Source organism: Nocardiopsis moroccensis (assembly GCF_055763695.1).
The window spans coordinates 2903329-3016534 of record NZ_CP199747.1 but is presented as its reverse complement, the minus strand read 5'-3'; the positions used below and the strand labels follow the sequence as shown (position 1 = coordinate 3016534).

The 113206-nt window shown below is 70.1% G+C and carries 97 protein-coding genes, 4 tRNA genes and 3 pseudogenes (2 of these 104 running past the window's edge); 55 read left to right on the top strand and 49 right to left on the bottom strand.

The features are described from left to right. On the top strand, positions 1 to 749 hold the 3' portion of the coding sequence (locus tag ACUKCB_RS13430; RefSeq protein WP_473040820.1) for an aldo/keto reductase. The gene continues 301 nt to the left of window position 1, outside the view; 749 of the gene's 1050 nt are visible here — the last part of the coding sequence; its start codon lies off the left edge, out of view; the stop codon is at positions 747 to 749. Positions 750 to 788: 39 nt separating this feature from the next. Here the strand turns inward: ACUKCB_RS13430 and ACUKCB_RS13425 are convergent, their stop codons facing one another. The 3 genes from ACUKCB_RS13425 to ACUKCB_RS13415 form a co-directional block, all read right to left on the bottom strand. After that, positions 789 to 1136 (bottom strand): hypothetical protein, encoded by a 348-nt coding sequence (locus ACUKCB_RS13425; protein ID WP_473040819.1) that lies wholly within the window; start codon positions 1134 to 1136, stop codon positions 789 to 791. Positions 1137 to 1435: 299 nt separating this feature from the next. Further along, positions 1436 to 1720, bottom strand: a complete 285-nt coding sequence (locus ACUKCB_RS13420; RefSeq protein WP_473040818.1) for a hypothetical protein — start codon at positions 1718 to 1720, stop codon at positions 1436 to 1438. A 156-nt stretch (positions 1721 to 1876) separates the two neighbouring features. Next, on the bottom strand, positions 1877 to 3091 hold the full coding sequence (locus ACUKCB_RS13415; protein ID WP_473040817.1) for an acyl-CoA dehydrogenase family protein: 1215 nt from the start codon (positions 3089 to 3091) through the stop codon (positions 1877 to 1879). A 536-nt stretch (positions 3092 to 3627) separates the two neighbouring features. Between ACUKCB_RS13415 and ACUKCB_RS13410 the strand changes: the two genes are divergently transcribed. Continuing rightward, positions 3628 to 5442: an AMP-dependent synthetase/ligase gene (locus ACUKCB_RS13410; RefSeq protein WP_473040816.1), complete on the top strand. Its 1815-nt coding sequence runs from the start codon at positions 3628 to 3630 to the stop codon at positions 5440 to 5442. A 76-nt stretch (positions 5443 to 5518) separates the two neighbouring features. Here ACUKCB_RS13410 and ACUKCB_RS13405 read toward each other — a convergent pair whose 3' ends face one another. After that, the gene (locus ACUKCB_RS13405) at positions 5519 to 6367 is read right to left on the bottom strand and encodes an LLM class F420-dependent oxidoreductase (RefSeq protein ID WP_473040815.1); all 849 of its coding nucleotides are present in this window, start codon (positions 6365 to 6367) and stop codon (positions 5519 to 5521) included. A gap of 231 nt (positions 6368 to 6598) precedes the next feature. Between ACUKCB_RS13405 and ACUKCB_RS13400 the strand changes: the two genes are divergently transcribed. Then, entirely contained in the window at positions 6599 to 7393 is a 795-nt protein-coding gene (locus tag ACUKCB_RS13400; RefSeq protein WP_473040814.1) for a winged helix-turn-helix domain-containing protein, read from the top strand. 24 nt (positions 7394 to 7417) lie between these two features. Here ACUKCB_RS13400 and ACUKCB_RS13395 read toward each other — a convergent pair whose 3' ends face one another. After that, the gene (locus ACUKCB_RS13395) at positions 7418 to 8305 is read right to left on the bottom strand and encodes a LysR family transcriptional regulator ArgP (RefSeq protein WP_473040813.1); all 888 of its coding nucleotides are present in this window, start codon (positions 8303 to 8305) and stop codon (positions 7418 to 7420) included. Between the two features lie 93 nt (positions 8306 to 8398). Between ACUKCB_RS13395 and ACUKCB_RS13390 the strand changes: the two genes are divergently transcribed. The 3 genes from ACUKCB_RS13390 (at position 8399) to ACUKCB_RS13380 (ending at position 10899) form a co-directional block, all read left to right on the top strand. Further along, entirely contained in the window at positions 8399 to 9121 is a 723-nt protein-coding gene (locus tag ACUKCB_RS13390; RefSeq protein ID WP_473040812.1) for a LysE/ArgO family amino acid transporter, read from the top strand. Between the two features lie 129 nt (positions 9122 to 9250). Next, the gene (locus tag ACUKCB_RS13385) at positions 9251 to 10360 is read left to right on the top strand and encodes a helix-turn-helix domain-containing protein (RefSeq protein WP_473040811.1); all 1110 of its coding nucleotides are present in this window, start codon (positions 9251 to 9253) and stop codon (positions 10358 to 10360) included. Positions 10361 to 10602: 242 nt separating this feature from the next. Then, positions 10603 to 10899: a PIN domain-containing protein gene (locus ACUKCB_RS13380; protein ID WP_473040810.1), complete on the top strand. Its 297-nt coding sequence runs from the start codon at positions 10603 to 10605 to the stop codon at positions 10897 to 10899. 116 nt (positions 10900 to 11015) lie between these two features. Here ACUKCB_RS13380 and ACUKCB_RS13375 read toward each other — a convergent pair whose 3' ends face one another. From ACUKCB_RS13375 to ACUKCB_RS13355, 5 genes are all read right to left on the bottom strand, one after another. Continuing rightward, entirely contained in the window at positions 11016 to 11321 is a 306-nt protein-coding gene (locus tag ACUKCB_RS13375) for a hypothetical protein (protein WP_473040809.1), read from the bottom strand. A gap of 194 nt (positions 11322 to 11515) precedes the next feature. Next, a complete protein-coding gene (locus ACUKCB_RS13370) occupies positions 11516 to 13147 on the bottom strand; it encodes a glycoside hydrolase family 43 protein (RefSeq protein WP_473040808.1) in 1632 nt (543 codons plus the stop codon). Positions 13148 to 13270: 123 nt separating this feature from the next. After that, positions 13271 to 14119, bottom strand: a complete 849-nt coding sequence (locus ACUKCB_RS13365; protein ID WP_473040807.1) for a carbohydrate ABC transporter permease — start codon at positions 14117 to 14119, stop codon at positions 13271 to 13273. Between the two features lies 1 nt (position 14120). After that, on the bottom strand, positions 14121 to 15008 hold the full coding sequence (locus ACUKCB_RS13360) for a carbohydrate ABC transporter permease (protein ID WP_473040806.1): 888 nt from the start codon (positions 15006 to 15008) through the stop codon (positions 14121 to 14123). Continuing rightward, positions 15005 to 16300 (bottom strand): ABC transporter substrate-binding protein, encoded by a 1296-nt coding sequence (locus ACUKCB_RS13355; protein ID WP_473040805.1) that lies wholly within the window; start codon positions 16298 to 16300, stop codon positions 15005 to 15007. The genes ACUKCB_RS13360 and ACUKCB_RS13355 overlap by 4 nt, the downstream gene beginning before the upstream one ends. 217 nt (positions 16301 to 16517) lie before the next feature. On the opposite strand from ACUKCB_RS13355, the gene ACUKCB_RS13350 reads away from it, so the two are divergent. Continuing rightward, positions 16518 to 17534: a LacI family DNA-binding transcriptional regulator gene (locus tag ACUKCB_RS13350; protein WP_473040804.1), complete on the top strand. Its 1017-nt coding sequence runs from the start codon at positions 16518 to 16520 to the stop codon at positions 17532 to 17534. A gap of 231 nt (positions 17535 to 17765) precedes the next feature. Here ACUKCB_RS13350 and rpsN read toward each other — a convergent pair whose 3' ends face one another. The 5 genes from rpsN to ACUKCB_RS13325 form a co-directional block, all read right to left on the bottom strand. Continuing rightward, on the bottom strand, positions 17766 to 18071 hold the full coding sequence (gene rpsN / locus ACUKCB_RS13345; RefSeq protein WP_473040803.1) for a 30S ribosomal protein S14: 306 nt from the start codon (positions 18069 to 18071) through the stop codon (positions 17766 to 17768). Continuing rightward, positions 18071 to 18307 carry a 50S ribosomal protein L28 gene (rpmB, locus tag ACUKCB_RS13340; RefSeq protein WP_191273157.1) on the bottom strand — a complete coding sequence of 79 codons (237 nt, stop codon included), beginning with the start codon at positions 18305 to 18307 and terminating at the stop codon, positions 18071 to 18073. Before rpmB ends, rpsN begins: the two co-directional genes overlap by 1 nt. 82 nt (positions 18308 to 18389) lie before the next feature. Beyond that, the gene (gene rpsR, locus ACUKCB_RS13335) at positions 18390 to 18641 is read right to left on the bottom strand and encodes a 30S ribosomal protein S18 (RefSeq protein ID WP_473040802.1); all 252 of its coding nucleotides are present in this window, start codon (positions 18639 to 18641) and stop codon (positions 18390 to 18392) included. Between the two features lie 54 nt (positions 18642 to 18695). Continuing rightward, positions 18696 to 19811 carry a CobW family GTP-binding protein gene (locus tag ACUKCB_RS13330; protein WP_473040801.1) on the bottom strand — a complete coding sequence of 372 codons (1116 nt, stop codon included), beginning with the start codon at positions 19809 to 19811 and terminating at the stop codon, positions 18696 to 18698. Positions 19812 to 19940: 129 nt separating this feature from the next. Beyond that, positions 19941 to 20792 (bottom strand): NAD-dependent protein deacetylase, encoded by an 852-nt coding sequence (locus tag ACUKCB_RS13325; RefSeq protein WP_473040800.1) that lies wholly within the window; start codon positions 20790 to 20792, stop codon positions 19941 to 19943. A 119-nt stretch (positions 20793 to 20911) separates the two neighbouring features. On the opposite strand from ACUKCB_RS13325, the gene ACUKCB_RS13320 reads away from it, so the two are divergent. Together ACUKCB_RS13320 and ACUKCB_RS13315 are read left to right on the top strand one after the other, a co-directional pair. Continuing rightward, positions 20912 to 22201, top strand: a complete 1290-nt coding sequence (locus ACUKCB_RS13320; protein WP_473040799.1) for an MATE family efflux transporter — start codon at positions 20912 to 20914, stop codon at positions 22199 to 22201. Then, the gene (locus tag ACUKCB_RS13315; RefSeq protein WP_473040798.1) at positions 22162 to 22302 is read left to right on the top strand and encodes a hypothetical protein; all 141 of its coding nucleotides are present in this window, start codon (positions 22162 to 22164) and stop codon (positions 22300 to 22302) included. The genes ACUKCB_RS13320 and ACUKCB_RS13315 overlap by 40 nt, the downstream gene beginning before the upstream one ends. Before the next feature lie 114 nt (positions 22303 to 22416). On the opposite strand, the gene ACUKCB_RS13310 is transcribed toward ACUKCB_RS13315, so the two are convergent. The 6 genes from ACUKCB_RS13310 to ACUKCB_RS13285 form a co-directional block, all read right to left on the bottom strand. Further along, positions 22417 to 23481: an IS110 family RNA-guided transposase gene (locus ACUKCB_RS13310; protein WP_473036352.1), complete on the bottom strand. Its 1065-nt coding sequence runs from the start codon at positions 23479 to 23481 to the stop codon at positions 22417 to 22419. Between the two features lie 467 nt (positions 23482 to 23948). Continuing rightward, a complete protein-coding gene (locus tag ACUKCB_RS13305) occupies positions 23949 to 24224 on the bottom strand; it encodes a hypothetical protein (RefSeq protein WP_473040797.1) in 276 nt (91 codons plus the stop codon). A gap of 1 nt (position 24225) precedes the next feature. Continuing rightward, entirely contained in the window at positions 24226 to 24495 is a 270-nt protein-coding gene (locus ACUKCB_RS13300; RefSeq protein ID WP_473040796.1) for a hypothetical protein, read from the bottom strand. A 195-nt stretch (positions 24496 to 24690) separates the two neighbouring features. Beyond that, complete coding sequence (locus ACUKCB_RS13295) at positions 24691 to 25404, bottom strand: PIG-L deacetylase family protein (RefSeq protein WP_473040795.1); 714 nt, start codon at positions 25402 to 25404, stop codon at positions 24691 to 24693. Positions 25405 to 25634: 230 nt separating this feature from the next. After that, positions 25635 to 29006 carry a pyruvate carboxylase gene (locus ACUKCB_RS13290; protein WP_473040794.1) on the bottom strand — a complete coding sequence of 1124 codons (3372 nt, stop codon included), beginning with the start codon at positions 29004 to 29006 and terminating at the stop codon, positions 25635 to 25637. 266 nt (positions 29007 to 29272) lie between these two features. Then, positions 29273 to 29920 carry a TetR/AcrR family transcriptional regulator gene (locus tag ACUKCB_RS13285; RefSeq protein ID WP_473040793.1) on the bottom strand — a complete coding sequence of 216 codons (648 nt, stop codon included), beginning with the start codon at positions 29918 to 29920 and terminating at the stop codon, positions 29273 to 29275. Between the two features lie 240 nt (positions 29921 to 30160). Between ACUKCB_RS13285 and ACUKCB_RS13280 the strand changes: the two genes are divergently transcribed. After that, positions 30161 to 30925 carry an SDR family NAD(P)-dependent oxidoreductase gene (locus ACUKCB_RS13280; protein ID WP_473040792.1) on the top strand — a complete coding sequence of 255 codons (765 nt, stop codon included), beginning with the start codon at positions 30161 to 30163 and terminating at the stop codon, positions 30923 to 30925. Between the two features lie 102 nt (positions 30926 to 31027). Here ACUKCB_RS13280 and ACUKCB_RS13275 read toward each other — a convergent pair whose 3' ends face one another. Then, the gene (locus tag ACUKCB_RS13275) at positions 31028 to 31957 is read right to left on the bottom strand and encodes a universal stress protein (RefSeq protein ID WP_473040791.1); all 930 of its coding nucleotides are present in this window, start codon (positions 31955 to 31957) and stop codon (positions 31028 to 31030) included. A gap of 282 nt (positions 31958 to 32239) precedes the next feature. On the opposite strand from ACUKCB_RS13275, the gene ACUKCB_RS13270 reads away from it, so the two are divergent. Beyond that, positions 32240 to 33097, top strand: coding sequence for an ABC transporter ATP-binding protein (locus tag ACUKCB_RS13270; RefSeq protein ID WP_473040790.1), 858 nt, complete (start codon positions 32240 to 32242; stop codon positions 33095 to 33097). Next, positions 33094 to 34638, top strand: coding sequence for a fluoroquinolone export ABC transporter permease subunit (locus ACUKCB_RS13265; protein WP_473040789.1), 1545 nt, complete (start codon positions 33094 to 33096; stop codon positions 34636 to 34638). Before ACUKCB_RS13270 ends, ACUKCB_RS13265 begins: the two co-directional genes overlap by 4 nt. 118 nt (positions 34639 to 34756) lie before the next feature. Here ACUKCB_RS13265 and ACUKCB_RS13260 read toward each other — a convergent pair whose 3' ends face one another. Further along, complete coding sequence (locus tag ACUKCB_RS13260; RefSeq protein ID WP_473040788.1) at positions 34757 to 35860, bottom strand: NADH:flavin oxidoreductase/NADH oxidase; 1104 nt, start codon at positions 35858 to 35860, stop codon at positions 34757 to 34759. A 134-nt stretch (positions 35861 to 35994) separates the two neighbouring features. Between ACUKCB_RS13260 and ACUKCB_RS13255 the strand changes: the two genes are divergently transcribed. Continuing rightward, positions 35995 to 36342 carry an ArsR/SmtB family transcription factor gene (locus ACUKCB_RS13255; RefSeq protein WP_191273183.1) on the top strand — a complete coding sequence of 116 codons (348 nt, stop codon included), beginning with the start codon at positions 35995 to 35997 and terminating at the stop codon, positions 36340 to 36342. A gap of 143 nt (positions 36343 to 36485) precedes the next feature. Here ACUKCB_RS13255 and ACUKCB_RS13250 read toward each other — a convergent pair whose 3' ends face one another. The 3 genes from ACUKCB_RS13250 to ACUKCB_RS13240 form a co-directional block, all read right to left on the bottom strand. Next, the gene (locus tag ACUKCB_RS13250) at positions 36486 to 37517 is read right to left on the bottom strand and encodes an SMP-30/gluconolactonase/LRE family protein (RefSeq protein WP_473040787.1); all 1032 of its coding nucleotides are present in this window, start codon (positions 37515 to 37517) and stop codon (positions 36486 to 36488) included. Positions 37518 to 37572: 55 nt separating this feature from the next. Further along, positions 37573 to 39390, bottom strand: coding sequence for a flavin-containing monooxygenase (locus ACUKCB_RS13245; protein WP_473040786.1), 1818 nt, complete (start codon positions 39388 to 39390; stop codon positions 37573 to 37575). Positions 39391 to 39484: 94 nt separating this feature from the next. Further along, positions 39485 to 40963 carry an MFS transporter gene (locus tag ACUKCB_RS13240; RefSeq protein ID WP_473040785.1) on the bottom strand — a complete coding sequence of 493 codons (1479 nt, stop codon included), beginning with the start codon at positions 40961 to 40963 and terminating at the stop codon, positions 39485 to 39487. 270 nt (positions 40964 to 41233) lie between these two features. Here ACUKCB_RS13240 and ACUKCB_RS13235 point away from each other — a divergent pair, with 270 nt between their 5' ends. The 3 genes from ACUKCB_RS13235 (at position 41234) to ACUKCB_RS13225 (ending at position 44082) form a co-directional block, all read left to right on the top strand. After that, positions 41234 to 41911, top strand: a complete 678-nt coding sequence (locus ACUKCB_RS13235) for a TetR/AcrR family transcriptional regulator (RefSeq protein ID WP_473040784.1) — start codon at positions 41234 to 41236, stop codon at positions 41909 to 41911. A gap of 255 nt (positions 41912 to 42166) precedes the next feature. Beyond that, positions 42167 to 43441, top strand: coding sequence for a sensor histidine kinase (locus ACUKCB_RS13230; protein ID WP_473040783.1), 1275 nt, complete (start codon positions 42167 to 42169; stop codon positions 43439 to 43441). Next, positions 43429 to 44082, top strand: a complete 654-nt coding sequence (locus tag ACUKCB_RS13225) for a response regulator transcription factor (protein ID WP_473040782.1) — start codon at positions 43429 to 43431, stop codon at positions 44080 to 44082. Before ACUKCB_RS13230 ends, ACUKCB_RS13225 begins: the two co-directional genes overlap by 13 nt. Before the next feature lie 29 nt (positions 44083 to 44111). Here ACUKCB_RS13225 and ACUKCB_RS13220 read toward each other — a convergent pair whose 3' ends face one another. Next, a complete protein-coding gene (locus ACUKCB_RS13220; protein ID WP_473040781.1) occupies positions 44112 to 45371 on the bottom strand; it encodes an NAD(P)/FAD-dependent oxidoreductase in 1260 nt (419 codons plus the stop codon). A 124-nt stretch (positions 45372 to 45495) separates the two neighbouring features. Beyond that, positions 45496 to 46560 (bottom strand): helix-turn-helix transcriptional regulator, encoded by a 1065-nt coding sequence (locus tag ACUKCB_RS13215; protein ID WP_473040780.1) that lies wholly within the window; start codon positions 46558 to 46560, stop codon positions 45496 to 45498. Between the two features lie 179 nt (positions 46561 to 46739). Here ACUKCB_RS13215 and ACUKCB_RS13210 point away from each other — a divergent pair, with 179 nt between their 5' ends. Beyond that, positions 46740 to 47027 (top strand): hypothetical protein, encoded by a 288-nt coding sequence (locus ACUKCB_RS13210; protein WP_473040779.1) that lies wholly within the window; start codon positions 46740 to 46742, stop codon positions 47025 to 47027. A 295-nt stretch (positions 47028 to 47322) separates the two neighbouring features. Here the strand turns inward: ACUKCB_RS13210 and ACUKCB_RS13205 are convergent. After that, a tRNA-OTHER gene (locus tag ACUKCB_RS13205) sits at positions 47323 to 47409 on the bottom strand. A 162-nt stretch (positions 47410 to 47571) separates the two neighbouring features. Here ACUKCB_RS13205 and ACUKCB_RS13200 point away from each other — a divergent pair. After that, positions 47572 to 48321 (top strand): DUF2637 domain-containing protein, encoded by a 750-nt coding sequence (locus ACUKCB_RS13200; RefSeq protein ID WP_473040778.1) that lies wholly within the window; start codon positions 47572 to 47574, stop codon positions 48319 to 48321. 368 nt (positions 48322 to 48689) lie between these two features. Here ACUKCB_RS13200 and ACUKCB_RS13195 read toward each other — a convergent pair whose 3' ends face one another. The 5 genes and pseudogenes from ACUKCB_RS13195 to ACUKCB_RS13175 form a co-directional block, all read right to left on the bottom strand. Then, positions 48690 to 49328: an arsenate reductase ArsC gene (locus ACUKCB_RS13195; RefSeq protein ID WP_473040994.1), complete on the bottom strand. Its 639-nt coding sequence runs from the start codon at positions 49326 to 49328 to the stop codon at positions 48690 to 48692. A 243-nt stretch (positions 49329 to 49571) separates the two neighbouring features. Beyond that, positions 49572 to 49781, bottom strand: a pseudogene (locus ACUKCB_RS13190) (hypothetical protein); the annotation flags it as partial. Next, positions 49750 to 50103, bottom strand: a complete 354-nt coding sequence (locus ACUKCB_RS13185; RefSeq protein WP_473040777.1) for an ArsR/SmtB family transcription factor — start codon at positions 50101 to 50103, stop codon at positions 49750 to 49752. The gene ACUKCB_RS13185 and the pseudogene ACUKCB_RS13190, both read right to left, overlap by 32 nt. A gap of 372 nt (positions 50104 to 50475) precedes the next feature. Further along, on the bottom strand, positions 50476 to 51654 hold the full coding sequence (locus ACUKCB_RS13180) for an acyl-CoA dehydrogenase family protein (protein ID WP_473040776.1): 1179 nt from the start codon (positions 51652 to 51654) through the stop codon (positions 50476 to 50478). 75 nt (positions 51655 to 51729) lie between these two features. Beyond that, entirely contained in the window at positions 51730 to 52545 is an 816-nt protein-coding gene (locus tag ACUKCB_RS13175) for a maleylpyruvate isomerase family mycothiol-dependent enzyme (RefSeq protein WP_473040775.1), read from the bottom strand. Positions 52546 to 52981: 436 nt separating this feature from the next. Between ACUKCB_RS13175 and ACUKCB_RS13170 the strand changes: the two genes are divergently transcribed. The 19 genes from ACUKCB_RS13170 to ACUKCB_RS13080 all read left to right on the top strand — a co-directional run bounded on the left by ACUKCB_RS13170 (position 52982) and on the right by ACUKCB_RS13080 (position 79105). Beyond that, positions 52982 to 53725, top strand: coding sequence for a glutamine amidotransferase-related protein (locus ACUKCB_RS13170; RefSeq protein ID WP_473040774.1), 744 nt, complete (start codon positions 52982 to 52984; stop codon positions 53723 to 53725). Beyond that, positions 53722 to 54186: a hypothetical protein gene (locus tag ACUKCB_RS13165; RefSeq protein WP_473040773.1), complete on the top strand. Its 465-nt coding sequence runs from the start codon at positions 53722 to 53724 to the stop codon at positions 54184 to 54186. The genes ACUKCB_RS13170 and ACUKCB_RS13165 overlap by 4 nt, the downstream gene beginning before the upstream one ends. Positions 54187 to 54215: 29 nt before the next feature. After that, positions 54216 to 54971 carry an SDR family oxidoreductase gene (locus tag ACUKCB_RS13160; RefSeq protein WP_473040772.1) on the top strand — a complete coding sequence of 252 codons (756 nt, stop codon included), beginning with the start codon at positions 54216 to 54218 and terminating at the stop codon, positions 54969 to 54971. A gap of 40 nt (positions 54972 to 55011) precedes the next feature. Beyond that, positions 55012 to 56331 carry a 3-phosphoshikimate 1-carboxyvinyltransferase gene (aroA, locus tag ACUKCB_RS13155; protein WP_473040771.1) on the top strand — a complete coding sequence of 440 codons (1320 nt, stop codon included), beginning with the start codon at positions 55012 to 55014 and terminating at the stop codon, positions 56329 to 56331. Beyond that, positions 56331 to 57863, top strand: coding sequence for a 2,3-bisphosphoglycerate-independent phosphoglycerate mutase (gpmI, locus tag ACUKCB_RS13150; protein ID WP_473040770.1), 1533 nt, complete (start codon positions 56331 to 56333; stop codon positions 57861 to 57863). The genes aroA and gpmI overlap by 1 nt, the downstream gene beginning before the upstream one ends. Before the next feature lie 51 nt (positions 57864 to 57914). Then, positions 57915 to 64970 carry an acyltransferase domain-containing protein gene (locus tag ACUKCB_RS13145; protein ID WP_473040769.1) on the top strand — a complete coding sequence of 2352 codons (7056 nt, stop codon included), beginning with the start codon at positions 57915 to 57917 and terminating at the stop codon, positions 64968 to 64970. Next, positions 64967 to 66118, top strand: a complete 1152-nt coding sequence (locus tag ACUKCB_RS13140) for a ketoacyl-ACP synthase III family protein (protein ID WP_473040768.1) — start codon at positions 64967 to 64969, stop codon at positions 66116 to 66118. Before ACUKCB_RS13145 ends, ACUKCB_RS13140 begins: the two co-directional genes overlap by 4 nt. Next, entirely contained in the window at positions 66115 to 67254 is a 1140-nt protein-coding gene (gene aepY, locus ACUKCB_RS13135) for a phosphonopyruvate decarboxylase (RefSeq protein WP_473040767.1), read from the top strand. Before ACUKCB_RS13140 ends, aepY begins: the two co-directional genes overlap by 4 nt. 142 nt (positions 67255 to 67396) lie before the next feature. After that, entirely contained in the window at positions 67397 to 68287 is an 891-nt protein-coding gene (locus ACUKCB_RS13130; protein WP_473040766.1) for a phosphate ABC transporter substrate-binding protein, read from the top strand. Then, positions 68284 to 70095 carry a phosphate ABC transporter permease subunit PstC gene (pstC, locus tag ACUKCB_RS13125; protein WP_473040765.1) on the top strand — a complete coding sequence of 604 codons (1812 nt, stop codon included), beginning with the start codon at positions 68284 to 68286 and terminating at the stop codon, positions 70093 to 70095. The genes ACUKCB_RS13130 and pstC overlap by 4 nt, the downstream gene beginning before the upstream one ends. Then, the gene (locus ACUKCB_RS13120; RefSeq protein WP_473040764.1) at positions 70092 to 70811 is read left to right on the top strand and encodes an ATP-binding cassette domain-containing protein; all 720 of its coding nucleotides are present in this window, start codon (positions 70092 to 70094) and stop codon (positions 70809 to 70811) included. Before pstC ends, ACUKCB_RS13120 begins: the two co-directional genes overlap by 4 nt. A 38-nt stretch (positions 70812 to 70849) precedes the next feature. Next, the gene (locus ACUKCB_RS13115; protein WP_473040763.1) at positions 70850 to 71758 is read left to right on the top strand and encodes a phosphate/phosphite/phosphonate ABC transporter substrate-binding protein; all 909 of its coding nucleotides are present in this window, start codon (positions 70850 to 70852) and stop codon (positions 71756 to 71758) included. 5 nt (positions 71759 to 71763) lie between these two features. Continuing rightward, positions 71764 to 72612, top strand: a complete 849-nt coding sequence (gene phnC / locus ACUKCB_RS13110; protein ID WP_473040762.1) for a phosphonate ABC transporter ATP-binding protein — start codon at positions 71764 to 71766, stop codon at positions 72610 to 72612. Continuing rightward, positions 72609 to 74351, top strand: coding sequence for a phosphonate ABC transporter, permease protein PhnE (phnE, locus tag ACUKCB_RS13105; RefSeq protein ID WP_473040761.1), 1743 nt, complete (start codon positions 72609 to 72611; stop codon positions 74349 to 74351). Before phnC ends, phnE begins: the two co-directional genes overlap by 4 nt. Before the next feature lie 55 nt (positions 74352 to 74406). Further along, a complete protein-coding gene (locus ACUKCB_RS13100) occupies positions 74407 to 74781 on the top strand; it encodes an ArsR/SmtB family transcription factor (protein WP_473040760.1) in 375 nt (124 codons plus the stop codon). Next, a complete protein-coding gene (locus ACUKCB_RS13095) occupies positions 74774 to 75661 on the top strand; it encodes a permease (RefSeq protein WP_473040759.1) in 888 nt (295 codons plus the stop codon). The genes ACUKCB_RS13100 and ACUKCB_RS13095 overlap by 8 nt, the downstream gene beginning before the upstream one ends. A 27-nt stretch (positions 75662 to 75688) precedes the next feature. Further along, positions 75689 to 76192: a hypothetical protein gene (locus tag ACUKCB_RS13090; RefSeq protein ID WP_473040758.1), complete on the top strand. Its 504-nt coding sequence runs from the start codon at positions 75689 to 75691 to the stop codon at positions 76190 to 76192. A 347-nt stretch (positions 76193 to 76539) separates the two neighbouring features. After that, the gene (locus ACUKCB_RS13085) at positions 76540 to 78024 is read left to right on the top strand and encodes an MFS transporter (RefSeq protein ID WP_473040757.1); all 1485 of its coding nucleotides are present in this window, start codon (positions 76540 to 76542) and stop codon (positions 78022 to 78024) included. 85 nt (positions 78025 to 78109) lie between these two features. Beyond that, positions 78110 to 79105 (top strand): LLM class flavin-dependent oxidoreductase, encoded by a 996-nt coding sequence (locus ACUKCB_RS13080; protein ID WP_473040756.1) that lies wholly within the window; start codon positions 78110 to 78112, stop codon positions 79103 to 79105. Between the two features lie 68 nt (positions 79106 to 79173). Here the strand turns inward: ACUKCB_RS13080 and ACUKCB_RS13075 are convergent, their stop codons facing one another. Both ACUKCB_RS13075 and ACUKCB_RS13070 read right to left on the bottom strand, forming a co-directional pair. Then, positions 79174 to 81549, bottom strand: a complete 2376-nt coding sequence (locus ACUKCB_RS13075; RefSeq protein ID WP_473040755.1) for a molybdopterin-containing oxidoreductase family protein — start codon at positions 81547 to 81549, stop codon at positions 79174 to 79176. 768 nt (positions 81550 to 82317) lie between these two features. Beyond that, complete coding sequence (locus ACUKCB_RS13070; protein WP_473040993.1) at positions 82318 to 83211, bottom strand: helix-turn-helix domain-containing GNAT family N-acetyltransferase; 894 nt, start codon at positions 83209 to 83211, stop codon at positions 82318 to 82320. A gap of 114 nt (positions 83212 to 83325) precedes the next feature. Here ACUKCB_RS13070 and ACUKCB_RS13065 point away from each other — a divergent pair, with 114 nt between their 5' ends. Both ACUKCB_RS13065 and ACUKCB_RS13060 read left to right on the top strand, forming a co-directional pair. Continuing rightward, positions 83326 to 84726, top strand: a complete 1401-nt coding sequence (locus ACUKCB_RS13065; RefSeq protein ID WP_473040754.1) for an FAD-dependent oxidoreductase — start codon at positions 83326 to 83328, stop codon at positions 84724 to 84726. A gap of 72 nt (positions 84727 to 84798) precedes the next feature. Next, positions 84799 to 84990, top strand: a complete 192-nt coding sequence (locus ACUKCB_RS13060) for a hypothetical protein (protein WP_473040753.1) — start codon at positions 84799 to 84801, stop codon at positions 84988 to 84990. A 299-nt stretch (positions 84991 to 85289) separates the two neighbouring features. On the opposite strand, the gene arsB is transcribed toward ACUKCB_RS13060, so the two are convergent. After that, positions 85290 to 86381: an ACR3 family arsenite efflux transporter gene (gene arsB, locus ACUKCB_RS13055; protein WP_473040752.1), complete on the bottom strand. Its 1092-nt coding sequence runs from the start codon at positions 86379 to 86381 to the stop codon at positions 85290 to 85292. Then, a complete protein-coding gene (locus ACUKCB_RS13050) occupies positions 86381 to 86665 on the bottom strand; it encodes an ArsR/SmtB family transcription factor (RefSeq protein WP_473040927.1) in 285 nt (94 codons plus the stop codon). Before ACUKCB_RS13050 ends, arsB begins: the two co-directional genes overlap by 1 nt. Positions 86666 to 86807: 142 nt before the next feature. Here ACUKCB_RS13050 and ACUKCB_RS13045 point away from each other — a divergent pair. Then, positions 86808 to 86891, top strand: a pseudogene (locus ACUKCB_RS13045) (phosphotyrosine protein phosphatase); the annotation flags it as partial. Between the two features lie 171 nt (positions 86892 to 87062). Here the strand turns inward: ACUKCB_RS13045 and ACUKCB_RS13040 are convergent. Continuing rightward, the gene (locus tag ACUKCB_RS13040) at positions 87063 to 87941 is read right to left on the bottom strand and encodes an alpha/beta hydrolase (protein ID WP_473040751.1); all 879 of its coding nucleotides are present in this window, start codon (positions 87939 to 87941) and stop codon (positions 87063 to 87065) included. Positions 87942 to 88187: 246 nt separating this feature from the next. Next, positions 88188 to 88505 carry a GNAT family N-acetyltransferase gene (locus ACUKCB_RS13035; protein ID WP_473040750.1) on the bottom strand — a complete coding sequence of 106 codons (318 nt, stop codon included), beginning with the start codon at positions 88503 to 88505 and terminating at the stop codon, positions 88188 to 88190. Between the two features lie 97 nt (positions 88506 to 88602). On the opposite strand from ACUKCB_RS13035, the gene ACUKCB_RS13030 reads away from it, so the two are divergent. The 5 genes and pseudogenes from ACUKCB_RS13030 to ACUKCB_RS13010 form a co-directional block, all read left to right on the top strand. After that, positions 88603 to 90093, top strand: coding sequence for an FAD-dependent oxidoreductase (locus ACUKCB_RS13030; RefSeq protein ID WP_473040749.1), 1491 nt, complete (start codon positions 88603 to 88605; stop codon positions 90091 to 90093). Continuing rightward, on the top strand, positions 90090 to 91370 hold the full coding sequence (locus ACUKCB_RS13025; RefSeq protein ID WP_473040748.1) for an MFS transporter: 1281 nt from the start codon (positions 90090 to 90092) through the stop codon (positions 91368 to 91370). Before ACUKCB_RS13030 ends, ACUKCB_RS13025 begins: the two co-directional genes overlap by 4 nt. A 201-nt stretch (positions 91371 to 91571) precedes the next feature. Then, positions 91572 to 92252, top strand: a complete 681-nt coding sequence (locus ACUKCB_RS13020) for an arsenate reductase/protein-tyrosine-phosphatase family protein (RefSeq protein ID WP_473040747.1) — start codon at positions 91572 to 91574, stop codon at positions 92250 to 92252. After that, positions 92249 to 92893 (top strand): arsenate reductase ArsC, encoded by a 645-nt coding sequence (locus tag ACUKCB_RS13015; protein WP_473040746.1) that lies wholly within the window; start codon positions 92249 to 92251, stop codon positions 92891 to 92893. The genes ACUKCB_RS13020 and ACUKCB_RS13015 overlap by 4 nt, the downstream gene beginning before the upstream one ends. Positions 92894 to 93070: 177 nt before the next feature. Beyond that, positions 93071 to 93283, top strand: a pseudogene (locus ACUKCB_RS13010) (chromate transporter); the annotation flags it as partial. A 755-nt stretch (positions 93284 to 94038) separates the two neighbouring features. On the opposite strand, the gene ACUKCB_RS13005 reads toward ACUKCB_RS13010, so the two are convergent. The 3 genes from ACUKCB_RS13005 to ACUKCB_RS12995 all read right to left on the bottom strand — a co-directional run bounded on the left by ACUKCB_RS13005 (position 94039) and on the right by ACUKCB_RS12995 (position 94310). Then, positions 94039 to 94112 (bottom strand) — tRNA-Val (locus tag ACUKCB_RS13005). A 13-nt stretch (positions 94113 to 94125) separates the two neighbouring features. Then, positions 94126 to 94196: transfer RNA gene (locus ACUKCB_RS13000), tRNA-Cys, on the bottom strand. A 41-nt stretch (positions 94197 to 94237) separates the two neighbouring features. Further along, a tRNA-Gly gene (locus tag ACUKCB_RS12995) sits at positions 94238 to 94310 on the bottom strand. 205 nt (positions 94311 to 94515) lie between these two features. On the opposite strand from ACUKCB_RS12995, the gene ACUKCB_RS12990 reads away from it, so the two are divergent. Beyond that, complete coding sequence (locus ACUKCB_RS12990) at positions 94516 to 95706, top strand: molybdopterin molybdotransferase MoeA (protein WP_473040745.1); 1191 nt, start codon at positions 94516 to 94518, stop codon at positions 95704 to 95706. Between the two features lie 128 nt (positions 95707 to 95834). Here the strand turns inward: ACUKCB_RS12990 and ACUKCB_RS12985 are convergent, their stop codons facing one another. After that, positions 95835 to 97526, bottom strand: a complete 1692-nt coding sequence (locus tag ACUKCB_RS12985; RefSeq protein ID WP_473040744.1) for an MFS transporter — start codon at positions 97524 to 97526, stop codon at positions 95835 to 95837. Positions 97527 to 97705: 179 nt separating this feature from the next. Between ACUKCB_RS12985 and ACUKCB_RS12980 the strand changes: the two genes are divergently transcribed. From ACUKCB_RS12980 to ACUKCB_RS12970, 3 genes are all read left to right on the top strand, one after another. After that, positions 97706 to 98257: a TetR/AcrR family transcriptional regulator gene (locus ACUKCB_RS12980; protein WP_452548490.1), complete on the top strand. Its 552-nt coding sequence runs from the start codon at positions 97706 to 97708 to the stop codon at positions 98255 to 98257. A 548-nt stretch (positions 98258 to 98805) separates the two neighbouring features. Then, the gene (gene manA / locus ACUKCB_RS12975) at positions 98806 to 99990 is read left to right on the top strand and encodes a mannose-6-phosphate isomerase, class I (protein ID WP_473040992.1); all 1185 of its coding nucleotides are present in this window, start codon (positions 98806 to 98808) and stop codon (positions 99988 to 99990) included. A gap of 100 nt (positions 99991 to 100090) precedes the next feature. Next, complete coding sequence (locus ACUKCB_RS12970) at positions 100091 to 100465, top strand: FKBP-type peptidyl-prolyl cis-trans isomerase (protein ID WP_191273208.1); 375 nt, start codon at positions 100091 to 100093, stop codon at positions 100463 to 100465. A gap of 67 nt (positions 100466 to 100532) precedes the next feature. Here ACUKCB_RS12970 and ACUKCB_RS12965 read toward each other — a convergent pair whose 3' ends face one another. Then, positions 100533 to 101708, bottom strand: coding sequence for an acyl-CoA dehydrogenase family protein (locus ACUKCB_RS12965; protein ID WP_473040743.1), 1176 nt, complete (start codon positions 101706 to 101708; stop codon positions 100533 to 100535). A gap of 322 nt (positions 101709 to 102030) precedes the next feature. On the opposite strand from ACUKCB_RS12965, the gene ACUKCB_RS12960 reads away from it, so the two are divergent. Further along, positions 102031 to 102684, top strand: a complete 654-nt coding sequence (locus tag ACUKCB_RS12960; protein ID WP_473040742.1) for a TetR/AcrR family transcriptional regulator — start codon at positions 102031 to 102033, stop codon at positions 102682 to 102684. Positions 102685 to 102730: 46 nt separating this feature from the next. Here the strand turns inward: ACUKCB_RS12960 and ACUKCB_RS12955 are convergent, their stop codons facing one another. Then, positions 102731 to 103309, bottom strand: coding sequence for a TetR family transcriptional regulator (locus ACUKCB_RS12955; protein ID WP_473040741.1), 579 nt, complete (start codon positions 103307 to 103309; stop codon positions 102731 to 102733). A 60-nt stretch (positions 103310 to 103369) separates the two neighbouring features. On the opposite strand from ACUKCB_RS12955, the gene ACUKCB_RS12950 reads away from it, so the two are divergent. After that, positions 103370 to 104623, top strand: coding sequence for an MFS transporter (locus ACUKCB_RS12950; RefSeq protein ID WP_473040740.1), 1254 nt, complete (start codon positions 103370 to 103372; stop codon positions 104621 to 104623). Here ACUKCB_RS12950 and ACUKCB_RS12945 read toward each other — a convergent pair. Beyond that, complete coding sequence (locus tag ACUKCB_RS12945; protein ID WP_473040739.1) at positions 104547 to 107873, bottom strand: carboxyl transferase domain-containing protein; 3327 nt, start codon at positions 107871 to 107873, stop codon at positions 104547 to 104549. The two genes, ACUKCB_RS12950 and ACUKCB_RS12945, sit on opposite strands and share 77 nt — an antisense overlap. A 91-nt stretch (positions 107874 to 107964) precedes the next feature. Between ACUKCB_RS12945 and ACUKCB_RS12940 the strand changes: the two genes are divergently transcribed. After that, positions 107965 to 108582 (top strand): TetR/AcrR family transcriptional regulator, encoded by a 618-nt coding sequence (locus ACUKCB_RS12940; protein ID WP_473040738.1) that lies wholly within the window; start codon positions 107965 to 107967, stop codon positions 108580 to 108582. 53 nt (positions 108583 to 108635) lie between these two features. On the opposite strand, the gene ACUKCB_RS12935 is transcribed toward ACUKCB_RS12940, so the two are convergent. Continuing rightward, a complete protein-coding gene (locus tag ACUKCB_RS12935; RefSeq protein ID WP_473040737.1) occupies positions 108636 to 109601 on the bottom strand; it encodes an SDR family NAD(P)-dependent oxidoreductase in 966 nt (321 codons plus the stop codon). A 290-nt stretch (positions 109602 to 109891) separates the two neighbouring features. On the opposite strand from ACUKCB_RS12935, the gene ACUKCB_RS12930 reads away from it, so the two are divergent. Continuing rightward, positions 109892 to 110338 carry a carboxymuconolactone decarboxylase family protein gene (locus ACUKCB_RS12930; RefSeq protein ID WP_473040736.1) on the top strand — a complete coding sequence of 149 codons (447 nt, stop codon included), beginning with the start codon at positions 109892 to 109894 and terminating at the stop codon, positions 110336 to 110338. Between the two features lie 111 nt (positions 110339 to 110449). On the opposite strand, the gene ACUKCB_RS12925 is transcribed toward ACUKCB_RS12930, so the two are convergent. Continuing rightward, positions 110450 to 110986, bottom strand: coding sequence for a DUF7144 family membrane protein (locus ACUKCB_RS12925; RefSeq protein WP_473040735.1), 537 nt, complete (start codon positions 110984 to 110986; stop codon positions 110450 to 110452). Positions 110987 to 111276: 290 nt separating this feature from the next. Here ACUKCB_RS12925 and ACUKCB_RS12920 point away from each other — a divergent pair, with 290 nt between their 5' ends. Then, positions 111277 to 111807: an ArsR/SmtB family transcription factor gene (locus ACUKCB_RS12920; RefSeq protein ID WP_473040734.1), complete on the top strand. Its 531-nt coding sequence runs from the start codon at positions 111277 to 111279 to the stop codon at positions 111805 to 111807. 339 nt (positions 111808 to 112146) lie between these two features. After that, positions 112147 to 113206: the 5' portion of an ATP-binding protein gene (locus ACUKCB_RS12915; RefSeq protein WP_473040733.1), read on the top strand. It continues 731 nt past the right edge of the window; only the first 1060 of its 1791 coding nucleotides appear in the window; the start codon lies at positions 112147 to 112149; its stop codon lies beyond the right edge, outside the window.

Genomic DNA, 113206 nt, shown 5'->3' with positions numbered 1-113206 from the left:
GGGTGATGGGGCCTGGGCCGCACCAGCAGGGCGGTTCGCGCAAGTACCTGCTGTCCTCGCTCGACCGCTCCCTGGACCGGATGGGCCTCGACCACGTCGACGTCTTCTACAGCCACCGGCCCGACCCGGACACCCCGTTGGAGGAGACCATGACGGCCCTCCACCACGCGGTGGTGTCCGGGAGGGCCGTGTACGCGGGCATCTCCTCCTACGGGCCGTCGCTGACCCGCAGGGCGGCGGCGATCATGCGCGACCTGGGCACGCCCCTGGTCGTGCACCAGCCCTCGTACTCGATGCTCAACCGCTGGGTGGAGGACGGCCTGCTGGACGTGGCCGCGGACGAGGGCATGGGCGTGGTCGCGTTCTCGCCCCTGGCGCAGGGGCTGCTGACCTCCCGCTACCTGGACGGGTCGGTGCCCGCGGACTCCCGTGCCGGGGTGGGGCGGCCCAGCTGGCGGGGGAACATGCTCACCGACGAGGTGCTGGGGCGGGCCCGCGCGCTCGATCGGATCGCGGCCGAACGCGGCCAGACCCTGGCACAGATGGCGATCTCCTGGGTGTTGCGCGATCAGGGGCCGCGCACCGTCACCACCGCGCTGATCGGGGCTTCCAGCGTGGAGCAGCTGGAACAGAACCTGGGGGCGGTGGACTCGGCGGGGTTCTCCGACGAGGAGCTGCGCGAGATCGACCGGTGGGCGGTCGACTCCGACGTCAACATCTGGTGGGGCGCCACCGCCTCCAAGGACTGACTCCGACCGGGCCCGTCGAACGGACCGCGGACCGCGCGGTCAGCCGAAGACGGCGTAACCGATGAGGAACCCGAACGCCAGGGCCACCACCACGGCCGCCACCGGCCACAGCGGTCTCCTGCCGCCGGAGGTCGCCGTCAGGTCCGCTGGTTCGGCCTCGGGCCCCTCGACGGCCCGTCCGGCGGGGGGAGCCTGGGGCTCCTCGCCGCTCTCGCCGCCGGACACCGGCGTCTCCGGGTTCCGCGGGACCTGTGACGCCCTCTCGGTCGGGACGAGACCGGTGGCGTCGGTCGAGGTCCCGGGGGTGTCGCTCTCGTCCTTCCGGCCGGACAGGGGACCCCTGCCGGTCATGTGCCGTCCGCCGCTCATGTGGGCGCCGCCGCTCATGTGGGCTCCGCCCAAGGTGTGTTGACCGCCGGACATGTGGGAGTCCGGCGTCGACCGGTCGTCTCCCCGGTCCCTGCCATCCGCCATACCGTTCGCCTCCGTGGTGTCGAGGGCCGAACCCGTTCTCCTCACGGACTGCCCCGGCAGACGCTTCGAAACCTCCTGGCCGCCCCTCCGCCCGGCGGAGCGGGTTCCCCGCAGCGGGTTCGCGGTGGCCGAAAGCCACGGGGCCGGGGCGCGGGCCGTTCGCCGCGCGGAGGCCACCACCGTCGTCCGCGCCGCCTGAACGGCCCCGGCCCCTACCGTTCGGAGGCGTCCCCCTCGTCCCCCGGGGCGCGCCCCTCCCGGGGCTTGCGCTCGGAGCCCTCGTCGGGTTCGTCGGGGACGGGCTCCGTCGGGTCGGGCTCCTCGCCCCAGCCGGTCGGGTACCTCTTCCCGTCGGGTACCTCGTCCCAGTAGTCGGGTGAACGGACGGCCTTCTCCGCCTGGCGTTGGACGATCCAGAAGATCCCCAGCACCAGGAAGATGACGGCGATGGGTACGGCCACGGCGATCAGCGGGCCGAACGCGGGCAGCTCGAACACCGGCCTCACCTCCTTGCCCCGCGCCTACCCGCTCACCCGTGCCCTCACCCATCGCGGCGGGCGCGGGCACGGGGAGGCCCCGCCCCGTCCCCAGTGGGGCGGGGCAGGGCCCGAGGGGGCCGGTCCGGCGACCGTCCCGGGCGTCACGGCAGGGTGTTACCGGACGGGCAGGCCGGTGACGGTGCGGCCGATGATGAGTTTTTGGATCTCGCTGGCGCCCTCGAAGATCGTGTAGATGGTGGCGTCGCGGTGCCAGCGCTCGACGGGGTACTCGCGGGTGTAGCCGTTGCCGCCGAGGATGCGCAGGGCGTTCTGGGTGACGAAGGTGGCGGTCTCGGAGGCGAACAGTTTGCTCATGGAGCCTTCGGCGTTGTTGAAGTCCTTGCCGTTGCGGGCCATCCAGGCGGCGCGCCACACGAGCAGGCGGGCGGCGTCGATGCGGGTGGCCATGTCGGCGAGCAGGAAGGCCACGCCCTGGTTGTCACCGATGGGCTTGCCGAACTGCTCGCGCTGGGTGGAGTAGTCACGGGCGTACTCGTAGGCGGCCCGGGCGCAGCCGACCGCCATCGCGCCGACCGTGGGCCGGGTCGCCTCGAAGGTCTTCATGGCGGCCTGGCCCTTGGAGCGTTTGCCCTCGCGGGCGCGGGCGAGGCGTTCGTCGAGTTTGTCCTTGCCGCCCAGCAGGCAGGAGCCGGGGACGCGGGCGTCGTCCAGGACGACCTCGGCGGTGTGCGAGGCGCGGATGCCGTGCTTGGCGAACTTCTGCCCCTGGGACAGCCCCGGGGTGTTCGGCGGGATGACGAAGGAGGCCTGGCCGCGGGAGCCCAGTTCCGGTTCGACCGCGGCGATGACCACGTGGACGTTGGCGATGCCGCCGTTGGTGGCCCAGGTCTTGACGCCGTTGAGGACCCACTGGTCCTTGGCCTGGTCGTAGACGGCGCGGGTCCTGATCGCGGAGACGTCGGAGCCGGCGTTGGGCTCGGAGGCGCAGAACGCGGCGAGTTTGACGTCGTCGGCGGTGCCGAACATCTGCGGCGCCCACTCACCGACCTGCTCGGGGGTGCCGGTCTTGCTCAGTGACGCGGCGGCCAGGCCGGTGCCCATGATGGACAGGCCGATGCCGGAGTCGCCCCAGAACAGTTCCTCGATGGCCACCGACATGCCCAGGCCGCTCTCCTCGAAGGCCTGGGTGGCGAAGAAGTCGAGCGAGTACAGCCCGATCTTGGCGGCCTCCTGGATGATCGGCCAGGGGGTCTCCTCGCGCTCGTCCCACTCGGCCCCGGCGGGGCGGATGACGTCCTTGGCGAACCCGTGGGTCCAGTCCCGGACGTCGCTGATCTCTTCGGGCAACTGGAGGGAGAAGTCGGGCATGGGGGTGGCTCCTTGGCAGGTCGGACTGGGGTGTTACCGGCGGTTACCCACAGGTGTTACTCATGGGTAGCACTCCGGTTTCCGAACTGTCCAGGCGTCGGGGGCCTTCGCGCGCGAGGGTGACGCGGCAGTAGGGGAATCCGGTGGTTCCGCGCCGGAAAAGGGGTGTTGTCGCATTCTTTCCCCTGATCCGCCCGGGGAAAGCGTTCTCGCCCGAGTCCGGAGTCCCCGTGCCGAACGAACCGGGGCCCGCTCCCGGGTCCGCGGATCCCGTGCCCGGGTCGAGCTCCCCCCGGGTCGGAAGCCGCGTCTCGACGCTCGACCAGGAACGTTTTGGCGCGGCCGGGGAGGTCGGGGCGACCGGGGGAGTCATCACCAAGGATTTCTCGCCCTGTTTATGCCTTGTGGGGCCCATGGGGCTCAAGGGCTCTTTTCCGGTGGTCTGGAAAATGCGAACGCTTTTCCCGGGGCTCTCGAATGGCTAGGCTCTCGTGTGTCCTAGATCACATCTTCGAGGAAGCCGTTCAGGAGAACCCATGACCTCCGTACCCGGCACCGCGGACGCCCCCACGCACCGCACCCTTCCCGAACTCCTCCTGCGCAACGCCCGGGAGTACCCCGACCGTCCGGCCCTGTCCTGGCGTGAACCCGGGGCCACCGACTGGACCACCCTCACCTGGGCCCGGGTCCACGAAACCGTCTCCACCCTCACCGAGGGGTACGCCGCCCTCGGCGTCCACCCCGGCGACCACGCCCTCATCATGATGGGCAACCGGCCCGAACACTGGCTCTCCGACCTGGCCCTGGTGCACGCCGGCGCCGTCCCCAGCACCGTCTACTCCACCTCCGCGCCCGAACAGGTCACCCACATCGCCCGGCACAGCCGCGCCCGCCTGGCCGTGGTCGAAAACGCCGAGACCGCCACCCACTGGGAGACCCTCCTCAAGGACCCCGACACACCCCTGGAACGCCTCGTCGTGGTCGAGGGCGCCGACCCCGAGCGCGGCCACACCCCCTACGCCGCCCTCGCCGCAACCGTCCCCGCGGGCGCCGCCGACCGGTGGCGCGACCTCACCCCCGACTCCCTCGCCACCGTCGTCTACACCTCCGGCACCACCGGGAACCCCAAGGGCGTGGCCATCTCCCACCGCAGCGTCCTCGCCCAGGCCAACGCCCTGGACCGGGCCATCGAGGTACCCGAGGACCCCGTCCACGTCTGCTACCTGCCCCTGGCCCACATCGCCGAACGGCTGCTGGGCCTGTACATGCCGCTGGTGCGCGTCTCCCACGTGTGGATGTGTGCCGACCCCACCGCGGTGGCCGGGGTCCTGCCGCAGGTGCGTCCCCCGCACTTCCTCGGTGTGCCCCGGGTGTGGGAGAAGTTCGCCGGGGCGGTCCAGGCGGTACTGGCCGGCCTGCCCGGGGAACAGCGCCAGGCCGTCGACCGGGCCCGGGCGGTCGCCACCGCCTACGTCGAACACCTCGAACGCGACGGCGAGGTCCCCGCCGACCTCGAACGGCGCTACCAGGACGCCCGCTCCGCCGTCCTCGAACCCCTCCTCGCCAAACTGGGCCTGGACCGCGTGGTCCTGCCCTCCAGCGCCTCGGCACCCATGCCCCTGGACGTGGTCCGCTTCTGGGCCTCCCTCGGCATCGTCGTCATGGACGCCTGGGGCCTCACCGAGTCCGTGGGCGTGGCCACCATGAACGTGCCCGGAACCGGGAGCTTCCGGCTCGGCTCGGTGGGCCGACCCATCGAGGGCGTCCAGATGCGGCTGGGCGAGGACGGCGAGGTGTTCCTGCGCGGCGACACCCTCTTCGACGGCTACCTCCAGCCGGACGGGTCGGTACGCCCCGACACCGACGCCGAGGGTTGGTTCGCCACCGGCGACGTCGGCCGGGTCGACGAGGACGGCTTTCTGTGGATCACCGACCGCAAGAAGGAACTCATCGTCACCTCCGGCGGCAAGAACATCTCACCGGCCCTGGTGGAGAACACCCTCAAGGAGCACCCGCTGGTCGGGCAGGCCTTCGCACACGGCGACCACCGGCCCTACCTGGTGGCGCTCCTCGTACTCGACCCCGAACTGACCCCGCTGTGGGCCTCGTCCCAGGGCATCGGGGCGCAGGGGGAGGAACTGGCCGAGCATCCGGAGGTCCTCGCCGAGGTCGACCGCGCCGTCCAGACCGCCAACGCCCGCCTCAGTCGGGCCGAACAGGTCAAGCGGTACCGGGTGCTGACCGGGGAGTGGGGGCCGGACACCGGTGAGCTGACCCCCTCTCTCAAACTCCGCCGCCGCGTGGTGGCGGACCGCTATGCCGACCAGTTGAACGCCCTCTACCAGGACTGATATCGCGGCGTGGGGGCGCTCCCGGCAACGGAGCGCCCCCACGCGAGGCGGCCGGGCCCAGCGGGCCGGTCGATCTTCAGGAGGAGAGCAGGGGGGCCAACCGGGCCAGGGTGCCCAGCCGGTCGCACTCGCCGGGCAACGGCTGGACCACGACGTGGTCGGCCCCGGCCGCCAGGTGCGCGTCCAGCGCGGTGGCCGCCTCCCGGGCCGACCCCTGGGCCACGAGGGCGTCCACCAGGGCGTCGCTGCCGCCGTCGGTCAAATCCCCGCTGGTGAACCCCAGCCGCTCCAGGTTGGCTGCGTAGTTGCGTATCCCCAGGTAGAAGGACATGCCCTCGCGTGCGGCCCGCCGGGTTCCGGCCGAGTCCCCACCCAGCACCGCCTTGTGCTCGACGGCCAGCAACGGCCCTTCGCCCAGTACCTCCCGGGCGGTGCGGGTGTGCTCCGGGGTGACCAGGTAGGGGTGGGACCCGGCCGCGCGTTCAGCGCTCAGCCCCAGCATCCTCGGCCCCAACGCCGCCAACACCCTGCGGTTCCCCGGGACCCCTTCCGTTTCCAGCACGTCCAGGTACTCCCGCACCCCGTGCAGGGGCCGGACCGCCTCACCGCCGTCGGTCTCCCGGTGCCCCGCCCCGATCCCCAGCAGGAATCGGCCCGGGTACGCGGCCTCCAGCCGCCGGTAGGCGTCGGCGACCTCCTCGGCGGGTGCGGACCAGATGTTGACGATCCCGGTGGCCACCGCCAGCCGGGACGTGGCCGCCAACGCGGTCGCCACCGGCTCCAGTTCGGAGGTGGGCGAACCGCCCACCCACAGGGTGCCGTAGCCCAGGCGCTCCACCTCGGCGGCCACGTCCTCGTCGACGTACTGGTGCGGCAGCCACACACCGTGCCTGCCCAGTGCCACCGGTGTCGCGTCCAGGCCCATGGGTTCTCCTCGATGCGCTCGCTGTCCTCGGATCGGTGCCCTCACCAAACTACGGCGGCGGGGCGGACGGCACGACGACCGCCTCACCCCGTGTCCGGTCCCGTTCGGAGGCGGCGCAGGTCGCCCCGGTGCCGTGGTTCGCAGATCCGCCGCCGCTCCGCGCGGTACGCAGTATCCTTCAACGCACAGGCCCGGCCCCGTGCGGCTCCCCCCGCCCCCTGGAGACGGCACATGCGCGCGTTCCCCCCGAGCGAGGACCCCGACCAGGTCATCACGGTCCAGCAGGACTACGACAGCGACACCCCCCTGGGCACCCACCACCTGGAAGCGGGCCAGGTCCGTACCTTCGGCCGCGGCGGACGCAACCGCCGGGTCGACATCCGACTGGCCGACGAGGACCGGGCGGTGTCCCGGGTGGCCGGGGAGATCATCGCGCGCGGCGACCACTGGCGGATCAGCAACCTGAGCCCGACCAAGTCCTACGTCGTGGAGAACACCGAACGCCTCGCCGGTTTCCTCAAGGTCCCACCGCACACCCAGGGGATGCTGGTCCCCTTCGAGACCTCCCGGGTCCTCGTCCCCGGGGGCCGGGGCGAACACGGTTTCCTGGTGATGGCGCCCGCGGCCTGCAGCAGCATTATGGTTCCCGGCGCGGACGAGGACCCGTTCGTCGCCCAGGACCCGGACGACACCGCCGCCGAGCACACCGACGTCCGCAGCTTCCGGATCGACCGCCTGCACACCTACTACCGTGTGCTCGTGGCCTTCTGCGAACCCCGGCTGCGCGACCCCGGCACCCGGTACACGCCCACCCAGGTCCAGGTGGCCGAACGGCTCGGCCTGTCCAAGGCGGCGGTCAACTCCCACATCGACTACCTGCTCAGGAACAAGTTCCAGGTGGAACCGGGGGAGGCCCGCCAGGGGCAGGACTGGCGGGTGGACGTGCTCACGGAGAAGGCGCTCCACTTCGGCCTGGTCACCGACGGGGACCTGTCCGTGCTTCCCGACCCCCAGGGTTCGCGGTAGCCGTACGGCACCGGCCGGGGCGGATCACATCGGGTGCAGGCGGGCGGCGGCTCCTTCGCGCACGCACCGGGTGACCTCGTCGAGCAGCGGTGAGCGCAGGTTCCAGCGCTGCCAGAACAGTCGGACCTCCACCGGGTGCTCCGGGGCCAGCGCCACCAGCCTGCCGCTCTCCAGGGCCCGCGCGCACTGGTGCTCGGGGACCGCGCCCCACCCGAAACCCAGCAGTACCGTGCGCGCGAAGTCCTCCGACGCCGGAATGTAGTGGCGCGGCCCGTGCGAACCCTCCCCGGTCAGGTCGCGCAGGAAGCGGTCCTGCAGATCGTCCTTGCGGTCGAAGTTCACCACCGGCGCCCCATTGAGCCCCTCGACCCCGCGCACCCCGTGACGCTCGGCGAACCCCGGGCTGCACACCGCCTGGTAGCGCAGCACCCCCAGACCCTCCACGGAACACCCCTGCACCGCTTCCGGCGTGGAGGTCACCGCGGCCATCACCGAACCCGAGCGCAACAGCCCGGTGGTGTGCTCCTCGTCCTCGCGGTGGATCTCGAAGACGGCGCCCAGTTCCGGGGGGAGTTCGGAGAGCGCCTCCAGGAACCAGGTGGACAGGCTGTCGGCGTTCACGGCCAGGGGCACGTGGTTGCGGTTCTCCTCCCCGCCGTGGCGCAGTTCGGACAGCACGTCCTGGTCCAGCAGCAGCACCTGGCGGGCGTAGCGCAGTACGGCGTCGCCCGCCTCGGTGGGCACCACCGGGTTGGTCCGCTGTACCAGTACCTGGCCCGCGGTCTGCTCCATGGTCCGGACCCGCTGCGAGACCGCGGAGGAGGTCACGTGCAGGCGGCGGGCGGCCGACTCGAAGGTGCCCTCGTCGACGAGGGCGGTCAGTGTGCGCAGGTGATCGAACTGGAAGGGCATCCACGGGCTCCTGACGTGCGTTCATAAGGAGTGCTTAGGGGTTCTGAGAAAGTTTAGCTTTACTGTATGGCGCAGATGGGGGAGGCTTCTCCCGTGAACGAAACCCTTCTCCCCGCACTGATGGGCATGGGCACCGGCCTGGCGCTCATCGTCGCCATCGGTGCCCAGAACGCGTACCTGCTCCGGCTCGGCATCGAGGGCCGGTCCGACACGGTCCTGGCGGTGGTGCTGCTCTGCGCGGTGTCCGACGCGCTGCTCATCACCGCCGGGGTCGTGGGCATCGGCGGGCTGGTCGAGGCCCTGCCCACGGCGATGGTGGTCATCCGGCTGCTCGGCGCGGGCTTCCTCGTGGTGTACGGCCTGCTCGCCGCCTGGCGGGCCCTTCGGCCCGGGCGGGCCGAGGCCCTGGTGCCCACGGAGGACGTTCCCGCCGGGGACGTTCCCGGGACCGAGCCGGGGCCGGCGGAGAGCGGTTCGGCGGTCCGGGCCGCCACCCGCGAGCGCACGAGTACCCGGAAACGCACCGGCACCAGGGCCGCGCTCGTCACCGCTTTCGCTCTGACCTGGCTCAACCCGCACGTGTACCTGGACACCGTGCTCTTCCTCGGATCGGTCGCCAACCAGCAGGCCGGGGACGCTCGCTGGTGGTGGGCGGCCGGGGCCGTGACCGGGAGCTTCGTGTGGTTCTTCTCCCTGGGTTTCGGGGCCAGGTTGCTTCGGCCGGTGTTCGCCCGCCCGGGAGCCTGGCGGGTGCTCGACGGGGCCATCGCGGTTCTCATGCTCACCTTGGGCGTGCGCCTGGCGCTCGGGAGTTGAGGCCTATGGCTCGCTCTGCTCCCCGTGCACTCGGGAACGGTTCCGGGGAGATGTTGCTTTCGGGGCGGGACGTGAAGCGATCCGGAGTTCCTTCGACAACGGTCCACTTGATGTGTGAAAATCACACACATGGACAAGTTGGCCCTTGGGAAGCGCATTGCTCAGGCCCGCGAAGACGCGGGTATGACCCAGGAGGAGATCGGCCTTGCGGTAGGGCTCGACCGGAGCGCGGTCAGCAGGCTTGAGAAGGGCGAGCGAAAGCTGAGCGTCCCTGAACTCGTCGCTGTCGCGAACCAGCTCGACCGCCCTCTCGCCTACTTCGTCACCGAGCCGGTGCCCGCGGCGGTGAGTCGGCGAAGCGACACCGTGCAGGCCCACGAGACCACATGGGCCCTCGACTCAGAACTCGAACAGTTCGCGGCGGACGTCCGGCTGTGCCTGGAGATGGGCCTGCTCACGCCGATGGCGCGCCCCAAGGATGCGTGCACTCCGAAGACTCACGAATCCGCGGAGCGCATGGCCGGGCTGGTCCGGCGGCGCCTCGACATGGCTGACAAACCTGTACGGGATCTCGGTGCGGTCTGCCAGCGCCTCGGGCTGTACACGTTCTCCTCACCACTGGGCGGGAACGGCCCCGACGGTGGCTGTGTTGAGGTCACCGACGGCTCGGAGACTCTCGGGGCTGCGGTGATCAACGGTGACGCTCCTGCTGGGCGCCGTCGCATGACTCTGGCGCACGAACTCGGCCACTGGCTCTGCGGCGACGCGTACGACGCGCGAGTGTCCTCAGGCAGCGAAAAGATGATCAACTCGTTCGCAATCCACTTTCTCGCTCCGCGCGCCGGCGTCAGTGCGGTTTGGAAACAGCACGCCAGCTGGACTGTTCGGGAGAGGGCTCTCGCGGTCGGAGCGTCGTTCAGACTGAGCTGGTCCGCCGCTCTCGGACAACTCAGAAACCTCGGGCTCATCAGTTACGACGAGCACGGATCCATGAACCAGGAGGATCCGCGAGCCGGAGACTACATGCGCCTCGGCCTGTCCTGGGACAACGAACTCTCCAGTCCTTACGTCTCGCCAGGCTTCGCGGCGGCTTGCGTGAACGGCTACACATCGGGCCGTCTGACGGCCGACCGGACGGTCGAACTGATGCGGGGGACACTCGCCGCCGAAGAACTGCCACGTCAGGACCCCCTATCCCTGGACGACCTCCGCGTCTCGTTTGCGGGGCACGATGACTGATCCACGCAGGTGGGTGATGGACACAAGCACCTATACGCACCTTTGTCGCGCTGGCCACGCGGACATCATCGAGAAACTCGCGCCCCTCGGTGTCGTGCTCGTACCCAGTGAGGTGAACACCGAGATCGAACGGGGGAGGGAGACCTATCAGGACATTCCCGTCCGTTTCCTCCGTCAGCTGGGCCGAGATAGCCATTCTGTCCGAGGAAGAGGTCTGGACGCAGATCGAGGTCAAGGCCCAGATGGGCGGAGACCCCACCAGTCATATCGGCGAGTGTGCCGTCATCGCCTGTGCCAGGCACCGGGACATGATCGCGGTCCTGGATGAACGCGCCGCGGTCGCACAGGCAAGGCGGTTTCGCGTGCTCACGCATGACACGTTGTGGATCGTGGTCGAGGCGTACAAGGAGCTCTACCAGAGGGACCGTGCTCTGGCCGCTCGTGTGGTGGACGACCTGCTGTCCACCGGCATGTTCCTGCCAGTCCCCTCGGGCGGGAGCCTGTTCTCCTGGGCGTACGAGGAAGGCCTTCTTCCCTGACCCCGGCCCACTGGGGTCCACGCCAGAACCGAACCAGGCGCCCGGTCTGTCCCGGCCATCTGGCTCTGCTTTCAGTGCAAGGACCGGGCGCTCCCTCTGCGAAGACGTTCGTCCGCCTACGCGCCGAGTGTGCTGATGGACAGCGGGGCAGTGCTGTGCAGCGCTTCCCACCTGGCGTTGTGCGCGACCGGCCACAAGCTGGCCGCCCAGGTGACCTCCTGCTCCTCTGTGGTGAACTTCCGGCCCCGAATCTCCTGGTAGGTCGTCAGGAACGCCTCGGAACTCTCGATCAGCGCCAGCCTGTGAATCCCGGAGTTGGCGAAGGTCCCGCTGGCGGCTCCCGCGAGTGCGGCCTCCGGTTGCCGGCCCAGCACGACGGAAGCGAGTTTCCGGGTCGCTGCGCAGGGTTCCAGAAGTCTCAAACTACTAATAATCTACGTTGTAAAGGTGCGGTGGGCTTTTCCACGGATGGCTCGGACACGGGCGGAACATGGGCTGAGCCAGGCTCCCGGTCTGCCCCAGGTCACCTGGCTCCACTATCCCTTTCCGGAATCCGAGTCGGAAGAGAGCGCTCTCCGCGGATCGGCAATCCCACAGGAGCGCTTCCCGCCGCCTCTCAGTCCTTGAGTTCCCGGTAGGTGGCGTGGTCGAAGTCGGCGTGGCAGCCCGTCCCGGTCAGGTCGTGCACCCACAGCCCCAGGAAGGCCCCGGTGAAACCCCAGACGGTGGCGGTCTCACCGTCGGCCGCCTTCTCCGCCGCGTAGTCGTCGGACAGGATGCTGGCGTCCAACATCCCGCCCACCCCGATCCACTCCCGCCCGTCCCGGGAGAGCGAGAAGCGCAGCTCCGCCCCGTCGATCTCGGCGCGCAGGTGGAACCTCTCCCACCCCCGCACGTCCACCCGGCCACCGACCTCGTGCACCCGACCGCGGTCGGAACTGAGTACCCCGGCGAACAGCCCCTCCCGCTCGTCGAACCCGACGTGCAGGTAGTGCCACTGCCGCATGTTGTAGTACGCGGTCAGCCCGGCCATCCGCTGGAAGGTGTCGGTGGAGAACTCCATCACGGTCTCCAGCACGCACCGCTCGTGCTGCACCCGCCGGGCCACCAGGCTCGGTCGACGCGTTCCGGACGGCGACTCCCCGCCCCGGACACGCAGGTGCCCCGGACGTTCGGTCAACGACACCCACTCCTCGTCCGCGTGGCGCCGCAGCGTGCTCCACTCCGGGCGCAGCACCGGAGCGTCGAAGTCGTCCCGGGCGGGCGCCTCCGGCCAGGGGTGCGGCGCCAACGCGGGCCCCTCGACCTCCTCGTGCGGGACTCCGCCCGCCACCCTCGGCCACCCCTCGGCCCACTCCACCCGTTGCAGCGCAGTCTCCCGCCCGCGCACGCACCGGCCGCGCTCGGTGAGCGGACGCGAGGCCAGGTGGGCCAGGAACCACTCGCCGTCCGGGGTGGCGACCAGGCTCCCGTGCCCGGCCTTCTGCAGTCCCAGGGACGGGTGCTCGCGCGAGGACAGCATCGGTCCGGCCGGGTCCACCTCGTACGGCCCGGTGATCTCCCGGGACCGGGCCACCGTCACCTGGTGGTCCCACTGCGTCCCGCCCTCGGCGGTCACCAGGTAGTACCAGCCGTTCTCGCGGTACAGGTGCGGCGCCTCGGTCACCCGGGCGGAGGTGCCCTCGAAGACCATCCGGGGCCGGCCCAGCAGCCGCATCCGCTCGGGGTCCAGTTCCTGGAGCACGATCCCGGCGAACGCTTCACGCCCGGGCCGCCAGTCCATCACGTTGGTGAGCACCCAGCTCCGGCCGTCCGAGTCGTGGAACAGGGACGGGTCGAACCCCATCGAGTGGATCGGTACCGGGTCGCTCCACGGCCCCTCGACCGAACGGGCCGTGGTCACGTAGTTGGGGGTGTCCCAGAAACCTCCGGCGTAGTTCTCCACATCGGTGAAGATCAGATGGAACACCCCGTCCCGGTGGGACAGGCAGGGCGCCCACACGCCCGCGCCGTCCCGGTGCCCGGTCAGGTCGAGGAGGCGGTCCCGGTCCAGGATCCCGCCGAGGGGACGCCAGTGGACCAGGTCGCGGGAGTGGTGCAGCAGCACCCCCGGGCTCCACTCGAAGGTCGACGTCGCCAGGTAGTAGTCCTCGCCGACCCGCAGGACCGACGGGTCGGGGTGGAAACCGGGCAGCACCGGGTTGGTGATGGTGCCGGCGCGGACACCGGCGGCGGAGGAGGTCGTCATCTCGGCCTTTCGTCAGGGACGGATTCGGGGTGTCGGGGACGGGCTCGGGCGGTGGGGTGCCGGCATGGTCGGGACGCCACGGGCGTGCCCGGGGCAGGGGGACACGGCGCCCGTGCCGGGGGGCTACTTGCCGAAACCGGCGGCCAGACCGCTCAGCAGTTGCCTGCGGCCGAACAGGTACAGGGCCAGGATCGGCAGTGAGGACAGCACCACCGCCGCCATCAACCCGGGCACGTCGGTTCCGTACTGGGTCTGGAACGCCCACAACCCCAGGGGCAGCACCCGGTTGGACTCGCTCTGGGTGAGCACCAGGGGGAAGATGAAGTTGTTCCACGCGTTGAGGCCCACGAAGATCGCCACCGTCATGACCCCGGGGCGGGACAGCGGCAGCACCAGGCGGACGAACACCTGCCAGGTGGGCGCGCCGTCCAGGGCCATCGCCTCGTAGAGCTCGCCGGGCACGTCCCGCAGCGAACTGGTGAGCACCACGATGGAGATCGGCAGGGCGAACGCCGAGGTGGGGAGGATGATCGCGGGCAGGCTGTCGTACAGGTTCAGCCGGGTGATGATCAGGTAGATCGGGATGATCACCGCCTGTGCGGGAACCGCCAGCCCCAGCAGGAACAGGGTGAAGCTCACCCGGACGGCCCGGCTGCGGCTGCGCACGATCGCGAAGGCGGCGGGCACCGCCACCGCCAGCACCAGGGCGATCGAACCCAGGGCCACGATCAGGCTGTTGGTCAGGAACCCCAGGAACCCGACCTCGAACACGTTGCGGTAGTTGTCCAGGGTGAGCGACCCGGGGACGGACAGCGGACCCTGGGACATGTAGTCGCCCGGGCCGCGCAGACTGGTGGCGACCAGGTAGTACAGCGGGACGGCCACGAGGACCAGCCAGACGGCGGCTCCGATCCCGGCGCCGTAGGCGGGCCTCCTGCCCGGGCCGGTCATCGGCCGTGTTCGGGCGGCCATGTCACATCCCCTCCCTCTGGCTGGTCATCCGGGAGTAGCCGGTGACCCGCACGACCAGCAGGGACAGTCCGGCCCCCAGAACCACCAGGAGCACGGCGATCGCGCTCGCGTACCCCATCTGGAAGGCCGCGAAGCCCTGGTTGTACATGTGCAGCGGCAGGATGCGGGTCGCGTTTCCCGGGCCGCCGTTGGTGAGCAGCAGGACGGTCTCGAAGTAGGTCATCGAGCCGACCACCATCAGCACCGACGAAGCGATGACGGTGTGCCTGAGCTGCGGGACGGTGATGCGCAGGAAGCGCTGCAGGCCGGAGGCGCCGTCGAGTTCGGCCGCCTCGTACAGGGACTGCGGCACCTGTCGCGCGGCCGCCTGGTACAGCAGCATGTGGAAGGGCAGGAACTGCCACAGCAGGATGAACACGATCGCGTACAGCGCCAGCGAGGAGCTGCCGAGCACGTTGCTGTGGGTCAGCCCGAAGGCGTCGCGGACCTGGGCCGGGACGCCGAAGCTCGGGTCGAGCAGGGCCTTCCACACCAGGGCGATCGCCGCCGTGGACAGCAGCAGCGGCAGGAAGAAGACCGCGCTCACCACCGCGCGCACGCGCTGGTGTCCGGCGGCCCACACGCCGAAGGCCAGGGCCAGCGGGGTCTGGGTGGCCCAGCACAGCACGGTGAGGATCAGTGTGATGCGCAGACCCCCGCCGACCTGGGCGTCCCCGGCCAGCGCCGACCAGTTGTCCAGGCCGGTCCACTCGGGGGAGCCGATACCGCTCCAGGAGGTGAAGCTCAGGTAGGCCACGACGGCGACGGGCCCCAGGCCGAAGAGGCCGAAGAACAGCAGGGCCGGAGCGACCCAGACGAATCCGGGCCGCTCCGTGGCGGACGTTCTCACCGGAGGCTCTCCATGTCCTGTGCGAACTCCTCCGGGGTGAGGTCACCGAGGAAGAGCAGTTGGAGGTTGGTCAGCATCGCCTCGGCCGCGTCCGGGGCCAGGGCCTGGTCCCAGGACTGGGTGAAGGTCGGCGCTTCGGAGACCAGTTCGTGGGTGAAGGTGGCGAACTCGGCGTGGTCACTCTCCTGGAGCTGGTCCTCGATGCCCTCGACGGCGGGGACCTGGCCGGCCGCGATGAGCTCGTCCACGTACTCGTCGGAGGCCATGGTCTCGACGAGGAAGTCGACCGCCGCCTCGGTGTGTTCGCTGTCGCTGTTGACCGAGAAGTAGTTGCTGGGGTTGCCGACGATCGCGCCGGGTTCGCCCGCGCCACCCTCCAGCGCGGGGAAGGAGGTGAAGCCGAGGGCGCCGCTCTCGACGAACTCGGGGTTGTTCTCCATCTGCTGGGCGAGGTCCCAGCTGCCCATCAGGAACATCGCGGACTCGCCGGTGGCCAGGAGCGCCGAGGCGCTGCCGTTGTCGTAGTCGATGGAGCTGAAGTTGTTGCCGAAGGCGCCCCGCTCGACCAGGTCCTGGCACATCTCCATGGCCTCGAGGACGGCGGGGTGCTCCCAGGCGCCCTCCTCCCCGTCGGAGATGGCCTGGAACACGTCGGGTCCGCCGACCCGGTCCACCAGGTAGGAGAACCACATCAGCTGGGTCCAGCCCTGGGCGCCGGGGAGGGTGATCGGGGTGACGCCCTCCTCCTGGAGGACGTCGACCGCCTCGTACAGGTCGTCGATGGTCCTGGGCGGTTCGAGTCCGGCCTCGTCCAGGACGTCCCTGTTGTAGTACATGACGACGGGTTGGACCCCGAGGAGCGGGACCCCGTAGTAGGAGCCGTCCACGGCGGCGACGTCGAGGACGCTGGGCAGGAAGGAGTCCCGGAACTCGGGGTTGTCCTCCAGGGTCTGGGTGAGGTCGTACACCTGGCCCTGCGAGGTGTACTGGGCGAGGTTGCCGCCGCCCCAGTTGAAGAACACGTCGGGGGCGTTGGGGGAGCCGAGAGCGACCTGGAGGCGCTGTTTGTAGGCGTCGTTGACGAAGGTGACGAGTTCGGCAGGGGTCTCGTGCGAGCCGTTGTGCGCCTCGATGCCCTGTTCGACGATCTCGTTGACCGCGGCGTCCTCCAGCGCCCAGACCTGCATGGTGTCCCCGGATCCGGGGCCGGAGGTACCGCAGCCGGTGGCGAGGAGGAGGGACAGGGCCAGGGAGGTGCTGCCGATCACACGTGTCCGATGGGTGCGACTCATGGCGTGGAACCGTTCTTCCGTCGGTCTGGGGGGAACCGAAAGCTTTCGAAATGTTTCCGATAGCTTTCGAGAAGGCTGACGCTAAGCCGTCCACGGTTTTCCGTCAAGAGGCCCTCTGGTTGCGAGGAGGTTGCGGTGCCTGAGGGCGAAAAGTTTCGGGATAGAATCCCTCGCAGAGAATCCAGGGGAGCCCGTTCCCCCGACGACGAGGAGGCACATGGCGAAGCGACGCCCCACCCTGGCCGAGATCGCTGGTGAAGCGGAGGTCTCCGTCTCGACCGTCTCCAAGGTGATCAACGGTCACCTCGACGTCGCGGCCGACACCCGGCGCCAGGTGGAACGGCTCCTGGAGCAGCACCGGTACCAGCCGCGTCGCCACCGGGGGCGGCGCCCCGTCGGCCTGATCGATCTCGTCTTCCTCGACCTGGGAAGCCCCTGGGCGATGGAGATCCTCACCGGCGTCGAGGAGGTCACGCACGACGCCGGGTCCGGGGTCGTCGTCTCCGCCGTGCACGACCGCAAACGCAGCAGGCCCGGGCGCAAGTGGCTGGACAACCTCCAGGCCCGGCGCTCCGACGGGGTGGTCCTGGTGCTGTCCGAACTCTCCTCCCAGCAGCAGGCCCAGCTCGACGCTCTCGGGATCCCCGTGGTGATCGTGGACCCCGTCGGCGACCCCGCTCGCGAGGTCCCGGCGGTGGGCGCCGCCAACTGGGACGGGGGGCTCACCGCCACCGAACACCTCATCGGCCTGGGGCACCGGCGCGTCGCCATGCTCAGCGGACCGCCGGACGTCATGTGCAGCCGGGCCCGCGTGGACGGGTACCGCAGCGCCATGCGCGACGCCGGGCTGCCCGTCCCGGAGGGCTACGTGCGCCACGGTGACTTCATGGCCGGGACCGGAAAACAGCTCACCGAGGAGCTGCTGGACCTGCCCGAACCACCCACGGCGATCTTCGCGGGCTCCGACCAGATGGCCCGCGGCGCCTACGAGGTCCTGTACAAGCGGGGCCTGAGCGTGCCCGACGACGTCTCGGTGGTGGGGTTCGACGACCTGCCCGAGGCCCGGTGGGCGACCCCGCCGTTGACCACCGTCCGCCAACCGCTGCGCGACATGGCGCAGATGGCCACCCGGATGCTGTTCGACCTGGTCAACGGCAACGAACCCGAGACCACCCGGGTGGAGCTGGCCACCCGCCTGGTCGAGCGCGACAGCACGGCCCCGCCCAAGGGGTGAGGCTGCCGGGGTACCCGGTGCGGCTCCTCGGGCTCCCCGGGCTCCTCGGGGTTCCCGGACCCCTCGGGTTTCCGGGCCCCCGGGGGCACCGGCGTCGCGAGGCGGGTTCGACGGGGCGGGGAGGAGGCGGGGGCGCGCCCCGTCGAACCCTCGGGCCGACCGGATCGCGAACGGTCGGCCCGGTCTGCGCCCGGACCGACTTCGGGGCCGGTCCGGGCGGGTCCGGTCCGGTTACCAGCTGGACTTGGTGACCCCGGGCAGTTCGCCCCGGTGGGCCATCTCCCGGAACCGGATCCGGGAGAGCCCGAACTTCCTCAGGTGCGCGCGGGGGCGGCCGTCAACGGCGTCGCGGTTGCGGACCCGGGTGGCACTGGCGTCGCGGGGCTGGCGGCGCAGTTCGGCGACGGTGGCCGCGCGCTCCTCCTCGCCGGTGTGCGGGCTTTTGATCAGCCGCTTCAGTTCGGCGCGCCGCTCGGCGTAGCGGGCGACGACCTCCCTGCGCTGTTCGTTGCGGGCGATCTTGCTCTTCTTGGCCATCAGACCCTCTCCCCTCGGGCACGGATGTCGGCGACCACGCGTTCGATGCCGCGGGCGTCGATCACCTTCATCCCCTTGGTGCTCAGCCGGAGTTTCACGAAGCGCTGTTCGCTGGGCAGCCAGTACCGCTTGTTCTGGATGTTGGGGTCGAAGCGGCGCTTGGTGCGCCGGTGGGAGTGGGAGACGGCGTGGCCGAAACCGGGCGCCTTCCCGGTCACCTGGCAGACACGGGACATGGGTTCCCCTCCTTCTCTGTGGTTGCTCTGTGGTTGGTCGGGCTCTGCGGCCGGTTCGCTCTGGTCCGGTCGGTGGCCCCGGTCAGTTCTGCTTGGTCGAGGACGGGTAGGGCAGCAGTGCCATCTCCCGGGCGTTCTTGACCGCGGCGGCGATCAGGCGCTGCTGGCGTGCGGTGACGCGGGTGACCCGGCGGCTGCGGATCTTGCCCTTCTCCGAGATGAACTTGCGGAGCAGGACGGTGTCCTTGTAGTCGACGTGGTCGGCCTCGCCCAGCGGATTGGCGAACCTGCGCGGGGCGCCGCGCCCAGCGGAGCGGCGGGCCTTGGGTGGCATGGGTGTTCCTCACCTTCTCTTACGGGGTTCGGTCCCCTTCCGGGGGCGGGCTGCTCAGATCGCGTCGGCGAAGGGGTCCTCGGCCAGGGGGCGCCCCGACTCCCCGTCGGTGAGCAGGCAGGAGTCGAGCAGTTCGACCAGCCGGTCGGCGTCCAGGTCGATTCCGGTGAACGCCAGGTGCTGGCGGCGGTCGCCGACGACCGGGTCCCAGTCCAGGAGCGCGGAGGCCCGGCGGGTCTCGGAGACCATCTCGGCGGCGGCCTCGGGCAGGGCTCCCAGCCAGGGCCCGCCGCTCTCCAGGATCAGGGCGTCGTTGTAGGCGTCCCAGACCAGGAGGGTGTCGGGCCTGCTGGCCAGCCAGATCCGGCCGCGCCCGCGCATTCCCGAAGCCACGATCCGCTCCAGTGCCTCGTGCAGGCGGACCGGGTGCAGGGGGCGCTTGCGGGTCCACACGAGGGTGCTGACCCGGCCGTCGGACATGTCGGAGTACTGGGCCCAGGCCGGGTTGAGCCGGTTCGCGGCGCTCTCGGGGTCGAAGCGTCCCTCGGTGAGGGCGACCAGTCCGCTGCCGGGCGGGACCACCACGGCGGCCGGGTTGAGGTGTTCGATGATCGCGCGGGCCTCGTCGCGGTGGCGGGAGCCGTGCAGGGTGAGCACCGTGGGGTACTCGATCTGGTGGGCGAGAACCTCCGCGACGGTTCGTTCGTCCTCCACGGCGATGTCCAGGGACCGATCGGCCAGGTCGTCGTGGCCGGACAGGTCGGGCAGCAGGCGTTCGGAGTCCACCGCGGTGACGACGGCGGCCAGGCGGAGTTCCTCCTGCGAGGCGACGGCCTCGGCCACCGAGCGCGGTTCGACCCCGTCCCAGGACTCCACCACGCACAGGGTGTGCTCACCGCGTTCGGCCAGTTCCAGCAGGGTGGGGATCAGGTCCTCGCGCAGGGTGCAGGAGGCGCACAGGTGGTCCAGGTCGACCGGGCTGTGGTCGAGGACACCCCACCGGTCCCGGGTGACGCGGTGGACGATGCCCTCGGCGATGCCGTCGAGGTCGTGGTGGACGGCAATGGACCCGGGGACGGCGGTGATGAGGTCGTCCACGGTGCTGCGGCGTGCGAGCCGGTGCAGCCCGGAGGCCACGACCACGCGCAGGGGTGCGGTCACTTCTTTCATCGGGGAAGACCCTCCCAGTGCTGAAAACGATAACCATTATCGTAACGCACGCGTGCGGTCCCCGGGACCGGGAGGGTGGGGAGATCATGGAGGCGGGGTGCGCCGGGCCGGCCCTGGGCCGGGGCGCGTTCAGTCCCGGGTGCTGTAGCCGTCCGCGAGCGCGCGCAGCACCTCGGAACAGCCGTCTTCGACCGTCAGGGTCGCGACGTCGTCCATCCGGGTCGCGCCACGGTTGAGGATCACCACGGGTTTTCCCTGGCCGGCGGCGTGCTTGACGAACCTCCGGCCGGAGAAGACCGTCAGCGAGGAGCCCGCGACCAGCAGACCGGACGCCCGGTCCACCAGGGCGTAGGCCTCCAGGACCCGGGGTTTGGGCACGTTCTCGCCGAAGTACACGATGTCCGGTTTGAGGACGCCGCCACAGGAGGAGCAGTCGGCCACCCGGAACCCCTCGGTGGAGGCCAGCACGGCGTCGGCGTCCGGGGCCACCTCGATGTCGGCCACCCGCTCGGCGAAGCCGGGGTTGAGTTCGGTGAGGCGCTCCGCCAACTCCTCGCGGCCGGTCACCGTACGGCAACCCAGACAGATCACCCGGTCGTAGCGGCCGTGCAGGTCGATGACCCGGCGGCTGCCCGCGACCCCGTGCAGGGTGTCGACGTTCTGGGTGATGACCCCGGACACCACCCCCGCGCGTTCGAGGTCGGCGAGGGCATGGTGGCCATCATTGGGGCGGGTGTGCTCGACGTGGCGCCAGCCGACGTGGTTGCGGGCCCAGTAGTGGCGCCGGAACGCGGCGTCGCCGACGAACTCCTGGTAGGTCATGGGTTTGCGCGGCGGTGAGTCCGGTCCTCGGTAGTCGGGGATACCCGAGTCCGTCGACATCCCCGCGCCGGTCAGCGCGACCACGGGCCCCCTGCCGAGGACCTCGCGCATCCGGGCGGCGGCCTCACCGGGACCGCGGACGTGGAGCGTGTTCGTCACCCTTCGAGGGTATGCCGTCGCGGCCGACCTCTTCCGCCGCCGGTGCCCGGGCCGGTAGAATCCATGGCGCAGGCCTCGACCCGCTCCGGTTCCCCGGTGTGCGGTCCGAGGCTTTTTTCATGCCCACCAACGCCTCCGGAACCCCCGTCCCCCGAACCGCGCAGACCCCCGGCCGGGAAGCCGCATCCGGCCCGCCCGCAGCGGACCTGCCCCCGTTCCGCTCCCTGCTCCGCACGGTTCTGGCCAGGGCCCTCCCGCTCTACCTGGCCATGCTCACCTCCCTGGCCGCGAGCCTGGTCGGAGCGTTGGCGCTCAGCCATGCCCGCACCGCTGAACTCGCCGCCCACGCCCTGGTCACCGCCGTGCTCTCGCCCGCCGTCATGGCGGTCCAGGGGGCCCTGCGCGGCTCGATGCCCTTCGTAGCGCGCAGCGAGGACGACCCCCGGGCCCTGCGCGGCGTGGTCCGGGACGGCGCCTGGCTCGCGCTGCTGCTCGGCGCCGCGGCGGCCCTGGCCGTGCTCTGCGTCCCCCTCCTGGCCGACGTGGTCGGGGTGGTGGAACGGACCAGATCGGCCCTGGGCGTGTACCCGCTGTTCGTCGCCGCCCACGCGATGACCGCCGCCCTCGCCGCCTCCGCGACCACCCTCCTCGTCGCGCTCGGTCGCAACCGGTCCGTGCTCGTGCTGAGCCTGGTCGGTGCGGCGCTGGCGGTCCTGCTCACTCCGGTGCTGGTTCTGGGGCCGGGACCGCTGCCCGCCCTGGGACTGACCGGGGCGGGGTTCTCCCTGCTGCTGAACGGGGCGGTCCTGCTCGCCCTGAAGGCGTACGCGGTGCGGCGGGCACTGCCGGAGGAGGCCCGGGACTGGTTCGGGGCGCCCCGCTGGGCTCGCGTGCGCGAGATCGCGCGGGTGGGGCTGCCCTCCGGGGCGACCCTGCTCATCAAGTCGGTGTCGTTGGGTGTGCTGGTCGTGGTGGTGGCGCGGGCCAGCGCCGAGGCGGCCGCCGCACACCAGTTCCTCGTCCTGCTCGCGAACCTGCTCTTCTTCCCCGCCCTGGCGGCCGGCCAGGCCGTGGTTCCGCTGGCGGCCAGGGCGGCGGGCCGGGGCGAGCCGGGCCTGGTGCGCCGCACGGTGTGGGCAGGGTACGCGGTGGCGGCCCCGGTCAGCTGCCGCTGTGGTTGTTTCCCGCTCCGCTCACCGGTCTGCTCAGCCCCGACCCCGCGGTGCGGGCGGCGATGGCGGCCGTGCTGCCCCTCCTCGCCCTGGCCGTGTCGGCCGACAACGCCCAGGTGCTCTCCGGGATGGGGCTGGTCGCCCTGCGGCGCACGGCCCCCTCGATGTACACGTTCGCCCTCTGTTACGGGGGACTGGTGCTCGCGGCGGCGCCCCTGGTCGCGGTCGGCGGCCTGACCCTGTTGTGGGCCGGGTACGCGGTGGCCGCGGTAGGGCTGGTCGTCGGCCAGGCTGGCGCCTTCTGGCGGATCAGTGGGAAAGCGGACGTCGACGGTTGAGGGTGCGGCGCATCCGTGGTGCCAGGTGAGGTGCGAAGCCCGTAGCGCCCCAAACCCGGCCGACAGAGTGTCCGCTGCTTCCGAAAACAGCTGAACCGCGGTGACGCTTCTATGTCAAGTGGCGGGCTGAAGAGAGACAACAGCCCGCTCTCTCACCACTTGATCAGCGACCATCGCCCGATACACCACATCCATCAAATGCCGCTTCAACGCCCGATACGCACCCTTGGTGCCCTTGGCCTCCTGCCGGGAACGCACGAACTCCCGGGCCGGCCCATGGAACCGGGCCTGCACCACAGCGATCGAGTGCAGCGCCCGGTTCACCTGCCGGTTCCCACCCCGATGCAACCGGTGCCGCTGGCGCCCCGAGGAGAACACCGGGATCGGCGCGCACCCCGCCCACCGGGCCATCCTCGCCGAGGTCTTGAACCGCGACACGTCCCCTACCTGCGAAAGCAACACCGCAGCCCAGACCACACCCACACCACGAATCCCCAACAGGTTCGGCGCCAACGGCTCCACCAACTCCTTGAGCCGCCGCTCCACCCCAGCGATACGCACCAACAGCGTGTGCACCTCACCCAGCTGCTCGGCCAGCGCCCATCGCACCACCTCACCCAGCTCGGCCCCCTCCACCAGCGCACGCACCCGTCCCACCTTGGCCCGGGTGGCCAACGCACCCTTGCCCAGGTTGTGGTCCAGTTCCCGGTGCAGCATCGCCAGCACCCGGTTGGTCAGGGCCACCCGCCGCCGCACCAGGTCCTGGCGCAGATCCACCAGCACACGCACCTGCCGCACCAGCGGATCGAGACGGTGGCGGGCCAGATCAGGGTCGGCCATCGCCGCGCGGGCCACCGCCACCGCGTCGATCACGTCGGACTTGGCGCCCACCGCCCCGCTCAGGCGGCGGTGGGCGGCCATCGCGCGCGCCGGCACCCACACCACTTCCTGGCCCGCCCCCAACAAGGCGTCAGCGATGGCCCGGCCCAGCCCGGGGCCGCCCTCGATCGCCCACAACACCGGGGCATCGCCCGCCAGAGGGCGGATCCAGGCCAGGAGCTCGCCCAGGGCCTGCGGGCCCGCGGTGACCTTCTTGGCAGTGCCCAGCCGGGTGCCGTCATCGGCCAGCGCGAGGGCCTGGTGCATGTTCTTGTGCGGATCGATGCCCACTGTCACCATGGTGGTGTCCTGTCTTTCCTTTGTTCAGGAACGGGACGACTACCAGGGCCCTGGCCCGGGGGACAGATCTACTGTGAGTTATCGGCTGCACAGGCTTCTATGAGGTCACTCCCGCGGCCAGGGTCTTGGCCTGCGGGTGCTGGTGGACAGGTCACGACAAGGTCCACGTGGGACAGATCTTGCTGGAGTCACCCCAGCCCCGCTGTCGGGCGGCTCCCGTCGAAACCCTCCCGACACACACCAGGATGAACCAGTAGATCTTGCTACCAGGGGCAACTTCGGCGCCCATTTCGCTTCTGGTAGCAAGATCACCGCGAAAAAGGGGCCCAAACCTGCTCGGGCTCTTCATAGCTGACCACCACGCGTCCCACCTGGCCGGGCCCGATGACGGTGAACCCCGACAGCGAATCAGGACCGGCCTGTGCGGTACGGGCCCGGTACAGGTCCGCTCCCGTGCCGAACCGAGCTCAGAGGGCGAAAAGGAGGAACAGGGCGGCGGCGGTGAGGACGGCCCCGAGGCAAACGTAGAACACACCGGTCCTCATGGAGGCAAGGAGAAGAGCCGCCACCATCGCGGTGAGGAAGGTGAAGTTCTGGAGCCCGTTCTTGGTGAGCTCCACGTCCTGCCTGCTGGCCCGGGCGGCCTCCTCGGAGTCCAGCGGGCTGAAGGAGGCGCCGATGACGAGCAGGGACAGGGACACCAGCAGGTACACCCAGGTCGCGGGAACCCTTGACCTCTCCATGTCAGGTCACCCCCAGGAGGAATCCGAAGCAGACGACCGAGAAGGACGCGCAGATGATCAGTGGAGCCCTGTGGCGCCACATGAGGCGAAAAGCGAGAAGCTGGAGCACGAGCGAGAACGACACGAGAACGTGCGCCAGTTCGTACTCCGTGAGTCGCACGTACTCATCGAAATAAGTCCCGTTCCAGTACGCCCAGTCCTCCTCCATCAGTCCCAAGGTGAGGAGGAACAGGGAAAGGAACAGGAGAACCAGGTAGAACGACATCCTCATGGAGCCGTCTCCGCGCCTCGTCCGATCCGGTGCCCGGACATCGTGGCCCTTCCTCGGCCGGTACCGCAGCGGCCCCGACCAGAACTTCGGATCGGTGGCCGCACGCCGCAGTGCCTGAGCCCCCGGTACGGCGCGCCCACCAATGCCGGTGCCAGCCACGGGCCGCTCCGCCCGCGGCCCCGCACCGGTTCCTGGTCAGGCGGTGTGGACGATCTGGAAGACCTCGGCCAGAGCGCCCTCGGGCAGACCCGCCTCGGCGGCGTTGGCCGCCATCCACTGGCGCAGCATCGGTTCGAGTTCGGTGATGTCGCCGATCTGGCTCTCGTGCGAGGCCAGCGCCGCCATCTTGCGGTCGAAGACCCCGGTGATGTCCGAACGGTGGTTGGTCTTGGGGCCTCCGGCGACCCACACCTCGGGGACGGTCCACGGGGCCAGCCCCTCCTCGGCGAGGAGCTCGCGGTGCGCGTGCGGGTTGCGCGCGTCCGGGTAGACCGCGTTGAGCGCCGCCTCCCCGGTGGCCATGTGGTCGGGGTGGCTGGCGGCGATGCTGTCCCAGTCCCGCTCGGGGCTGGGGATGACCACACGCTGGGGCCGCACCTGCCGGATGACGCGGGAGACGTCGCGGCGCAGACCGAGCGAGGCGACCACCCGCCCGTCCGGGTAGCCGAGGAAACGCACGTCCTTGACCCCGACCTCGGCCGCGGCCCGGCGCTGCTCCTCCCGGCGCATCGCCGCGATCTCCGAGCTGTCCAGGGTGATCTCGTCCCCGCCGGCCTCGCCGTCGGTGACCATCAGATAGACCACCTCGGTCCCGGCGCCGGTCCACAGGGCCACGGTCCCCGCACAGGCGAAGTCGGCGTCGTCGGGGTGGGCCATCACGACCAGTGCGCGTTCGGGCACGTCAGACACCGGGGCTCCTTTCGCTGCGGGTGTTCCCGCGTTTTCGAGGTCGCCCCCATCGTACGAACCGCCTCCCCGCGGCGCTTCCCGTTTTCCGCCGGGCGGTCCGCCCTGTCCACTTCCGGACAGGGCCGGGACCGGCCTCCATGGGCTCGCGCCCGCACCTCGCACGGACGCGGACGGCCCCGGCCGACCCGCCCCGCACGGGGACGGGCCGGCCGGGGCGGGGAACGCCTGCCTCAGCCCAGCTGGACGATCAGGTCGCCGCCCTCCACCCGGCGGACGCCGTCGATGGCCAACCGGGAGACCACACCGTCCTGCGATGCGGTGATCGAGGCCTCCATCTTCATCGCCTCGATGGTGGCGACCGTGTCACCGGCCTTGACCTCGTCGCCCACGGCCACGACCGGGGTGACCACGCCCGCGAAGGGCGCCGCCACCTGCGAGGGGTCGTTCCGGTCGGCCTTCTCCGCCTCGGGCACGTCCGAGGCCAGCGACCGGTCCCGGATGTGCAGCGGCCTCAGCTGGTCGTTGAGGGTGGTCATGACGGTGCGCATGCCGCGCTCGTCCGCCTCGCTCACCGCCTGGAGCCCGATGAGCAGCCGCACACCCGGCTCCAGGTCCACGACGTGCTCCTCGCCCTCGCGCAGACCGTAGAAGAAGTCCTTGCTGTCCAGCACGCTCGTGTCGCCGTAGGCGGCGCGGTGCGACTCGAACTCCTTCGTCGGACCCGCGAACAGCAGCCGGTTCAGCGTGGCGCGCGGCTCCTCGGCCAGACCGGCCCGGTCCGTCTCGGTGAGCGGGGTGGTCTCGCGGGCCTCGCCGCGCCCGCGCAGCGCCTTGGTGCGGAACGGCTCGGGCCACTCGCCCGGGGGGACCCCCAGCTCACCACGGAGGAAGCCCACCACAGAGTCGGGCACGTCGAACCGGTCCGGGTCCTTCTCGAACTCCTCGGGGGAGACCCCGGCGCCCACCAGGTGCAGGGCCAGGTCGCCCACCACCTTGGAGGAGGGGGTCACCTTCACCAGGCGGCCCAGCATCCGGTCTGCGGCGGCGTACATCGCCTCGATGTCCTCGAACCGGTCGCCCAGCCCCAGCGCGATGGCCTGCGTGCGCAGGTTGGACAGCTGACCGCCGGGGATCTCGTGGTGGTAGACCCGGCCGGTCGGGGAGGCCAGACCCGCCTCGAAGGGCGCGTACACCCGGCGGACCGCCTCCCAGTACGGCTCCAGCTCGTTGACCGCGTCCAGGGACAGCCCGGTGGGGGTGGCGGAGTGGTCGAAGGCGGCCACGATGGCCGACAGCGACGGCTGCGAGGTGGTGCCCGCCATCGACGCCACGGCGCCGTCCACGGCGTCCGCGCCCGCGTTGACCGCCGCCAGGTAGGTGGCGAGCTGGCCGCCCGCGGTGTCGTGCGTGTGCACGTGGACCGGCAGGTCGAACTCGCTCCGCAGCGCGCTGACCAGGCGGGAGGCGGCCGGGGCGCGCAGCAGCCCGGCCATGTCCTTGATGGCGAGCACGTGTGCGCCGGACTCCACGATCCGCTCCGCCAGCTTCAGGTAGTAGTCCAGCGTGTACAGCTTCTCCGACGGGTCCGACAGGTCGGCGGTGTAGCACAGCGCCACCTCGGCCACCCCGGTACCGGTCTCGCGGACCGCGTCGATCGCCGGGCGCATCTGCTCGACGTCGTTGAGTGCGTCGAAGATCCGGAAGACGTCCACGCCGGTCGCGGCGGCCTCACGCACGAACGCGTTGGTGACCTCGGTGGGGTAGGGCGTGTACCCGACCGTGTTGCGGCCGCGCAGCAGCATCTGCAGGGCCACGTTGGGCACGGCCTCCCGCAGCGCCGCGAGCCGCTCCCACGGGTCCTCGGCGAGGAAGCGCAGCGCCACGTCGTAGGTCGCGCCGCCCCAGCACTCCAGGGAGAGGAGCTCGGGCAGGGTGTGCGCCACGGCGGGCGCCGCCGCCAGCAGGTCCTGGGTGCGCACCCGGGTGGCCAGCAGCGACTGGTGGGCGTCCCGGAAGGTGGTGTCGGTGACCCCCAGGGTGTCGGAGGAGCGCAGCCACCGCGCGAAACCCTCGGGGCCCAGTTCGGCCAGGCGCTGCCTGGACCCGGCGGGCGGAGCGCCCTCGGGCACGGCGGGCAGCTTGGCGACCGGGTCGATCAGCTGCGGGCGCTCCCCGTGCGGCTTGTTGACCGTCACGTCGGCCAGGTAGGTGAGCAGGCGGGTGCCCCGGTCCGCGGAGGGGCGCGCGGTCAGCAGCTGGGGGCGCTCCTCGATGAACGAGGTGGTGGCCCGGCCCTGCCGGAAGTCCTCGTCCTCCAGTACCGCCTGGAGGAAGGGGATGTTGGTGGAGATCCCGCGGATACGGAACTCGGCGACCGCGCGCTGGGCCCGGCTCACCGCCGTGGCGAAGTCGCGGCCCCGGCAGGTGAGCTTGACCAGCAGGGAGTCGAAGTAGGCGCTGACCTCCGAACCGGCCGCCGCGGTCCCGCCGTCCAGGCGGATCCCCGAACCGCCGGGGGATCGGTAGGCGCTGATCGTCCCGGTGTCGGGCCGGAACCCGTTGGCCGGGTCCTCGGTGGTGATGCGGCACTGCAGGGCGGCGCCGTGCAGCACGATCGCGTCCTGGGACAGGCCCAGGTCGGCGAGGGTCGCACCGGAGGCGATCCGGATCTGCGACTGCACGAGGTCGACGTCGGTGACCTCCTCGGTCACCGTGTGCTCCACCTGGATGCGCGGGTTGAGCTCGATGAACACGTGCTGGCCGTCCCGACCCACCAGGAACTCGACCGTGCCCGCGTTGCGGTAGCCCAGCTCCCGGGCCAGGCGCACCGCGTCGGCGCACATCCGGTCACGCAGCTCCGGGTCGAGGTTGGGCGCCGGGGCCAGCTCCACGACCTTCTGGTGCCGCCGCTGCACCGAGCAGTCGCGCTCGTACAGGTGGATGACGTCCTCGCCGTCGGAGAGGATCTGCACCTCGATGTGGCGCGGATCCACCACGGCACGCTCCAGGAACACCGTGGGGTCGCCGAAGGCCGTCTCGGCCTCGCGCATGGCCGCCTCGATGGACTCCCGGAGCGCGCCGGCCGTGTCCACGCGGCGCATCCCCCGGCCGCCGCCGCCCGCCACGGCCTTGACGAAGATGGGGAAGCCGATCTGTTCGGCGGCGGTGAGCAGTCCGTCCACGTCGGTGGAGGGCTCGGTGGAGTCCAGGACCGGGACGCCCGCGCGCTTGGCGGCGGCGATGGCGGTCGCCTTGTTCCCGGTCAGCTCCAGGACCTCGGCGGGCGGGCCGACGAAGGTGATGCCCGCCTCCGCGCAGGCCCTGGCCAGGTCGGGGTTCTCGGAGAGGAACCCGTACCCGGGGTAGACGGCGTCGGCGCCCGCCTCCCGCGCGGCGCGGACGATCTCGTCGACCGACAGGTACGCCCGGACGGGGTGTCCGGGCTCACCGATCTGGTAGGCCTCGTCGGCCTTGAGCCGGTGCAGCGAGTGGCGGTCCTCGTGGGGGAAGACCGCGACGGTCCGCGCCCCCAGCTCGTGTCCCGCGCGCAGTGCGCGGATCGCGATCTCACCGCGGTTGGCCACCAGTATCTTCTCGAACATGCCGGATGCCTCCTGGACTCCGTGGTGCGGTGCTGGCATGGTCCGGCGCCGTTGCCGGTGGCCGCGCCGGGGTACCGCTCCGTGGAAGCGGTGCCCCGGTGGGGCCCGGAGGAACCCTAACGAGAAAGGTCGGCGGCGTGTGCGGGTGGGGTTGCCCCGGCGCCGGTTCGCGGTGTGTCCGGGCGTTTGGGGAGGTCGGGCCGGAGGGGGACCGCCGAGCCACCGGTGGGAGGGGTGGAGGCGTCGCCGGTGCCGTCCGGAGCCCTTCAGCCCGGGTGGTGGTCCGGGGCGTCGCGGCGGCGGGGGTCGGGTTCTCCGGGCCCGGTTCCCCGGGGGAGTGGTCCCAGGCCGTCGCCGACGGTGGTGAGGGCTTTTCGGACCAGGGCGGTCATGCTCGCACCGTGCCCTTCATCGGCGGCGAACTGTTCCGCGGCCACCCTCAGCGCCGCGTTGATCGCGGCGGCCTGGACCCGTACGGACAGGGTGTCGGGTGCGGCCCCGGCGCGTTCCGCGACGGCCTCGGCGAAGACGCCCTCGGCGGTCTGGTGGACCGTCAGCCACACGGCCATCAGCCCGGGTTCGGTACGGGTCATCCGGATGAGGTCGACCGTCGGGGCGCCCAGCGCTGTCCGGTCGTCCTCGTCCAGGGCGCCCGAACGCTCCAGGTGCTCGGCGAGTGAGAGGTCGGCGGGCCACGAGCGCAGTCGGTCCGCCATGAGGTCGAGCCCGCTGGTGAGCAGCGGGCGCACACAGCTCTCCTTGCTCGGGAAGTACCGCCACAGGGTGCGGGTGGAGATCCCGAGCTCGCGGGCGATGTCGTCCCCCGTGGTCGCGGTCACCCCCTTGGCGGTGAACAGCTCCACGGCGGCCCGGGCGATCTGCATACGCATGATCTCCCGGCGCCGCCTGCTCATGGGCGGCCTCCCCCGGGCCGGCGGTGCGGGGGAGGGGTTCGGGGTACGGGGCACGTGCCCTCCTCCGGGTGGCTTCTCGACGGTTCGGACAACTCTACTGACCTGGGGTCCCAGCACAGAATAATTGTCTTTCAGCGACAAAAAGTCTTATATTGACAATATTAGTCGCAGTGACCGTCCGGATCCCGCGCACCGCGGGAATCCGTGCGCAGAACCCCGCAGGGGAGAACAGAGGGAGTCATGACCGCATCGGGTCTGACCGGGAAGAACGCCGTCGTCACCGGGGGCGGCTCCGGAATCGGGCGGGCGAGCGCGCTGCGTTTGGCCGGGGAGGGCGCCAGGGTTCTGGTGGCCGACCTGGACGGCGCCTCCGCCGACAGCGCCGTCCAGGAGATCCGCCACGCAGGGGGGACGGCGGAGAGCGTCGCGGGCGACCTCAGCCGCCAGGAGGTCGTGGACGAGGTCGTCGCCACCGCCCTCGACCGCCTTGGCGGCATCGACGTCCTGGTCAACAACGCCGGGATCATGGACGACATGTCCGCGACCGCCGACGTCACCGACGCCCTGTGGGAGCGGCTCATCCGGGTCAACCTGACCGCCCCCTTCCTGCTCACCCGGGCGGTCCTGCCGCACATGGTCGAGCACGGCCGGGGCTCCGTCGTCTTCACCGCCTCCGAGGCCTCCCTGCGCGGCAGCGCCGCCGGGGCCGCCTACACCGCCGCCAAGCACGGGGTGGTGGGGCTCGTGAAGTCCACCGCGGTCATGTACCGGGACCAGGGGATCCGGGTCAACGCGGTCGCCCCGGGCGGCACGGCCACCGGAATCAGGGTCGACGCGGACGCCCAGGCGCCCGGCCCCGCCGTTCTCGGCCGCTACATGGGCAACATGGGAGAGGTGGCCCGAGCCGACGAACTGGCCGCGGCCATCGTCTTCCTGGCCTCGGACGCCGCGAGCAACGTCAACGGCGTACTGCTCCCGGTGGACGGCGGCTGGTCCGCGGTCTGATCGGGGCGGGCCCGGCCCGGAGCCCGACACCGCGGGCCCTTACCCGGACCCGCGGCCGCATCGGGCCCCGGGGCCGAGCACGTCTGTTCGGCCCCGCGGGTGTCAGCTCCGCGGGCGGGGGTGCTTCGGCAGCACCGCGACCGGCACCGTCGCCGAGTGCAGCACGCCCTGGCTCACCGAACCCAGCAACAGGCCCCGCACGCTGCCCCGGCCCCGCGATCCGACCACGATCAGGTCCGCGTCGTCAGCCGCCTCGACGACGGCCTCCGCGGGGGGCCGCTCACTGCGCACGACGGAGACCTCCACGCCCTCGGTCCCGCCCGGGACCCGCTCCAGCATTTCCGCCACCATCTTCCGGGAGCGCTCGTCCAATTCCTCGCTCGGGGGAGCCCAACCGCCCCCGACCAGGGACCCGGGGTCGAACGGCAGCTGGACCCACCAGCTGTGCACGACCACGACCGAACCGCCCTCGACGCGAGCGGCCTCGCGCAGCGCGAAGTCCAGCGCCCGCCGTGAGTACTCGGAGCCGTCCACACCCACCACGATCCGGTGCGGTTCCGTCGGCTCCGCCGGCTCCGTCGCCTCGGAGGCGGGCACCACGAGCACCGGGCACTCGGCCCGTGCCGCCAGCCGCACGCTCACGGAGGAGTCCAGGGCCGAGCGGGCGGCGCCCAGGCCGCGGGAGCCCACGACCAGGAGGTCCTCCGGGCCGCTCCTGCGCAGCAGCGCCGTCGCGGGGTCCTCCAGGGCCAGGACCTCCTCCACCTGCACCCCGGGCCGCAGTTCACGCGCGCGCTCGGACGCCTCGCCCAGCAACCGGTGGCCCTGCGCGGTGATCTCCTCCGAGGGAGGGAACCGGGTGGAGCCCGCGTACATCGACGCCACCAGCGGCATCGCCAGCGCGCACACCACGTGCAGCGGCCGGCCCCGGCGGTCGGCCTCCGCCGCCGCCCAGGCCAGTGCCGCGGACGCGGTCGGCGACCCGTCCACCCCCACCATCACCTTCGGCGTGACCGTTCCGTCCTCAACCATGACAACCTCCTTCAGTGAACACCGCGAGCGACGCGGTCCTCCCCGGAAGTCTTCCATCCGGTCGGAGCCGGGTCGCGGCGCCCCGGCCGTCGCGCGGCCCCCGCCGCAGCCGGGCGCGGGCGGTACCCGCGGTCACGTCCACGACACTCCCGGGCGGACCCGCCGCCCCACCGCGTGCGTTGCCCGCTTGCAGCTTGTGGCGACCGACGGCTCCGGCAAGGATGGGGACGGGGCCGCGCCCCGGCCCCGGAACCCGCCCCAGCGCCGTACCGGAAGGCATCCGTGGACGAGCACTCCGCCATCACCGTCGAAGGTCTCCGGGTCCGCTACCCCGGCACCGACCGGCCCGCCGTCGACGGCATGGACTTCTCCGTCCGGCGCGGTGAGGTCTTCGGCTTCCTCGGGCCCAGCGGTGCCGGGAAGTCCACCACACAGAAGGTACTGACCCGTCTGCTGCGCCGCTACGAGGGCGGGGTGCGTGTCCTCGGCCGCCCGCTGGAGGCCTGGGGACAGGACTACTTCGAACACGTGGGGGTGGGGTTCGAGCTTCCGGCCGGGTACGGCCGGCTCACGGCTCGGGAGAACCTCGCCGCCTTCGCCTCCCTGTACCGCGGCCCGGTCGCGGAGCCCGAGGAACTCCTGGCCGCGGTGGATCTGCTCGACGCCGCCGACCGGCGGGCCGCCGACCTGTCCAAGGGCATGCGCATGCGGCTCAACCTGGCCAGGGCGCTGGTCAACCGGCCTCGGCTGCTGTTCCTCGACGAGCCGACCAGCGGGCAGGACCCGGTCCGCGCGGAACTGCTCCGCGACCTCGTGCGCGCCGAGGCCGCGCGAGGGTGCACGGTCTTCCTCACCACTCACGACATGGTCACCGCCGACCGCCTGTGCGACCGGGTCGCTTTCGTGGTCGAGGGCAGGATCGCCGCCGTGGACACCCCGCGGGGCTTCCGGCTCGGCTACGGAAGCCCCGGCCTGGTGGTGCGGGTGCGCGGGCGTGCGCCCCGGCAGATCGCCGCGGACGCCCTGGCCGACGACCCCGAACTCCTCGAACTGCTCAGGCGGGGCGAGGTGGAGACCCTGCACACCCGGGAGGCCACGCTGGACGAGGTCTTCACCCGGATCACCCGGGAGCGGTTGTGACCCGGTTCTCGGCGGCGTGCGCCCTGGAGGCCCGGGTCCAGGCGCGGCACGGGATCGTCGGGATCGCCGCCGCGCTGGCCGTGCTGTGGACACTGGTGCTGTGGGTGGTCCCGGCCCAGGCGTCCGGTACCGTCGCCGCCTATCTGCTGTTCCTGGACACGGCGGGGTTCGGCGCCCTGTTCGCCGTGGTGCTGCTGCTCCTCGAACGTACCGAGGGCACGCGCGCGGCGCTGTCCGCCACCCCGCTGCGCCCCGGGGAGACGGTGCTCGTCCGGGTCGGCTCACTCACCGCCCTGGCTCTGCTGGTCGCCGTTCCGATGACCGCGGCGGCCTCCCGGGGCCGCCCGGCCGACCTGCTGTGGTCGCTTCCGCTGGTCCTGTCCGGGGTGGCCCTGACCTCTGTCCTGCTGCTCTCGGCCTGTCTGGTGGTCGGGGTCCGCCGCCGGAGCGTGCAGGGTTTCCTGTTGAGCGTCCCCCTGGCCGTCGCTCCGCTGCTGCTCGTTCCCCTGGTGCACCTGACCGGGCTCGTCCGGCATCCGGTGGTGTACGCGGTCCCCACCACGGCGGGTGCCGAACTGATCCGTCTGGGGGCCGTGCCCGGTGCCGCGGTCGGTTCCCCGGTCGTGTGGGGCACGGCCGGGGCGTACGCGCTGCTGTGCGCGGCGGCGGCCCTGCTGGCCGCGGAGCGGGCGCTGTCGTCCGCGGCCGGGGGAGCAGAGCCCGGAGCGGGGCCGCGCCGACGGCGGCCCCGGCGGGCACGGACCTCCCGGCGGAACCGCCTCACGGGACGCGGTTCGCTCCCCGCGCTGGTCCGCTTCGCCCGGGTCGACCTGATCGGGGTGGGACGCGACCCGCTGTTGCTCCTGGTGTGCTGCGCCCCGGTACCGCTGGCCCTCGCGCTCCGCTTCCTGTATCCGCCCGCCGCGGAACTGGTGCGCGACACCTACGGCTTCGACCTGGCCCCGCTGACCCCGGTGCTGCTGGCGGCCCTGGTGCTGTTGCACGTCCCGATGATGCTGGGGATGGTGAACGGTCTGCGCGCGGTGGAGGACGGCGACGAGGGGATTCTTCCGGCCCTGCGGGTCTCGCCGTTGTCACTGCGGGCCTATCTGGCCTATCGAACGGTTCTGCCCGCGGTCCTGTCCCTCGTCGGGTTGGCCGCGGCCCTGCCGTTGAGCGGCTTCGTGACACCCGGTCGGCCCTGGGGGACGACGGTCGCGCTGCTACTGGCCGCGGCGCAGGCCGCCCTGGTCACGGCGGTGATCATGGCGTGGTCCCGGGACAGGGTGGCGGCCCTGGTCGTGGCGAAGGGTGTCGGTGCGGTGCTGACGCTCACTCCGGTCGTGGTCTGGGTCCTGCCCTCGCCCTGGAACCTGGCCCTGCTCGTGTCGCCGCCCTCGTGGGCGGTGCTGGCCGTGCCCGGTTACGACGCCGGTCCGCTGCCCCCGTGGGCCTGCCTGGTCGGGGGCGCCCTGGTGACGGCGGTGGCGGTGTGGCTGTTGCTGCGGCGGGCGGCGCACCGGGTGGACGGCCGGGTCTGACCCCGGGCCGAACGCCCTTCACGCCGTCTCCGCCCTCCAGACCCTCTCCGGCCGCCCGCCGACACCGGACCGGCCGGGTTCCTTCCCGGACCGGTCGTTCGGGGCCCTCGCGGGCCGGTCAGCCGCGGCCGACCGCGTAGCCGTACTGCACCGGCCAGTTCGACCGCGCGTCCAGTTCGGTGGCGGCGCGGTGCGCCCAGTAGGGGTCACGCAGCAGTTCTCGGCCGAGCATGGCGGCGTCGGCGGCACCGGAGGAGATGACCTCCTCGGCCTGGCGGGGGTCGGTGATGAGCCCGACCGCCGCCGTGGGCAGCCCGGTCTCCTCACGCACCCGTCCGGCGAAGGGCGTCTGGAAGCCGGGGGCGGCCGGGATCCGGGCGTCGTGCACCATGCCGCCGGTGGACACGTCCATCAGGTCCACCCCGCGGGCCTGGAGTTCCTTGGCCAGGAGCACGGTCTCCTCCGCGGTCCAGCCCGCGCGGGTGTCCTCGGGGTTCTCCTCGATCCAGTCGGTGGCCGAGACCCGGAAGAACACGGGCAGGTCCTCGGGCCACACCTCGCGTACGGCCTCGACCACCCGCAGCGGGAAGCGCATGCGGCCGGTGAGGTCGCCGCCGTAGGAGTCGGTGCGCCGGTTGCCCGCGGGGGAGAGGAACGAGTTCAGCAGGTAGCCGTGGGCGCCGTGTACCTCGACGGCCTGGAACCCCGCGGCCAGGGCGCGTTCGGCCGAGGCGGCGAAGTCGGCCACCAGCTGGTCGATCTCGGCCACGGTGAGCTCGTGCGGCACGGGCAGACCCTCGAAGGCCCAGGCGCTGGGCGCGACCGGGGTCCAGCCGCCCTCGGCCTCGGACAGTCCGCGGCCGCCCAGCCAGGGGCGGTCGGTGGCGGCCTTGCGTCCGGCGTGGGCGAGCTGGATGGCGGGGACGGCCCCGTGGGCGCGAACGGCGGCGGTGACGCGGGCGAAGGCGGCCTGCTGCTGGTCGTTCCACAGGCCCAGGTCCCAAGGGCTGATCCGGCCGTCGGGGCGCACCCCGGTGGCCTCGGCCATCACCAGGCCCGCGCCGCCGGCGGCCCGGGAGGCCAGGTGGGTGAGGTGGAAGTCGGTGGGCGCTCCGGTCCGCGGCCCCTCGTCGGGGGCGGAGTACATGCACATCGGGGCCATCCACACCCGGTTGGGGATGGTCAGCGAACGCAGGGTCAACGGGGCGAACAACTGGCTCACGGTGGATTCCTTCGCGTCGACTGGCCGCGGCGGCTGCGGCGACCTTAGTACGTTACTCGTCGTACTACGATGGTTGTCAAACTACGAGGGTTTTCGTACTTTGGGGTGTGAACAGGACCAACGGAGGCCACAGCATGCCCAAGTCCGATTCCGGAACCGTGTCCGGGCGCCGGCTGGACCACCCCGAGACCTCGCGGATCCGCCTGGAGGCCGTGCTGAGCGCGCTGGCCGACCCGGTACGGCTGAGCATCGTGCTCGCCCTGGACGAGGGCCACGAGGACATGGCCTGCGTCTCCTTCGCGCTTCCGGTGAGCAAGTCCACCTCCACCCACCACTTCCGGGTGCTGCGCGAGGCCGGGGTCATCCGCCAGTACTACGAGGGGACCGCCCGCAAGAGCAGCCTGCGCACGGCTGACCTGGAAGGGCGCTTCCCCGGGCTGCTCGCCGCGGTGCTGGACGCCGAACGGGCCCGCCGGGGCTGAAACCCGCCCCGGCAGGCCACGGGCGGCCCCCGTCAGGCGCTTCGGAGACCGGGCGGCGGGGCTCCTTCCCCCGTGACGCGGGGGAGGGAGCACACGACCCGCGTAGCGGACCCGGGACCCGGGGGCCTGCCTCGGGGACTCGGTCATCCGCCGTTGGACTGGCGGATCCCTTCACCGAGCGCGTCGAAGGTGTAGACGAAACCGCCGTCCTGCCCGCTGACTGTCATGTACGCGTTGGTCGTCCCCGGCTCGATGGCGACGTTCGTCGCCGTGTCCAACCCCTCGGCGTCCTCGGAGGGGACACCCACCGTCGCCAGGTGCTCGCCCGTGGAGTCGTACACGTGGATCCGCGGTTGGCCGTGTACGGCCTGGTAGAGGTTGCCCTCGGCGTCGACCGCGTTGGAGTCGATCTGGCTCGTGCCACCGTCGAGGTGGACCCCCGGATGGGCAGTCTCCACCTCGGTACCGTCGTCGTTGAGCGTGAGGTGGTCGACGCGGTTCGCGTTGTACTGGCTGACCCACAGCCCCGCGTAGTCCGCGCTGAACGAGATGCCGTTCGGCGCGGGGAGCTCGTCCGCCAGGACGGTCGCCTCGGCCGTCTCCCGGTCGATCCGGACCACTCTGCCCCGGGGCTCCCAGAACGGCTCGGCGAGCCCGGTGGAGTCGCTGACGTACATGTTCCCGTCCTCGTCGAACGCGAGGTCGTCGGGGCTCATCGGGGTCCCGTCGACCTCACCCGAGAAGAAGGTGGCGGGGTCCTCCCCGTCCGGGGTGATGCTGTGGATCTCCCCGCCGGCGAAGTCCGTCAGGTAGAGCCGGTCGTCGTACGGACTGAACTGCGCGGACGTGTACGCGCTGGTCTCGTCGGTGAAGACGGTGGTCACGTCCCGGGACTCGGTGTCCACCCTCAGCACCTTGGGCTCTCCGGCGGGAGCGGGCACGTCGACGACGAGGAGGCCGCCGTCCGGGGCGAAGGTCGGCCCCTCCAGCAGTGTCATCCCGGTTTCCTCGTGGACCGAGGTCACCTGGACCAGTCGGGATGCGGTGCGCTCCTTCCCCTGGTCCTCACCCGTGGCCGCCGTCTCCGCGCAGCCCGCTGTCACAGCGACCAGGAGGACGGCCGGTAGCACCCGGGCGGCGGCGACGAGCGGTTGCCCGCGTCGGTTCGAGGTCATGCTCTCCCGTTTCGATCGTGGGTGTTCGCGGGTGGGAAGGGCACCGGTCCGAGCCTCACCGGTTCTCACCGAGGACCTCGTGCGTGCGGTTCCTCCGCCATTCCGCCAGCAGCCGGTGGAAGGCCACGGGGCCGGGGCTGTAGGAGAAGCCGCCGTGGATGCCCGCTCCCTCACGGTTGTAGTAGCCGGGCGTGCACTCGGCCTGGAACGCGGAGTTGTCGTGCGCGCTCTCCCGGACGGTCCGCCCCCACTCCTCGGCCGCCTCCTGCGTGGGCTCGACCACCGCGGCCCCGGCCTCGCGGGCTCGTGCGAGGACGGCGGCGATGTGCTCGGCCTGCTCCAGCAGGATGTGCGCGAAGTTCACGGAGTTGGCGTTCTGCAACGCACCCAGGTGGAAGAGGTTGGGGAAGCCGTTGCTGTAGAAGCCGTGCAGGGTGCTGGGCCCGCGGCTCCAGGAGGCGAGCAGGTCCTGCCCGCCGCGGCCGCGGACCGGCAGCGTGCCGGACATGATGCCGGAGACGCCGACGTCGAACCCGGTGGCGAAGACGACGCAGTCGACCGGGTACTCGGTCTCGCCGACGACGATCGAGTCCCGGGTCATGCGGGTGATGCCGCCGTGGTCGGCGGTGTCGACCAGGGTGACGTCGGGCCGGTTGAACGTCTGGAGGTAGTGGTCGCTGAAACAGGGCCGTTTGCACATGTAGCGGTACCAGGGCTTGAGCAGTTCGGCCGTGGCGGGGTCGTCGACGACCTCGTCCACCCGTGCCCGGATCTGGTTCATCTTGCGGGCGTCGGCGAGTTCGTCGATCCGTTCGCGTTCCTCGGCGGACAGGTTCGTGTCCACCGCGCCGGAGATCATCTTGCGCTGGAGCCGTGCGGTGGAGGTCCAGCCGTCCCGGGTCAGGTCGGTCTCCACCGGCTCGCCGGAGACGACGGCGAGGAAGTTCTCCATCCGCTCGCGCTGCCAGCCGGGCCGCAGGGAGGCCGCCCACGCCGGGTCGGTCGGCCGGTTGTCGCGCACGTCCACCGAGGACGGCGTGCGCTGGAACACGTACAGGTGCTCGGCGTCGCGTCCCAGGTGCGGGACGACCTGCACGCCGGTGGCCCCGGTGCCCACGACCGCGACCCTCTTGTCCGCGAGGCCGTCGAGCCCGCCGTTCTGGTCGCCGCCGGTGTAGCCGTAGTCCCACCGGCTCGTGTGGAAGGTGTGGCCCTCGAAGGTCTCGATCCCGGGGATGCCCGGCAGCTTGGGCTGGGTCAGGGTGCCGGAGGAGGTGATGACGAACCGGGCGCGCATCCGGTCGCCGCGGTCGGTCCGGACCACCCATTCGTCCGCGTCCTCGTCCCAGTCCAGGGCGGTGGCGCGGGTGTGGAACAGTGCGTCGCGGTACAGGCCGAAGGTTTCGGCGATCGCCACCGCGTGGCGGCGGATCTCCTCGCCGGGGGCGTAGCGCCACTCGGGGACGTGGCCGACCTCCTCCAACAGGGGCATGTAGGAGTAGGACTCGATGTCGCAGTGGATACCGGGGTAGCGGTTCCAGTACCAGGTCCCGCCGAAGTCACCGGCCTCGTCCATCATCCGGATCGAGTCGATGCCCGCCTGTCGGAGCCGTGCGCCGGTGACCAGGCCGCCGAAGCCGCCGCCGATCACGAGCGCCTCCACGGCATCGGTCAGCGGCTCGCGCTCGGTCCACGGTGTGTAGGGGTCCTTGGCGTAGTAGCCGAACTCGCCCGCGGCCGAACGGTACTGGGCGGTGCCGTCGGGGCGGACGCGGCGGTCGCGCTCGCGGGCGTACCTGGCCCGCAGAGCGTCGAGGTCGATCTCCTCGGCCGGGTCGTCGGTGTTCGGGGTCGCGTCGGGTGCTGCGGTCATGGGAGGTCCTTCCTTTGCTGCTCCCACGGCACCGGGGTGTGGGTTTCGCCGGTGGCCGCGAGAGGATTCGGTGTTCGCCGTACGGGTCGGCCGCCTACGGAGCCGGGGCCGGAGCGGGCTCGGGCTCGGGCTCGGTGCGGTCCCTCGCGGAGACCGCCCTGAGCCCGGGAAGGAACGCGGCGACGGCGAAGGCGGTGAGCGCGGCCAGGACGCCCAACGCCAGGATCAGGCTGAAGGCGCCCTCGGCGGGGAAGACGTTCCCGCCCGCGGTCATGGTCATGTTGGCGATGACCACGCCCGCGACGGCGCTGGCCAGGGAGGTGCCGATGGAGCGCATCAGGGTGTTGAGGCTGTTGGCCGCCGCGGTCTCCGAACGCGGGACGGCCGCCATGACCAGTGCGGGCATGGCCCCGTAGGCCAGACCCACGCCCGCGCCGATGACGGTGGAGGCGATCACGAGCTGCCAGATGCTGGACATGAAGACCAGGCTCAGGGCGTAGCCGAGGGCCACCAGCAGGGCGCCGACCATCAGGGTCGTCTTGGGGCCCCTGGCACGGGTGATCCGCGCCGAGACCGGCGACATCGCCATCATCACCAGCCCGTTCGGTGCCATCACCAGACCCGCGACCAGGATCGTCTGCCCGAAGCCGTACCCGGTGGCCTGCGGCATCTGGAGTAGCTGCGGGACGACCAGGGACATGGCGAACATGGAGAAGCCGAACACCAGGGACGCGGTGTTGGTGAGCAGGACCTGGCGCCGCACGCTCACCCGCAGGTTGACCAGCGGCTGCGGCGTCCGTAGTTCCCACCACCCCCAGAGCAGGAGCACCGCGACCGCGGCGACGAGCATGGTGCCGGGCACGCCGCTGCCCCACCCCCAGTCCGAACCCTTGGAGACGGCGAGCAGCAGCAGGAGCAGGGCGACCGACAGGCCCACCGACCCCGGCAGGTCGAACCTGCCGCCGGTGCGGACCCCGGAGTCGGGGATCAGGGTGCGGACCAGGACGGCGGCCGTGGCGGCCAGTGCCGTGGCGACCCAGAACAGCACGTGCCAGTCCGACTTCTGCACGACGAGTGCGGCGGCGGGCAGCCCGAGCGCACCGCCCACTCCGAGTGAGGCGCTCATCAGCGCTGTTGCCCCGCCGAGCCGCTCGGGGGGCAGTACGTCGCGCATGATGCTGATGCCCAGGGGGATGACCCCGGCCGCCAGGCCCTGGAGTGCCCGGCCGATGACCATCGGCCCCAGGCTGGTGGCCAGTGCGCAGAGCACCGACCCGGCCACGAGGACGGTGAGGCTGAACAGCAGCATGCGGCGCTTGCCGTACATGTCGCCCAGGCGGCCGACGGTCGGGGTGGCCACCGCCGCCGCGAGCAGGGTGGCGGTGACCGCCCAGGCAGTGTCCCCGGCGGTGGCGCCCAGCAGATCGGGCAGCAGGGGCACGAGCGGGATGACCAGGGTCTGCATGAGCGAGACAACGATTCCGCCGAAGGCCAGGACGGCGACGATCACGTTCGGCCGCACGGGGGACCTCACGTCGTCGGGTGCTGCTGCTTCGACAGGGGTATGAGTCATGGCGTGGGTCCCCGTTTCCTGACGTACGAAAGCGCCCACTTTTAAGTCAGGCGCATGACTTATAATAACACCAGGTATTCGGCCGATTCCACGCCTGGTATGAGTGAGAGAGAACATAGTGACCCGGGACCCGTCGTCCAACAGCGCACGCACTCCTGCGGGGAACGGCCGTGCCCGCTGCGCCCGGCTCGGGGCCAGGCCCGCCGAACGGACGGCACCGGTGATCCGGCGCGGGCGAGGATCGGTACGGTGTCCCCTATGAATGGCAGGGTGACGAGGTCGGACCGGGTCGCCGCGACACGGGAGGCGATCCTGGCCGCGGCGGAGCGGCTCTTCGCCGAACACGGGGTGGCCAGCGTCTCCAACCGCCAGATCGGCCAGGAAGCGGGCCAGGGGAACAACACGGCGGTCAGCTACCACTTCGGTTCCAAGGACGGCCTGGTCCGCGCGATCGTGCGCAGGCACACCGAGCAGATCGAGCAGGTGCGCATGCGCATGGTCTCGGCGGCCGAGGGGTCCACCGAAGTGCGCGACTGGATCGCCGCCATGGTGGAGCCCCTGGCCCAGCACCTCGCCGACCTGGGCTCGCCCACCTGGTACGGAAGGTTCAGCGCCCAGGTGATGAGCGACCCCTCCTGCCGGGAGATCGTGGCCAGGGAGGCACTCAACTCCCCTGCCCTGGTACGTGCGGGGGAGGAGCTGTACAGGTGCCTTCCCGACTTGCCGGCCGAGGTCCGCAGGGAGCGCCAGGACATGGCGCGCCAGCTCATGGTCCACATGGTTGCCGAGCGCGAGCGGGCCCTGGCGGAGGGGACCGGTACACCCAGGGACTCCTGGTACCGGGCAGCCTCCGGGCTGACCGACGCGCTCACCGGGCTCTGGCTCGCCCCCGTCACCGAGTCCTCGGCAGGGGGCGGCCCGAGGGCCGTGGACTCCGAGAACTCCTGAGCTTGCGCGCTTGCGCGCGAAAGCTTGCGCGCGCAACGCGTCAACCGCGGCTTCCCCTCCCGGAACAGTTCCGAGCACTCCTGTGTCCGTACCGGTTCCGGTCCCCGGCGGGCCGGTGCCGCGCACCGTACGACACCGGGTACCGCGGGCCGCACCCTTTCCGGCCGTCCCTGCGCCGGGGTACCCCGTGCCGGTAGGGTTTCGCCGACCCCGCCCCGGCCGGGAAGCGGACACGCCCCCGAGGACGAAGTGGACATGCCCCCCAAGGACAACGACACCAGGCCGTTCCGGGAACTGGCGGCGACCGGGTTCAACAACGTGTTCCTGAGCCTGGAACGCCTCTCCGGCGGCCTGGTCACCGCCCTGATGGCGCTGTTCACCCTCGGCGCCCTCACCGCGGTCCTGCTCGCCTGCCTCCTCGGTGTCGGCCTGCTGCTCCTCCCCGCGGCCCTGCGCATGCTCCGGGCGGTCGCCGACCGGGAGCGCCACCGCCTCAGCCGGTGGGGGCCGCCGGTGCCGCCGCCGACCGCCGCCTCCGGCCCCGACACCGTGGCCGGGGCGCTCACCGCCCTGGTCGGGGACGCCCAGGTCCGGCGCGACCTCGCCTGGCTGGCCTGCCACGCCACCCTGGGACTCGGGACGGGGCTGCTCGGGGTGCTACTGCCGGTGCTCGCGGTCCGGGACGGCACCTTTCCCCTGTGGTGGTGGCTGCTGTCCCCGGACACGGCGGGGGCCTCCATCGGCTTCCCCGTGCACGACTGGTACGCCGCCCTGGCCGTCGGCCTGTCGGGGGTGGCCTGGGGAGCGATCATGTTCGGGTTCGAACCGGTCCTGGCCCGGCTCCAGTCGTGGCCGGGCCGGCGGCTGCTGGGCCCGCACTCCCGGACCGTCCTCAACGAACGCATCACCGAACTCACCGTCACCAGAGCCGCCGCCCTGCAGTCGCACACCCGTGAACTGCGCCGGATCGAGCGCTCCCTGCACGACGGTGCGCAGAGCCGCCTGGTCTCCGTCATCATCCAGCTGGGATCCGCGCGGCGGGCGCTGGGAACACACCCGGAGCGGGCCGAGGACGCGCTGGAGCGCGCGCAGACCGCGGCCGAGGACGCGCTGTCCGAACTGCGCGGACTGGTGCGCGGCATCCTGCCCCCGGTGCTGGAGACCCACGGCCTGGAGGGGGCCCTGGGCGCGCTCGCCGCCGGCTGCTCGGTCCCCTGCACGGTCGAGGCCGGGGACCTCGGCCCCCTCGCCTCCGCCACCGAGGCGACGGCCTACTTCACCGTCGCCGAGGCGGTCACCAACATCACCCGGCACAGCGGGGCCGCACGCGCCGGGATCCGGATCGACAGAGAAGGGGACACCTTGTACGTCCACATCCACGACGACGGACGGGGCGGCGCGGCCGAACACGCCGGGACCGGCCTGTCCGGCATCCGGCGCCGGGTGGAGGCGCACGACGGCGTCCTCACGGTGCACAGCCCCGAGGGCGGGCCGACCGACGTCCGGGTGGAGCTGCCGTGCGCATCGTGATCGCCGAGGACGACGCCCTGCTCCGGGAGGGGATGGCCGCGCTGCTGCGGGACGAGGGCTTCGAGATCGTCGCGGCCGTCGGTGAGGCCGACGCCCTGGTCGAGGCCGTGGCCGAACACCGCCCCGACCTCGCCGTCATCGACGTGCGGATGCCCCCGACCCACACCGACGAGGGCATCCGGGCGGCGGCGCGCGCCCGCCGGGTCCGCGCGGACCTGCCGGTCCTGGTGCTGTCCGCCTACGTCGAGCGCTCGTTCGCCACGGAGCTGATGAGGACCGGCACGTCCGGGATCGGCTACCTGCTCAAGGAGCGGGTGGGCCGGGTCGAGCAGTTCCTCGACACCCTGCGCAGGGTCGCGGACGGGCAGACCGCCATCGACCCGGAGGTCGTCGCCCAACTGTTCGCCCGCAGGAGCGCCGACGACGTGCTCTCCCGGCTCAGCCCCCGCGAGCGCGACGTGCTCGCCCTGATGGCCGAGGGGCTGGGGAACGGGGCGATCGCCGAGCGGATGACCGTGACGGACGGGGCGGTGCACAAGCACATCCGCAGCATCTTCGGCAAGCTCGGTCTGGCCCCGGACGACCGCTCCGACCGGCGGGTGGCGGCGGTCCTGCGCTACCTGGACGCCACGTCCCACTGACGGGGCGTCCGGACGGAGCCGCCGCGCGGCTACGCACCGTCGGCGAGGTCCGCCAACACCGCCGCGGCGGCCCGCTCCCCGCTGACCAGCGCACCCTGGAGTGAGGGGGTGTCGCGGTGGTCCCCGGCCACGTAGAGCCCGTCGCCCAACCGCACGGGGAGCCGCAGGTCGCCCCTGGGCGGGGGAGCGGCGGGCAGGGCGTCCGGGACGTGCACGGTGCGCAGGTGCTCCCAGTTCCCGGGGTGGGTGCCCAGGACCCGGGCCGCCTCGGCGCGCACGTCGGCCTCGGCGGGCTGTTGGGCGCCCACCACGGACGAGGCGATGAGCGACCGCCCGGGCGGCGCGTAGGAGGGCGCGGTGGCGGTCATCACCATGACCCCGGACAGGCGGGTGCGTCCCCGGTCGGAACGGCCGTCGACGTGCAGGAGCGGGTCCTCGTCCGCGAGGACCGGCCGCGTGTGGAAGTAGGTGGTGGTCGCGTTGGTGCTCGGGGCGTCGAGCGCGGGGAGCAGCCGTGGGGCCTGTGCGGGGCCCGTGGCCACCAGGACGGCGCGGGCCCGCACCTTTCCGGCCTCGGTGTCGACCCGCCCGGGCGCCACTTCCCGCACCGGGGTCCCCAACACGATGGACGCCCCGTGGGCGTGCTCGGCCAGCTGCTCCGGGACGGCCCGCATACCGGCGGCCGGGACGGTGAGGCTTCCCCGGGCGAAGGCGCGCCAGACCAGGTCGTTGACCCGGCTGGAGGTCGCGAGGCTCTCGTCGAGGAAGACGCCCGTCAGGAAGGGGCGGACCAGGGTGTCCACGGCGCGTTTGCCCAGGCCGCGTCGGCGAAGTTCGGTGATGGTGTCCGTCTCGGGCCGCGCCTTGAGGCGCTCGGCGGGCAGCAGGGTGTTCTCGGCGAGCATGCCCAGGAGCCGGAACAGGTCCGAGGGCCGGACGAGGCTGCCGGAGAGCAGGGACAGGGACGAGAGGGCGCCGGAGGGGGAGGCCACCAGCCGGGTCAGCCCCCGGTCGGTGCGCACCGCCATGCCCTTGGGGAAGGTGCGAAGGTTCAGGGCGTCGAGGTCGAGTCGGCGGCGCACGGCCGGGTAGGCGGTGTTGAGGACCTGGAAACCGCGGTCGAGGACGTAACCGTCCACCACGTTGCTGCGGACCCGGCCGCCCACCTCGTCCCCGGCCTCCAGCACGGTCACGTCCAGCCCCGCGGCGACGAGGTCGGCCGCCGCCACCAGGCCGGCCACCCCGGCGCCCACGATCACGACGTCACAGCTGTGCGGTAGTTCGCTCATCCCGCCCACCCTAAGCAGGAGGGTGCCGCTCACCCCGTTGAACCGCCCGTGCGCGCCCGGGGTGTCGTCCCCGCGAACACGGACGAGGCGACTCCGAGCCCGACGGACGGTGCGGCTCCGCGGATCAGGCTCCCAGGGCGCGTGCCAGCAGGGCGCGGCGGCTGTGCACGGCGGTCTTCGCGAACACCGACTTCAGATGGTCCTGCACCGTGTACTCGGACAGGAACATCCGGCCCGCGACCTCCCTGGTGTCGTCTCCGGCCACCAGGCGGCCCAGCACCTCGGCCTCCCGGGCGCTGAGGCCGAAGGCCCTGGCGAACACCCCCACGCGCTCTCCGGAAGAGGCCTCCTCGATGGTGACCGCGATGTTCCGCTCCTCGGAGGGCCGAGAGTCCCCGATCCTGGCCGCGCGCAGGACCAGCCAGAGTCCGTCCGCCAGGTGCACCCGTGCGGAAGCCGGATGAGGATCGACGCCGTCCTCGCGGGCCAGCAGTTGGGCGGCCACGTTGTAGGCACTCGCCGGGATCGGCGCACGCCTCCGGCCCGGTGGGACGAGCACCCGCAGGTACTCGTGTGCCGCGGGGGTCTGCCCGAGTATGCGGAGGTCGTGGGAGAGCAGCAGCACCACGGGCCCCGGGCGCCGGGAACGCGGATCACGGGTCACGAAGGTGTTCGCCTGGCAACGGCGCAGCGCACCAGTCACCACACCGGCGATGCGTGTCAGATAGAGGGCTTCGGCCGGGCCGAACCGGGGCGCGGCGTTCGAGCGCCACAGGTCCAGGAAGCCCCAGCAACCGAACCGGTCGCGGAAGACCGAAGAGGCCACGTCGCCGATCCGGTACTCCCGGAGCAGCTCCCGCCACAGGAGACTGTTCGAGGGGTTGCCTCCGGTCGCTTCCTGGAGCAGGGCGACGGGCGCCGACGTGTCCAGGGCCGTCCACCGGTTGACCGGGGTGAGGTACTTCAGGCGGATCAGGCGGGGCAGCTCACGCAGGCAGGGGACGTCCGCGAGCGGAAGGGAGCCGACCGCCGTCTCCGGATCGGTCAGCAGGAAGGCGTAGGCGTCGAAGTCCACCACGCGGCGGATCTCCTCCAGGAGCCGCAGCCGCAGACCGCGCGCATCGCCCGCGGACTCGCAGATGCGGCGGACCCGCTCCCGTGACTGGTCCCATGCCGCTGTTCCGGCCATGTTCCGAGGCTACTCCGCGACGGCCTCGCCCGCCCCGGTGGCCGTGCCGCCTCCCGGCCGCCGGTCCGCTGCCCATCGGTCGCCGGTCCGTTGCGGGACCCCAGACTCCTGGGATGGGAAACCGTCGCCGACCGTTCCAGAATCGAGGTGACACACGATCCGGCCGAGGAGCAGTAGTCATGCCGACCCTGCACATCGAACACGCCATCACGGACTTCACTCTCTGGAAGACGGCCTTCGACCGCTTCGCCGGGTTCCGGCAGCGGTCAGGGGTCCTCGGGCACCGGATTCAGCGCCCGGTCAACGACCCGGGGTACGTCGTGATCGACCTGGAATTCTCCACGACCGCTGAGGCGGAGGCGTTCCTCGGCTTCCTGCGGAACAAGGTCTGGTCGTCGAACGAGAACGCCCCGGCCCTGGTCGGGACCCCGGAGACCAGGATCCTCGAACCCGCCGAGAGCGCCTGAGCACGGTGGGGAGCGGAAGGAGGGAGCCGCGCCGATTCTGGGCACCCCGGCCATCATCTCCGCGACCGGGGACAGCGCACCCTGCGCCTGTGTCCGCACGACGACGAACGCGGAGAACTGGGCGCCATCGGCCACGGCCCCAGGCCCAGGGCATGGTCGAGCAGCCGAACACCCTGATGTCGGCCTGGGAGCGCGAGCACGCCATCCCGGAACAGGAGGTTGGGCCGCGTCTTCGCTGCAGACCCGGGAAACGACGAGAGGCCAGATCCGAAGATCTGGCCTCTCGTGCTGCTTGTGGGCGATACAGGACTCGAACCTGTGACCCCTACCGTGTCGAGGTAGTTCAGGCGCCATCGTGACCTGTGTCAACAAGCATTCGCCCAGTTCAGAGGGTTCCGTTGAGGGATCTTCGCGGTGGTTGGGAGCCGTTGGGGGACGTTCGCGTCTCCCAAAAATCTCCCAGTGGGTGGTGGGAGACAGCCGTCTCCCACCACCCACCCCGGCGCCTCAATCGCTGTGAAGGTCTCTCGATCACACGAAAGAAGTGATCGTGATGGAGTCCTTCCGTTGGTCACGGACGGTGACCATTGTCGCCGTTCTGATGCTCGCAGGCATCGCCGCGGTGGTGTCCTACTCCCATATGTACGAACTCGCCCTGCGCCATGGCGAACCGTCATGGAGGGCAGCCCTGTTCCCGCTCTCGGTGGACGGCATGATCGTGGGCGCCTCCATGACCCTGCTGAGCGATGCCCGCCACGGTCGCAAGGGCGGTTTCTTGCCGTGGGGTCTGTTGATCATCGGCTCGGCCGCCTCCTTGGCAGCGAACGTCGCTGTCGCCGACCCGACCGCCTGGTCGCGGATCATCCATGCCTGGCCGTCGTTCGCGCTGATCGGTGCATACGAGTTGCTCATGAGGGAGTTCCGCACGGCCGCGCGCAGCGTACGCAGTGCGTCCGCAGTCCGCGAGTGTTCTTCGGGGACTCAGACGCAAGAAGTCCAGAGCAGTGAAGGGGCGGAGGGCTTGAGGAGGCCCGGGTTGGAGGTTGTACCCGAACAGAGTGAGAAAGCTGAAGGGAAGGCTGCGTTGTCTCCGTTCCAGGAGAGGGCATGGCAGTGGGCGTTGGACCGGTGGCGGACAACGGGGGAGCTGCCGAGTGGGAAGGAGATAGCGGTGCGCTTCGGCCGGAAGGAGCGTTGGGGACGATTGGTCAAGCAGAGAGGACAGCGAGGACGGATTCCTGTCGATCCGGCTGCCGGGCCCTCTGGCCGGGAGACCTCCTTCTCCTCCGCCTGAGATCCGGGAGATGTCCCAAACCGATATCTTGAGTCAGAAGGATGTCTGCGTTGGCTGGGAGCAGGTAGAGGTCTACCGGTGTTTTTCAGCGGCTCGCCGGGGTCAGGCGCAGTACCGGAGGTCCGATGAAAAATCGATCTGATTTGACTGGTGTACAGGTCATCTGGCCTGTGGCTTTACCGTCGGGTCCTCATCGCCCCTGCGAGGGGTAGCAACTCTCAGAGGGGCTGCTCACTCCCGGCAACACACGAGTCCTCATCGCCCCTGCGAGGGGTAGCAACTGGGCGTGCAGTCCTCCGGTGCCGCGATCATCCGGGTCCTCATCGCCCCTGCGAGGGGTAGCAACCGTTCGGAACTTCTGGTGAGGCTCAGGCGGAAGGCCAAGCGAGCAGCCTTGGAAGCAGTTCTTTTCGGATCCGGTCCTCGATGTCGTCGCGGATGATCCGTACCGCGGAAGGCGCACGGCGGGCAGGAGCCTCGATCTCCCAGTCGAGATAGACCTTTCCCGGGTAGACGGGGCAAGCATCCCCACAGCCCATGGTGATGACGAAGTCGGCCGCGTGGACGATGTCGTCCGTGAGGGGCTTGGGGTACTCGCTGTTCATACTGATACCGATCTCGGCCATCGCGGCTCGTACCTTGGGGCTCACCCCGGTTGCGGGAGTCGAGCCTGCGGACCGGATGTTGACGCGGTCGCCAGCCAGGTGGCGAAGCAGTCCAGCGGCCATCTGTGAACGCCCGGCGTTGTGCACGCACACGAAGAGGACATCCGGAGTCGTCTTGAGTAGACCGCCCTGGCTACGCGCGATGGAAGAGAGCCGATCAGCGGAGAACTGTTCGGTGAGTACGGGAAGATCGGTGGTCGTGGTGGTACTCCGTGCCAGCAACTCGTAGGAGTCCTGCAGGCAACGCCTGACCGTTTCTCTGCTGAAGATCCCGCTGAAGCGCGTGATCAGCCTCTCCTGGACACGTTCCAGGACCTGTTCGGGGTCCAGGAGGGAGGGCACGGGGCGGGTTGGTTCAGCGTCGGAGCGAAGACGTGTCTCTCTCTCGATCTCGTCCAGTGCTCTTCGGAGCTCCTGCCCAACCTCAAGAGAGCCCGCTGCTCCACCGGTCAGGCCTTCCAATGCCTTCAGAAGTCTGCGTGAGACCGGTGGAGACTGGTAGTAGACATGTCCTGCTTCGCGTTGGGAGACAACCAGCCCCGCTTCTCCCAGGGCCTTGAGATGATGGCTGACCACGGATTGGGGCAGGTGGGCGGCGGTCACGAGTTCCCCGCTGCGAGCACCCTCGGCAGGGGCGGCTGTGATCAGGGCCAGGAGCCTGATACGGGCCGGGTCACCAAGAACGCGCAGTTGGTCGGATAGGCGCTGGGCAGTAGCTTCGGGTAGCGAAGGTACTGGAGTACTGATGGCGCACCCCCCTACGTCAGCCCAGTAGACCGTGCACCAGCTCGGCACGGTCGCTCCGGATGGAGTACCACACACGCTTGCCCCGCTTGACGCGTTGCAGCAGGTCGGCCTCCACCAGGACCTTGAGGTGGTGACTGACGGTGGGTTGTGACAATGCGAGCACGTCCGAGAGGTCGTTCACACATGCCTCGCCTCCGGGTATCTCTCTCAGCACCGCCAGCACTTGGAGCCGGGCAGGTGTCGACATCGCCTTCAGTGTCTCCGCGACGAGCTCGGCAACCGGGCTCGTTGACAGGACGGCCAGGTCCTTGCCACCGTCTCCCATAAGCTTTTCGTCCTGCCGAGCGGTCAAAAAATCTTCCTGCTTCACATGTGTAGTTTAAACCTCAAAAGCCACAGGAGAACTTACACGTCCCAAATCTAACTTTGATCGCGTTCCGTAACCCTGCAGGACTGCTCGGTCTCTTTTTTGTCCCCCTTTGCCACCGCGGGTCTACCACAGCTCCCGGGATGGCCCCGTCGCCGCCCCTTGGCCAGCGGATCAGGGACAATCAGGTGTCCACCCGGATGGGAGACGGGTCGAGACTCAGCCTGATCCGCCCTGGAAACCCTGTCCGCCAACTATGGGATCTCGACTACCAGAGCGTGAAGACAACTCTTCGGTAACCAACGGGCACGGTCGCGGAGAGTGAAGGCTGGCTCCGGTGGTCTTTCCACGAACCCACGTGAACGGCTGTCCGGGCTATCGGCGCTTCACCTCGGCCAGGACATAGCGGTTGAACATGAGCTCACGAAGAACATCGTCACCGCCTTCCACGATGGACACATATCTCATGTCACGCATAAGTTTTCCTATGTTCATCTGGGCCGTGTAGCCGATCCCACCGAACATCTCCGATCCCACACCGGCGATCCCCCAGCCGTACTGCCCGCAGAGCATCTTGGCCGCGATCGCCGAGCGCAAGGTCCCACGGAGAAGAAGGGTCGAGGCCGCGTCAGGGCCGCTGGAGAGAGCATCGAACTCCGCGGCTGCCGCAATACACTGGTTCCTCATGACGTCGATCTCCATCTCGATCTGCCCGAGTTTCCCGGTGAAGGTGGGGTGATCGATGAGGAACGCCTCGTTCAGGGACTTGGTCTCGGCGTACTCCAGGCACAGGTCCCTGATGCGGCGGGACATCCCCAAGGCGGTCGCGGCGATGAGGATACGGCTGAAGTTCAGTCCCACCTCGAGCAGACGCAGGCCCGGTCCCTGCAGGGCGTGATCCGCTGGGACACGGCAGTTCTCGAACGAGGCCTCGTAGGTCCCCGAGGAGCGAAGGCCGATCATCTCCCACCGCTGGATGACGCGGAACCCGGGCGTGTCGCGCGGGACGAGGACCGCGACCTTGTCGTCCGGATCCTCGGCCGAGGACGCGACGACGACGAGGAAGTCGGCGAAACCGGCGTTGGTGGCGAAGAGCTTCTCTCCGTTGAGGACCAGTTCGTCGCCTTCACGGGACACGGTGGTCGCGATTCTGGTCAGGTCACTGCCGACCTCGCGTTCGCTACCGAGAGTGGCGCAGAAGCCGCCCGAGCGCCCCATCTCTCCCAGGTAGCGATCCTTGAGCCGCTGGCTTCCATAGAGCGACACCATGGTCGTCCCCAGAGCGGAGATGAACAGCGTGAAGGCCGTCCCCGCGTCGCCATAGGCGAGCTCGGAGACGATGTCGACACTCTCCTGAAGCCCGACCCCCAACCCTCCGTACTCCTCGGGGAGCCACCAGTTCTTCATTCCCGTCCGGCCGAATTCCCGGTGGAGGGGGAGGGGGGCTTCGGCAAACGAGTCAAGGTAGTTCTGTTGGTGTACGAGGTTTTTTTCTGCGAAATCTCTGGCTCTGTCGACCGCGTTGGCCGAGATGTCACTCTGAGGCAGGTTCACGCCTTGACTCCCTGTTCCCCGAAGATACAGCACCACGGCGCAGACCCGGTCAGCGCTGCCTGACGACTTTTAACCTCAGACACGGAAGAACATCCTGAGAAACCGGTTGACCTTCCGAATGTCGCCTCGGGCGGTTCCCCCGTTGATGCGACCGAAAGCTGTGAGGACGAAGCTTGCTGGATCAAACTCGATGGTCTCACTCAAGCCCTCGATGCTTTCCTGGTGGAAATCCAGACCCTTGTCGTTCACGGTGATACGCGTGTCTCCGGCATTGCGTCCGGACGTGATGCGGATACCGATGTCGAAGGGCTCACCTCCGTCCGGCTCACACGTCGCCTGCCACAGCGTGAAGCACAAGGGGGCAAGCAGGTCGGCCACGTCCCCGTCCAGGATGTGCACCTGGCCGAGCCCTTGACGGATGTCCCATCCGTGCACGGCATAGTCGAGCACCTGGCAGACGGGGAAGAAGCCCGCCGGCACGGGCCCCATGAACTTGTGCGGGACCATGAGGGTGGCCCACTCGTCGTCCGTGATCCCGTCGACGACCTCCCGCATGCGCAGAAGGTCTCCTCCGAGCCGGGTGATAATTTCCTCTCGGCTTGATTCACGCAGGACCTTCCGTGCCCCCTGGTCCATCATCGATGCCATCGCCCCAACTCCCAGGGGGTCAGATTTAAAATCGTTTTTTCTGGCAGCTTCGAACGCTTCCAGATAGACATTGGTCAGGTCTACGGCGTGTGCGACGACATCACTGACCTTCCAGTGCCCGGCAGCGGTCGGTGAATCCCAGATTCTCCTCTCCGAGATGAGTTCGAGGAATGAATCAGATTCTTTTCTCCAGGCACGGTCGATGTTCTTCCGACTCGCGGGGTCAGCAAAATTCCAGCTCAAGAGAGAGCCTTTCCATGGCAGGGGGAGGAAGCTCGGTCACTGAAGGGCGAATGCGGCCGGAGCCCCCCAATACGTATTCACGCCGGCACCCGCCCTGTCAAGCCCTGGTGCCGTCCTCCGCTCCTCGCTCCCCGAGCGCCGGGCCCACTCCGCCCGGCGGGTCGGAAGTTCGCCCCGGCAGAACACAAACAGACAAACAGTTGCAGGTATCAACAGTAGATACTGTTAATAATTGTATGCATGCCGAGCACGGTTTGTGAAGGTTCGATCGCTTATTGACCGAAGTCGGCCGAAGTGTGGACTCCGCGCATCTGAAGCCCATAGGTTTCCGTCGATTCGACATTGATCGATGCGTTGGCCCGGTACGCCCCTCAAACCAACGCAGACCACCCCTGCCCTCGGGTGGAACCCTGGTTTCCCTCACCCTGGAGAGAGCATGACCGCTGCACGCAACCTGCGGATCGCTTTGGTCGGCGACCAGTACAACCACGACGAACCGGCCCACCCACGCATCGAGACCCTGATGCCGCCCCTGGACGTGGACGCCCAGTGGGTGCCCACCACTCAGGTCACCGACGCCACCGACTTCTCCAGCTACGACGCGATCTGGGTCGTGCCCGGAGCGCCGTACCACTCGCAACAGGGTGTCCACCGGGCGATCCGCTACGCCCGCACCTCCACCAAGCCCTTCCTCGGAACCTGCGGCGGCTTCTACAGCGCCGTCCTGGAGTACGCCCAGAACGTGCTGAAGATGAAGGAGACCGCGGAGCTCAAGGACGACCTGGACCCGATCGAGTCCTTGATCATCCCTCCCACCTGTACCGCCGACAACGACAACCGAGTTCCTCTCACCCTGAGAGAGGGGTCACTGCTGTCCGGCCTGTACGACGACCAGGTCCACGTGGACGAGATCCTGCAGTGCGACTACGGCATGGTCAAAGAGTTCCTGGACGAGGCCAGTCGCGGCGACGTCCGCTTCAGCGCGTGGGACGCCAAAGACGCCCCGCGCGCCCTGGAGATCGCCGGACACCCCTTCTTCATGGCCTGCCTGTTCCAGCCGGAGCTGTCCTCCACGGTGGAGGACCTGCATCCGATCGTCGCGGCTTTCCTCGATGCCGGCCGACGCGAGATGGCCAACACCGATGCCACCGTGAAATCGGCCTCGGGCGCGGCCGGATGAGCCACGACGCCGTCCCCGCCCCCAAGTCCCTGGCCGAGCGCACGGACGAGCAGCGTCGAAGCCGCGACGATCTGAACGCCCATTACCACTACGCCCTGACCGGAAGCCTCGCCGACCAGGCACCAGCCGCGGCCGAGTGCGCACAGTCCTCAGTGAGGCTGCGGTCGCTGTTCTCCCCCACGAGCACCGTCCGCACGCTGGAGACCTGGTCCGCCGCAAGGGCCCTGATCCGGATCAGCGAAGACCGGCACAACCAAATGCTCTGTGTGTACCACCTCGGCGACCAGCCCTTGACCTTCGTCCCCTCCCGCCTTCTGGACATGGCACACCACTCCCACGACGAACTGAGGTTCGTCAGCGGAGAGGCCACATCCTCAGGACGTGACCAGGAAACCCTCACGTGCCACCTGGCACCGCTCTCCTACGTCTGGTTGGGGCTGTTCAGCACACCTCCTTCCTGAACCGTTCACCTGACCCGAGGAGTACACCCATGGCACGTACGGCCGTCATCACCGGCGCCGGCAGCGGTATAGGAGCCGCGACAGCCCAGCAGCTGGCCCGGAACGGGCATCACGTGGTGCTCACAGGCCGCCGCCTCGACCGGCTCGACGCCGTCGCCGACGGCATTCGCGCCACCGGCGCCAGCGCGAGTACCCACCGCCTGGACGTGACCGACCGCAGCTCGGTCGACGCCTTCGCCAAGGAGGTGAGCACCTGCGACGTGCTGGTCAACAACGCTGGCGGCGCCATCGGCACAGAGAGCATCGACCAGGCCGACCCCCAGGACTGGCGCACGATGTACGAGACCAACGTGCTGGGTGCGCTCAACCTGACGCAGGCCCTACTTCCCCGACTGAGTACCGACGGTGGGGGGACCATCGTCTTCGTCACCTCAACCGCGGGTTTCACCAACTACGAGGGCGGGGGCGGCTACAGCGCCGCCAAGCACGGCGAACACTCCCTGGCGGCCACGCTGCGCCTGGAGCTGTGCGGCCAGCCGGTCCGCGTCGTGGAGATCGCCCCCGGCATGGTGCGGACCGAGGAGTTCTCCCTCAACCGCTACCGCGGGGACCAGGACAGTGCCGACGCCGTCTACCAGGGTGTCGACGCCCCCCTGTCCGCCGACGACGTCGCCCAGACCATCTCCTGGGCCGTTGACCGCCCCGCCCACGTCAACATCGACTTCCTCGTCATGCGGCCTCTCGCCCAAGCCGCCCAGCACAAGGTGCACCGGCGTACCCACTGAACGTCCGTCCATCCCGCCTCAGCACAGCAAGGACCAAGAAATGACGACTGCCGAGCGCCCCTCACCCCTCGAACTGGACGAACTGGCCGTCGAACCCTTGAAGGGGATCGACGCCACGGTCGAAGTCCTCGGTTCCAAGAGCTACACCAACCGTTTCTTGGCGATCGCTGGGCTGTGCGAGGAACCCACCGTCCTGCACAACGCGCTGCTGTCCCAGGACACCCTGCTGCTGTCCGAGGCACTGCGGGCCCTGGACCACGTGGACGTCGACATCGACAAGGCCGCCAACACCATCACCGTCACCCCCAACGGCCGCCCCATGACCGCACCCTCGCACGAGGTGGACATGGTCAACGCCGGGACTCCCATCCGCCTGCTGATCACCCTGACCGCCCTCGCCCAGGGCCGTACGGTGCTCACCGGTAGCGCACGTATGCGGGAACGCCCCATGGCCCACCTCCTGGAGGCCCTCCCCGGACTCGGTGTCAAGGCTGAGGCGCTCCGGGGCAACGGATCACCGCCCATCATGGTGGAGGGCCCCTCCCTCGATGGCGGAAGTACGGACATCAACGGGACCGTGAGTAGCCAGTTCACGACCAGCCTGCTCGTCAGTGCCCCCCGAGCGCAGCGCGACGTGCACCTCAACGTGGTCGACGACCTGTTGTCCAAGCCCTACGTGGACATGACCCTCGCGGCCATGGCCCGCACCGGGGTGGAGGTCCAACGGGACGGATACGACTCCTTCACCGTCCGCGCCGGTCAGCGCTACACGGGCGGGCCCATCACCGTGGAACCCGACGCCTCGGGCATGTCCTACTTTCTGGCCGCGGCGGCCATCCTCGGCGGCCGGGTACGGATCCCCGGCATCACCCTCGACTCCGTCCAGGGCGACGTCGGCCTGGTCCAGGCCTTCACCGACATGGGCTGCCGTGCTCAGAGCGACTCCGAAGGGATCACCCTGGAGGGCGGCGAACTGCGCGGTATCGACATCGACATGTCCAACATGCCCGATGTCGCCCCGACCCTGGCCGTCGTCGCTGCCTACGCGCAGGGCACGACACGCATCACCGGGATCGGCAACCTGCGGCTGAAGGAATGCGACCGCATCGAGGCCATGAGCACGGAACTGTCCAAGATGGGGGTTCCGGTCACCACGACCGAGGACTCGATGACCATCGAGGGCGGTACGCGGATGAACGGCGCGGTCATCGAAACCTACGACGACCACCGCATCGCCATGTGCTTCGCGATCGCCGGTCTGCGCACCCCTGATGTGGTCATCCGGGAGCCCGGATGCGTGGCCAAGTCCTTTCCCACCTTCTGGGAGCGGCTCGAGGCGCTGCGGGGGGCCGACGTCTGATGCGCCCGGGAATCCTTCTGGTCATCGACGGGTGGGGTACTGCGGAACCCGGTCCCGGCAACGCCATATCCGCTGCTGCGACGCCCACTCTGGACCGGCTCCACACCGAGTTCCCGGGGCTGGCGCTCCAGGCCTCGGGGCGATCCGTGGGACTGCCGAACGGAGTCGTCGGAAACTCCGAGATCGGGCACATGGTGATCGGTGCGGGGCGGCCCCTGGACTACGACAGCCTGCTCGTGCAAAGAAGCGTGGACTCCGGAGAGCTGCGGTCCCACCCCGTGCTTCGCGAGGTCTGTGCTGACCTGGCCCGCACCGGCCGGACCCTGCACCTGGTGGGGTTGTGTTCGGACGGCATGATCCACTCCGACCTGGCCCACCTGGTCGAACTCCTGAACGCCGCGGCGGACAGCGCGCTGACCGACGTGGTCGTGCATGCGATCACCGACGGCCGCGATGTCCCCGACCGAACCGCCGGCGAATACCTCGCCCGGCTGGAAACTGCGGCTGAGAAGGCCGGTGTCGGCCGCGTCGTGACCGTGGTCGGCCGCAACTACGCCATGGACAAGAGCGGTAACGCCGATCTCACCCGGCAGACCTGCCACCTGATTCTGGAAGGGGAGGGCCACACGAACTCCGCGGCTGCCTCCTCAGTGGCCGAGGAACTGACGCAGGAGCACGGAGACGGCTGGATCCCGCCCACCGTGGTCACCGCCACAGGCGCTGGCCCGTCCCCCGTGGCGGACGGTGACGCCATCCTGTTCGTCAACTTCCGTAGCGACCGGATCGCCCCTCTGGTCGACATGACCGCTGAACGGCTCACGGCACAGGAGCGTGGTGTTCGTCTGCTCAGCCTGGCCGAGTACGACACCCGCGCCGAGGTCGAGCCGCTCGTTCCCCGTACCGACGCCTCGGGAGGACTCGCAGACGTCCTGCACGACCACGGCCTGCGTTCGGTGCGCATCGCCGAACACGAGAAGTTCGAGCACGTCACCTTCTACATCAACGGCCGTGTCCCCGGCTGGAGCTCCGTTGAGGAGCACATCGAGATCACCTCGGACCAGGCACCCGACTACACGAACCACCCGCAGATGAACGTCGCCGACGTGGCCCGGAGCATCGCCGAAGCGTCCAGGAACCCGAACACGGCCCTGGTGATCGCCAACCTGTCCAACATCGACGTGGTCGGCCACACCGGTGACTACCACGCGACCGTCAAAGCGGCCGAGGCCGTCGACGCGGCGGTGGAACATGTCTGCGCCCAAGCACGTGTGAGCGGACGCTGGGTGCTCCTGGTGGGTGACCACGGCAACGGCGAAAGCATGTTCAAGGACACCGCCGACGGCGGCACCCGCCCCTACGGCGGCCACACCCTCAATCGCGTGCCCTGCGTACTGGTACCGGCCACGGACGAGAAGCTCTCCGCTTCCCCCGCCGAGGACTTGGCACTCCCCAGTGTCGCACCCACCATCTGCGAACTCCTCGGCATCACCCCGCCAGCGCAGATGAGCTCTCCCTCACTCCTGCTCGCCTGACCCCCGTGGCCGACTCGCCCGGACCGTGACGACCGCCTCGTGAAGGACACCATGCCTCCCACCACACCCCCCACGGATTCCTCTCCCGCCGGCAGAGAAACGGCCGAGCCCATCGCCATCATCGGTATGGCCGGCCGTTTCCCCGGTGCCCCTGACATCGACGTCTTCTGGAAGGAGCTGTGCGCGGGCAAGGACGCCATCACCGAGATCCCCGCGGACCGCTACGACGTCGAGGCGATTTTCGAACCGGCCCCTTCCTCGCCCGGCCGCACCAGCAGTAGATGGGGAGGATTCCTCGACGGTGTCGACGAGTTCGACGCCGAATTCTTCGGGATCTCGCCCCGTGAAGCGGCACGGATGGACCCTCAGCACCGGATGCTGCTGGAAACCACCTTCGAGGCCTTCGAGGACGCCGGACAGAGTCGTGACCACCTCACCCACTCCGACACCGGCGTCTTCGTGGGCCAACTGGGCGGGGACTACTGGCACAAGCACTACCAACGCCCGAACGAACTCGACTTCTACGGTTTGATCGGCGCCGCGGCTCGCGCCATGACCTCGGGGCGCCTGGCCTACGCATTCGACCTGCGCGGCCCCAGCGTCACCATCGACACGGCCTGTTCGTCCTCCCTGACCGCAGTGCACCTGGCCGCCCAGGCCATCCGTGCCGGAGAGTGCTCCATGGCTGTGGCCGGGGCCGCCAACCTCATCCTGTTGCCAGAGGAGGGCACCGTCTACTCGGGGGCGGGCATGCTCGCGGGGGACGGGCGCTGCAAGTTCGGCGACTCCTCCGCCGACGGCTTCGTCCGCAGCGACGGCGTCGGCACCGTGGTACTCAAACCCCTGTCCCGAGCCCGGGCCGACGGCGATCGGGTGCGCGCGGTCATCCTCGGCAGCGCCATTGGCAACGACGGTCAGGGCAGCGGCTACCTGGTCACTCCCAGCGTGGACGGGCAGAAGGACGTCCTGGAGCGGGCCTACCGCCAGGCCGGTGTCGATCCCTCCACCATCGACTACCTGGAGGCGCACGGTACCGGCACCAGTGTCGGCGACGTCGTCGAACTCAAGGTCTTCGAGGAGGTGCTGCAAAGACGCTCGACAGAAGACCCCTGCCTGGTCGGTTCGGTCAAGACCAATATCGGCCACGCCGAGGCGGCCGCCGGCATGGCCGGTCTCATCAAGGCGGTGCTGAGCATCGAACACGGCCAGGTACCGCCCAACCTGCACTACCACGCACCCAACCCCAAGGTGCCCTGGGACGAGCTGCCCATCCGTATTCCCACGGAGGTGACCCCGCTCCGCGACCGCGGCCGTCCTCCACTGGCCGGTGTCAGCAGCTTCGGGCTCACCGGAGCCAACGCCCATGTCGTCCTACAGGGTGTGCCCGACACTCCTGCCGCGACTCCGCCGCCCCCCGGAGCGCAGATCCTCCCCCTGTCCGCCGCCTCCCCCGAGGCTCTGCGTGATCTGGCCTCCTCCTACGCCGACCTGTTGGAGGTCGGGGACGCCACCCCGGCGCTGGCCGACGTCTGCCACAGCGCCGCCGTGCGCAGGAACCACCACGGGAGTCGGCTGGCCCTGGTCGCGGAAGCCAGCGCCGAGGCGGCCGCGGCTCTGCGCTCCTACGTGAAGGAGGGCTCCGCTCCGGACCTGTCCGCCACGGCCTACGCCGAAGCTCCGGGGCCGCGTGTGGCCTTCGTCTTTCCCGGTCAGGGTTCCCAATGGGTCGGTATGGGGCGTGAACTGCTCGACCGTGAGCCGGTCTTCCTGGAGACCATGCGCGCCTGCGACTCGGTCATCAACACCGAGACCGGCTGGTCTGTGTTGGATCTGCTCACTTCGGGGGAGGAGGACCGCTTCGCCGAGCTCGATGTCATCCAACCCACCCTGTGGGCGATGGAGGTCTCCCTGGCCGCCCTGTGGCGTTCCTGGGGGGTCGAACCCGACGTGGTCATCGGGCACAGCATGGGAGAGTCAGCAGCCGCCTACGTCTCGGGCGCCCTGAGCCTGGCCGATGCCGGCGCGGTGATCTGTCGACGAAGCCGTATCGCCAAGCGGCTCAGCGGCCAGGGCGCTATGGCCTGGACCGAGCTGTCGGCCCAAGAGGCGCAGCAGGCCATCTCCGGTTACGAGGACCGGGTGGCCCTCGCCGCGGCCAACAGCCCTTCGTCCACCCTGCTGTCGGGAGACCCGGACGCGATCGGCGCGATCATGACCGCTCTGGAGGAGCGGGACGTCTTCGCCCGGCTGGTCAATGTCGACTTCGCCTCCCACAGCCCGCAGATGGACGGCATCACCGACGAACTGCTCCAAGCTCTGGAGGACCTGACCCCTCAGGCGGGGGAGATCCCGATCCGTTCCACCCTGCTCAACGCACACATCGACGGCTCGGAACTCGACGCCGTGTACTGGGCCCGCAACATCCGGGAACCCGTCGACTTCGTGGGAGCGGTGCGCGCGGAGCTCGACTCGGCAGAGGACATCGTCTTCATCGAGATCAGTCCGCATCCTGTTCTGACCGGCGGTATCGAGGACACCGCCGCCCATGGGTCCCGGACCGCGCCGGCTCTGGGCTCGTTGCGCCGCCACGAACCCGAGCGGGCCGCGATGCTGAACTCCCTGGCCCTTCTCTACACGTCCGGTACGTCGATCGCCTGGCCGAACGTCACCCCCAGCAGGCCGGTGATCGATCTTCCCCGCTACCCGTGGCAGAGGGACAGGTACTGGTTGGAGGAGTCCCCGACCACAGAGCAAACCGCGGCGCCGGTGGCGCCCCCGACCCAGGCGGCCCCACCGGCGGTGACCGCTCCGGCGCATACGCACCCCCTCCTGGGCACCCCCGCCACCACCGCTCCGGGTACCCATGCCTGGGAAAGCGACATCGGTCTCTCGGACAACCCCTATCTGCGCGACCACCAGGTCCAGGGCAGCGTCATCGTGCCCGGCACCGCCTACATCGAGATGGCGACCGCTGCCGCCCGCAGCGTCTGGGGGCAGGTGCCCGTGACCGTCGCCGACGTCAGCTATCAACAGGCCGCCTTCCTGGAGGAGTCCAGGGACCTTCACCTGCGGGTCACGCTGGAAGAGACGCCGGACACAGGGTTCCTCTTCCGGGCCCACACTCGTTCCGCGCCGCAGGAGCCCTGGCTGCTGCACGCCGAGGCGGCGGTCCACCGGCTCCATGACAGCGCCCCCTCCGGTGAGCCGCTGCGAGATATCCGTCAGCGCTGCACCGACCACCAGCCCGGGAGCGACTTCTATCCCTGGCACGCCGCACGGGGCAACCAGTGGGAAGGGGCCTTCAGGGCCGTCACCGACGTCTGGCGGACATCCGGCGAAGCCCTGGCCCGACTGCGTTCCCCGGACACGATCCGCCACGACCTTGGCCGGCACCACTTCCATCCCGCCCTGCTCGACGCTGCGGCGCACTCGCTCGCTGCTGCTCGCCACGACGTCGTCCCCGGTCAGGACGGTGTCTTCGTGCTGGGCGGTATCGCCCAGGCGCGGTTCTACCGTGCTCCGGGGGCGGACCTGTGGAGCCACGTCCGCCTCCTGGCCTCAGACCGGGACGACTCCTTCACCGGGGACGTCACCGTCTACGACAGCGACGAACAGGTGGTCGCCGAACTGTGGGGGCTCCGACTGCAATACCTGATCGGTCGCGCCCCCGAGCCGCTGACACGACACGAACCGCCCGCTGTGACCGCGAGCGGGCAGGAATCGCGGTCGTGGCTGCATTCGCTGCGGTGGGACCAGCGTTCTCTGACCGCGCCGCCCTCTTCCCCGGGGGCTCCTCGGCGTTGGCTGCTGTTGACCGACAGCGGTTTCGCGGGCAGGACTCTCGGCCAGCGGCTGCGTGAACACGGCGACCGGGTATGGGTGGTCACTGCTGCGGCGAGCTCCGGCAGCAACGGGCCGGACCGTTACCGCGTCGACCCCGCTTCCGTGCCCGACATGGAGAAGCTCCTGCAGGAAGTCACTGCTGAGGGGCCCCTGCACGGGATCATCCACATGTGGGGCATGGACGCACGGGTGTCGACGGACACCACCTCCGCCGAGGTCCGCCGGGCACAGCTGCTGTCCTGCACCAGCCTCACGCACCTCGTCCAGGCCCTGGGATCCGTCCAGATGCAGGAACGACCGCGTCTGTGGGTGCTCACCCGCGACTCCCAGCAGGTCACGTCCGGGGACGTGGTCTCCAGTCCCTTCACCGCCCTGGCTTGGGGACTTGCGCGCACCCTGTCCGTTGAACAGCCCGAGTGGCGGACCACGGTGGTCGACGTGGACCACGAACACTCCTCCCTGGAGACGCTGCACCAGGAACTCCTCACGGATGGGGCCGAGGACCAGGTCGCCGTGCGCCGTGGACTCCGCTACGTAGCACGTCTGGTCAACGACGCCGATACCGCACGACTCGACGGATCCGCTCCTGACCGGCCGCAGGCCGTCGTGGCTTCCCGGTCCGGCAGATTGGAGGAGGTCTCCCTCGCTCCCGCAACTCCGGGCCGGCCGGGTCTGGGACAGGTGGCGATCGCCGTGTCCCACGCGGCGGTCAATGAGATCGACCTGGTCCGGGCGTCGGGGATGCTCCCCGACGACGGGGAGAAGGTGCCCGTCCTGGGGGTGGAGTGCTCGGGCACGGTTTCGGCCGTGGGTGAAGGTGTGCACGGTTTCGCGGTGGGGGACTCCGTCATCGCCCTGGCCGAAGGCACCATGACCGGCGCGCTCACTCTCGACCACCGCCTGGTCGTCCATCGTCCCCGGGCCGTCATCGCCGCGCATGCGGCCTGCCTGCCCTACGCGTTCCTGACCGCTTACCAGGCCCTTCAGGAAGTGGGCGGTCTCCGAGGCTCCCAGCGCGTACTCATTCACGAGGCGGCCGAGCCCGTGGGACAGATGGCCTTGCGGATCGCCCACCGGCTCGGCGCCGACGTCCACGTCACCACTGGTGACCCCGACCAGCACGACCTGTTGAAGGAGATGGGCGCTCGCTCGGTCAGCGACCGTAGGCCCCTGCGCTTCGTCACGGAGATGAGGAACCAGACGGACGGACACGGGTTCGACGTCATCCTCAACACGCTGGGAGCGGAGACCTTGATCGGCGATCTGTCGCTGATCAAGACAGGGGGACGCTACCTGGACGTGGCCGCGTCGGGGGTGGATACGACCGAATTCTCCCAACGAGGGGCCACGGCTCATCGGATCGACGTCATGCGGATGGCCAAGCGCTCCCCCCAGGACGTGAACGCGCTTCTCCAGGCTATGTGCGTCCTGATCGACCAAGGGGGCCCGACACTTGCCTCACACCAGGAGTTCCCCGTCGAGCAGGTCACCCGGGCGTTTCGAGCGGCGGCTTCGGGCTCCCCGGCCAGAATCGTCCTCAGTTTCCCTCTGCCTGACACACAGCCCGCTCCGGCGCCGGCGTCCCCCCTCGGCCGCGGCCAGAACACGAAACCCTCCGAGGGCTTCCGTGTAAGCGCCGAGGGCACCTATCTCATCACCGGAGGCTTGGGAGGGATCGGAACCCGGGTCTGCCAGTGGCTCGTGGACCGGGGCGCACGGCACCTGCTGGTGACCGGCCGCACCCCGCTCGCGGCATCAGCACCCGACACGCCCCTCCCCAACGGTCCGCAAGGCGACAGGCTCCGGTTCCTGCGGGACCTCAGCGGACGCGGCGTCGACGTGGAGTACGCCGCGCTCGACATCGCCGATCACGGAGCTCTGCGCACCGTTCTCGACGAACGCAGGGCGGCCGGGCTGCCCGCCGTGCGGGGTGCCCTGCACGTCGCCGGAACCATTGAGTACACGGCGGTCAGGGAGAGCACTCCGGAACACGTCGAGGACGTCCTGCGTGCCAAGGTGTCCGGCGGTTGGTCCCTGCACCACGCTGTTCGGGACGAACCTCTGGATTTCTTCGTCCTGTTCTCTTCCGGTTCGTCCCTGCTGGGTTCACCGCTGCTGGGCGCCTACGCGGCCGGCAACGCGTTTCTGGACGCGCTCGCCCACCACCGCAAGGCCTTGGGAGTGCCCGCCACAGCCGTCGACTGGGGCTTTTGGGACGAGGTCGGCATGATGGCCCGCAAGGAGCACGAGGACGGACGCTCCGCGGCTCCTCAGGGCATGACCCAGTTCAGCCCCGGTGAAGGGCTCAAGGTCCTGGAGCACATCCTGACCCGCGGGTTCACGCAGGTGGCGGTGCTGCCCACCGACTGGCCGCGCTGGGCGCAGGCCTACCCGGCCGCTGCAGCCGTGCCCGCGCTGAGCGAACTGGTGGCGTACGCGCCCCCGCAGCGGGGAGGCTCTCCCTCTTCCGGGAAGACAGAGGTTCGCCGGCCCTCTCGGGCTCCGAACACCAGACGGGGCCAGGACACCGTCCCCGAGCCGGTGGGGGAGGCGCCCCCCGTCGTGTCCCCGGCCGCTCCCGCCGCAACTCCCGCCGCACCGGCACCGGCCCCGGTCACGAGGACCTCTGACCCGGCCGACCAGGTCCAAGAACAGCTCGTGACCATGGCCGCCGCCATCCTCGGAGCCCGGCCCGAACGCCTCAAACCCCATCTGCCCCTCAACAAGATGGGCATGGACTCCCTCATGGCCATGGAGTTCCGCCGCCAAATCGAACGCGAATTCGGCGCCCAAGTGCCCGCGGTCAAACTCCTCAAGGGCGGCACCATCACCACCATCGCCCACGAGATCACCCAGGACACCCCTGCGGAGACCACGAAAACCACCGCTGCCCGTTCTGAGCCGGTGGGGGAGGCGCCCCCCGTCGTGTCCCCGGCCGCTCCCGCCGCAGCTCCCGCCGCACCGGCACCGGCCCCGGTCACGAGGACCTCTGACCCGGCCGACCAGGTCCAAGAACAGCTCGTGACCATGGCCGCCGCCATCCTCGGAGCCCGGCCCGAACGCCTCAAACCCCATCTGCCCCTCAACAAGATGGGCATGGACTCCCTCATGGCCATGGAGTTCCGCCGCCAAATCGAACGCGAATTCGGCGCCCAAGTGCCCGCGGTCAAACTCCTCAAGGGCGGCACCATCACCACCATCGCCCACGAGATCACCCAGGGCCCTGGTTCCCGTCCGAGCACCGAAGAGAGGGCAGGCCTGTGAAGACGCCTGGAATCTACATCGCTGGTCTGGGCAGCTACCTGCCCGAGGTCATGTCCGCCAGGGAAGCGGTCGAGTCGGGCCTGTACGATCCCGACGACTACGAGTGGTTCGGTTGGACCGGCGCGGCCGTGGCCGGGGATACGTCGGCCCCGGACATGGCGATCCAGGCTGCACGGCAGGCAGTCTCCCGGTCGCAGCTCCCCTCCTGGGACATCGACGTCCACGTCCACGCCCACAGTTGGCCCCAGGGCCCCATCGGTTGGTCGCCGCAGCACTACATTCTGCGCAACGTCACCGACCGGGACGCCCCTTCCTTCCTGGTCTGGCAGGCCTGCGCCGGCCTGCTCAGCGCGACAGAACTGGCGGCCTCCCGTCTGCTGGCTGACCCCGAGGGGGGATCGGCCCTGCTCACCGGTGCCGACAACGTCGGCACCCCGGATTTCAACCGGTGGGCCTTCGGCCTGCAGAACGGCGTCATCGGTGACTCGGCCAGCGCCGTGCTGCTGTCACGGCGCGGAGGGTTCGCCCGCCTGATGTCGATCACCTCGGGTTCGACAGCCGACCTCGAACAGCTCTACAGGGGGAACGAGCCCATCTTCCCGCCGTCCTCGGGAAACGGCCGCCAAGTCGACTTCCAGGAGAGGCTCGGCGCCTTCGGGGCCGATCTGGCCGCCACCGTGGACGGAGTCGTCAGCCGGCAGGGGGAGTTGCGGGCGGAGATCGCCCTGAGAACACTCGCCGAGGCAGGGATCGGCCCCGAGGACGTCACCCGGGTCACCCACGTCTTCACCGGGCTGGAGAGCTACCTCAAGACCATCCTGGACCCCATGGGGGTCAGTTCCGACAAGGGTCTGCTCGAGTACGGACGTCAGTTCGGCCACATCACCGTCAACGACCAGTTCGTGGGCCTGAACCATCTACTGGAGACCGGACAGGTGGGCCCGGGAGACCACGTTCTGATGGTCGCGCACGGCGGGGGGACCGCCATCACCTGCGCTGTCGTACGCATCGATGAGCGCCCCGCATGGGCCGCGCTCGGCACCCGGACGACCCCACCCGTCAACGAGAAGACCCGCGACCCCTCCCGGATCCGTCTGACGAACGGTTCCCTCCGGCCAGCATCCGACGACCAGAACGGCAATCGATGATTCCCGCCGACGTGTTCTGCGCCGACCTGGCGCGCCAAGGCTTCACCTTCGCCAGCGGCGTTCCCTGTTCCTTCTTCGGTGGGCCCATCGCCCACCTGGGCCGCACACCGGGCTCCTACGTGCCCGCGGCCAACGAGGGCAACGCCTTGGCGATCGCCACGGGTGCGGCCCTGGCCGGCACCCGCTCCTACGTGATGCTCCAGAACTCGGGGCTGGGCAATCTTGTCAACCCACTGACTTCGTTGGTCATGACCTACCGGATTCCGGTCCTGTCCTTCGTGAGCCTGCGCGGATGGCCCGACCCCCGTGACGACGAACCCCAGCACGAGGTCATGGGCCCCCTCACCCAGCCCTTCATCGACATGCTGGACCTTCCCCACTGGTACCTGCGTGCCGACGCGAGCCCGCAGGACTTCACCGACATCATCGCCAAGGCCACCGAGGAGACGGAACGGGGGAACGCGCCCTTCGTTCTCGTGGAGAAGGGGGCGGTCGGCAAGGCCGCCCCGGCCCCGGCCTCCCCCGGATCGGATCGGCTCGACAGCCGCGAGGTCCTCGGGTTGGTCACCGAAGCCGCAGGGAGCGGCCCCATCGTGGCGACCACCGGTTACACCGGGCGGGAGCTGTTCGGCGTGGACGACCGACCCGCCAACTTCTACATGCAGGGCTCCATGGGACACGCCTCCTCCATCGCCCTGGGCGTCGCCCTGCGTTCCCCCCAACAGACGGTCACCGTGCTCGACGGCGACGGAGCCTCGCTGATGCACCTGGGGGCGTTCTCCGTCATCGGTGCGGAGGCTCCCCCCAACCTCGTGCACGTGGTCCTGGACAACGGCAACCACGAATCCACCGGGGGACAACCCACGACGTCGGCCACCACCTTCCTGGAGAAGGTGGCCGCGGCGAGCGGGTATCGGACGTGGCAGCGGTGCGAATCCCTGAGGGAGGTCAAGGAGAGCCTGGCATCCGCCTACACCTCGCCCGGCCCCCACCTGATCCTGGCCCCGACCCGGAGCCGCGACGGGCAGATGCCGCCGCGCGCGACCAGCGCCCACAGCCCCGAGGAGATGCGCGACCGGTTCAGCGCTGCCCTCAGCACCCCGGATCTGCCCTCCGAAACGGACCAGTCCGTATAACCGTGCCCCTTTTCCGCAGCATCCACCCGTGGCGGCGGAGTCAGCCCCGCCGCCACGGGTCACCATCCATGCGCCTGACGGAGATCCCGCAGGTCGGACCGTTACGGAGTGTGCATTGCCCGCCTCTCACCAGCGACACGCGATGTCCCGACCGAATACCGGACGCCGAGGACTGCGCGCCACGGCCATCCTGGCGAGTATCGCCTGCCTGGCGGTCTCAGGTTGCGCCAACGGCGCCGGCGGCAGCGGCGCTCTGCGTATCAGCGGGTCGACGACGGTCAACCCGGTCGCCGCCGACGCCGCCGAAATCCTGCGTGCTGACGGTATGGAGATCACCGTCGACACCCAGGGGGGCTCCTCCGGGGGCATCTCCCAGCTGGGCAACGGTCAGATCGACATCGCCATGAGCTCCAAACCGCTCGATGACGGGGACCGGGAGGCCTATCCCGATGTCGACTTCATGGTCACCGAGATCGGCCGTGACGCGGTGGGCCTGGTGGTTGACCGCGATGTCCACGACGGAGGCGTGACCTCGCTGTCGGCTGAGCAGGCCCGTGGCCTCTTCGAGGGCGAGGTCGACAACTGGTCCGAACTGGGCGGCCCGGACATCCCCGTCTACGTCTACAACAAGGAGCCCGGCCGGGGCACGCGCGAGGTCCTGGAGGAGTTCCTCTACGCGGACGGCACCTCCCCGCCCCCGGAGGATCCCGAGGGCGGCAACTACTCCATCGTGGGCGGCAACGAGGAAGCTCGGACCAAGGCCTCCTCCACGGAGGGGGCGATCACGCCGCTTTCGGTGGCCTTCGCCGAGGACAGCGAGGATCTGGCCGCGGTGGCCATCGAAGGGGTCGAGCCCACCGACGAGAACATCGCTTCGGGCGACTACTTCCTGGCCCGGCCCCTGTATTTGATCACCGACGGAGAACCTGCGGGGGACGCGGGCGAGTTCATCGACTACGTGCTTTCCGAGGAGGGCCAGCAGCTGCTGCCCGAGCACGGCTACCTCACCCGGGAGAGGGCCGGTATCCAGTGATCACCACCGGACCGGCGAAACCCTCCACCGGCCCGTCCACCCAGGACGTCCCCTCTCGTCCCCACTCCTCCCGTTGGCTTCCGCCGACGATCACCACAGGTGTCTCGGGCGCCGCCGCAGCAGCCGCCCTGGTCGTACTCTTCCTCCTCCTGGGCATCCTCTCGGGTCGCGTCGACTGGTCCGTCCTGTTGCTGTCCGACACCTGGGACTACCAGCAGCGAGTCTTCGGGGCCGCGGCCATGCTGTGGGGGACCGCCGCCGTCAGCGTCATCGCCCTGGTCCTCGCTCTGCCCCTGGGGTGGGCGGCCGCCGTGGCGCTCAACGAACTCACCACCGAGCGCCGGCGCAGACCTCTGCGAACGGCGGTGGAGCTGCTGGCCGCCGTGCCCTCCATCGTTTACGGGCTCCTGGGCGTGGCGCTGCTCCTTCCACTGATCGACGATGTCTTCGGCGTCGCCGGGGGAGCGAGTCTGCTGACCGCCGGGCTGCTCCTGGGCATCATGGTGCTGCCTACGGTCGTCTCGGTCTCGGTCGACGCTCTCTCGGACGTCCCCCAGGCCACCCGGGAAAGCGCCTCAGCACTCGGCCTCACCCGGGTGGAGGTCATCGGCTCGGCCGTCCTGCCCGCCGCGCGTGGAGGCATGCTCGGTGCGGGGATGCTCAGTCTGGCCCGCGCCCTGGGCGAGACCGTCGCCGTCTATCTGGTCATCGGCCGATCCGTCACGAGCGTGCCGACCAACCCCGGCCAGATGCTCCAGTCGATCCTGCAACCGGGGGAGAGCATCACGACCAAGCTCGGCGGCCCCGAGCCGATGCTCTCCGGCACCTCCGGAGACCACTGGGCCGCTCTGTGCGCCATCGGCGCCGTGCTTCTGTGCGTCATCGCTCTGCTGACCGTCGCGGCGCAGTCCCCCCGACTCAACCGTCCCGGCCCCGTGCTGCCTCGGCGCAGGAGGGCCCGACGGGGCCGGGCGGTACGCGACCTGGTCGCCGTCACCGTTCTCCGGTCCGTACTGGGCCTTCTGATCGCCCTGGGCGCGTTCATCGCCTGGTCCATCGCCAGCCGGGGCACGCGCGCCTTCGATCCGGCCTTCTGGCTCACCCCCACCGTGGGGGCCAGTGGCGGAGGCGTGCGTGACCAGATCATCGGCACACTGCTGCTCATCGTCGTGGCTGGGGTGGTCGCCGCCTTCCTCGGTCTGGCGCTGGCCCTGGTCATGGGGGAGTACGCCACGCCCAGGGTGACGCGGTGGCTGCGGATGGCGACAGTCGCCGTGGGGGGTGTTCCCACCATCATCCTGGGCCTGGCCGGCTTCTGGTTCTTCGGCTCTGTCCTGGGGTGGGGCAAGAGCTGGTTGGTCGGTGCGCTTCTCCTCGGAGTCGTGGCCCTACCGGTGGTGGCCCTGTCCGTGACCACCCAGTTGGCCTCGCTGCCGCCAGAACGGCGGGAGAGCGCCCAGGCGTTGGGGCTGCGGCACAGTCAGTTCGTCAGGTCCGTGCTGATGCCCCACGCCCGTCCGGCCCTGATCACCGGACTCCTCTTGGGCCTGGCACGGGCCGCTGGGGAAACAGCCCCTCTGTTGTTCACCGCCGCTGTCTTCTCCGGAGCCGCCACGCTGCCTGCCGGAGTGTTCGAGGCACCCATCGTCAGTCTGCCCACCCACATCTTCACCCTCGGTCAGGACGCGGCCGATCCCGCGGCCATGGACGCCGCCTGGGGCACCGCCACGGTCCTGCTGATCATCATCGTGTCCCTGCTGGCCGCGACGATCCCCCTCCGCCGAAGCTTGGAAAGGGAACGCTCATGAATACCGTCGAGGTGCGCGACCTCACTGTCCGGCAGGGCAACACACGTCTCATCGGCCCTTTCAGCTTCTCCGTGCCCCAGGCCAGCGCTGTGGGGTTGTGTGGCCCCTCAGGCGCGGGCAAGTCGACCGTTCTGCGCACCCTGGTCGGTCTGCTGCCCAGCGGCCTGTCGGCGACGGGAGAGGTGCGTGTGCTCGGCTCCGACATCATCGGACTGTCTCCCATCCGGCTGGCGGACCTGCGGGCCCGTGCCGTCCTGGTGCCCCAGACCCCCGTGGTCTTCCCCGAAAGCATCCTGGGCAACGCGCTGTTCGGCATCCGACACGTGGTCCGGGCCAGCCGCGACCAACTCTCCCAACGCGCCGAGTCCGCCCTCCGTGAGGCCGGCTTGTGGCAGGAGGTGGCGCACCGTCTCAACGACCCCGCGTCACAGCTGTCGGTGGGTCAGCGCCAGCGCCTGGCGCTGGCACGCGCCCTCGCCCTGGACCCCGAACTCATCCTGCTCGACGAACCGACCAGTGCCCTGGACGCGGCCGCTGCGGCCGAAGTGGAGAAGACACTGAAAGCCTTGCGCGGCCAGCGCACGCTCATCGTGGTCTCCCACGACGACGGCCTACTGGGCCGTCTGTGCACCGACCAGGTCCCCCTCGGTAAGGCCGCCGCCTTCTCCACCTCCGCTCCGGAGGAGGCGCCCGCTCAGGTCTCCAGCTACACGTAACGGCCCACTTACCACCATTCCACCAGAAGGAAGCCCCCATGACCCCCTTCACCAGAAAGTCCGCTCTGGCCCTCAGCAGCCTCACAGCCATGGTCGTGGTCACCGGATGCGGTCCCAGTGCCCAAAGCGGTGCTGACGGGGAGGATCCCGACGCCCTCGTCTTCGGGGCCCTGCCCTATGAGGCCTCGGAGTCGGTCCAACAGCACTTCCAGCCCATCGTCGACCTCATCGCCGAGGAGACGGGGAAGGAGGTCCAATTCGAGAACGTCGCTGACTACGCCGGGCTGATCGAGGGCCAACGAGCCGGGACCATCCACATCGCCATGTACGGCCCCACCTCCTACGTCCTGGCCCATGACTCCGGCGTCGACATCGAGGTGGTGGGCATCCAGGTCCAGGAGGCCGAAGGCGCTCCCAGCTACCACAGCTACATCATCACGCCCAAGGACAGTGGCATCGAGGAGTTGGCCGACCTGCGTGGACAGAACATCTGCCTCGTCGAGCCGACCTCGACCTCGGGCAGCTTGTACCCGACCGCCGCGCTGGCCGACGCCGGACTGGACTCCGACGACTACACCGTCCAGTACACGGGCGGACATGACGCCTCGGCCCTTGGTGTACGCGACGGCGACTGCGATGCCGGTGCCCTCCAGGACGTGATGTTCGACGAGGTCCTGCCGCGCCAGGGCGAGATCGACCCAGAGGAGTTCGACAAGATCTGGGTGTCGGATCCGATAGCCAGCTCACCACTGGCCATGTCCACGGAACTCAGTCCCGAACTGCGGGAGACCATCAGGACCGCCATTCTGGAACGGGGTAACGCCGATGCCCTGGGTGTCGAGGACATCGGTGGTTTCTGGGGATTCGTGCCCGGTGACGACGCGTCCTTCGAGTCCATCCGCGAGGTCTGCGCCGCTACCGAGGCCGAGGTCTGCTCCAACAGCTGAGCCACGTGCGCCCCACCACTCCACCGTCCTCACCCGCCCCGAGGTATGCCGTGCGCGATCCCCGATCCTCCGATTCCGTTGTCCGCTTCGACAGAGTCAGCAAGCGCTTCGCCCCTGACATCACCGCCTTGAGCGATGTGAGCATCGACGTGCGCGCCGGGGAGGTCGTGGCCTTCCTGGGCTTGTCGGGTTCGGGGAAGTCCACTCTCCTTCGCCATGTCGACGGCCTGCACCGTGCCACCGCCGGCACGGTCACCGTGCTCGGGCAGAACCTGGACACCAGTTCGGAGCGGGCCCTGCGCCGGCTGCGGCGCCGTGTCGGCTTCGTCTTCCAACAGTTCCACCTGATCGGTCAGCTCAGTGTGCTCGAAAACGTCTGCAGCGGTGCGCTGGGACGCCTCCTCGGGCCACGGCTGGGCCTGTACTCCTATTCCAGGAAGTTACGTTGGGAGGCCATGCGGCAACTGGAGCGAGTGGGGCTGGCCCGGCAGGCGTTCCAACGGGCCGACACCCTCTCCGGGGGGCAGCAACAACGTGTCGCCGTGGCCAGGGCCCTGATGCAGCGGCCGGAGATCCTGTTGGCCGATGAGCCCGTGGCCTCCCTGGATCCGGACTCGGCCGCGACCGTCATGTCCCTCATCCGCGAGATCGCCGCCCAGGACGGGCTGACCGTGCTGTGCAGCCTGCATCAGGTGGAACTGGCTCTGTCGTGGGCCGACCGGATCGTGGGCCTTCGGGGGGGAGGGGTCGTCCTCCAAGCCGTCACCTCGGACCTGGACACCAAGACCGCCATGAGCATCTACGGCAAGGTGGGGGCCGCTCCCTCTCCGCGTACCACGGAGCCCGCGCGTTGAACACCCTGTCCACCGAGCGTGACCGAACCGGCCCTCCTCCCAGCGCCACGGTGCGTCCGCCCCTGCGCGCACGCCCTCTGACCGCCTACCTGCTGCTGTCCCTGCTGACGGCGGCGGGTGTGTGGTCAATGATCGACCTGCGCGTCAACGTCGCCACGCTCGTCGACGGCTACACCAACGCGGCCGGGTTCCTCCGGCGCGTCTGGCCGTTGGAGCTGCCGCCGCTGGTCGAGGTCGCCCGCCAGGTCGGCATCACCCTGGCCATCGTTCTGCTCGCCACGCTGTTGTCGGTCGTGTTGAGCATCCCGTTGGCGGTGTGGGCTGCCGCGAACACCCAGAGAGGCCCCCTCTCCAGGATCGCCTCCCGGAGTGTCATCGTCGCCGCGCGCGCGGTCCCCGACATCGTCCTGGCCGTGGTCTTCCTGCGCTTCTTCGGTCTCGGTTCGCTGCCCGGGGTACTGGCCATGGGCTTGCACTCCGTCGGCATGGTGGGCCGCCTGTACGCTGACGCGATCGAGCAGATCGACGACGGGCCGCGCCAAGCGCTCCGCGCCGTGGGGGCCGGTCGTGCCCAGCAGCTCCTCACCGGCGTCCTGCCCCAGGTCCTGCCCGCGTTCGTCGCCGTAGGGCTGCACCGCTTCGACATCAACCTGCGCATCTCGGCGCTGCTGGGGTATGTGGGGGTCGCCGGTGTGGGCCTGGAGATGTCCCACGCCTTCGCCACCCTCAACTTCGGCCTGGGGATCAGTTGGGCACTCATCCTGGTCGCGCTGTGCGTCCTGGTGGAGATGGTGTCCATTGCCCTCCGGCGAGCGCTGTTGGGCTCCGCCCAGGCTTTCGACCGGTACAACGGGCACACCCTGGCTGCCAGGTTCAGAGCCCGGTTCGAGCGGTTGACCACCAGGCCCTCGTCGCCGCCCCGGTCGTCATCGGCCGAGACGGCCTCTCCCCGGGCGCTGTCCGTCTCACCTCCGTGGACCCCGCACCGAGTCCGGCGCTACGTCTACGCCGCACTGTGCGTGACGGGCCTGGTTTGGTCGGTGACGGGCAGCGGTGTACTGGACAGCGGTCTCGCCATGGGGTGGGACGGTGTGGTGCGCACCCTGGGCCACTTCTGGCCGCCGGGCACGGCGGGCGCCGGTGAGGCGATCATCGGAGCCCTCGTCGTGACCGTGAAGATCGCCCTGGCCGCGACACTGATCGGTACCCTCCTGGCTCTCCCCCTCGGCTCGCTGGCAGCCCACAACGTCGCCCCCAACCGGACCGTCTACCTGTTGGCCCGGGGTTTCATCCTGGCCGTGCGCGGTCTGCCCGAGCTGGTACTGGCCGTGGTGTTCATCGTCATCATCGGGCTGGGACCGGTCGCGGGCACCCTGGCGCTGGGGCTCGGGTCCGTGGGGCTGTTGGGCAAGCTGATCGCCGATTCCATCGAGGAGATCCCCGCAGGAGGATCCGTGGCGCTGACCTCGTGTGGAGCCTCACGAGTCCAGACCTACTTCACCGCCGTTCTCCCCCAAACCGTGGCGGCCTTGGTCGGACATGTGCTGTATCAACTCGACGTCAACATCCGCGCGGCGACCCTGTTGGGCATCGTCGGCGGCGGGGGGATCGGCTTCTACCTCCTCCAGGCCACGCAGACCCGCGAGTACGAAGTCGTCACCCTCATCATGCTGCTGGTCTTCGTCGTGGTGATGGCGGTGGAACTGCTGAACATGGGACTGCGGCGGCTCCTGTGGTGATTCCAAACAAGAAAACCCGTTGACACCAACAAACACTGTTGATAGCAATGTCGGTATGAACGAAGCCCTGGACATCCATCTCCTACCCGCGGCGGAGCTGACCGACCGGGAACGCGCGCGCTTGCTCGTGCCCAAGCTCAAGGCCCTGGCCGACGAGAACCGGCTCACCATCGCCCTGCTGCTGGCCGAGCGCCCCCGTACGGTCAAGGAGCTCCAGGAAGCCACCGGGATGAGCCAGACCCTGGTGAGCCACCACCTGGCTCCGCTTCGCGAGCAGCAGCTCGTGACGGCCAGTCCCAAGGGCCGTTCCAACATCTACACGCTGTGCTGCGACCAGCTGGCCACGCCCGTCCGGTGGCTGGCCACCCTGGCGTCACTGACCCCTGAGGGCATCGAGGCCTGCTGCCCGGGGGGTGACTGCGGTGAATAGCTGGAGCGACACACTCCTGCTCTTCGGCACGATCGCCGCCGAACTGGTGGTCCTCTTCCTGGGCATCTCGTTCCTGATCGTCCTCATCAACCGCAAAGTCGGCGAGAAGCGGCTGCAGTCCTGGCTGGCCGGCGGACGGTTGACCGCACCGCTCAAGGGCATGGCCCTGGGGATGCTCACCCCTTTTTGTTCGTGCTCCACCCTGCCGATGCTGATGGGCATGATCAAAGCCGGCGCCCCCTTCGCCGCCGCGGCGGCCTTCCTCATCGCCTCCCCCCTGCTCAACCCCATCATCCTCGGCATCATCGCCCTGCTGTTCGGCTGGCAGATCATGCTCGGATACGCGGCCGTGACCCTCGTCGGCACACTGCTCATCGCCATCACCTGGGACGCACTGGGGCTGGAGCGCTACGTCAAGCGGGTCAAGGTCCAGGGCAGCTGGAACGACGAGGAGCCGTGGAAGGGTCTCCGCGCTGAGGCCGGTCCCGCCTGGGCACAGTCCATCTCGGGTTTCAAACCCCTCATCATCCCCATGGCCGTCGGTGTGGGTATCGGCGCCCTGATCTACGGTGCCGTCCCCGAGTCCTTCCTCATCCAGGTCGCCGGCCCCGGAAACTGGTGGGCCGTCCCCGTGGCCGCACTGATCGGTATCCCCTTGTACGTACGCACGGAGGCCGCCCTGCCGATGGGGTTGGCGCTGACCTCGGCGGGTGTGGGTATCGGTCCGCTCTTCGCGCTCATCATCGGCGGGGCAGGAGCCAGCCCGCCCGAGGTCAGCATGCTCACGGCGATCTTCAAGCCCCCACTGGTCGCGACCTTCGTCGGCTCGATCCTGGCAGTGGCGATCGCCGGTGGCATGGTCATTCCGCTTTTCTCCTAACACCTGTACGCAACCAAAGGAGCACACATGGCATCCGGAAACGGTTTCATCGGCCGCCTCTTCGGTCGGGGCAAGGACAGCGACAACGGAAAGGTCTCCAACTGCTGCGGTGGTGTCTCGGTCGTCCCTGAGGACGATGTCGTGGAGGAGACCGCCGCATCGCCGACGGCACCGGCCAGTCCCGTCAAGGGCGAGGGCCCGGCCGACGTCCTGGTCATCACGGGCAGCTGCTGCAGCCCCGCAGCCAAGCCCTTCGACGCCCAAGCCACCCGCGTGGTCGACGAGGTCGTGGCCACGGTCGACTTCCCGGTCAACGTCCGGACCCTCTCGGCCACCGCGGTGATGAACGGCGCCCTGCCCTCCGACGTGGTCGACGACCTCGGCCGCCGTCAGAAGGAGGAGGACCTCAAGCTTCCCGTGCTCATGATCAACGGCGCCGTTATCACAGGCGGGCGCATCAACCGTGAGCACGTCGAAGCCGGGCTCAACCTCACCCGCGGTGCCGACGACAACGCCTCGGTCCGTTCCTGAGCAACTCCGGGCGGACACGAACCGCGACCCTGGGGCGGGGTGGTAGACATCCCGCCCCTCTCATGCCCACTCCTCATCACAAAGAGATCCGGGCCCCTCACCCACCGTCGCAGTGACATCGCAAGAGGGCGAGACCGACAGGGTCGACAGCGCTGAGTCCTCCACGTCCTCCGACGCTCGAAAACCTCGTGACACACGAATGAGAGAGAGCAGCAGACCCTTCCACACCGGCGCTGGAAGCAAACCGCCCAGGAACCAGCGGCCGATCACCGCTGGTCCCTGCCCCCGCCCGGTCTTCCCCGAGCACATCTCCCGGGCATCCCCATGCCCGAAGACAAGGAAGAAACATGTCTCCTCGACCCCCGACCCTACGTGGCCCCGACCAGCGTTGGTCACTGGCTGTATGGTCCCTGCTCACAGTGCTGTGCCTGGCTCTTTTCCTTGACGGGCTCGACGTCACCATGGTGGCTGTGGCGCTCCCCTCCATCGGTGCCGACATAGGCCTCTCCACCGCCCAACTGACCTGGATCGTCAACGGCTACGTACTGGGGTTCGGAGGCCTGCTGCTCCTGGGCGGCCGCATGGCCGACCTGCTGGGACGCCGCAAGGTCTTCCTCGTCGCCTTGGGAGTCTTCGCCTTTGCCTCGTTCCTGGGTGGTGTGGTCGACAGCGGATGGCTGATCATCCTCACCCGCTTCGTCAAGGGCGCGGCCGCGGCCTTCACCGCTCCCACCGGCCTGTCGATCATCACCACCACTTTCCCCGAGGGGCGGCACCGCAACCGGGCCCTGGCGATCTACACCATGTTCGGGGCCAGCGGCTTCTCCTCCGGCTTGATCTTCGGCGGATTGATGATGGGTATCGGCTGGCGCTGGACCTTCCTGTTCCCCGTACCGATCGCGATCGCGGCGCTGATCGTGGGCGCGATGCTCATTCCCAAGGACCGCCCCGCCGTGACCGACGGCAGCTACGACTTCGCCGGTGCCGTCACGTTGACCTCGGCGATGATGCTTCTGGTGTACACGGTCGTCAGCGCACCTGAAACCGGCTGGTTCACACCGCTCACCCTCGCCCTGTTCGCCGGTGTCATCGTGCTCCTCGCCGCGTTCGTCACCATCGAACGCAAGGTGGCGCACCCGCTCGTACGCTTGGGCATCCTCCGCAACCTCCCGCTCCTGAGCGCGAACCTCGGGTTCATCACCCTGCTGGGTTCCTACGCCGGCTTCCAGTTCCTGGTCACCCTCTACTTCCAGCAGGCACTCGGCTGGTCCCCGCTGGCGCTGGCGCTGGCCCTGCTTCCGGTGGGCCTTCTCGTCGTCATCGGCGCTCCTATCGTCGGCGGCCTCATCGGCCGCTTCGGAACGCCGCCTCTGGTCATCGTCGGCCTGCTTTCGCTGGGCACCGGTCTCCTGCTGTTCCTGCGTGTGGACACCGACCCCTCCTACGTCGTGGCGATCCTGCCGACCACGGTTCTGGTGGGCATCGCCTTCTCACTGATCTTCCCCTCGGTCAGCGTCCAGGCCACCGCCGGTGTGGCCGACCATGAACAGGGCCTGGCCGCCGGGCTGCTGCAGACCTCGGGGCAGGTGGGATCCGCGGTCGTCCTGGCCCTGACCATGGCGGTCATCTCCTTGGGTGGCGCCACCACGACCGCAGGCGAACCCTCCGCAGAACAGGTGCTGGAGCAGTTCCGCCCAGGTCTGGTCTTCGTGGCCTGCGCGGCCTTCGTCGGCCTGGTCCTGTTCAGCGCGATGGTCTGGATGAGCCGTCGAGCCGCCAACAAGCAACCGCAGGAGGACTCGGACTCCACGGTCGCCGCGACCGAGGCCTGAGGCCTGCTCATCGACGGGGGACACCGGTTGTCCCCCGTCGCCTGCTCGCGCCCCACCGCGGGCGCCCTTCAGCCAAGGAAGACCGATGACGAAAGCCTCCGGCGTTCCCTTCTCTCTCCTCAGCCTGTCCCCGGTCGCGGACGGACAGAGCGTCGCCGACTCGCTCAGGGAGACCACTGAGGTGGCCCGGATGGCCGACACATGGGGATACCACCGCATGTGGATGGCCGAGCACCACAACATCGACAACATCGCCAGTTCGGCCACCATGGTCCTGATCACCCACCTGGCCGCCAACACCTCGCGTCTGCGGGTGGGGGCGGGAGGGGTGATGCTGCCCAACCACGCCCCTCTCATGGTCGCCGAGCAGTTCGGCACCCTGGAGTGCCTCTACCCCGGACGCATCGACTTGGGGATCGGCCGTGCGTCCGGGGCGGACGCGTGGGCGACCCAGGCCCTGAGCCGCCCCTCCGTATCGGGTGGCGGTTTCCCGGAGATGGTCGGCGAAGTGCTGGACTATCTCGGTCCTTCGGACCCCACCGCCAGGGTTCGTGCCGTTCCTGGAGCGGGCACCGACGTCCCGGTGTGGCTGTTGGGAACGAGCACCACCAGTGCTGCCCTCGCCGCCCGGCTCGGCTTGCCCTTCGCGTTCGCCTCGCACTTCGTCCCGCACAACCTGCACGCCGCGCTGGAGACCTACCGAACGCAGTTCACGCCCTCCCGGCACCTGTCTCGTCCCTACGCTATGGCCACGACCCACGTGGTGGCCGCCGACACCGACGCACAGGCCCACTACCTGTTCACCACGCTGCAGCAGAAGTTCCTGACCTATATGCGGGGGAAGCTCAGAGTTCCCGCCCCGGTCGAGGACATGGAGCCCCTGTGGAGCCCGCAGGAACGCCAGGCCGTTGACGCGATGCTGCGCGCATCGGTGGTCGGCGGGCCCGAGACGGTCCGCCACGACCTGTCCGCCTTCGTCGAGAGCACGGGTGTGGACGAGGTAATGGTGGTGTGCGAGACCCATGACCTGGATTCCCGGTTGCGTTCACATGAGCACATAGCGAAGGTGCTCTCGGGGTGATTCCCCGGAACACGCGGCCACGGCCGGACGTTTCCCACACGCCCGGCCGTGCCTGTGCGGTCGACTGCTCACGCCTTGGTGATGCGGCAGGCGAAGCACTTGTAGGCCTGCTGGCCGGAGACGTTGTCGAAGTAGCGGTCACTGACGAGAAGGTTCGCCGACTCGTACCGTTCCGTGCCTGAGGCGTCCCCCACGACCTGGGCCGGGCCGAAGGTACTGGGCACGAAGATCGTGTCCTTCCGGATGCCGTCCCACAAAAGCGCCGTGCCGGTGACCGCTCCGCGGGGGCTCTCCACCCGGACCTCGTCCCCCTCGGCGATACCGTTGTTCCGTGCCGTCCGTGGATGGATCTGGATCAGCCGCACCCCGTTGAGCTGCTTGCCCGTGGGGGTCCACTGGGTGACCGAGGCGAAGTGCACCACGCTGGGGCGCCCGGTCATCCCCATCAGCGGATAGTTTCTGTGCACCGATGCATCGCCCTTCACGCCCAACCGCACCTTCGGGGTCTTGGCATGGGGGTTGACGGGGTTGGTGACGAACTCGTCGGTGTACTCGATGGTCGGGTTCCGCCCGGTCACCTCGGGGTGTGTGTAGAAGATCGGCAGGGCCGAGTGGCCGACGCCAAGGAGGCTCTCTTCCAGTTCGTCGGTGTAGATCTCGGCCTTTCCCGAGGGTGTGAGGAAGCGTTTGCCCTCGTTGCCGTCTCCCAGGGACGCGGCTGCCTCGTACCAGCTCGGGTGATCCATGTACATCGTGCTCACCCCGGGGTGCTCCGTGTTCGGGCAGGGCCAGCGCAACGGTTCGTTGCGGGCACGCATCCGTTCAGCGCTCATGCCCTTCATCCCGGGGGTGTGGTCGACGAACTGTGACCACAGCGTCTGGTAGTCCTTCCACTCGGTCGGGAAGGCATCGCTCCAGTACCCCCGAGGGCTGCTGGTGTCCGCCTCCTCCAGGGCGTGGGCGAGGTCGATCCAGATCTCCCAGTCCGGACGTGACTCGCCGACGCGCCGTACCGCCTGGTCCTGCCACCGGATGCCACGGTCGTCGCGGCGCATGTACACGCCCTCCATCTCCAGTCCGCTGCACACGGGCAGGACGATGTCGGCGAAGTAGGCGGCCTCTTCCATGAACAGTCCGGTGTAGACGTAGAAATCGAGCTTCTCGAACGCCGCACGGACCTTGCCGGTGTTGGCTGAGGACAGCAGGGGGTTGCCCTCGGTGATAATGGCCTTGAGCTGGTAGGGGCGCTCCTCGAGGATGGACTCGGCGAAGTAGTCGGGGCCCACCGGCAGTGCCTCGGTCACCTCGGGAACGCTCACCTCGAGCGAGGGCAGGTGCAGTTCTCCGGGCCAGGTGTTGTGCATGAAGTTGCAGCCGCCGCCGGGCCGCCCGATGTTGCCGGTGATCGCCGCGAGGAAGGTCAGGCAGCGGTAGGTGTCGAACGCCCCCAGCTGGTGAGAGATCCCGGCGTTGCAGACGATGGCGGCGGGTGAGGCGCCGGCGTAGTCCTCCGCGATGCGTTTGATGGTACGGGCGGGTACGCCGGTGATCTTGGCCGCCCACTCGGGAGTGTAGTCCTGTTCGACCAGGTGGGTACGGAGTTCATTGAACCCCAGCACCCAGCGTTCGACGAACTCCGCATCATGCAGATCCCGTGTCACGACGTGGTGCAGGATCGCCAGAATCAGTGCGTGGTCGGTGTGGGGTTTCGGCGCCACCCACAGATCGGCTTGGGCGCCCGTGGGGGTGAGCCGGGGGTCGACCACGACCAGTTGCGCTCCTGTTTCGGCGCGTTGGCGCAGCAGGTACTCGAAGGTCACCGGGTGGGTCTCGGCCTGGTTGGTTCCGAGGAACAGCAGGTAATCGGCGGAGCCGAGGTCATGTTCTCCCGTGGCCTCGTCCACACCGTAGCCGTTGGTGAAGTTCCCCAGCCCGAAGGTGGCGGTCAGGGCGTTGGCTCCGGCGTCGTTGCAGACCGGCCCCACATCGGTGTTGTTGGGGCTGCCCAGCAGGGAGAACAGGCGCGCAACCAGGGCCCCTGTGCCCTGAGGCATGCGCCCGGTGGTGCGGTTGGCAACCGCATGTGCCTCTCCGGCATCACGTAGTTCCACCATCTTTTCCGCGATGGTGCGCAGAGCCGCGTCCCATGAGATGGACTCGAACTCCGAGTCCTTGCTCCCCTTCTTTCCCGAAATCCGGCGCAGCGGTGTGGTGAGGCGGTGCTGGTTGTAAACCAACTCCGGCATCATCTTCGCCTTGACGCACAGGTTTCCGTTCTGAACGGGGTCCTCGTGCTCGCCGCGGATCCCGATGACCCGACCGGATTTCAGAGAGACCTTCATGCCGCAGTGCGAATTGCAGAACTGACAGGCGGCGTCAACAGTCTTATCCGGAGACAGGGCTGCGGACTCCTGAGTAAAGTCGAATCCGTCCTCGCTGACCATGGGTGTGCTTGCCGACCCAGGAGGAGCAGAAGAGGTAACCTGAGGTCCTGGAGCCACAGACGCCTGGGTCTCCGGGGCGCGTAGGCTCAGTGCCGCCCCGGCTCCCATGGCTCCCCCCTGTAGAAAGAAAGAGCGTCGGCTCGGCTCAGATTTTTCAAACACTAATGTTGCCTCCTTCTGTACTTCTCCCGATTCCAAGGGTCAGAAGAAAGGCATGGGAGACGACGACAATGACTGAGTCCAACCGAATCAGACGCGCCCAAAGAGGCCTTGTCGCATTAATTTAAATTTTTAATAACTCCAGCCATCCATCAGCCTTCGAAGACCGGGAATCGGACACAGGTAAAGATGTCACCCGATCGATCGAAATACAACCCTTTGCTCTAACCAGTCTCATTTCAGGGACCGAGTACCTCATTCATTGGTTGACACCGATGAATGAGGCGGGAATCATGGCTTGATTCTCGTCCTGCGCCCCAGCGGCATCACGGTCGGGCTCGGCTCCACTTCGCGGACGCTCGGACGCAGGTGACAGCCTGACCCGTTTTCCCGGGCGACCTCACCAAGAGCAGTGAGGGGAGTGTCGGCATCCTGGCCTGGTGGCCGGAGTCGGCCATTCCAGGATCATCCCCCATGGAGACCTCCGGCACTCCGAAGTCGAGATGGCCACAAGGAGCACGCGTCTGTCATGAACGGGACTCACGACGTCTGATCAGTGGCGCCCCCCAGAGGCACGCCACGAACAGGAGTTCGCGCCAAGAAGGGGCGTCAGTGAGTTGAGGGCACCAGAGCACAGCACGGATCCGCGAGGTTCAGTTCCTCGTCGGGACGTCGGCGTTCGAGCAGGACCACATCCCGCCAGTGACCGCCCACCCGTGCGATGCGCTCGTGTACACCGACCGTGCGGTAGCCCGCTGAATGATGCAGGGCCAGAGCGGCCTTGTTCTCCGGGAAGATCGAAACCTGCAGGGACCAGAGTCCCCGCGCGTCGGCCTCGGTGACCTGCCGATGGAGTAGAGCCTTGCCCACACCCTGCCTTCGGGCGTCCTCCGCCACACAGACCGATGTCTCGGCGACGCCGGCGTATATCTCGTGCGAAGAGACCGGGGTCGCCGCCGCCCACCCCAACAGCGCCCCCTCCTTCTCCGCGACCCAGCGGTGGTTCCGCAGCCATGCCTCCCCCAAAGAGTCGGCTCCGGGGGTTCGCGGTTCGAAGGTGGCCTCGTCAGCCGCGGTGTCCTCGGCGTAGATGCGGGCGACCGATTCCATGTCCTCGACACGCATAGGCCTGACGACCAGATTCTCGGGAAGGTCGGTGGGACAACAGGGGCGTGACCCGAGAAGCCCCATGACGGCGTCGGCGGCGTGCGGCAGGCCCGTGCAGCAGGCGGGGTTGACCGTGACCCGGGTCGAGGTGCCCACCTTGGTCAGGGTCACGAAGCCGACCTCAGAAAGCTTGCGCAGGTGGTGGGAGGCGGTTGGTTGACGGATGCCCACCGCCTTGGCGAGTTCTCCGACGCTGATCGCCCCCGGGTACGTGGCAACGGTGTGCAGCAGTCGTACACGCATCGGCTCGGCCAGGCAGGCGAACCAGGCAGCGTAGGTCTCCGCCTCCTGCGCCGGGAGCGTCGCGGCGGCGGACTCTGGGGAGAGCGTCGTCATGTCCATGCCTCCATTGTCCTTGGGGACTTTGATCGCCTGCGACCCAGATTGTGTTCATTGATGTGCTTCTATACAGTACTAGTAAATAGACATGTATCGATAGAAGGGTGAGGCGTGGTCGACGAACATCCAGTCGTGGTCATCGGCGCCGGTCCCGTGGGGCTCGCCGCGGCAGTGGAGCTGAATGATCGAGGGCTTCCTGTCCTGGTCCTGGAGAAGGGGAGCACGCCCGCCGCGGCGGTGCGCGAGTGGGGGCACGTGCGCCTGTTCTCCTCCTGGCGCGACCTGGTGGACCCGGCTGCGGAGAAGCTGCTCACCGCCACCGGCTGGCAGCGCCCGGACGACGCGGGCTATCCGACCGGCCGGGAATGGGTGGAGCTGTACCTGAGGCCACTCGCGCAAGTCCTGGGCCAGAAGGTCCGCCTGGGTACTGAGGTCACCGGCGTCAGCCGCCTGGGCCGGGACCGAGTGGTCGACGCCGGGCGCGAGAAGCTTCCCTTCACCTTGCGGATCCGCACGCAGCAGGGGGAAGAGCGCCTCCTGGCCAGCGCGATTGTGGACGCCTCCGGGACGTGGGGCTCCCCCAACCCCGTTGGTGGCGACGGCTTGCCCGCGCTGGGCGAGGCGGAAGCCGCCGAGCGGATCTCCTCCCGTATCCCCGACCCGTCCGACGCCTCCACCCGGGCCCGTCATGCCAACCGCACCACGGCGGTCGTCGGCAGGGGGCACTCGGCGTTGACCGCCCTGGTCTCCCTGGCCGCGCTGGCAGAGAAGGAACCCGGAACCCGCGCGGTGTGGGTGCTGCGCCGTGACCAGGTCGGTGATGCCTTCGGAGGAGGAGCGGCCGACCAGCTCGCCGCGCGCGGCGCCCTGGGCATGCGTGCCAAGACGGCTGTGGAGGCCGGGCACATCGACGTGGTGACGGGGTTCCGAACCGCCGAGGTACGAACGGACCAGGACGGACGCCTGGTTCTGGTCGACGAGGGCGGCCGCGCCCTGGAGCCGGTGGACGAGGTCGTGGCGTTGACCGGGTTGCGCCCCGACCTGTCGATCCTGTCCGAGGTCCGCCTGGGGCTGGACCCCGCGCTGCAGGCGCCGGTCGAGTTGGCACCGCTGATCGACCCGAACGTGCACTCCTGCGGCACCGTCTACCCGCACGGCGCCAAGGAGCTGTCCCACCCGGAGGAGGGGTTCTTCCTGGCGGGAATGAAGTCCTACGGGCGCGCGCCCACGTTCCTGGCCCTGACCGGCTACGAGCAGGTGCGCAGCATCGCCGCCCACCTGGCCGGAGACCACGAGAGCGCGGCCCGGGTGGAACTGACACTGCCCGAGACCGGGGTCTGCGGCGGTGCGGGGCTGTTCGACGTCCCCGAGAGCACTGACGAGGGTGGGTGCTGTGGCGACCCGGCCGTTTCCGAGAGCAGTGGCACAGCGCATAGCTCCGCCCCCGGTGAGGAGAACCCGCAGCCGCAGGGGGCTGCTGTTCGGTCCCTGGCCCACAAACGGTCGAACTGACCCGCCCCGCATCGGTTCCGTGACACACCCCGGGAAAACCACTCCGGTCGGCCCACTCGAGCGCTGACCGCTGTGCGGATCCGCCGGGGGCTCGTGGCCCTGTGCGTCGCCGTGACCACGAGCTACGGGGCGCTGTTCTACGCGTTTCCGGTCCTGGCCCCCGCCATCACCGCAGATACCGGCTGGTCCTTCACCACGGTCACGGCGTTCTTCTCGGCATCCCAGGTGATGGCCGGGTTGAACGGGGCCATGGCGGGACGGTGAGTTCAGCACCGGGGACCCCGGCCAGTCATGGCCACAGCGGTGCTGCTCGCCTTTCCTGCTTTGGTATTGCGGCTACCCGGCGGCGTTCGTGCTCCTCAGCTCGCTCGCCTCGGCGATGATCGCTCTGGCCAGTAAACCGGCCACCTCCGTGTACCGGCCAAGAGCCTCGTCTCGTTGAAACCCTCTCCGTCGGCCAGGAAGAGCCGCACATGAACGAGCTCTCTCCGCTGCCTCGGGAAGCTATCCGGTTCCAGAGCGAAGTGGAGCGGGCACGGCCCCGCTCCACCTCTCAGCCCTTATCAGCGGTCAGCGGTGAACCTCTTGCGCCAGGCCAGTGAGACGTAGACCAGGGCGACGAGCACCGGGACCTCGATCAGCGGGCCGACCACCCCGGCCAGCGCCTGCCCGGAGGTGACGCCGAACGTGGCGATCGCGACCGCGATGGCCAGTTCGAAGTTGTTGCCCGCGGCGGTGAAGGCCAGCGTGGTGGTGCGGTCGTAGTCCATCCCGATCGCCTTGCCGAAGGCGAAGGTACCGAACCACATGAGGGCGAAGTAGGCCAGCAGCGGGAGGGCGATGCGGGCCACGTCCAGGGGCTGGTCGGTGATCCTCTCCCCCTGCAGGGCGAACAGCAGCACGATGGTGAACAGCAGCCCGTACAGCGCCCAGGGGCCGATCCGGGGCAGGAACGCCGACTCGTAGCGCTCCCGGCCCATCCTCTTCTCGCCGAGCGTGCGGGTGAGGAACCCGGCCACGAGCGGGATGCCGAGGAAGATCACCACGTTGAGGGCGATCAGCCAGGGGGACACGTCGAGTCCGCCGGTGTCCAGGCCCAGCCAGCCGGGCAGCAGGTCCAGGTAGAACCAGCCCAGGGCGCCGAAGACCAGCACCTGGAAGAGCGAGTTCAGGGCGACCAGGACGGCGGCGGCCTCGCGGTGCCCGCAGGCCAGGTCGTTCCAGATGATCACCATGGCGATGCAGCGGGCCAGGCCGACAATGATCAGGCCCGTGCGGTACTCGGGCAGGTCGGCCAGGAAGACCCAGGCCAGCGCGAACATCACCGCCGGGCCGACGACCCAGTTGACGACCAGGGAGGTGAGGAGCAGGCGCCGGTCGCGGGTGACGGTGTCCAGGCGGTCGTAGCGGACCTTGGCCAGGACCGGGTACATCATCACCAGCAGACCGATCGCGATGGGCAGGGAGATCCCGCCGATCTCCATCGCGGCCAGGAGTTCGTTCAGTCCGGGCACCAGGCGGCCCAGGCCCAGACCGATCGCCATGGCGAGCAGGATCCACACCGCCAGGAACCGGTCCAGGGTGGACAGCTTCGCCACCGCGGAGACGTCAGCGCTCCCGGGGGTGGTCTCGGGGGTGGTCTCGGGGCGCCCCATCAGCAGGGCCGCCTGTTCTGCGCGGCACCCGTGGAGCGGGCGGTGGCCGCCAGGTCGGCCAGCCCCGAGGAGAGGGACTCCAGGACCTGCGGGCGCAGCCGGTAGTAGGTGAACCGGCCGCACGGCTCGGTCTCGACCACCCCGGCCTCGCGCAGCAGGCGCAGGTGGTTGGACAGGTTGGTCTGGCGTGCGCCCGTCTCGGCCGTCAGGTGCGTGGTGCACAGGGTCTCGCGGGCGAGCAGGGTGACGATCCGCATCCGGAGCGGGTCGGCCAGGACCTTCATCAGGTCATCATCAACTGACATCAGCATGCGCTGATATTATCCCATCGACCGTCACCGGTGCGCCCCCGGGCACGCCCCCCGCCGTCGAGGGGCGCCCCGGGACAGTACCCACCGTCCCCGAACCGGAACAGAGGCACCCACCATGGTCGGAACCGACAAGCCGTCCGTCCTGTTCGTCTGCGTGCACAACGCCGGACGCTCCCAGACGGCAGCGGTCAGGGCGTGGCGGCCGTGCGTCCCAACCGCGACGACATCGAGCAGCGTGTGCGCAAGCTTCTGACGGAGTTGGGGTCGCTCTTCGAGCCCGATCCGACCTGCTCCTCGGAGCGAGTACCGGGTGGGCGTCCTTGAGGTGACTCCTGACTGACCTCGCCCGCTGACGGTGAGAACAGGTGGGTCAGCCGGCACGATCATGCCCCACTGTGAAGGCCTCGCGGACGTGCCGCCCCGCGCGGTTGGTGGCCGAGGCAGGGGAGCCCGGTTCGGGTTCGCGTCCCAGGAATCCGTGGGCGAGGCCACGGCCGAAGACGAGGGAGGTGGGCACGCCGACCGCGCGTGTGCGGCACCCGAACACCTCGCCCTGTTCGCGTAGGAGGTCGTGTTCAGCGGTGACGATGACCGTAACGGGCAGCCCGTCCAGGTTCGGAGCCAGCAACGGTGACGCCTCGGGGCGGGTTCGGTCGGCATCGGCCAGGTAAAGGGTGAACATTCGGTCGAGCAAATCCCTGGTGCTGGCAGCAGCCGAGGAAGCCCCTGCCTGCGGGGCCGCTCTCAAATCCAGCGCAGGATAGACGAGCAGTTGCACGGCCAGATCGGGTCCCTCGTCGCTGACGGCCAGGCGCAGAGCGGTAGCGGCGGCGATCTGCCCACCCGCACTGTCACCGGCTACTCCTATGCGGGTTCGGTCCACGCCGAGGGCGTCGGCGTTGGCCGTGGCCCAGCGGAGAGCGGCCTCGGCGTCATCGATCGCCGCCGGGAAGGGATGTTCGGGTGGTCTGCGGTAGTCCACCGAGACGACGGCCGCTCCACAGGCCAAGGCGAGGGTACGCGCGACCGGATCGTAGGAGTCGACGTCTCCGAGGACCCATCCTCCGCCGTGGAAGTAGACCAGCAACGGCAGAGCCGCCCCCGCGTCGGGCAGGTACAGCCGCGCCCGCAGGCCGGCGACGCTGAGGTCGCGCACGCGGGCCAACTCGGCCCTGGGGAGCCGGGACATCTCCTCGACGTGTGCTTGGCGGGCTTGTCGAACCCAGGCCGAAGTGCCGGGCGAAGGCATGGATCTCCTTGCAAAAGCAGTGGTCGTGATGAGTGCGTCAGGTGATCGGACGATCGGAACCGTCGTCGGCGCAGGGAACTGTGCCGGAGTCGCTCTCCTCGTCTCGAGGACGTTCCAGCAGAACGGTGTCGCGCCAGCGGCCGTTGGGCAGGCGATGCGTTCACGCGGGCCGACCGTGCAAAAGCCCGACTGGTGGTGCGGGGACAAGGATGCGCGGCTCTCGGGGAAGATCGAGGTCTGCAAGGTTCACAGGACGCCGTCGTCGGCCTCGGTGCCCTGCCGACACAGCAGTGCCTTGCCCGCACCGCGACCGCGCACGTCCTCGGCGACACACACGGACGTACCGGCCACCCAGGTGTAGACCTCGCGGTCGGAGACTGGCGGGACGGCGACCCAGCGGCGTTCGGCCGTCCACTGGTCCTTCAACGCGTCTACGTCAGGGGCCCCCGTCCTGGAGGTGGCGTGGTCGGTGGCGATGCCCTGCCCGTTGAACCAGGCGGCGTAGGTCTCGGCGTCAGTCGACGCAAGCGAGCCTTCGGTGTGTTCGAGCGGCGCAACGGTCATGCCCTCATTATCGACGAGGATCTATGGTTGTGTCTATCGATTCGCATCGATAGAGTCCTGATTCATAGGCGCAAGTCGATGAAACAGGAGAAGCGTCATGGCTGACGAGCGTCCCATCGTAGTGATCGGAGCCGGCCCCGCAGGACTGGCGGCAGCAGCGGAACTGGTCGCGCGAGACCTGCCCGTCCTGGTTCTGGAGAAGGGGGACTCCGCCGGTGCCGCGGTGGCCGAATGGGGGCACGTACGCCTGTTCTCCTCCTGGCGCGACCTGGTGGACCCGGTCGCGGAGAAGCTGCTCACCGCCACCGGCTGGCAGCGCCCGGACGACGCGGGCTACCCCACCGGCCGCGAGTGGATCCAGGCCTACCTGGCCCCGCTGGCCCAAGCCCTGGGCGAGCGGGTCCGCTTCGGCGCCGAGGTGACCGGTGTGAGCCGCCTGGGCCGGGACCGGGTCGTGGACGCCGACCGCGCCGAGCAGCCCTTCACCGTCCGGGTCCGCGCCGCCGCCGGACGGGAGCGCATCCTGGCCCGCGCGGTCGTCGACGCCTCCGGCACCTGGGGTTCGCCCAACCCGGTGGGCGGCGACGGCTTGCCCGCGCTGGGCGAGGCGGAAGCCGCCGAGCGGATCTCCTACCTCGTCCCCGACCTGGCCGACCCCGCCGTTCGGGCACGGTACGCGGGCCGCACCACGGCCGTCGTCGGCAGGGGGCACTCGGCGCTGACCGCCCTGGTCGCGCTGGCCTCGCTCGCCGGGCAGGAGCCCGCAACCCGCGCGGTGTGGGTGCTGCGCCGCGAGGAGATCGGTGACGCTTTCGGAGGAGGAGCGGCCGACCAGCTCGCCGCGCGCGGCGCACTCGGGCAGCGGGCCAAGGCCGCGGTCGAGACAGGGCACATCCGGGTGGTCACCGGTTTCCGCACCGCCGAGATGCGCTCGACGGGTGAAAGCCTCATGCTCGTTGACGAGAACGGCCGAGAGCTGGAGCCTGTGGACGAGGTCGTGGCGTTGACCGGGTTCCGCCCCGACCTGTCCTTCCTGTCCGAGGTCCGCCTGGGCCTGGACGCCACCTTGCAGGCGCCGGTCGAGTTGGCACCGCTGATCGACCCGAACGTGCACTCCTGCGGCACCGTCTACCCGCACGGCGCCAAGGAGCTGTCCCACCCGGAGGAGGGGTTCTTCCTGGCGGGAATGAAGTCCTACGGGCGCGCGCCCACGTTCCTGGCCCTGACCGGCTACGAGCAGGTCCGCAGCATCGCCGCCCACCTGGCCGGAGACCACGAGGCCGCCGCCCGGGTGGAACTGACACTGCCCGAAACCGGGGTCTGCAGCGGCGGAGGCCTGACCGACGAGCCGGCCCCAGCGGAGGAGAGCAGCGGCTGCTGCGGCCCCGCACCCGAAACCGTGAAGGAGTCCACGACGCAGGAAGGCGACTGCTGCGGCGGCCTGGCCGTCTCCGAACCGTCCGTGCTCTCCGCCCCAAACAGCGGCGCCGCGACCGACGAGGCGGCGGCCCCCTCCACCGGGAGCGGCTGCTGCTCCGCCGCCTCGTCGCAGAAGGCCGAGTCGGCCGAACCGCTCCGAGTCTCGTGACCCGTGCCTTGGCCCAGGTCTCCGGCGCGCCCACGATCACTCCCACGGTCGGGGCACGCCGGGGTCTGGTGGCCCTGTGCGTCACCGTGACCACCAGCTACGGGGTGCTGTTCTACGCCTTCCCGGTCCTGGCCCCGAGCATTGCCGCCGACACCGGGTGGTCCCTGACCACGGTGACCGCGCTGTTCTCCGCCTCCCAGGTCGTGGCGGGGCTGGCGGGGATCCCGATGGGCCGCTGGGTGCAGGCCCGGGGCCCGCACCCCGCGATGACGGCAGCAGCCCTGCTCTCGGTCCCCGCCGTGACGGCCTTTGCCCTGGCCCCGAACCTGTGGGTCTTCGCCGCTGCCTGGCTGATGACGGGAGCGGCGATGGCCGGTTTGTTCTACCCTCCGGCTTTCGCCGCCCTGACTCACTGGTACGGGCAGGGCAAAGTACGAGCTCTGACCACGCTGACCCTGGCCGCAGGTCTGGCCAGTACCATCTTCGCTCCCCTGACCGCAGCCCTGGAGCAGGCATGGGGGTGGCGGAGCACCTACCTGCTGCTCGCGGCTGTGCTGCTCGCCGTGGTGGTACCCCTGCACGCGTTCGCCCTACCTCGGGATTGGACACCCAAGGACGGTGGACACCAGGAACGCCGGGAGCAGGGGGTGGGCACCGTCTTGCGAAGCCGGGCGTTCTGGGCGCTGACGACGGCTCTGACCCTTGGGTCCTTCACTGTCTACGCTGTCGTGGTCAACATCGTCCCCTTGGTGGAAGGACAGGGCTTCGGCACGCCACAAGCCGCCTGGGCTCTGGGGGTGGGCGGTCTGGGGCAGGTGCTCGGCCGCCTGGTCTACGCGCCCCTGGAACGGTGGACCGGGCCGGCGCCCCGCGCCGTGGCCGTGCTAACCGCCTGTTCGGTGACCACTTTTCTCCTGGCGCTGGTGCCGGGGCCCCTGGGCCTGGTCCTGGCCATCGCGGTGCTGGCGGGTATGGCACGCGGCATTCTCACTCTCCTACAAGCCACCGCTGTCTCCGACCGATGGGGAGCGGAGCACTACGCCACCCTCAACGGCATCATGCATACTCCGCTCATGCTGGCCATCGCGCTGGCGCCCTGGGCAGGCGCCGCCCTGGCCGGCCCGATGGGCGGATATCCGGCGGTGTTCACGGTGCTGGGAGCCCTGGCAGCGCTCGGCGCGCTGACCGCCCTGGCCACTCGTGTTAGGAGCGGACAGGCACACCTGTCGCAGTCATCGGGGCAGATCCGATCACGGCGGTTTGTTCGAGGGCAGTAGGGGCCTGTGCGTAGGAACGACGAGTGTGCGGCTGCTGGTGGAACCGGTCCAGGAACGCTGCGCTCACCTGGGCGAGCGCGAACGTGTCGGGCCGGGTCGGGTGGTGGTGACCGCGGGACGAAGTGACATCCGTGCGAACACCGGACGTACCCCTGGTGAAAGCGATTGACCTCCAGATTCAACTCAGCGATTGTTGACTCAATGAAGATTGAGTATTCTCTGGAACGTCGGGCCGCTCTTCACGCCGCCCTGGCCGACCCCGCCCGTCTGGCCATCACCGACACCCTGTGCACCGGCGACGCCTCGCCCTCGGAGCTGGGCAAGCTGTTAGAGATGCGGTCCAACCTCATCGCCCACCACCTGCGTGCGCTGGAGGAGGCGGGACTGGTCACCCGGTCCCGCTCCGAGGCCGATCACCGCCGCGTCTACCTCCGCCTGCGCCCTGAGGTGCTCGGCGCCCTGGTCCAGGCCTCCCTGTTGCGCGCCCCGCGTGTGGTCTTCGTATGTATCCGCAACTCGGCCCGCTCCCAACTGGCCGTCGCCCTGTGGCGGGACCACAGCTCCGTTCCAGCTGTCTCGGCCGGAACCCGGCCCGACCCGCAGGTTCACGAATGCGCCCTGAGCACCGCGGATCGGCACGGTCTGCGCATCGACGCTGACCGCACCGCCGATGTCCAGGACGTGCTGCGCCCCGACGACCTGGTGGTGGCGGTCTGCGACAGCGCCCACGAGGAACTGCCCCGTACCCGCGCCCGGCTGCACTGGTCGGTTCCCGACCCGGTGCGCGCCGGCACCGAGGAGGCGTTCGAGGACGCCTTCGCCCAGATCAGCGACCGCATCGAGCGGCTCGCACCCGCCGTCCACCCGGAAGGAACGCCATGAGCGCCCAGCCCCGCCAGTTCACCGTCGACCAGCAGTACGCCCTGAAGGTCGCCTCCAGCCGCCTCGCCGAGGAGTTCACAGGGGTGTTCAACACCGAGACCATCGAGAGGTTCCTGCACTCCAGCTACGACCAGTTCGCGGCCCGGGCCACCATCGCCCAGTTCCTGCCGCTGCTGGCCGAACGCTTCGCGCGCCAGCGCCTGGGCGCCCTGGCGCGGATCGAGCACAAGGTGGACGACGGGCGCCCCGTCGTGCTGTTTCTGTGCACGCACAACGCCGGGCGCAGCCAGATGGCACTGGGCTTCTTCCAACACCTGGCTGGGGAGCGTGCGATCGCCTGGTCGGGTGGGACCGAGCCGGGCCGGGAGGTCAGCCCGGCCGCCGTGGAGGCCATGAAGGAGGTCGGCATCAACATCTCGGGTGAGTTCCCCAAACCCTGGACCGACGAGGTGGTGCGCGCCGCCGACCTCGTGGTCAGCATGGGCTGTGGGGACGCCTGCCCGATCTTCCCGGGCAAGCGTTACGAGGAGTGGACGCTGGCCGACCCCGAGGGCCAGGAGCTGACCGCCGTGCGGTCGATCCGCGACGAGGTCGAGAACCGGGTCCGCGCGCTGCTGGCCGAACTGGAGATCACCGTATGAACGCGGCCTGCGGGCCTACTCTGTGGTCTCGGACCCGCACGCGACCCACAGGCGGGCCGTGCGTACGCTCTCCCATATCGTCGGGCAATATCGGAGAGTCGGATCTCCCCGGAGAAGGAGTTGAACTGTGCACACGCCCCTGGCTCCCGTAGCGGCGGGCACACGGACGGGGCGGCGGTGAGCAGCCGAGCCACGGGTGAGCACGGCACGGTCGGCGAGGTCTTCCGTGCATTCCTCCTGCTGGGGGTGACCTCGTTCGGCGGACCGGTCGCGCACCTGGGCTACTTCCGCGACGCCTTCGTGGTGCGGCGCCGTTGGCTCAGCGAGTCCGCCTACGCCGATCTGGTGGCGCTGTGCCAGTTCCTGCCCGGCCCGGCCTCCAGCCAGGTGGCGGCGATGAGAACGGCCACCGGGGAGAGTACGAGTATGTCACTTGCCAGGCTGGTCACGGACGAGAAACCCATCAGGGGAATCTATCCTGATCTGTTCCGGCGTATCAAGCCGATCTGATAAATGCAGGATGCTGTGTCTTCGGATAGCTGGTTATCGGCCGCAGCGAATACGGCTCTTCGAAATTGGCCAAGAGGGTATGGGTGCGCACAAGTCTGGATCCGTGTGTCCCTTTGCTTTGTTCGGTCCTTCGCCAGGTTCGCTCCTCTTGGTGGTCAGCACTGCCTCGTCCACTTCCTCTGTCTGACCGGGCCCGGTCAGGGCCACGAAGGCGCGGGCGAGGTCAAGCGCGTACACGCGGTTCTCACAGATGATCAGGCTGGTGGGGTGGATCTGAGTGCACCCATCCGTAGGGGCGCAGCATGGTGCCTTCGGTGCGGGCGGGGGCGGCTTGCGCGATCAGGTGCAGCGCCGTGGTGATGTCATCGGTGCCGGCTCACGTCTTGCCTTTGGGGGCAGAGCGTGCTCACGGTCACCGAGAACCGATGGATGCGGAGTGTGGACGCTCTCACCTGCTGGGAGCGGGACCGGTTGTTCGGTATGGCGCCGATCCTCGAGGAGCACTACCGTGGAAACAGCGAAAGCGGGCTCCCGAAGGAACCCGCTTCGAAGTTGATCTCCCAGATATCTCCCACAGTGGGATGATCATCTTCGCCGCTACAGCCAGATAACTCTCTGACCTGCGGTGCTGCTTGTGGGCGATACAGGACTCGAACCTGTGACCCCTACCGTGTCGAGGTAGTGCTCTAGCCAACTGAGCTAATCGCCCCAGTGGAACTGGGAGGTGGAGACGGGATTTGAACCCGTGTAGACGGCTTTGCAGGCCGCTGCCTCGCCTCTCGGCCACTCCACCGAGTATCCGTGGGGCGGTTTCCCGCCCCAACGTCTCCTCCGAGCGGACGACGGGATTCGAACCCGCGACCCTCACCTTGGCAAGGTGATGCTCTACCAGCTGAGCCACGTCCGCTTGCTGCTCGGCCCGGCCCCGCTTGCGCGGGCCCCGCCTTGCTGCTGATAAAGACTTTAGCGGAGATTCGACAGACGGCAAATCGGAGCTCGTCGAGGGCGGTGCGGCGGTCGCCTTGGAAGGTGCGCGCAGGCGGTAGCGTCCGCCTCGTGTGGCCCGGGTAGACAGGGGGCACACCCTCGGAGGGCGGAGCGGACGGAGCGGCATGGACATCCCCGTGGCGGACGGTTCGGCGTGCGGTGGTCACCGCGGCGCCACCTCGTGGGCGCGGGCGCGCGAGGTGGCCCGGCGGCTGGGGGAGGAGCTGCGCTCCCCGGTGCGCGACCTTCCGCTGGAACGGGCCCTGGGCGGTGTGCTCGCCGCTGACCTGAGGGCGCTGGTGGGGTCGCCCGCCTTCGACGCCTCGGCGATGGACGGGTTCGCGGTGGCGGGGGAGGGGCCGTGGACCCTGGTGGGGACCCAGTTGGCCGGAACCCCCGTGGCCGGGCTCTGCCTGGGGGAGGGCGAGGCCGTGGAGATCGCCACGGGCGCCCGGGTGCCGAAGGGGACCGAGGCGGTCCTGCCCTACGAACTGGCCGAGACGGCCGAGGGCCGGGTGCGGGGCGAGGCCCACCGGGGCAGGCACGTGCGCTGGGCGGGTGAGGAGACCGCCCCGGGCGAGACGGTGCTGGAGGCGGGCACCGAGGTGGCCCCTGCGGTGCTGGGACTGGCCGCGAGCCTGGGCCACGACAGCCTTCCGGTGCGCCTGCCGACGGTGTCGGTACTGGTCACCGGGGACGAGATCGCCACGGGCGGGCTGCCCGGCGAGGGTGTGGTGCGGGACGCGATCGGCCCGCTGATGCCCGGCCTGGTCGCCTGGGCCGGCGGGCACCTGGAGCACTCCCGGGTGCTGGGCGACGGTTACCGGGACCTGGGCGAGGCCCTGACCGAGGGCGGGTCCGATGTGGTCGTGGTGTGCGGGTCCTCCTCGAAGGGCCCCGCCGACCACCTGCGCGGGGTGCTGCGGGAGGCGGGTGCGCAGCCAGTGGTGGACGGTGTGGCCTGCCGTCCGGGGCATCCGCAGCTGCTCGCCCGCGCCGGAAACACCGCGTTCGTGGGGCTGCCCGGCAACCCGAACGCCGCCCTGGTGGCCTCCCTCACGCTGCTGGTGCCGCTGCTGTGCGCGATGTCCGGACGCACCGACCCGACGAGGGCGGGGACGGCCCCGCTCTCCGGCGAGGTGCGTTCGAGGCCCGAGGACACCCGGCTGGTCGCGGTGCGGCTCCGGGAGGGCCGGGCCGAACCGGTCGGCCACGACCGGCCGGGCAGCCTGCGCGGTGCGGCCCTGGCCGAGGCGTACGCGGTGGTGCCTCCCGGCTGGACGGGCGCGGAGGTGGAACTGCTGCGGCTGCCCTGAACCGTTCCGCCGTCCGTTCCCGGGATCCGGCCGTCCCCGGACACAGATCGGCCCCCGGGGTTCTCCCGGGGGCCGAACGGTTCGTTCCATGACGGGCTCGCCGCACGTCTGCGGGAGGCGGTCTGCGGCTACCTCGCGGTCTCGGCGGAGCCCGTGTCCGCGGGGGTCTCCCGGGTCCCGTCGCCCCCGTCCGCGGAGGCGTCTGCGGCCTCGGATCGCCCGTGCTGCACCACCTCGGGCTCCTGGGCCTCCACCGCGGGGTTGCCGCGTCCGCGCAGCAGGAACCAGGCCTGGAACGCCGCCGCCAGCACGATCACCACGGCGATGACCGAGGTCAGGTGCATACCTTCGGTGAACGCCAGCCGTGCCGAGTCCATCAGCGCCGCCCCGCTGGTACCGCCCAGGTCGGCGGCGGTGTTGGCGGCCCCGCCCAGGGTCTCCCGCGCCGCGTCGGTGGCGTCGGTGGGAACCCCGTCCACCTCGGTGAGGTGGTTGCGGTAGAACGCGGTCAGGACGCTGCCCAGTACCGCGACGCCCAGTGCCCCGCCCAGCTCGTAGGCGGTCTCGGAGATCGCGGAGGCGGCGCCCGCCCGCTTGGGCGGGGCGGCCGACATGATCGCCCCGTTGGTGAGCGTCTCGGCGAAACCGGCACCCAGGGCGATCAGCAGGAAGGCCGTGACCACGAGGCCGATACCGCGGCTGACGTCGTCGGCGGGGGTGAGCACCAGGGTGGCGAACCCGGTCGCCGTCACGAGCAGGGAGGCCCCGATCACGGTGGCCAGGCTCAGGTGCCGCGCCACCCGGGCGGCGATCAGGCTGGCCACGACCGACAGGACCAGCCCCGGCAGCAGCACGACGCCCGCGCGCATCGGTGAGACGCCGAGCACCAGCTGCAGGTACTGGGTGAGAAAGAACAGCGACCCCACCATGGAGAACACGATCATCAGGTTGGTGACCACGGCCACGCTGAACACTCGGGACCGGAACAGGTCCACGTCGATCAGCGGGTCCCTGAGCCCGCGCTGCCGCCGGACGAACAGGTAGCCCACGGCCAGGCCGAACACCAGGGACAGGATCGGCAGGAGTTCGGGGCCCTCGGTGGCCAGCTTCTTGATGCCGTAGACGGCGGGCAGCATGGCGCCGAGCGAGAGCACGACGCTGAGCAGGTCGATCCGGCTGGAGTCGGGGTTGCGGGACTCGCGCACCAGCAGCGGCACCAGGCCCAGGATCAGCGCCATCACGGGCAGGTTGATCAGGAAGACCGAGCCCCAGAAGAAGTGCTCCAGGAGCCAGCCGCCCAGGATCGGGCCGAGGGCGGCGCCGCCGGAGAACCCGGAGGCCCAGATCGCGATGGCCAGCAGCCGCTGGCGCGGGTTCAGGAAGATGTTGCGCAGCAGGGACAGGGTCGAGGGCATCAGTGAGGCCCCCGCGACGCCGAGCAGGGCCCGGGCGAGGATCAGGGTCTCGGCGTTGGGGGAGAAGGCGGCCAGCAGGGAGGCCGTGCCGAAGGCGGCCGACCCGGCCATGAGCAGGCGGCGCCGTCCGATCCGGTCGCCGAGCGACCCCATGGTGATCAGCAGCCCGGCCAGGACGAAGCCGTAGATGTCGATGATCCACAGCAGCTGGCCCGAGGTGGGTTTCAGTGCCTCGCTCAGGGCGGGCACGGCGAACCCGAGCACGGTCATGTCGACCGAGATCAGGACGACGGGCAGGACCAGGACGGCGAGTGCCGCCCACTCGCGCGGTCCCGCGAGCGCGGGCGGGCCCCCGTGGTCCCCGTGCGCGCGGGTGGTGCCGTTGCCGGCCTCGGCGGAACTCATCTTTCCCTCTCGGTCGGTGGGTGTCGCGCCGCTCGGAGTGAGGGGCGTGCGGGGCCCGGAGGGGTGTCGGTGCCATCCGGGCGGGGCGGGAAGTCTGGTCGACCGAGGGTGAGGACACGGCTCGGGACTCTTCAACCGTCCAGACGGTACAGTACCGTCCAGCCGGTACAGTGTCAATCGTGAGCACATCGAACACACGCGAGCGCATCCTCGACGCCCTGCAGGACATCCTGATCAGCGACGGCTACTCCTCGGTGACCCTGGAGGCCGTCGCCAGGGCGGCCGAGGTGTCCAAGGGCGGCCTGCTCTACCACTTCCCGTCCAAGGCGGACCTGATGGACGGACTGGTCAAACGCCTCGGTGAACTGGCCGAGGCCGAGTTCGCCGAGGCCAGGGAGAGCGAGGAGGGGGTGGTCCGGGTCTTCCTGCGCACCTCGACGCCGCAGAGCACCGAGGAGAGGGAGCTGTACTGGTCGGTCATCGCCGCCCTGCGCAGCCACGAGGATCTGGGGGAGGAGTCGGTCCGCTACGTGCAGTACCTGTTCACCCACTGGGGCGAGCTGCTGCACGAGGAACTGACCGACCCGGTCCTGGCGGAGACCATCCTCCGCGCCGGCGACGGCCTGTACATGGCCGAGATCGCCGGGCTGCCCAGGCCCGACCCCGAGCTCACCCGGCGGATGATCGACCGGCTGGTCGAGGAGTCGGACCGGGTGCGCCGCAAGCGCTGAGCGGGTCCGGTCGGAGCCGGTCCCGCGGCACCCGGACCCCACCCCGCCCGGTCAGCCACGCGACGGCCTCGCCGAACATCCCCGGCAGCTCCGGGGGTGTCCTCCGGGCCGCTCCGGCGCAGTCGCACGGGCCGTCCTCCTCGCGGCTTCTGGGATCATCGTGGTCGGTACGTCCCGGTGGCCCCGGCCTCGGCGGGGCGTTCCGTTTTCCGCCGCCCGGGGGCGGGTATTGCGCGGGGACGAGTGCCGGGCGCCGGGCGCGGACGGTGTCGAGGACCCTTGCCCACAGGTGCCGGTGGTTGTCTCTGGAAGGTGACGGTGTGGTGCTGTTCACGTGTCCCGGAACGTGGTTTACTTCCCAGTAACTTCGTTGCCGCTACCGGGCTCCGGGCACCTCGGAAGCCCGCCGAACTGGCGAGGTGAGGTGTGCACTACCTCGATATGCGGGGCGTGCCGTGTCGAACGGGAGGCTTCCCTTGGCAAGACTGTTCACACCCCGCCGGAGCGTCCACGGGGTGAGGACACGCACACGGGAGAGCGGGGAGCGGATGCACAGGCTCACCAACCAGGTACGGCCGTACGCCTGGGGAGCGCGCACCGCCATCCCGCGCCTGTTGGGAACCGAGCCCGACGGCACGCCGCAGGCGGAGCTGTGGCTGGGCGCCCACCACGGCGCCCCCAGCACCGCCCACTGCGACGGCGGTCCCCGGCCCCTGCCCGGCCTGATCGCGGAGGACCCCCGCCGCGTGCTCGGCCCCGGCACCGCCGAACGCTTCGGCGCCCGCCTGCCCTACCTCCTCAAGTACCTGGCCGCCGAGGCGCCGCTCTCCCTCCAGGTGCACCCCGACGCGGCCCGGGCCCGCTCCGGCTACGAGGCCGAGGAACGCGCCGGGATCCCGGTCGACGCACCCCACCGCAACTACCGGGACCCCCACCACAAACCCGAACTGCTCCTTGCCCTGGAACCCTTCGAGGCGCTGTGCGGCTTCCGTGAGCCCGCCGCCACCGTCGCCGACCTCATCGGCCTGGACAACGAACTGGCCGACCTGCTGCGCCGGGACCTGTCCGCCGCCGACACCCACGGCGCGCTCCGGGCCGCGCTCACCCGCCTGCTGACGCTTCCCGAAGCCGACCGCGGCCGACTGATCGGCGACTTCGTCCGGGAGTGGTCCGGCAGGGGCAGACGCGGCGCCCACGCCGAGATCGTCGTGGACCTGGCCGACCGCTACCCCGGCGATCCCGGCGCGGTCGCCGCGCTCCTGCTGAACCGGGTCACCCTGTGGCCCGGGCAGGCCCTCTTCCTCCCCGCGGGCAACCTGCACGCCTACCTCCAGGGCACCGCGGTCGAGGTGATGGCCAGCTCCGACAACGTGCTCCGCGCCGGTCTGACCGCCAAGCACGTCGACGCCCCGGAGCTGCTCGACGTGGTGGACTTCTCCGTACTGCCGATCCCGTACGCCCAGCCCGGTTTCCTGGACGGCCGCCGCGAGTTCCGCCCGTCCGCCCCCGAGTTCGCCCTGCACGAGATCGGCCCCGGCCGGATCGCCGCCCACCTGCCCGGCGACGGCCCCACCGTGGTCCTGGCGCTGCACGGCAACGTGGACCTGGTCGCCGAGGTCGGCGAGGGGGTCACCCTGCGCCGCGGGGAGTCCGTGTTCGTCCAGGCCGACAGCGGACCCATCAAGGTCGAGGGCCACGGCCACGTCGTCGCCGCCACCGTCGGGGAGCACTGAGGGCCGGGGCGGGGCACCCGACGGGACTGGCAGAGAACACCGGGCACCACCGATAGCCTGGGCCCTTCTGTCCACGTGTTTCCAAGAGGGGGACCCCACCATGGCGCTCGAGCGTCCCGAGATCGACTTCATCGAGGGCCCGCCGCCCGCGGACCTGGAGATCACCGACATCACGGTCGGCGAGGGCGACCAGGCCGGGCACGGCAGCACCGTCAGCGTGCACTACGTCGGCGTCGCGCACTCCTCCGGTGAGGAGTTCGACGCCAGCTGGAACCGTGGCGAGCCCCTGCGCTTCCGGCTGGGCTCCGGTCAGGTCATCTCCGGCTGGGACCAGGGCGTCATGGGCATGCGCGTCGGCGGCCGCCGTCAGCTGGTCATCCCGCCGCACCTGGCCTACGGCGACCGTGGCGCCGGCGGCGTCATCAAGCCGGGCGAGACCCTGGTGTTCGTCGTCGACCTGGTCGACGTCAACTAGGTCTCCGAGCACAAGGGCCCGTGCCGCGCTGGCGCACGCGGCACGGGCCCTCCCTTGTTCCCGCTAGCTACCCAAGGGTTGCGCCCACCTTCACGTGGCCCTTGAGCAGGTCGCGGGCGATCGTGCGGCGCTGGATCTCGTCGGTGCCCTCGAAGATGCGCAGCAGCCGGACGTCCCGGTAGAAGCGCTCGATGGGCAGCTCGCGGGTGTAACCCATGCCGCCGTGGATCTGCATGACGCGGTCGACGATCTCGTTGGCCTTCACGCCGCCGAACAGCTTGGCGATCGACTGGGCGTGCCGCGAGTCCTTGCCCTGGGAGACCTGCCAGGCGGCGTGCAGCACCAGCAGGCGCAGCGCCTCGATCTCGGTCTGGGAGTCGGCGATCATCCACTGGATGGCCTGCCGGTCCGCGATGGGCGCGCCGAAGGTCTCGCGGGTCTTGGAGTAGTCGACGGCCATGTCGAGCAGGCGCTCGCAACCGCCCAGCGCGCGGGCGGGCAGCAGGTAGCGGCCCTTGCCGATCCACTTCATGGCGAGGGAGAAGCCGTACCCCTCCTCGCCGAGGATGTTCTCGTGCGGGACGCGCACGTCCTGGAAGATCAGGGCGGCCGGGCGGCGCTCGCCCATGGTGTCGATGGGCTCGGAGGTCCAGCCCATGTCGCGGTCGACGAGGAAACAGGTCACCCCGCCGTTGGCGCCCTTCTCGGGGTCGGTGACCGCGAAGACCATGGCGAAGTCGGCCTCGTTGCCGCCGGTGATGAAGGTCTTCTCACCGTTGATCACCCACTCGTCGCCGTCGCGGACGGCCTTGGCGCGGATGGCCTTGGCGTCGGAGCCCGCGTTCGGCTCGGTGATGGCGAAGCAGGACTTGCGCTCGCCCTCGATGGTGGGCAGCAGGTAGCGGCGCTTCTGCTCCTCGTTGGCGTAGTAGAGGATGTTGTCGGCCTCACCGCCGAATTTGAAGGTGAGGAAGGTCCGGCCGAGTTCGATCTCGATGAGGGCCTCGCTGATCGCGTCCAGCCCCATGCCGCCGTACTCCTCCGGGGTGGCGACCCCCCAGAAGTCCGACTTGCGGGCCAGTGCGCGCAGCCGGTTGTTCTCCTCCCGGGTCAGGCCGGGCGGGTGGCCCTCGCGCTCGCGGCGCAGCACCTCGTTCTCCAGCGGCATCAGCTCCCGCTCGACGAAGGTTCGCACCCAACTCTGGACGGCGCGCTGCTCTTCGCTCAGTGAGAAATCGATCACGGCTGCTCCCAAGTAACCTAACGCTGTTCGGTTATTTGAGGGTACGTTGTGCCCCCTTGCCCGCGCAAGGGTGGAACCGAACGGTGTGAGGTGGCAGGTGGAACCACTGATCCCCCCGGGGGGAGTGGGCCGTTCCGGCAGGTCCCGCGGGGTTCCGGGCCGATCCCGGGCGGTCCCCGGCGGGAAGACGGGTCGTGGCGCAGGGGTGGGCGGGCCGCGGTGGGGGCCGCCGAGCGGCAGAATACGGAACACGCCGTGCGATGATCGGCGCGGATGCCGGACGGACCGGCCCGACGGCGCAGTGCAGAAGGAGAGCCTTTCCGTGGCCCGACCCAAGACACCGATGCTGAGCAAACCGGCGATCCGCGAGGCCGCGCTCACGCTCATCGACCGGGACGGGCTGGAACAGCTGTCCATGCGCAAGCTCGCCCAGGAGCTGGCCGTCCAGGCCGCCTCGCTCTACAGCCACTACCGCACCAAGGAGGAGCTGCTCAGCGAGGTCGCCGAGGTGGTCACCACACACATCGACGTGTCCGGTTTCGAGGGCGGCGACTGGCGCGGGGGCCTGGCCGGATGGGCCCGCTCCTACCGGAGGGCCCTGGCCGAGCACCCGAACCTGCTCCCGGTGATCGCCGCCGGACCCGGCCGCCGGGAGGAGGCGCTGCGCCGCGCCGACGCCGTGCACGGCGGGCTCGTGAGCGCGGGCTGGCCGCCCCGCTACGCCACGATGATCGGGGCCTCCACCAAGTACCTGGTGGTGGGCGCCGCGACCAACTCCTTCGCGCGCGGGTTCGACGACGACGTCCGGGTCTACCAGGACCGGTACCCAAACCTGTCGCAGGCCCACCGGCTGCCCGAGGTCGCCGCGGAGATCGACGAGGACAGCTTCGAGCTGGCGCTGACGGCCTTCCTCGACGGTCTGGTCCCCGTCTACGACCGGGTCCGGAGCTCCGCCGGGGACGGCGCCGGGCACTGAGCCGCGAGGCGGGTCCGGGCGGATCCGGGCGGGTTCGCGCCCCGGGTCAGGGGGCGGGGGCCATCGAGTCGATCCACGCGCAGAGCAGGTCGAGTCCGGCCTCGCCGCGTCCCCGGTCGCCGGTGACGAGGTAGTCGGTCTCCAAGCCGGAGAACGCCGAGTTCAGCAGGGTGGCCAGGCTGAGCGCCCGGTCCTCGGGGACCCCGCGCAGGGTCAGGCAGGAGGCGACGAACTCCGCGCGCCCGCGCACGAACCCCGCGCCGGCCGCGGGCAGACGGCCCGAGGCGGCGAGCCCCTCGATCTCCCGGATGAGCCGGGTCATGGGCAGTTCCTCGCCGAGCCCCCGCCGCCAGGCGTCCCGGACGATACCGCTGACCGGGACCGCCGGGTCCTCCCAGCCCTTCGTGGCGAGCAGCGCCCGGTGCTGGCGCTCGTCCAGGCGGGCCAGGACCGCGGAGAGCAGCTCCTCGCGGTCGGCGAAGTGGTGGGTCAACACGCGTGTGCTCTGGCCCAGGCCCTGGGCGAGGCCGCGCAGGGTGAAACCGGTGATCCCGGTGTGCGCGAGCTGTTCGATGACGGCGTCCAGAACCTCGCGGCGCCTTGCGGGGTCAGCTTTCCGGGCCATGTCCACCTCCTGGGCCAACTCTGGCACACGGATTTAGGTAACACTTGTTACCCTCATTTCATGCGCTGTCCTCCCCTCTGGCTGACCGCCCTGTCCCTGGCCGCTTTCACCGTGCAGACCGACGACTTCATCGTCGTCGGGGTCCTGCCCGCCATCGCCTCGGACACCGGGACCTCCGAGGCGGCCGCGGGCCAACTGGTCACCGTCTACTCCCTGGTCTACGCCCTCGCCGCGCCGCTCTGGGCGGTCCTGCTCGCCGGGCTGCCGCTGCGGCGGGTCCTGCCGGCCGCCCTGGCCGTGTTCACCCCCGCCAATCTGGTGGTGCTGTGGGTCGACGACTACCCGGTGCTGATGGTGCTGAGGGCGGTCGCGGCGCTGGCCGCCGCCGTGGTGCTGCCCGCCGCGCTTGCCGAAGCGGCGGAACGGGCGCCCGAGGGGCGCAGGGGGCGGTACCTGGCCACGGTGATGACCGGCCTGACCGGTGCGGTCCTGTTGGGAGTACCGGTCGGGACGTGGGTCGGCGCCGTCTTCGGCTGGCGGGCCACGTTCGTGTTCTGCGGGCTGCTCGGCGCGCTCGCCCTGGTCCTGGTGGCACGGTCGCTACCGGGCGCGGAGGCGCCGCCGCGGCGGCGAACGGGTCCGGGCCCGGCGACAGCGGTCCGCGCCGGACAGGGGGCGTTCCTGCGGCCGCTGCTCGACCGCGCCGTCACGGGTCTGCTGGCGGCCACCGTCCTGGTGGTCGCGGGCAACCTGGCCTTTCAGACCTACCTGGCGCCCTTCCTCGACGGGCTCTCCGGAACGGGTCCTCGCCAACTGGCCGTGCTGCTGATCGCCGCCGGGACCGGTGGTGTGGTCGGGACCCGGTACGCGGGCCGGATGGTGGACCGGATCGGCGCGCGCAGGGCGTTCGGGCTGGCCTGCACCGCCTTCTGCCTGACCATGGCCGCCTTCGCGCTCCTGTGGACGTTCGCCCCGGTTCCGGTCGGGATGGCCGCGGTACTGCTGGTGTGCTGGTCCACGGCGGCCTGGGCGGTGCCTACCACGGTGCAGGCGCTCACCCTGGACCGGGCCGGGCAACGGGACGCGACCCCGGTGATGGCGGTGCTCAGCAGCGCGGTGTACGCGGGCGCCGCCCTCGGCGGGTCGGTCGGCGGGGCCGCCGTGGCCGTCGGCGCAGGGGTGGTGCCGGTGGCCGCGGCCCTGACCGCCGGGTCCGGTCTGGCCCTGGCGTTGCTGGTCACCAGGCGTCGACGTAGCGGCCGGACCGTTCTCCGGGACCGTCCGTCGCCAGGGCCCCGGCCAGGGCCGCGATGACCCGGGCCCGGGTCTGGGCTGGGTCGATCACGTCGTCCAGCTCGAACACCGAGGCCGCGCTGGTCGCCCTGCCGCGCTCGTAGGCCGCGGCGAGCAGGGCGTCGAAGGTGGCCTCCCGCTCCCGGGGGTCCTCGACGGTCGCCAGCTCCTTGCGGAACCCCAACCGGACCGCTCCCTCCAACCCCATCGGGCCGAGCTCCCCGCTGGGCCAGGCCAGGCCGGCGACGGGGGCGCGCAGGTGGCCGCCGGCCATGGCCTGGGCGCCCAGGCCGTAGGCCTTGCGCAGCACCACGGTCACCATCGGAACACGCAGTTGGGAACCGATCAGGAACAACCGGGAGAAATGCCGGACGGTGGCGGTGCGTTCGGCGTCCGGGCCGACCATGAACCCCGGGGTGTCGCACAGAGAGAGCACGGCGAGCCCGTGGGCGTCGCACAACTGCAGGAACCGGGCGGCCTTGTCCGCGCCGTCGGCATCGATGGCGCCGCCCAGGTGGCCGGGGTCGTTGGCGATCAGGCCCATCGGCCGCCCCTCGATCCGCACCAGGGCGGTGACCACGCCCGGCCCGAAGCGGCGGCGCAGCTCCAGCACGGAGCCGGTGTCGGCCAGGGTGTGGACAGCGCGGCGGACGTCGTAGGCGCGCAACCGGTTCTCCGGGACGACGTGGCGCAGCAGCCGCTGGTCGGCGGCCTCCCAGTCGCCGACGGGGCCCTGGAAGTAGGACAGGTAGTCGCGCGCCGCGCGCACGGCCGCCGCATCGTCCTCCACGAGCAGGTCGATCACCCCGTTGGGCTCCTGGACCCCGACCGGGCCCACCTCCTCGGGGCGGTGGACGCCCAGCCCGCCGCCCTCGATCATCGCGGGCCCGCCCATGCCGATCGTGGCGTCGCGGGTGGCGATGACCACGTCGCAGCAGCCCAACAGGGCGGCGTTGCCCGCGAAGCAGCGGCCCGAGGCCACCCCCACGGTGGGGACCCGGCCGCTGAGGCGGCCCATGGCGGAGAACGTGGTGACGCCCAGGGCGGAGGCGGTGTTGGGATCGATGTCCCCGGGGCGGCCGCCGCCGCCCTCAGCGAAGAGCACGACCGGGAGCCCGCGCCGGTGGGCGAGTTCCAGCATGCGGTCGGTCTTGCGGTGGTTGATCACGCCCTGCGTCCCGGCCATGACGGTGTAGTCGTAGGACATGACCACGCAGTCGGTGCCGTAGTCCGGTCCGTCCGCGGACCGACCGCCGCGCCGCGCACCGGCTCCGTCCCCCGTCCCGTCGCCGTGCCGGTCGGTGTTGACCCGGCCGATCCCGGTGACCATGCCGTCGGCGGGGGTGTTGGCGGCCAGGTCCTCGTCGGAGCGGCGGCCGCGCTGCGCGGCGACGGCCAGCGCCCCGTACTCGGTGAATCCGCCGTCCCCGCACAGGTCGGCGATGTTCTCCCGGGCGGTGCGCCGGCCCAGGCGGTGCCGTTTGGCCACCGCCTCGGGGCGGCGCTCGTCGGTGCCCATCGCGTGGCGTTCGAGCACCTCGGCCAGGTCGGGGCGGATGTGGTCGGGGTCGACGCCGTCCTCGGCCGGCCCCGCCTCCTCCTCGGCACCGTCCGGGGCGAACCCGAGCAGGTCCTCGCCCTCGCCGACGGCGGCCCCGACCACGGTGCGGACCTCGCCGACCGTCCCGGAGGCGGGTGCGGCCAACACGTGCTCCAGCTTCATCGCTTGGAGCACCACCAGGGGAGCCCCGGCCCGGACCCGGTCGCCGGGTTCGGCTTCGACCGAGACGACCGTCGCGGCGAAGGGCGCGGTGAGGCCGGTGCCGGAGCCCCCGTCCGGTGTTTCGGCGGTGGCGGTCCCGGCCGCGGCGAGGAGTTCGGTGAGGTGCTCGCCGACGAAGGCGGTGGTGGCGGTTCCGGAACGGAAATCGGGGTGGCGCAGCACCGCCCGCAGGAAGGCGATGTCGGTGTCGGCCCCGGCCACGGTGAACTCGGCCAGGGCCCGCTCGGCCCGGTCGGCGGCGGCGGTCAGCCCGCCGCGCGGGGCGTGCGCGACCACCTTGGCCAGCAGCGGGTCGAAGCCGTCCCCGGCGGTGTGCCCGACCGCTCCGTGGGTGTCCACCCGGACCCCCGGGCCGGTGGGCGGGGCGAAGGCGGTCAGCGTCCCGGAGGAGGGGAGCGCCGCCCCGTCGGCGCCGGTGGTCTCCAGGTTGACCCGGGCCTGGACGGCGTAGCCGCGCGGAGCGGGAACGTCCTCCTGCCCGAGGCCCTGTTCGGCCAGGGTGCGGCCCAGCGCCACCTCGATCTGGGCGGTGACCAGGTCGACCCCGGTGACCTCCTCGGTGACGGTGTGCTCGACCTGTAGGCGCGGGTTGGCCTCGACGAAGTGGAAGGCGGGGGTGCCGGAGTCCTCGGCGGTCCCGGGAGCCCCGACGAGGAACTCGAAGGTGCCCAGGCCGGAGTAGGAGACCTCGCGGGCGAGGGTGAGGGCGGCGTGGAGCAGCCGCCGGCGGAGTTCTTCGGGCAGGCCCGGGGCGGGGGCGGTTTCGACCAGTTTCTGGTGGCGGCGCTGGATACTGCACTCGCGCTCCCACAGGTGGGTCACGGCACCGGTGCCGTCCCCGAGCACCTGGACCTCGACGTGCCGGACGCGTCGCAACAGCCGTTCCACGTAGAGGTCGCCGTGCCCGAGGGCGTGTTCGGCCTCCGAACGGCAGCGCTCGTAGGCGAAGGCCAGGTCCGCCGGGTCGGTGACCGCGCGGATGCCGCGCCCGCCGCCGCCCGCCAGGGCCTTGACCATCACCGCCCCGCCGGGGCCGAGCCGTCCCAGGAAGGCCTCGGCCTCCTCCAGGGAGGTCGCGCCGAAGGTGCCGGGCAGGACGGGGACGCCGAGGCTCTCGGCCAGGGCCCGCGCGCGTGCCTTGTCGCCGAACAGGGAGAGCGTCTCGGGGGAGGGGCCCACGAAGACCAGGCCGGAGGCGGCGCACAGTTCGGCGAAGTCGGCGTTCTCGCTGAGGAAGCCGTAGCCGGGATGGACGAGTCGGCAACCCGTCTCACGGGCCACGGCGACCAGCCGTTCGCCGTCCAGATAGGAGGCGGGGCCCGCGGAGCCGAGCGGGCGGGCCTGGTCGGCGAGGCGGACGTGGGCGGCCCTGGAGTCCTCCGCCGCGTACACGGCGACGGTGCCGATCCCCAGGGAGGCGGCGGCCCGGAGCACGCGCACGGCGATCTCACCCCGGTTGGCGACGAGCAGGCGGGTGGGTTCGGACACGGGGGTCCCCTTCCTCGGCCGGTGGGTGAACCGAGTCTGCACCCCCGTTGACATTGATGTCAACGATTGTGGTTCTGGGATACTCGCCCCCATGGAGAAGAAGGAGTGGGCGACCCGCGTCAAGCACGACCGAGCCGACAGCGCCACCCGCGCGGCCCTGCTCACGGCGGCGCGGAGGGTGTTCGAACGCAACGGCTACGCGCGCACGACCGTCGCGGGGATCACCGCCGGGGCCGGGGTCGGCCGGGCCACCTTCTACGTGTACTTCGCCTCCAAGGAGGAAGTGTTCGCGGTCCTGGCCGAGGGGGTGCGGGACCGGTTCCTGGCCAGCCAGGAACTCGACGGGATCGACGCCGACGACCCGTACGCGGTGGTCCGGGCGACCGTCACCGCCTTCCTGGACGCCTACACGGAGAACCTCGCGTTCGTCACCGTGCTCCAGCACCAGTCGCTGTCCGACCCGGCGATGGGGGAGCTGTGGGAGGAGATCCACGGCCTGCCCCGCCGCCGCTCCGCCCGCTACACCCGGCGCCTGGTGGAGCGGGGGGTGGCGGACCCGGCGGCCTCCCCGGAGGCGGTCGCCCGGGCGGCCGGAGGCATGATCGCGGCCTTCGCCGGCGGCCTCGCCTCCTGCCCGGGCGACCGGGACCGGGCCGCCCGGGAACTGACCGCGATGTACCTCCGCCTGCTGGGGCTCCCGGAGAGGTGACGGGGCCGGGGGCGGCGGGGGCGCCCCCGGCCGTGGGGACGCCCCGGGTGGGCTCAGCCGTGGGCGAAGGCGTCCTCGCCGGTCAGCTCGGCCGACCAGGCCCACAGCCGTTCGGCCTGTTCGGGGTCGTTGGCGTGGGCGGCGACCCCTCGCTCGCCCCGCTCCGGGTCCGCCCGCTCCGGGAGTTCGGCGATGTCGGCGTTCTCGCAGTACAGGCCGCCCATCCCCACGAGTCGGGCGGAGGTGGCCGCCCACACCTGGGTGGCCGCGCCCTGCTCGGGGGTCTTGAAGGTGGGGTTGACCGTGTTTCCCTGCTCGTCGATCCACCCTCGTTCGACCATCTCCTCGGTGGTCATGTGCCGCTGCAACCGGGTGAGGATCGCGCCGGGGTGCAGGGAGAAGGCCCGGACCCCGTGGCCGCTGCCGAGCCGGTCCAGGTGCACGGCGAAGAGGACGTTCGCGGTCTTGGCCTGGCCGTAGGCCGTCCAGCGGTCGTAGCCCCGCGCGAACCACGGGTCGTCCCAGCGGACACCGGAGGCGTGGTGTCCGGAGGAGGCCACCGAGACCACCCGCCCGCCGCCGTTCGCGATCCTCGGCCACAATCGGTTGACCAGGGCGAAGTGCCCCAGGTGGTTGACGGCGAACTGGGCCTCCCAGCCGGGGCCGACCACGGTGCGCGGGCAGCCCATGATCCCCGCACTGTTGACCACCAGGTCGATCCGCTCGTGTGGGAAGGCGTCCGCGAACGCGCGAACGCTCCGCAGGTCGGCCAGGTCCAGCTCGCCGACCTCCGTGCCCGGGATCCGCGCGAGAGCCTCCTCCGCCTGGCCGGGCCTGCGCGCCGGGACGACCACGCGGGCGCCCGCCCCCGCGAGGGCCCGTGTGGTCTCCAGTCCGATCCCCGAGTGGCCGCCGGTCACCAGGGCGACCTTCCCGGTCAGGTCGGTGCCGTCGAGGACCTCGGCCGCGGTGCTGCGCATACCGTGGCCGGAGCCGATCCTGCTCTGTCGTGTGCTCATGCGGCTCACGCTAGGAGCTGGAGCGCGCTCCAGGTCAAGGACCGTGACCCGGAGCCGGGACGTCCCCCGGAGGGCCGCACGGAGGCGGCACACTCCCCGTGGACGCCTTCGCGCCGCGCGGAGGCGGGATGCCCTGACCGGGCGGGCCGACCGGGACCGGGCCCGGTGGCCTGCACGGGAGGGCGCACCGACATGCGGGGGAAGGACACTCCGGCGCTGCGCGTTTCCCGGAGCGAGGGGAACGTAGCATCTGCTTCGACACGGTGTTCGACGAGGAGAAGACGGTACTCATGGCTGACAAGCGCGTGGTCTGGGCGAAGAAACTGCCGCAGGTCTACAAGAAGCTCGACGAGGTCGACCTCGTGATCGCCGAGCACCTGGATGTCCGGCTGCTGGAACTGGTCAAACTCCGCGCCTCCGTGCTCAACGGCTGCGCGTTCTGCGTGGACCTGCACACCCGGAAGGCCCTCGGCGAGGGCGAGTCCCAGCAGCGGCTCTTCCTGGTGTCCACCTGGTACGAGGCCGGGGACCGTTTCACCGAACGGGAGCGTGCCGCCCTCGCCCTGACCGACGAGATGACCGAGCTGGGCGGCCACGGCGTGTCCGACGAGGTCTACGAAGAGGCCGCCGAGCACTTCGACGAGACGGAGCTCGCCGCGCTGATGTCCGCCATCGCCATGATCAACCTCTACAACCGGCTCGCCGTCACCAGCCGGTTGCACCCCAGGGAGCGCTGACCGGCCCTCGGCCGACCTGCCCGGGCGGCCGTTCCGTGGCGGGGCGCGCACCAAGACCGCCCCGTCCCGGAACCACGGGACGGGGCGGCAGCGGTGCTCGGCCGCGCTGGTTCAGCCGGTGTGTTGCTGACGCCGGCCCGGCCCCTGCTCCTGGCCCTGTTCGGGGGAGCGGGTGGGGTGGGGCGTCGAGGTGGGCCGTTCGTGGGCGGCCCGGTACCCGGCGCGGTAGCCGGACTCTCGGGAGCCCTCGGACGCCTCGCCCTCCTCGCCGCGGATCGCGGCGGGCCAGCCGGCGGTCAGGCCGTAGACGACCAGGAGGTCGACGGCGATGACCACCACCGACCACAACGGCATGGCGACCAGGAAGGTCAGTTGGGCGATGGCGTTCAGGGAGGCCAGGACGATGCCGAAGGCCCGGGCCCAGGTGCTGCCGGAGAGGACCGCCAGACCCGCCACGACCAGCACCACACCCCACAGGCCGAGTAGCAGGCCCCAGGCCTCGTACTCCAGGACCAGCATCTGTGACTCGGCGGCCACGTAGAAACCCGGGGTGAAGAACGCCGCGAGGCCCTGGATGATGTTGATCGCGCCGGTGACGATGAGCAGCGTCGAGACGAAGTACTGCCAACCGTTGGCCTGTGTCCGCATAGGTGCTCCTTTGCCGGTCGAACCGCGAACCGAATGGTCCGACGGGGCCGACCCCTCGGGTGTGACGAGCAGGCGGTCCGTACGCCGCACCTTCATCATCAGCCACGCGGTGTAAGGGGGAGGGAACCGGTTCGCCCGGATCCGGCAAAGCCCGGGTGCGCCTTTCCGGTTCGTTCCCGGGGATGCGGGGAGGTGCGTGGTGTCCGACGGAGCGGGGCCGTGTCCGCGGACGGCGGGGCTCGGTTCCGGTCCGGATCCGCGGTCTTTTATTTGCTTTTACGTAACAACGTATGATCCTGTATCCTGGGGCCGTGCCAGAACGAACCACGCAGGAACGCCTCGCCGACCTGGAGGCCCGGGTCGCCGAACTGGAGCAGCGGGACCGGGTGCGGGAGGACCAGCGCGCCGATTCGGACTACCCGGAGCGCTTCTTCGCCCTGGAGGCGCTCAGGGAACGTGCTCCCGAAGAGGGAGCCGTGGTCTTCGCGGGCGTCGTGCCGGTCGGGGGGCAGCCGGTCGAGTGGCAGAGCGGAATCCCGGTCGACCGGCTCGAAGGCCTCGACTGGTCCCAGTTGGCGGGCAGTCTCGACGCCCTGGGAAACCCCGTTCGGCTCAGCCTCCTCCACGCCGTCTGGTCCGGAGTCGGCACAGTCGCCGAACTCAAGGAACGCGCGGAGTTCGGCACCAGCGGCCAGATCTACCATCACGTCAACCTGTTGGCCGCGGCGGGCTGGCTCACCACCCGCAGACGGGGCCACTACGTCATCCCCCCGGAGCGGCTGGTTCCCCTCATGGTGATCCTCGCCGCGGCCAGGGGCTGATCCCTTCCGGAAATCCCCGGCCTCGCACCCGTTCCCCGAACCGTTCACCGTGAAGGCGTTTTGGTCGCCCGGAGCCCACGCGTCCTCCCTTTGTTGATAAAAGGGGAAAACCGGTCATCTACCTTTTGTTGCTGTTCTGTGTGGTGCCGATAATTTTTCTGTGCTGGCTGTCGGGCCTGATTGGCAGAAAGTCCACGTTCCTTCTTGCGGTGGACTACCGTGAAATCCACCCGCCCCGGAAGAACTCGGGTCCGGGGCGGGAAGTTCCCTGCCCGAATTGCGGGCCCGTGGAACAACAACGACTCCGCCAGCCGCACGAACGCCGTGAGGAATCCATTCATGGCAGTACACCTGTCCGACCGGAAACGCCCCCTTCCGCGCCCCGGCCAACAGGCACTCGTCGCTCTTCTGGCCACATCCGCACTGACCGCTCCGGCCTGGTCCTGGGCGGTGTTCGAGAGCCCGGCGCCGACCCGCGCCCTCATCGCCCTGGTCGGCGGCGTGGTCGGGGTCCTGCTGTGCGCGGCCGTGGCCACCGCGGCCCACCAGGCGGCGGCCGCACGCATCGCCCGAGCCCACAGCACCCGGGTCAGTGGTGGCGCACGGATTCTGGAGGAGGAGGCGGGGTGGGTCGTCGACGCGCTCCTGCCCGCCGTCTCCCAGGCCGCCCGCGAGGGGCACTCGGCCCAGAGCGTGCTCGCCCGACACCCCCGCCCCGGCCACCCCACGATCGACCGGCTCGCCCACGCCGTCACCACCCAGGTCGCCAGCGCCGAACGCCGCTCCGCCCGGGACCGGGACGCCCGTGCGGAGATCGAGGACGAGGTCGCCGACCTGGCCGACTCCGTCCTGCCGCTGATCGTCCACCGGGTCCGTGAGGACCGCACCACCGCCGCCGAGACCCTCGTCCAGGAGTTCCAGGACGTCCACGAACCCGTCGCGCGGCTGCGCCGCCGCGTGCTGGACGAGATCCTGGCCGCCGAACGCCGCTCCGCCACGGCGCTGGTTTCGGCCGCCAACTCCGGTGCGCGCATCCAGGCCCACCTCACCACCCTGCTCGCCCAGCTCCGCGACCTGGAGGATCGTTACGGCGACCGCGCCGACATCTTCTCCGACCTCCTGAAGGTCGATCACAACGTCTCCCGCACCGGCCGTCTCGCGGACGCGTTCGTGGTCCTGGCCCAGGGGCGTTCCGGGCGCCGCTGGACCCGGCCCATCGTGATGGAGAGCATCCTCCGCGGGGCCATGGGCCGCATCACCGCCTACCGGCGGGTCCGCCTGCACTACACCAGCAGGGTCGCGGTGGTCGGTTACGCGGCGGAGGGCGTCATGCAGGCACTCGCCGAACTCATGGACAACGCCGCCAACTTCTCCGCGCACGGTACCGACGTCCACGTCT

Coding starts and splice junctions, on each gene's coding strand:
- ACUKCB_RS13425 (WP_473040819.1), bottom strand. CDS start 1,136: ATGAGCGGCGGCGCCCACATGAGCGGCGGACGGCACATGACCGGCAGG.
- ACUKCB_RS13415 (WP_473040817.1), bottom strand. CDS start 3,091: ATGCCCGACTTCTCCCTCCAGTTGCCCGAAGAGATCAGCGACGTCCGG.
- ACUKCB_RS13410 (WP_473040816.1), top strand. CDS start 3,628: ATGACCTCCGTACCCGGCACCGCGGACGCCCCCACGCACCGCACCCTT.
- ACUKCB_RS13405 (WP_473040815.1), bottom strand. CDS start 6,367: ATGGGCCTGGACGCGACACCGGTGGCACTGGGCAGGCACGGTGTGTGG.
- ACUKCB_RS13400 (WP_473040814.1), top strand. CDS start 6,599: ATGCGCGCGTTCCCCCCGAGCGAGGACCCCGACCAGGTCATCACGGTC.
- ACUKCB_RS13395 (WP_473040813.1), bottom strand. CDS start 8,305: ATGCCCTTCCAGTTCGATCACCTGCGCACACTGACCGCCCTCGTCGAC.
- ACUKCB_RS13385 (WP_473040811.1), top strand. CDS start 9,251: ATGGACAAGTTGGCCCTTGGGAAGCGCATTGCTCAGGCCCGCGAAGAC.
- ACUKCB_RS13380 (WP_473040810.1), top strand. CDS start 10,603: ATGGGCGGAGACCCCACCAGTCATATCGGCGAGTGTGCCGTCATCGCC.
- ACUKCB_RS13370 (WP_473040808.1), bottom strand. CDS start 13,147: ATGACGACCTCCTCCGCCGCCGGTGTCCGCGCCGGCACCATCACCAAC.
- ACUKCB_RS13365 (WP_473040807.1), bottom strand. CDS start 14,119: ATGGCCGCCCGAACACGGCCGATGACCGGCCCGGGCAGGAGGCCCGCC.
- ACUKCB_RS13355 (WP_473040805.1), bottom strand. CDS start 16,300: ATGAGTCGCACCCATCGGACACGTGTGATCGGCAGCACCTCCCTGGCC.
- ACUKCB_RS13350 (WP_473040804.1), top strand. CDS start 16,518: ATGGCGAAGCGACGCCCCACCCTGGCCGAGATCGCTGGTGAAGCGGAG.
- rpsN (WP_473040803.1), bottom strand. CDS start 18,071: ATGGCCAAGAAGAGCAAGATCGCCCGCAACGAACAGCGCAGGGAGGTC.
- rpmB (WP_191273157.1), bottom strand. CDS start 18,307: ATGTCCCGTGTCTGCCAGGTGACCGGGAAGGCGCCCGGTTTCGGCCAC.
- rpsR (WP_473040802.1), bottom strand. CDS start 18,641: ATGCCACCCAAGGCCCGCCGCTCCGCTGGGCGCGGCGCCCCGCGCAGG.
- ACUKCB_RS13330 (WP_473040801.1), bottom strand. CDS start 19,811: ATGAAAGAAGTGACCGCACCCCTGCGCGTGGTCGTGGCCTCCGGGCTG.
- ACUKCB_RS13320 (WP_473040799.1), top strand. CDS start 20,912: ATGCCCACCAACGCCTCCGGAACCCCCGTCCCCCGAACCGCGCAGACC.
- ACUKCB_RS13310 (WP_473036352.1), bottom strand. CDS start 23,481: ATGGTGACAGTGGGCATCGATCCGCACAAGAACATGCACCAGGCCCTC.
- ACUKCB_RS13305 (WP_473040797.1), bottom strand. CDS start 24,224: ATGGAGAGGTCAAGGGTTCCCGCGACCTGGGTGTACCTGCTGGTGTCC.
- ACUKCB_RS13300 (WP_473040796.1), bottom strand. CDS start 24,495: ATGAGGATGTCGTTCTACCTGGTTCTCCTGTTCCTTTCCCTGTTCCTC.
- ACUKCB_RS13290 (WP_473040794.1), bottom strand. CDS start 29,006: ATGTTCGAGAAGATACTGGTGGCCAACCGCGGTGAGATCGCGATCCGC.
- ACUKCB_RS13285 (WP_473040793.1), bottom strand. CDS start 29,920: ATGAGCAGGCGGCGCCGGGAGATCATGCGTATGCAGATCGCCCGGGCC.
- ACUKCB_RS13280 (WP_473040792.1), top strand. CDS start 30,161: ATGACCGCATCGGGTCTGACCGGGAAGAACGCCGTCGTCACCGGGGGC.
- ACUKCB_RS13275 (WP_473040791.1), bottom strand. CDS start 31,957: ATGGTTGAGGACGGAACGGTCACGCCGAAGGTGATGGTGGGGGTGGAC.
- ACUKCB_RS13255 (WP_191273183.1), top strand. CDS start 35,995: ATGCCCAAGTCCGATTCCGGAACCGTGTCCGGGCGCCGGCTGGACCAC.
- ACUKCB_RS13250 (WP_473040787.1), bottom strand. CDS start 37,517: ATGACCTCGAACCGACGCGGGCAACCGCTCGTCGCCGCCGCCCGGGTG.
- ACUKCB_RS13245 (WP_473040786.1), bottom strand. CDS start 39,390: ATGACCGCAGCACCCGACGCGACCCCGAACACCGACGACCCGGCCGAG.
- ACUKCB_RS13240 (WP_473040785.1), bottom strand. CDS start 40,963: ATGACTCATACCCCTGTCGAAGCAGCAGCACCCGACGACGTGAGGTCC.
- ACUKCB_RS13230 (WP_473040783.1), top strand. CDS start 42,167: ATGCCCCCCAAGGACAACGACACCAGGCCGTTCCGGGAACTGGCGGCG.
- ACUKCB_RS13220 (WP_473040781.1), bottom strand. CDS start 45,371: ATGAGCGAACTACCGCACAGCTGTGACGTCGTGATCGTGGGCGCCGGG.
- ACUKCB_RS13215 (WP_473040780.1), bottom strand. CDS start 46,560: ATGGCCGGAACAGCGGCATGGGACCAGTCACGGGAGCGGGTCCGCCGC.
- ACUKCB_RS13210 (WP_473040779.1), top strand. CDS start 46,740: ATGCCGACCCTGCACATCGAACACGCCATCACGGACTTCACTCTCTGG.
- ACUKCB_RS13170 (WP_473040774.1), top strand. CDS start 52,982: ATGACCGCTGCACGCAACCTGCGGATCGCTTTGGTCGGCGACCAGTAC.
- ACUKCB_RS13165 (WP_473040773.1), top strand. CDS start 53,722: ATGAGCCACGACGCCGTCCCCGCCCCCAAGTCCCTGGCCGAGCGCACG.
- ACUKCB_RS13160 (WP_473040772.1), top strand. CDS start 54,216: ATGGCACGTACGGCCGTCATCACCGGCGCCGGCAGCGGTATAGGAGCC.
- aroA (WP_473040771.1), top strand. CDS start 55,012: ATGACGACTGCCGAGCGCCCCTCACCCCTCGAACTGGACGAACTGGCC.
- gpmI (WP_473040770.1), top strand. CDS start 56,331: ATGCGCCCGGGAATCCTTCTGGTCATCGACGGGTGGGGTACTGCGGAA.
- ACUKCB_RS13145 (WP_473040769.1), top strand. CDS start 57,915: ATGCCTCCCACCACACCCCCCACGGATTCCTCTCCCGCCGGCAGAGAA.
- aepY (WP_473040767.1), top strand. CDS start 66,115: ATGATTCCCGCCGACGTGTTCTGCGCCGACCTGGCGCGCCAAGGCTTC.
- ACUKCB_RS13130 (WP_473040766.1), top strand. CDS start 67,397: ATGTCCCGACCGAATACCGGACGCCGAGGACTGCGCGCCACGGCCATC.
- ACUKCB_RS13120 (WP_473040764.1), top strand. CDS start 70,092: ATGAATACCGTCGAGGTGCGCGACCTCACTGTCCGGCAGGGCAACACA.
- ACUKCB_RS13115 (WP_473040763.1), top strand. CDS start 70,850: ATGACCCCCTTCACCAGAAAGTCCGCTCTGGCCCTCAGCAGCCTCACA.
- ACUKCB_RS13100 (WP_473040760.1), top strand. CDS start 74,407: ATGAACGAAGCCCTGGACATCCATCTCCTACCCGCGGCGGAGCTGACC.
- ACUKCB_RS13090 (WP_473040758.1), top strand. CDS start 75,689: ATGGCATCCGGAAACGGTTTCATCGGCCGCCTCTTCGGTCGGGGCAAG.
- ACUKCB_RS13085 (WP_473040757.1), top strand. CDS start 76,540: ATGTCTCCTCGACCCCCGACCCTACGTGGCCCCGACCAGCGTTGGTCA.
- ACUKCB_RS13080 (WP_473040756.1), top strand. CDS start 78,110: ATGACGAAAGCCTCCGGCGTTCCCTTCTCTCTCCTCAGCCTGTCCCCG.
- ACUKCB_RS13075 (WP_473040755.1), bottom strand. CDS start 81,549: ATGGTCAGCGAGGACGGATTCGACTTTACTCAGGAGTCCGCAGCCCTG.
- ACUKCB_RS13070 (WP_473040993.1), bottom strand. CDS start 83,211: ATGACGACGCTCTCCCCAGAGTCCGCCGCCGCGACGCTCCCGGCGCAG.
- arsB (WP_473040752.1), bottom strand. CDS start 86,381: ATGGGGCGCCCCGAGACCACCCCCGAGACCACCCCCGGGAGCGCTGAC.
- ACUKCB_RS13050 (WP_473040927.1), bottom strand. CDS start 86,665: ATGAAGGTCCTGGCCGACCCGCTCCGGATGCGGATCGTCACCCTGCTC.
- ACUKCB_RS13040 (WP_473040751.1), bottom strand. CDS start 87,941: ATGCCTTCGCCCGGCACTTCGGCCTGGGTTCGACAAGCCCGCCAAGCA.
- ACUKCB_RS13035 (WP_473040750.1), bottom strand. CDS start 88,505: ATGACCGTTGCGCCGCTCGAACACACCGAAGGCTCGCTTGCGTCGACT.
- ACUKCB_RS13030 (WP_473040749.1), top strand. CDS start 88,603: ATGGCTGACGAGCGTCCCATCGTAGTGATCGGAGCCGGCCCCGCAGGA.
- ACUKCB_RS13020 (WP_473040747.1), top strand. CDS start 91,572: ATGAAGATTGAGTATTCTCTGGAACGTCGGGCCGCTCTTCACGCCGCC.
- ACUKCB_RS13015 (WP_473040746.1), top strand. CDS start 92,249: ATGAGCGCCCAGCCCCGCCAGTTCACCGTCGACCAGCAGTACGCCCTG.
- ACUKCB_RS12990 (WP_473040745.1), top strand. CDS start 94,516: ATGGACATCCCCGTGGCGGACGGTTCGGCGTGCGGTGGTCACCGCGGC.
- ACUKCB_RS12985 (WP_473040744.1), bottom strand. CDS start 97,526: ATGAGTTCCGCCGAGGCCGGCAACGGCACCACCCGCGCGCACGGGGAC.
- manA (WP_473040992.1), top strand. CDS start 98,806: ATGCACAGGCTCACCAACCAGGTACGGCCGTACGCCTGGGGAGCGCGC.
- ACUKCB_RS12970 (WP_191273208.1), top strand. CDS start 100,091: ATGGCGCTCGAGCGTCCCGAGATCGACTTCATCGAGGGCCCGCCGCCC.
- ACUKCB_RS12955 (WP_473040741.1), bottom strand. CDS start 103,309: ATGGCCCGGAAAGCTGACCCCGCAAGGCGCCGCGAGGTTCTGGACGCC.
- ACUKCB_RS12950 (WP_473040740.1), top strand. CDS start 103,370: ATGCGCTGTCCTCCCCTCTGGCTGACCGCCCTGTCCCTGGCCGCTTTC.
- ACUKCB_RS12940 (WP_473040738.1), top strand. CDS start 107,965: ATGGAGAAGAAGGAGTGGGCGACCCGCGTCAAGCACGACCGAGCCGAC.
- ACUKCB_RS12935 (WP_473040737.1), bottom strand. CDS start 109,601: ATGAGCACACGACAGAGCAGGATCGGCTCCGGCCACGGTATGCGCAGC.
- ACUKCB_RS12930 (WP_473040736.1), top strand. CDS start 109,892: ATGGCTGACAAGCGCGTGGTCTGGGCGAAGAAACTGCCGCAGGTCTAC.
- ACUKCB_RS12925 (WP_473040735.1), bottom strand. CDS start 110,986: ATGCGGACACAGGCCAACGGTTGGCAGTACTTCGTCTCGACGCTGCTC.
- ACUKCB_RS12920 (WP_473040734.1), top strand. CDS start 111,277: ATGATCCTGTATCCTGGGGCCGTGCCAGAACGAACCACGCAGGAACGC.